We start from the raw sequence: 115,343 nt of genomic DNA on the forward strand, positions 1-115,343 counted from the left end.
CGGGGGGGGCCCGGCCCCCCCCCGGCCCCCGGCGGGGCGCCGCCCCGGCCCCCCCCCCGCCCCGCCCCCCCCCCCCCCCCGGGGTGGCCCCCCGGGGCGGCGCTTCGGTCTCGGGTCCGTCCGGGCCCTCGGGCCGGTTACGCCTCGACCGCCGGCCGTACCGCGGGGCGGCGGCTCGCGATGACCTTCTTCGCCAGCGAACGCGGGCTGGTCAGAAAGCCGTACCCCCACGACATGTGCATGGTGGCCAGCGCCACCGGGATCTGGAGCCTGGCCTTCAGGGGCAGCCCCTTGCCCGCGGGCACCGAACCCGCGGCGATCGCGGCGAGATAGCCGGCCGGGACGATCAGGCCCCACGGCGTGAGCACCGCGCCGACCACGAGGCCCGCGACGATGGCGCAGACGGCGGCCGGCGGGGCGAGATAGCGCAGATTGATCGAGCCCGAGTGGTAGCGGGCGACGACATGGCGCCAGCGCCCGTAGTCCTTGTACTGCTTGGCGAGCGCCCTGACCGAGGGCCGCGGCCGGTACCGCACCCGCAGCTCGGGGGAGAACCAGATCCCGCCGCCCGCCTCACGGATCCGGAAGTTCAGCTCCCAGTCCTGGGCCCGGATGAACTCCTCGTTGTAGCCGCCCTGCTGCTCCAGCGCCTCGCGCCGGAAGACACCCAGATACACGGTTTCGGCGGGCCCCGCCTCGCCTCCGGTGTGGAACGCCGCGTTGCCGACGCCTATCTTCGAGGTCATGGCGGCGGCGACCGCGCTCTCCCAGTCGTTCTCACCCTCGGCGTGCATGATCCCGCCGACGTTCTGCGCGCCCGTCTCGTCCAGCAGCCGGACGGCGGTCGCGATGTAGTCGGGCGAGAGCATGCCGTGGCCGTCGACCCGTACGACCACGGGGTGCTTGGACGCCTTGATCGCGGCGTTCAGCGCGGCGGGGGTGCGCCCGGTCGGGTTGGGGACGGTCCGCACACGGGCGCGGGGGTGGGAGGCGGTCTCCCGGACCAGTTCGGCGGCGATCTCGTCCGTACGGTCCGTGGACGGCCCGAGCGCGATCACCACCTCCATCTCGCCCTCGTACTCCTGCTCCAGGATGTGCCGGACGGAGTTCCTCAGATGACGTTCCTCGTTGAGCACCGGCATGATCACGGAGACCGCGGGCGGCAGGGCAGGCATGGAGTCTTCTGGGTCCTTCGGGAGACGTCGGTACGGCGGCCACGTTACCGCGAACGGGGGACTGCGACGCGCGCCGCCCGTGCGGTGCCCGTACGGTGCCCCCCTGCGCTGATCGTATGGACGTACTGACCGTACTGACATCTGGACGTACCGCCCACGAGAACCGCACACGAGTACCGCCCATGAGTACCGCCCATGAGTACCGCACGCACGGCGTTCCGAACCCACGCTCCCCAGCCACCGCGGAGGTGTCCCCCGTTGACCACGCCACCCCGCTCCCCGCGCCGCCCCTCCCACCCCGTACCCCCCGTCCGCCGCCAGGCCGTACCACGCCCGCCGGTCCCGGAAGGACGGCGGGAGCGGCCCCGCTGGGGGATGCGGGTGACGACGACCGTCTCCGTACTGGTCCTGGGCGCCGGCGGGATCGGCCACGCGGTGGTGAGCAGCCTGGACACCGGGATCGACCGGGTCGACGCGTTCAAGGACATGAAGAACCGGCCCGAAGCGGGCCACGGTCTGAATCTCCTGCTCGTCGGCACCGACGGCCGCGACAAGATCACGGAGGAGGAGCGGCAGAAGTACCGGCTCGGCGGGTCGCCCTGCCACTGCACCGACACGATCATGCTGGTGCATCTCTCGGAGAACGGGAAGCGCGCGAGCGTCGTGAGCGTGCCGCGCGACAGCTATACGGAGCTGCCCGAGCACATCGACGCCACCACCGGCAAGCGGCACCAGCCCCATGTGGTGAAGCTGAACGCGGCGTACACGGAGGGCGGGCCGAATCTGACGGTCCGGACCCTGGAACATATGACGGGCGTGAAGATCAGCCACTATCTGGAGGTCGACTTCACGAGCTTCATGAAGACGGTGGACGCCCTCGGCGGGGTGGAGATCTGCACGCCCAAGACGCTCAAGGACACCAACACGGGACTCGATCTGGCGCCCGGGACGCACAAGCTGGACGGCGGCCAGGCGTTGCAGTACGTACGGTCCCGGAACATCGACGGCGCGGCCGATCTGGGCAGGATGCGGCGCCAGCAGCAGTTCGTGGCCGCGCTGATCGACCGGGCCACCAGCAGCGGTGTGCTGCTGAACCCGGTGAGGTTCCGGGATGTCACCTCGACGATGCTCACCTCGGTCAGGGCGGACGCGGGGTTCGGTACGGAGCAGATGCTCGCCCTCAACGAGGCGATGCGCGGCTTCTCGTCGTCCTCGTCGGAGTTCACCTCGGTACCGCTGGCCGACTCCGGTGCCGGGGTCACGGTCAAGGGCGTCGGATCGACGGTGAAATGGGATCCGGTGAAGTCGAAGCGGCTCTTCCGGGCACTGCGGGAGGACCGTCCGCTGCGGGTGCGTGAGGCGCGCGAGGACCGGGCCGAGGGACGGGGTCCGGCCGCGGGCGGGCAGGGCCCGGCGGCGGGTGCGAGCCGGCCGCCGGAGAAACGGCAGGAGCCGGGCCGGCCGACGAAGGGCGGGCGGCAGGCCACGCCGGTCGAGGTGGCGCCGAAACGGATCAAGGTGCAGGTCTACAACGGGACGCTCACCAACGGACTCGCCGCACGGGCCGACAAGGCGCTGCGCGCCACCGGCTTCGACACGACCCGCGCGCCGCTCAACGCGCCGGAGCGTGATCTGCGGCGGACGGTCGTGCTGTACGACCCGCGCTGGGACCGCTCGGCGAGGTCCCTGGCCGCCGCACTGCCCGGCAGCGCCCTGCGCCCGGTGCGGGGGCAGGGCGCGACACTCAAGGTGAAGCTGGGGACGGACTACCGGACGGTGAGGCCGGTACGCGCCGAGGAGCCGGCGAAGAGCCGGCTCGACGCGGCGTCCGTGTGCCGCTGAGGACGCCCCGGGAGGGACGGAGCGCGCCGGGCGCGAACCTGCGGGCGCGCCGGACGTGGACCCGCGAAGCCCGGCCGGACGGACGGAGCCGGACAGGGACCTGTACAGCCGGACGGGGACCTGTACAGGGACGTGTCCGTACAGGGCCGGGCCGGACGGGGCCTGGTCAGCCAGGACCTAGTACTGCAATGCAATGCAATGCAATGGCAGTACTAGTCGTCGAAGCCTTCCGCCGCACGCTTCTCGCGCAGTTCCTTGATCGCCTGCCGCCGCGCCAGCCGGTGCGTACGGCGGATCTGGGCCTCCTGGTAGCGCCGCTTGTCCCGTTCCGTCTCGGGGATCACCGGCGGTACGGGACGGGGCCTGCCGTCCGCGTCGACCGCCGCGAACACCAGATACGCGCTGCCGACCTGCGTCGCCGGGGTCGACTCGTTCCAGCGCTCGGCCAGCACCCGTACCCCGACCTCCATCGAGGACCGGCCCGTCCAGTTCACCTGGGCCTTCACATGGACCAGATCGCCGACGCGCACCGGCTCCAGGAAGACCATCTCGTCCATGGAGGCGGTGACGGCGGGCCCGCCGGAGTGGCGTCCCGCGACGGCGCCCGCCGCGTCGTCCACCAGCTTCATGATCACGCCACCGTGCACCGTACCGAGCAGATTGGTGTCGCTGCCGGTCATGATGTGGCTGAGCGTGGTCCGCGAGGCGGAGGTGGGCTTGCCCTGTATCAGGGGTTCCGGACGGTCGGCCTGGTCTGTCATGCCCCCACCCTATGCGCAGGTCCGGCGGGGTTCGGGCCCGGTACGCATTGCATCAGCTTGGCAACAGGGCCGACCCGATTTCCCCTCTCCCCTGTCTGCGACGCGGCGGGGCCCGGCACACTGGTCCGCATGAATGATTGGCCCGAAGGATGGACCGGCGACCGCGGAAACCGCGGCGACCGCTACGGGCGCGGCAGCGCGGGCGCGCAGCCCGAGGGCGCGCGCGTGATGCCGCATGTGCAGCCTCGTGGCGTCCCCCAGCAGTCGCAGGGGTACGACCGGAGCTCTGAGCCGGGGTACGACAGCGGCTACAACACGGGCCAGGTCTACGGCTCGCCCTCCGGTGGCGGAGGCGGTCACCACGGCGGGCCCCCGCCGCCGCCGAGCGGCCCTCCCGGACCCCGGTACGCCCCCGACTGGCGCCGCCGTATCAAGGTCGGCGCGCTGGTGCTGGTCGTGGCGGTCCTCGGGGTCTCCATCGGTACGTACTTCTGGGCCGACGGCAAGCTCAAGCGCGAGGTCGATCTCTCCAAGGTCATCGAGCGTCCGGAGACGGGCGACGGCACGAACTATCTGATCGTCGGCTCGGACAGCCGCGAAGGCATGTCCGCCGAGGAGAAGAAGAAGCTCCACACGGGCTCGGCCGACGGCAAGCGCACCGACTCGATGATGATCCTGCACGACGGATCGAACGGGCCGACGCTGATCTCGCTGCCGCGTGACTCCAATGTGACGATCCCCTCGTTCCGGGGTTCGGAGTCCGGCAAGATGTTCCCGAACACGGGCCGGCAGACCAAGCTCAACGCGGCCTACGCGGAGGACGGGCCCGAGCTGCTCGTCCGTACGGTCGAGTTCAACACCGGGCTCCACATCGACCACTACGTCGAGATCGGCTTCGCGGGCTTCGCCAATATCGTGGACGCGATCGGCGGGGTGGAGCTCGACATCCCCAAGGCGTTCAAGGACGAGAAGTCCGGTGCCGACTTCCGGGCGGGCAAGCAGACCCTGAACGGCGAGCAGTCGCTGGCGTTCGTACGGACGCGGTACGCGTTCGCCAACAGCGACCTGGACCGTACGAAGAACCAGCAGAAGTTCCTCGCGGCGCTCGCCTCGCAGACGGCCACCCCGGGCACGATCCTCAACCCGTTCAAGCTCTACCCGACGATGGGCGCGGGCCTGGACACCCTGATCGTGGACAAGGACATGTCCCTGTGGTCCCTGGGCCAGATGTTCTTCGCGATGAAGGGCGTCACGGGCGGCGACGGCACATCGATGAACATGCCGATCTCGGGCAGCGTGGGCGGCAATCTCGTCTGGGACAAGGCGAAGGTCAAGGAGCTGGTGAACCAGCTCAACAACGACGAGAAGGTCACGGTCACCGCCAACTGACCCCCACGGCCGGGCCCCGGGGGCCGGGGGCCGGGGCGGGGCGGCGCGGACGCGCTCCGGGGGCGACACCCCCACCACGGCGTCCGCCGCCCGCGCCCCGCCGGCCCCCGTACCGTCCCGCCCTGTTGAGCGCTTCCTGTTCCGTCAACCGTGATCGCTCGACCCGCGCGCCCCGGCCTCGGGAGGCCGCCAGGAAAGCCTCCGCCCCGCGAAGGCCCCGCTACGGAAGGTTGCGGGCCATCACGATGCGCTGGACCTGGTTCGTGCCTTCGTAGATCTGGGTGATCTTGGCGTCGCGCATCATGCGTTCCACGGGGTAGTCGCGGGTGTAGCCGTAGCCGCCGAGGAGCTGGACGGCGTCCGTGGTGATCTCCATGGCCGCGTCGGAGGCGAAGCACTTGGCCGCCGCGCCGAAGAAGGTCAGGTCCTCCTTGGCGCTGCCCGCCGTCACACGCTCCGACCTGGCGGCGGCGGAGTAGGTGAGCTGGCGCGCGGCCTCCAGCTTCATCGCCATGTCCGCGAGCATGAACTGCACGCCCTGGAAGTCGGCGATCGGCTTGCCGAACTGCTTGCGCTCCTGGACGTATCCCTTGGCGTAGTCGAGCGCGCCCTGCGCGATGCCGAGCGCCTGGGCGGCGATCGTGATGCGGGTGTGGTCGAGGGTCTTCATCGCGGTGGCGAAGCCGGTGCCCTCGGCGCCGATGAGGCGGTCGGCGGGGATCCGGACGTTGTCGAGGTAGACCTCGCGGGTCGGAGATCCCTTGATGCCGAGCTTCTTCTCCGGCGCGCCGAAGGAGACACCCTCGTCGCCCTTCTCGACCACGAAGGCGCTGATGCCCTTGGTGCGCTTCTCCGGGTCGGTGACGGCCATGACCGTGTAGTACTCGGAGACGCCGGCGTTGGTGATCCAGCGCTTCACCCCGTTGAGGACGTAGTGGTCGCCGTCCCGTACGGCCCTGGTCTTCATCCCGCCCGCGTCGGAGCCCGCGTCCGGCTCGGAGAGGCAGTACGAGAACATCGCGTCGCCCTTGGCCAGCGGGCCCAGATACTTCGCCTTGAGGTCCTCCCCTCCGGCGAGTATCACGGGCAGCGAGCCGAGCTTGTTCACGGCCGGGATCAGGGAGGACGACGCGCAGACCCGTGCGACCTCCTCGATCACGATCACGGTGGCGAGCGCGTCGGCCCCGGCCCCGCCGTACTCCTCCGGCACATGCACGGCGTGCAGGTCGGAGGAGACCAGGGCGTCCAGCGCCTCCTGCGGGAACCGGGCCTCCTCGTCGACCGCGGCGGCGAAGGGCGCGATCTTCGCCTCGGCGAGCGCGCGCACGGAGTCGCGGAGCATGTCGTGCTCTTCGGACGGGCGGTACAGGTCGAAATCAGCCGATCCGGCCACGGTCTTTCACTCCCCAGGATGCTAACTACCGTTAAGTAACCCAATTTTAGGGGGCGCTCCCCCGCACGCATAGGTGAGTTTGCCGACAGCTTCGGAGCACCCGGCCGAAGGCGGGGACCGGCACCCTGCGGGGCCTCCGTCACGCGCGGCTATGCTCGGGCCCGCACCCCGCCCGCGTCCCCTGGAGCACCCATGGCCCTCAAGATCACAGTGATCGGCACCGGTTATCTCGGCGCCACGCATGCCGCGGCCATGGCGGAGCTGGGCTTCGAGGTCCTCGGGCTCGATGTGGTCCCCGAGAAGATCGAGACGCTCTCCGCGGGCCGGGTGCCGATGTACGAGCCCGGCCTCGAAGAACTGCTGCGCAAGCATGTCGCGGGGATCGAGGGGTCGACCGGCCGGCTCCGGTTCACCATGGACTGGGCGGAGATCGCGGAGTTCGGCGATGTGCACTTCGTCTGTGTCAACACCCCCCAGAAGCACGGCGAGTACGCGTGCGACATGTCGTACGTCGACTCCGCCGTCGACAGCCTCGCCAAGCATCTCGCCAGGCCCGCGCTGGTCGTCGGCAAGTCCACGGTCCCCGTGGGCAGCGCGGAGCGGCTGGCGGCCCGCATCGTCGAACTGGCACCCGCGGGCGCCGAGGTGGAGCTGGCCTGGAACCCGGAGTTCCTGCGTGAGGGCTTCGCCGTACAGGACACCCTGCACCCGGACCGGATCGTGGTGGGCGTCCGCAGCGAGCACGCCGAGCGGGTGCTGCGCGAGGTGTACGCGACCCCGGTCCAGGAGGGGTCGCCGTTCGTGGTGACGGACTTCCCGACCGCCGAGCTGGTGAAGACCTCCGCGAACTCGTTCCTGGCCACGAAGATCTCGTTCATCAACGCGATGGCCGAGGTCTGCGAGGCGGCGGGCGGCGATGTGGCGAAGCTGGCGGAGGCGCTCGGGCACGACGAGCGGATCGGGAAGAAGTTCCTGCGCGCGGGGATCGGCTTCGGCGGCGGCTGTCTGCCGAAGGACATCCGCGCGTTCATGGCGCGGGCGGGCGAACTGGGCGCGGACCAGGCACTGACCTTCCTGCGCGAGGTCGACTCGATCAATATGCGCCGCCGTCGCGACATGGTGGAGCTGGCACGGGAGGCCGTCGGCGGCGACTCGTCCTTCCTCGGGAAGCGGGTCGCCGTACTGGGCGCGACCTTCAAGCCGGACTCCGACGACGTACGGGACTCCCCCGCGCTGAACGTGGCCGGGCAGATCCATCTCCAGGGCGGCCAGGTGACCGTGTACGACCCGAAGGGGATGGAGAACGCGAAGCGTCTCTTCCCGACGCTGGGGTACGCGGACTCCGCGGTGGACGCGGTGCGCGGCGCGGATGTCGTGCTGCATCTCACGGAGTGGAGCGAGTTCCGCGAGCTGGACCCGGCGGTCCTGGGCGCGGCGGTCACGCGCCGGCTGATCCTGGACGGCCGCAACGCGCTGGACCCGGCCCGCTGGCGCGCGGCGGGCTGGACCTACCGCGCGATGGGCCGCCCTTACGCGTAGCGGGGCGGTGGCTCAGGGCGCGGGGCGGTGACTCCGGGCGCGGGGCGGTGGCTCCGCTCCGGGCGCGGGGCTGCCGACGGCGGGGCGGCGAGGGCGGGGCGGCCGGGGGGCTCGGCGCGATCCCTCCGGACGTCTCGGACCCGTCACGCACCTGGCGCGTCTACGCGGATCCCCCGGGGCACCCCTTTTGTGTCTCAGCGCCTGCTGAACCGGCCCGGGACACACAGGCGCGGAGAACCGACTCGGGGGCGTCCCGCCGTGGCGGTGCGGGGCGCCCCCGGTGCGGGCGGTGGACGGGCGGGCTCAGGCGGCCGGTTCGCCGTCCAGTTCCTCCAAGGTCGCCAGCGACGGGCCCCGTCCGGCCTGCGCGGCGCGTGCCACGTCCTCCGCCGCGCGCAGCGCGCGGACCGAGTTCTGCCAGGTCAGCTTGGCGAGGTCCGCGGTCGACCAGTTGCGGGAGAGGAGTTCCGCGATCAGGTTCGGATAGCCCGAGACATCGTCCAGACCGCGCGGGGTGAAGGCCGTACCGTCGAAGTCGCCGCCGATACCGATGTGGTCGACACCGGCGGTCTCGCGCATATGGTCGAGATGGTCCGCGACCGTGGCCGCGGTGGCGACCGGCCGGGGGTTCGCCTCCTCGAAGGCCTCATGGATCTTCATCGCCCGGGGCGTGGTGTCGAGCGGGTGCAGACCGTGCGCCTCCATGTTCTCGTCCGCCGCCCGGGTCCAGGCGACCGCCGCGGGGAGGATGAACTTCGGTACGAACGTGGCCATCGCGACCCCGCCGTTCGCGGGCAGCAGTTCCAGCACCTCGTCCGGCACATTGCGCGGATGGTCGCAGATCGCCCGCGCCGACGAGTGCGAGAAGATCACCGGCGCCTCGGTCACGGCGAGCGCGTCCCGCATCGTCGTGACCGCCACATGCGAGAGGTCGACCAGCATGCCGGTCCGGTTCATCTCGCGGACCACCTCACGGCCGAAGGCGGAGAGCCCGCCCACGCCCGGGGTGTCGGTCGCCGAGTCCGCCCACGCGTTGTTGTCGTTGTGGGTGAGCGTCATATAGCGGACACCCAGGGTGTGGAGGGCGCGCAGGGTGGCGAGGGAATTGTTGATGGAGTGGCCGCCCTCGGCACCCATCAGCGAGGCGATCCTGCCCTCGCGGCGCGCGCTCTCCAGATCGTCCGCCGTCAGCGCGCGGACCAGTTCCCGGGGATGGCGGGCCAGCAGCCGGCCGACCACGTCGATCTGTTCGAGCGTCGCGCTGACCGCTCCGTCACCGGCCAGATCGGACCGTACGTACACGGACCAGAACTGCCCTCCGACGCCGCCGCGCCGCAGCCGGGGGATGTCCGTGTGCAGCCGCGCCGAGAGATCCTGGGCGATGTCGAGCCGGTCCAGGTCGTAGCGGACCTGCTCCCGCAGCGCCCACGGCAGGTCGTTGTGTCCGTCCACCACGGGGAATTCGGAGAGCAGCCCGATCGCCTGGGCGAGGAACGCGGCGGCGGGGGCGGCGGTACCGTCCGCGGGGCCCGGTGCGCTCGCGGCGGTCACCGTCCGAACCCGAAGTGGTCCGCGCCCTCGGCCTTCGCGCGCAGCCGCTTGCCCTTCTCGGTGGCCTGTTCGTTGAGCTCGTGGAGGAACTCCCGCATCCGGGTGCGCAGTTCCGGGTCGTGCGCCGCGAGGATACGGGCCGCCAGCAGCCCGGCGTTGCGGGCCCCGCCCACCGAGACCGTGGCGACGGGGACCCCGGCCGGCATCTGGACGATGGAGAGCAGTGAGTCCATGCCGTCCAGATACTTGAGCGGTACGGGCACGCCGATCACCGGCAGCGTGGTCACCGAGGCGAGCATGCCCGGCAGATGCGCCGCGCCGCCCGCGCCCGCGATGATCGCCTTCAGTCCGCGCCCGGCCGCCTCCTCGCCGTACGCGATCATCTCGCGCGGCATCCGGTGGGCGGAGACGACATCGACCTCGTACGGGATCTCGAACTCGTGGAGGGCCTTCGCGGCGGCCTCCATGACGGGCCAGTCGGAGTCCGAGCCCATGACGATGCCGACGACGGGGCCGGCGAGAGGGGAGGTCATTCGGTGATCGTTCCTCGGAGATAGCCGGCGGCGTGGCGGGCGCGCTCCAGCACGTCGTCCAAGTCGTCGCCGTAGGTGTTGACATGCCCCACCTTGCGGCCGGGCTTCACGTCCTTGCCATACATATGGATCTTCAACTGCGGGTCACGGGCCATGCAGTGCAGATAGGCGGCATACATATCGGGATAGTCGCCACCGAGGACATTGCACATGACCGTCCAGGGCGCGCGGGGTCGCGGATCGCCGAGCGGCAGATCGAGCACGGCCCGTACATGGTTGGCGAACTGCGAGGTCATCGCGCCGTCCTGGGTCCAGTGCCCGGAGTTGTGCGGGCGCATCGCCAGTTCGTTGACGAGGATGCCGGGTGTGCCGTCCTCGTCACGCGTCTCGAACAGCTCCACCGCGAGATGGCCGACGACGCCCAGTTCGGCGGCGATGCGCAGGGCGAGCCGCTGGGCCTCGCCCGCCAGCTCGTCGGGCAGACCGGGCGCCGGGGCGATGACCGTGTCGCAGACCCCGTCGACCTGCCGCGACTCGACCACCGGGTAGGCCACCGCCTGGCCGTGCGGCGAGCGGACGATGTTCGCGGCCAGCTCCCGTACGAAGTCGACCTTCTCCTCGGCGAGCACCGGGACCCCGGCCCTGAAGGGCTGCTCGGCGTCCTCCTCGGACCGTACGACCCAGACGCCCTTGCCGTCGTAGCCGCCGCGCACCGTCTTGAGGACGACGGGGAAGCCGCCCACCTCGGCCGCGAAGGCCGCGGCGTCCGCCGGGCCGGTCACGATGCGGTGCCGTGGGCAGGGGGCGCCCAGCTCGGTCAGACGGGCCCGCATCACCCCCTTGTCCTGGGCGTGCACCAGCGCGTCCGGGCCCGGCCTGACGGGGATACCGTCCGCCTCCAGGGCGCGGAGATGCTCGATCGGGACGTGTTCGTGATCGAACGTGATCACATCGCACCCGCGCGCGAAGTCACGCAGCGTGTCCAGGTCGCGATAGTCGCCGATCACGACATCGCTCACCACCTGGGCCGCCGAGTCCTGGGGGGTGTCACTGAGGAGCTTGAATCTGAGGCCGAGGGGGATACCCGCCTCGTGGGTCATACGGGCGAGCTGACCGCCGCCGACCATGCCGACTACCGGGAACGTCACGCTCCCAGGGTATCCGCCGCCCGGCGGGCCCCGTCCGCTCGCGTCCGCCCCGCCCGGACCGCCGCCCCCGCGCCCGGCTCAGCCGCCGCCGTTGGCCACACAGCGCGACTCTCCCTTACACCATGTGACGAATTCTGTCACGTACGGTCGCCCAGGCGGCCGACCAGGCCGCTGGTTAGCATGGTCGGAACTGACGTCGACCGGACGGGGCTGAACAGGCATATGAGCGAACGGGGCGCACTCCGCGTGCGACTGGACCGGCTCGTACGCGAGGTGGCCAAGTTCGGCGCGGTGGGCGGCGCGGGGCTGCTGGTCAACCTCCTGGTCTTCAATCTCGTACGCCATGTCACCCCCCTGCCCGTGGTCCGGGCCAGCGTCCTGGCCACCATCGTCGCGATCGCCTTCAACTATGTGGGTTTCCGCTACTTCACCTATCGCGACCGCGACAAGAACCGCCGCACCAAGGAGCTTTCGCTCTTCCTGCTCTTCAGCGCGGTCGGCCTGGTGATCGAGAACGGTGTGCTCTACACCGCGACCTACGGCTTCGGCTGGGACAGCCCGCTCCAGAGCAATGTCTTCAAGTTCCTGGGTATCGGTGTCGCCACGCTCTTCCGCTTCTGGTCCTACCGCACCTGGGTGTTCAGGACCCTGCCGGGCGGCGAGCGGACCGGTCCGGCGGCCGGGTCCGCCGCGGCGGACCCGGCCCCGGCCCGTCAGCGGACCGGACGGTCCTGATCCTTCTGCGCCTTGCGGGTGCCGGCCTCCCGGCTCAGGAAGAGCGCGAAGACCGGCGGCTGCTGCTGGAGCAGTTCCAGCCGGCCGCCGTCCGCCTCCGCCAGATCGCGCGCCACGGCCAGCCCGATCCCGGTGGAGTTGCGTCCGCTGATGGTCCGCTCGAAGATCCGCGCGCCGAGGTCCGCCGGGACGCCGGGACCCTCGTCGGTCACCTCGATCACGGACTGGTTGCCGGTGACGCGGGTGCGCAGCGCGACCGTACCGCCGCCGTGCATCAGTGAGTTCTCGATCAGCGCGGCGAGCACCTGGGCGACCGCGCCCGGGGTGCCCACGGCCCGCATGCCCTGCCGGCCCGAGCAGACGATGGCGCGTCCGGCGCTGCGGTACGCCGGGCGCCACTCCTCGATCTGCTGTTTGACGACCTCGTCGAGATCGAAGGCGACCGCCGAGCCGGTCCGCGGATCGCGGGCATTGGTGAGCAGCCGCTCCACCACGTCCGTCAGCCGCTCCACCTGGGTCAGCGCGATCATCGCCTCCTCCTTGACGGTGTCCGGGTCGTCGGTGGCGGTGATCTCCTCCAGCCGCATGGACAGCGCGGTCAGGGGGGTACGGAGCTGGTGCGAGGCGTCCGCGGCGAGCCGCCGCTCGGCGGTGAGCATCCGCGCGATGCGTTCCGCGCTGGAGTCGAGCACATCGGCGACCCGGTCCAGCTCGGGCACCCCGTACCGCTTGTGCCGGGGGCGCGGATCGCCCGAACCCAGGCGCTCGGCGGTCTCCGCGAGATCGGTGAGCGGGGAGGCCAGCTTGTTCGCCTGCCGTACGGCCAGCAGGACGGCGGCGATCACCGCGAGCAGGGCCACCGCACCGATGATCAGCAGGGTTCTGCCGACCTCACGGGTAATGGTGGAGCGCGCCTCCTCGACCGTGACGGTCTCGCCCTCCTCACCCGTGGCGGTGCCGCGGATGACCCCGCCGGTGGGGTGCGTGCCGATCTCCACGGGTGCCCGCCCGGGGATCTCGATCCTGGCGTAGCGCGTCTCGTCGATCTGCTCGGCGAGCACCTTGGCCGTGATGCGGTCGCCGCCGAGAAGCCTGCTGTCGACGATGCTGACCAGGCGCGCCGCCTCGTACTCCACGCTCTCCTGGGCGCTGTTGCTGATCGTCCGGGTCTCGACGATGACGAGCGAGACACCGAACACGGCGATGACGACGAGTACCACGGCGAGCGTGGAGTTGATCAGACGACGGCGCAAGGTGCCCTCCGGGCGGGTGGCGCGTTCGACGGCCCCGGGGCCCTCCGTCCGGACCGGACCGGATCAGCCGGCCCGGTCCGGACGAGAGGCCCTGGGGTGTCAGCTCTTCTCGAAGCGGAAGCCGACGCCCCGTACCGTGGCGATGTAGCGCGGGTTCGCGGCGTCGTCACCGAGCTTCTTGCGCAGCCAGGAGATATGCATGTCGAGCGTCTTGGTCGAGGACCACCAGGTGGTGTCCCAGACCTCGCGCATGAGCTGGTCACGGGTGACGACCCGGCCCGCGTCCCGGACGAGGACCCGCAGCAGGTCGAACTCCTTGGCGGTGAGCTGGAGTTCCTCGTCGCCCATCCAGGCTCGGTGCGACTCGACGTCGATCCGTACGCCATGGGTGGCGGGGGCGGGGCCGGGGTCGGCGGCGCCGCGCCGCAGCAGCGCCCGTACCCGGGCCAGCAGCTCGGCGAGCCGGAACGGCTTGGTCACATAGTCGTCGGCGCCGGCGTCCAGACCGACCACGGTGTCCACCTCGTCGGCACGGGCGGTCAGCACCAGGATCGGTACGGCGTGGCCCTCGGCCCGCAGCCGGCGGGCGACTTCGAGGCCGTCCATGCCGGGCAGGCCCAGGTCGAGTACGACCAGGTCGACGCCGCCCTGGAGGCCGGCGTCCAGCGCGGTCGGACCGTCTTCGCGGACCTCGACCTCGTAACCCTCCCGACGTAGGGCGCGGGCCAGCGGCTCCGAGATGGAAGCGTCGTCCTCGGCGAGCAGTACACGGGTCATGGGGTGATGGTAGACCGCGCCGGGCGGCCCTCGGGCCCTGCTCGGCGAGGCCTGCGGGTTCAGGGCTCGATCTCTTGATCCACCTTCGAATACAGGTACAAGATTCCACCCTTACCTGCGATTCACCCCCCAAGTCCCCGCATATGCGGCCCCGTCGTGTCGTATGGTGGGTACACGCATGTAGCACGATCCGCGACCTTCGGCCCGTAGAGCGCCGAAGGTCTCTTTTCTGCGCCGCCATGGGCGCCGCTGCCGGTATGTCCGGCTCCGGGCCGCCCTCCCCCCACCGGCACACCGGGCGCGCCGCCACCGACCGGGCGGGGCGTCCCGAGCGAGCAAGGAACGACCCATGGCGTCCAGCCTGACGAAGGACTCGCCCCGCCTCCCCGCGGGACCGGGGAAGACCTTCTTCGGCCACCCCCGCGGCCTGGCCACCCTCTTCATGACCGAGATGTGGGAGCGTTTCAGCTTCTACGGCATGAGGGCCCTGCTGACCCTCTATCTGCTCTCCGGCGGACCCGACGCGTCGAAGGGGCTTCAGCCCGGCGGTCTCGGGATGGATCTGGCCACGACCACGGCCGTCTACTCGGTCTATCTGTCGATGGTCTATCTGCTGGCACTGCCGGGCGGCTGGCTGGGCGACCGGGTCTGGGGCCCGCGCAGGACCGTCACGATCGCGGCCTGCACCATCATGACCGGCCATCTCGTACTGGCCCTGCCGGGAGCGGGGACCTTCTTCGGCGGACTGGCGCTGGTGGCGCTGGGCTCCGGGCTGCTGAAGGCCAATATCTCCACGATGGTCGGCCATCTCTACGACGGCCCCGACGACCCGCGCCGTGACGGCGGCTTCACCGTCTTCTACCTGGGCATCAACACGGGCGCCTTCTTCGCCCCGCTGGTCATCGGCACCGTGGGCGAGATGTACGACTGGCATCTCGGGTTCGCCCTCGCGGCGGCCGGTATGGGCATCGGTCTGCTGGTGTTCCTGCTCGGCACGAGGCATCTCAGCCCGCGCAGCGGTGTGGTCCCCACCCCGCTCTCCCGCGAGGAGCGCGCGACCTGGCTGCGCAGGGGCAGCGGCTGGCTGCTGGTCGCCGCCGTGTTCTACGGCACCGTCGGACTGAGCGGCCACTTCACGCTGAACTGGGCGATGGTCCCGCTGACGCTCGCCGGGATCGTCATCCCGGCCGGGGTGCTGATCCGGATCAAGCGCGACAAGGAGCTGACCGCGGCCGAACAGACCAGGGTGTCCGGGTACCTCTGGTTCTTCGTCGCGGCGGCCGTCTTCTGGATGATCTACGACCAGGGCGGCTCCACGGTCCAGGCGTTCGGTACGACGAAGGCCGCCGGCCGGCTCTTCGGGCTGGCCTTCCCGAGCTCCTGGTACCAGTCGCTGAACCCGGTGTTCATCATGGCGCTGGCCCCGGTCGTCGCCTGGCTCTGGCTCCGGCTGAACCGCGCGGGACGGGAGCCCGGCACGGTCGTGAAGTTCGCCGCCGGTCTGTTCGTCGTCGGCGTCTCGTTCTTCTTCTTCCTGATCCCGCTGGCGATGTCGGGCGGCGGCACCCCGGTCAGCCCGATGTGGCTGGTGGGCGTCTATCTGATCCAGACGGTCGGGGAGCTGTGCGTCTCGCCGGTGGGCCTGTCGGTGACCACGAAGATGGCGCCGGTGAAGTACGCGAGCCAGATGATGGGGGTCTGGTTCCTGGCGGTCACCGCGGGCGACTCGGTCACCGGGATGCTCTCCATCGCCGGGGTCGATCTGAGCCGCACGGGGGTGGTGGCCCTGGAGGCGGTGCTCGCCGTCGCCGCGGGCTTCGCGGTCTTCATGTACCGGGGGAAGGTGCGAGGGCTGATGGGCGACATCCGCTGAGCCGCCCGTTTACGCGCGTTACGTCGGCGGCGCGGCCAGCTCCGCCCAGACCGTCTTGCCGGTGGCGCCCGGAGTCCTGATCACGCCCCAGTCGAGACAGAGCCGCTGGACGATGAACATGCCGTGACCGCCGGGCCGTCCCGCGCGGTGCGGGGTGCGGGGCGCCGGCTGTCCCGCGCCCCGGTCCGTGACCTCCAGGCGCAGCACCTTGCCGGTGCTGCTGACCCGTAGCCCCTCGGGCCCGTCCGCGTGCAGACAGGCATTGGTGACCAGCTCGGAGACGACCAGCAGGACGTCCTCCGCAGCCGCCCGCCGGTCCGCGGCCGACGCGGGAAGCCATCCCCAGTCGTGGAGCGCCTGGCGGGTGAAGTCGCGCGCCAGCGGGACGACGCCGCTGGCGCCGGAGAGCGCGAGCGTTCGCACCCGCGTGTCGGACGGAGCGGAAGGGACTTCCGCGGCGTCCGGCTCGGGGCCGAGGTCGCCCGGCTGAGGCTGCCGGGTGGTGCTCATCAGCGCTTCACCTCACCGATTCACCAATTCGCGAGTTCATCAATACGGAGTGTGTGCGGGGCCTTGTCTGCCCCCGCCCGGGGTCTTCTGCCCGTCCGAATCGTGACAACACTTACTTCTCGATGCGGAAGCCGTGACGCGGGCGACAGAAGGGACCCGCATCAGGAGAAAAAGCCCCGGGGCTCAGTCGGCCAGGGCGTCCTCGAGCGAGTCATGGACGGTGAACACGGCGTCCGCGCCGGTGATCTCGAAGACACGCGCCACCACCGGCAGCATGCCGACCAAATGAACCCCTCCCCCCTCGGCGTCCGCCTTGAGGCGTGCGCCGAGCAGCACATTGAGCCCGGTGGAATCACAGAACTCAAGCTGTGAACAGTCGATGACCAGGCGTGCCCGGCCCTGTTCGAGTGCTTCGTCGAGAGGAGCCCGCAGCAGTTCGGCCGTGTGGTGATCCAGCTCACCGGCCACTGCCACTATCTCGCTCCGGCCCTCGGTCCGAACCTCGACCCGAAGCCGGCCCCGGTTCGCGCTGCCGACCGTCTGGCGGTCCATGCCCGTCCTCTTCGCCGTTGTCAGATGCCGTCTGTCTGATCCCATCGCCGGTCGAACATTACGCCTTTCACACGCCGACCGGTACTCCAAGTCCCCAACATTACGGGCATATAGCACAATTTACACTTGCAACGATCGCTGGTGAACCGGTAGGGGTGGTAGGGACACACCCGACACGGCCGGCTTTGGAGGCGCCGCACACCGCTGCGAACACGTACTGGCATCGGCAGCCATATGCCGAGAACGATGGAGGAGACCATGTCACCCCGGCTCGACGTATCACGTGCCCCCCACGCGCCGTCGACAACTCCGCCCCCCGCCCGCCCCGCCCCGGCCCCCGGTGTCCTGGAGGACCTGGAGGACCCGGCGACCCCGGCAGATCCGTCGGATCTGTCAGGCCTGTCGGGCCTTCCCGAGATCCCGCCCTTCGACGAAGTCGGCGCGGTGGACGCACGGGCCCTGTCGAAGACCCTCTTCGCCCGGCTGGAGTCCCTCGAAGAAGGGACCTACGAGCACGCGTATGTCCGCAACACCCTGGTCGAGCTGAATCTCGCCCTGGTGAAGTTCGCCGCCTCCCGGTTCCGCACCCGCAGCGAACCGATGGAGGACATCATCCAGGTCGGCACGATCGGCCTCATCAAGGCCATCGACCGGTTCGAGCTGAGCCGCGGTGTCGAGTTCCCCACCTTCGCGATGCCCACCATCATCGGCGAGATCAAGCGGTTCTTCCGCGACACGTCCTGGTCGGTACGCGTCCCGCGCCGGCTCCAGGAGCTCCGCCTCGATCTCGCCAGAGCCGGTGACGAGCTGGCCCAGCGGCTCGACCGCGCGCCCACCGTCGGCGAGCTGGCCCAGCGCCTCGGCATCCCCGAGGACGAGGTCGTCGAGGGCATGACGGCGAGCAACGCCTACACCGCGAGTTCACTGGACGCGCAGCCCGAGGAGAACGACAGCGAGGGCTCGCTCGCGGACCGGATCGGCTACGAGGACCACGGGCTCGAAGGCATCGAGTACATCGAGTCGCTGAAGCCGCTGATCGCGGGCCTTCCGCGACGGGACCGCGAAATCCTCTCCCTGCGCTTCGTCGCCAATATGACGCAGTCGGAGATCGGCGAGGAACTCGGCATCTCGCAGATGCATGTGTCCCGGCTGCTGTCCCGCACCCTCGCCAGGCTCAGAAAGGGTCTGACGCTGGAGGAGTGAGCGGGAGACAACGCCCCCGCCGCGCGGGAAGCCGAGGTCGCGGAGGCCACGCAGGGAGGTCGAGGTCGCGGAGGCCACGCAGGGAGGTCGAGGTCGCGGAGAAGGGGCGCCGGTCGACCCCCACGAGACGTCGGTCGACCCCCACGAGGCGGGCCGTGCACCACGCACGGCCCGCCTCGCGTTGTGCTTCGGACGGGCGATGGGCCGTACGCGACCGACGGCACGGGCAGAAAGGACGGTACCGACCCAAATCGTTCCGGGGCAGGGGCCCGGCGACGATTCGCCAGAGGCCGAACAACTACTGTCCGAAGCGGTCCGATCGCTCATAGGATCGCAACACCCGTCGGCCACGGGGCTCACTCGGGAGGAGGCCACCTTGACCGCGTCGCACCGGATGGACCCGCTGGGTGGCTGCCCGCACGCCTCCAACGCCGCCCTGCTGGCGCAAGGGGCCGTGGCCCCGGTCGTGCTCCCCGGCGAGGTGCCGGCCATGGCGGTGCTCGGACACGAGGCGCTCAAGGAGTTCCTCGGCCACCCGGACGTCGCCAAGGGCGCGGAGCACTTCACGGAGCTGCGGGAGGGGCGGATTCCGGACGGCTGGCCGCTGAAGACCTTCGCCACGGTGCGAGGTATGACTACAGCGGACGGAACGGACCACCGGCGGCTGCGGTCACTGGTGAGCACGGCGTTCACGGCCCGGCGGGTGGAGGCCCTGCGGCCGGGTGTCGAGCAGCTGACCGACGAACTGCTGGACGGTCTGGCCGAGGCGGCCGAGGCAGCCGCCGAGCGCGGCGGTGTCGTCGATCTGCGCGCCCGCTTCGCGCTGCCGCTCCCCATGAACGTCATCAGCGAACTGCTGGGTGTGGACGCCGAGTTCAGGGACCGGCTGCATGTCCTGTCGACCCAGCTCGTGAGTACCGACATAGGGCCCGAGGAGGCGATGGCCGCCAATCGGGAGATGGTGGCGGTGCTCGGTGCGGTGATGGCTTCCCGCAGGGCGGAACCGGGCGAGGATCTCACCAGCGCGCTGATGGCCGTACGCGCGGAGGACAGCGTCGGCGCGGAGAACGGCGCCGGGGACCGGCCCAGGGACAGCGCCGGGGGTGAGGACGGTGCCGGGAACGCCGCCGGGGGCGGGGACAGCGCCGGGGATGGGGACCGGCTCAGCGAGGGCGAACTCATCGGCACGCTGCTGCTGATGATCGTCGCGGGGCACGAGACCACCCTCAATCTGATCACCAACGCCGTCCGCGCGCTCTGCGCCCACCCGGACCAGCTCGATCTGCTGCTGACGGGCCGTGCCGACTGGGCGGACGCGGTGGAGGAGACGCTGCGCTGGGACAGTCCGGTGAGCTACTTCCCGTTCCGCTATCCGACCCGCGATCTGACCGTGGACGGCACCCTGATCCCCCGGGGCACCCCGGTCCTGGCCGGTTACTCCGCGGCCGGCCGCGATCCGGCGGCCCATGGCCCGGACGCCGGCCGCTTCTCCCTCACCCGCCGCCCGTCCTCGGCCATGACCCGGCATCTCTCGCTGGGCCATGGCGTCCACTACTGCCTCGGGGCACCCCTGGCACGGATGGAGACCACGATCGCTCTGAGGCACTTGTTCACCCGGTTCCCCGGCCTGAAGGTCGCGGTCCCGGAAGAGGAACTGCCCCGTCAGCGCAGCTTCGTGGGCAACGGTGTGCGCGAACTGCCCGTGGTACTCGGGTAGTCCGGCGTATGTTCGATTGTGTTTGTCAGCTTACGTACTCGTCGGACTGTACTCATCTCGGGTGGTCATAGACGTAGTCCCACGGCCAGCGCGATCGTGAGCCCGAGGGTGCAGACCGCGACGATGAACCACGTCTGATGCTTCGCTTCGGGGGTCATGGGCGGCCTCGTCCTTCGCGCTCACGCAGATAGTCCATGAAGGTGCGGCACATCCGTGCCATGGCGCGCATGTACACCCAGTTGGCCATGGCACCGTCGCCCGGGCCGCTTTCCGTCAGGTCGTACCAGTCCTTGAGCGCGCCCTTCGCCCGGACCGTGTGCTCGGCCTCGGGCACGCTTTCGACCGCGCCCACGAGCCCCGCGCCATGAGCGATCAAACGCTCGGTGAGATCGCTGATCTCCTGCGGCGGGGGCATAAGACGGTGGGGGGCCAGCGCGCGGTCCGCGTCGAAGGCGATGGCGTCGAAGACCACGGCTATGGAGATGGCATCGTGGGCCATGGCCTCGGTGTGCGCGTTTTCGTCTGTGCTGCCGGCTCTGTGGTCTGTCACTGTGGTCACCTTGGCCCCCGTCTTCGTGTGATCGGCGTCTACGAAGAGAAAACCGCGTTATCAGCCTCCACGAGTACCGTGGAAGCAGGTCTGAGAATGAAAGCCATGAACGCACTGGGGGAGTTGAGAGCATGGCGAGTAACTCACGCACACCCAATACCGGGCTGGCCGGCCTGCTTGAGCAGGCGAAGTGGTCCCGTTCGCAGTTCGCACAGATCATCAACCGCATGGGGGCGGAAGCGGGTCTTGAGCTTCGCTACGACCAGTCCGCCGTCTCCCACTGGGTCGCGGGCACCATGCCGAAGGAGCAGGTCAGACCCCTGATACTGGAGGCCTTCGCCCGTAAGCTCAACCGTCCGGTCACCCATTCCGAGGCCGGCCTCGCGGTCGCTTCGTCCGGTTTCTCCTCGGCCCGTCCGTCCGCACACGGGTCTGAACAAACGTCCATGCACGCCTCAGTGGACGATCCCGCCTCACCTCGCGTGAACACCCTCGAAGAGCTCGTCGACATGGGACGGGCGGACATGGATCCGTCACGCCGTGGCTTGATCGCGGCGGGTCTGTTTTCGGCCGCCGTCGTGGTGCCCCTGTTTCCCGAGCTGGCGCAGGCCGCCACACCACCGCCCGCCGCTCCGGGGAAGCGGACGGTCCGGATCGGCGCACCTCAGGTACAGGCCGTACGGACGATGACGGACCGGATCGCGAACATCCTCGATGAACTGGGAGGCGGTCACGCGCGTCCGATGGCCGCCGCGTTCCTGGTGAACACCGTCATGCCCTGGCTGAAGGCGGAGGCCGCGGAGCGGGTACGGAACGACATGCTGGCCGCCGCGTCCGATCTGGTCTATCTGACCGGATGGATGGCGATGTACGAGCGCGCCCACGGGCTCGGCCAGCGCTACTACCTCAGGGCGCTCGAACTCGCGGGCGCCGCCGACGACCATGTCACCTACTGCCGCACGCTGCGCGGCATGTCCCTCCAGGCGTCCAATCTCGGCTACGGCAGACGGGCCCTGGAACTCGCCGACTCGGCCGCCGAGGCCTCCCCGAAGGCGGAGCCGCGCCTTCAGGCGTTCCTGTCGGGGCAGCAGGCCCACGCGGCCTCGATGGTCGGCGACAAGCGCCAGGCCTTCGCCCGGCTCCGGGAGACCGAGACGGCGCTGACCAAGGCGGACAACCGGCGCGAGTCGATCGGGAACTACGACCAGACCGCGTATCTCTTCCATGTGTCGCACGTGCTGTACGAGTTCAAGGATCTGCCGGGATCGATCTCCGCGCTCCAGCAGTCCCTGAAGGCACAGCAGAAGAACGAGCGCCAGGGCCGGGTCCACTTCCTTGCCGTCCTGGCCCAGCGCCAGTTGGAACTCGGCCATCTTGAGGCCGCGTGCGGAAGCTGGTGGCAGTTCCTCGACGACTACGAACATGTGTCGTCGGCGCGCGGGGACGAGCACTTCGAGACCCTGCGGCGGCGGCTGAAGCCGTACGCGAAGACGCGCGCGGTGCAGCAGTTGCGGCCGAGGATCGACGAGGTCGCGGTACTGAAGGGGTGATCCGGGCGGGGGGCTCACGGACCGGTGCTGCGCTGTGATGTGCTGCGCAGTGCTGTGTTGTGCAGCGCTGTCAGTGACCAGCGATCAGCGATCAGTGGTTGACCGGGGCGGTGGCCGGACCGACCGTACGCAGGCCGCGCCGCCAGACGGAGGAGACCAGGGGGACTCCCGGACGGTAGGCCAGATGCACATGGCTCGGGGCGTCGAGAAGGACGAGGTCGGCGCGGGCACCGGGGGTGACACGGCCGATGTCCTGGCGGCGCAGGGCCGCCGCGCCACCCGCAGTGGCCGACCAGATCGCCTCGTCGGGGGTCATGCCCATGTCGCGTACGGCGAGGGCGACGCAGAACGGCATGGACGAGGTGAAGGACGAGCCCGGATTGCAGTCGGTGGAGAGCGCGACGGTCGCGCCCGCGTCGAGCAGCCGGCGGGCGTCCGGCCAGGCGGCGCGGGTGGAGAACTCCGCGCCGGGAAGGAGCGTCGCCACGGTGGCGCTGTGGGCGAGGGCGTCGACATCGGCGTCGGTGAGATGGGTGCAGTGGTCGGCGGAGGCGGCGTCGAGTTCGACGGCGAGCAGCACTCCGGGGCCGTACGAGAGCTGATTGGCGTGGACGCGGGGGCGCAGGCCCTTCGCCAGGCCCGCGGTGAGGATCGCGCGGGCCTGGTCGTCGTCGAAGGCGCCCCGCTCGCAGAAGACGTCGATCCAACGGGCGTACGGGGCACAGGCGTCGAGCATCTCGCCGGTGACGAGGGCGACATACGCGGCGGGGTCGTCGGCGTGCTCGGGCGGGACGATGTGCGCGCCGAGATAGGTGACCTCGTCGGTGTGGTCACGGGCGATGCGCAGGGCGCGGGCCTCGTCCTCGACGGTCAGCCCGTAGCCGGACTTGGTCTCCAGTGTGGTCGTGCCCTGGCGGAGCGCCTCGGTGAGATAGCGCGCCACGTTGGCCGACAGTTCGGCGTCGGTCGCCGCGCGGGTGGCGGCGACGGTGGTGCGGATACCGCCCGCCGAGTAGGCGCGGCCCGACATCCGGGCGTTGAACTCCTGGGTGCGGTCGCCCGCGAAGACCAGATGGGAGTGGGAGTCCACGAAGCCGGGGACGGCGGCCCGGCCGTCCGCGTCGACGGCGTTGTCAGTGGCGGGTGCTTTGCTTGATTCACCGACCCAGGCGATGCGGTCGCCGTCGATGACGACGGCCGCGTCCTGGATCAGACCGATGGGGGTTCCGTCACCGAGGGAGGGATCGTTGGTGACCAGACTGGCGATGTTGGTGATGAGGGTGGACGGGGGCGTGGTCGTGCCCGCGGTGCTGGCTGTGGTCGTCGTGGTCATGGCGGGGGTTCTCTCCTCCGGCGGCTTCGGCCCGCGTGGCCCGGCCGCTGTCGGCGGTGCGGGTGCGGTCAGCCGCGCAGGGCGGCGATGGACTCGGCGAGGGCCTTGGGCACATCGGGCACGAGCGTATGGGCCCCGTCCCGTACGAGATGCCGGCCGCCCACGACGGTGTGGCGTACGTCCGCCGCGGAGGCGGCGAATACGGCGGTCTCCGCACCGAGCCGTGGCAGCGGGCCCGCTGTTCTGACGGTGTCCAGCGCGATCGTGACGAGATCCGCGAGCGCGCCGGTCTCGATCCGGCCCGCCTCCGGACGCCCGAGCGCCGCGTGGCCGCCGGCGGTGGCGGCGTGGAGGAGGGACGCGGCCGTCCAGTGGCCCCGTCTGCGGGAGCGCAGACGTTCGTCCAGCTCCATCGCGCGGGCCTCTTCGAGGATGTCGATCACGGCATGGCTGTCGCTGCCGAGCGACAGCGGCGAGCCCGCGCGCTGAAGACGGGCCGCCGGGCCGATGCCGTCGGCCAGATCGCGTTCCGTGGTGGGACACATACAGGTGCCGGTGTGGCTGGAGCCCAGCAGGGCGATGTCCTCGTCGGTGAGATGCGTGTTGTGGACACCGGTGGTGCGTGCGCCGAGGACACCGTGGTCGGCGAGGAGACGGGTGGGGGTGCGCCCGTGGACGGCGAGGCAGGCGTCGTTCTCCGCGGTCTGTTCGGAGAGATGGACATGGAGCGGGGCCCCGCGTTCCCCGGCCCATGCGGCGACGGTGGCGAGCTGTTCGGCGGGGACCGCGCGTACGGAGTGGATGGCGGCGCCGATCCGGGCGTGGTCGCTGTCCTTGAGCGCGGAGGCGCGCTCGGCCCAGGCGTCGGCGGTGCCGTCGGAGAAGCGGAGCTGATGGCGCTCGGGGGGTGCCCCGCCGCGTCGCTTCGTGAGACCGGAGGAGAGATAGGCGGTGTCGAGGAGCGTGATCCGGATCCCGGCCTCGGCGGCTGCCGCGATCAGGGCTTCGCCCATCGCGTTCGGGTGGTCGTAGGGCGTGCCGTCCGGCGTGTGGTGGACATAGTGGAACTCACCGACGGCCGTGATGCCGGCGAGCGCCATCTCGGCGTACACGGCGCGGGCGAGCGCGTGGTACGAGTCCGGGGTGAGCCGGGCGGCGAAGCCGTACATGAACTCGCGCCAGGTCCAGAAGGTGCCGGAGCCGACCTGGACAGTGGAGCGCAGGGCCCGGTGGAAGGCATGGGAGTGGGTGTTGGCCAGACCGGGGAGGGTCAGTCCGCGCAGGACGGTGGCACCGGCGGGCGGGGCCGTGACCCCGGTGCGCACCTCGGTGATCCGGCCGTCGTCGGTGGTGACGCCGATGGTCACCCCGGGCTCGACATGGTTGTCGTACCAGGCGTGTTCCAGCCAGTACGTGAGGTCGGGCGGGCGGGAGACGCCCGGTGCGGTGCCGGTCTCCGGGGCGCTCCGGGGGGCCTGGGCGGTCCGCGCGATCTCGGTGGGCGACATGATCCGTGTCCTCCCCGGCGCCGCGGTCGGGCGGGCCGGCTTCGGCTGCGTCATGCGCACGCGAGTCCTTCCAGTACGTCGGCGAGGGCCAGCACCCCGGCCACGCAGTCGTCCTCGGCGGCGTACTCGGCCGGGGAGTGCGAGACACCGGTGGGGTTCCGTACGAACAGCATGGCGGTGGGGAGGGAACCGGACAGGATGCCCGCGTCGTGTCCGGCGCCCGTCCCGAGGACCGGCACCGGGGTCCGGGCGTCCGGACGCCGTCCGAGGATCGTGCCCAGCTCGTCCCGCAGGGCGTGCTCGAATTCGACGACGGGGGTGAAGGACTCGCGTACGACCCGCAGTTCGATACCGGCGCGGTCCGCGTGGGCACGGGCGGCGGCCTCGATCCCGGCGACCACGGTGTCCAGGGCGGACTGGTCGGCGGCGCGGGAATCCAGCCAGCCACGGACGAGGGAGGGGATGGCGTTCACACCGTTGGGTTCGACGGAGACCTTGCCGAAGGTGGCGAGGGCCCCGGCGAGTTCCGCCTCGCGGCGGGCGGCGAGCACGGTCTCGGCGTAGGTCAGCATCGGGTCGCGGCGGTCGGCGAGGCGGGTGGTGCCCGCGTGGTTGGCCTCGCCGTGGAAGTCGAACCGCCAGCGGCCGTGCGGCCAGATCGCGGACGCGATACCGACGGGATCACCGGAGAGGTCGAGGGCGCGGCCCTGCTCGACATGCAGTTCGACGAACGCCCCGATGCGCGCGAGCCGTTCGGGATCGGGCCCGATCGTGGACGGATCGTGTCCCGCGGCCTCCATCGCCTTGGGCAGCGGGACGCCGTCGCCGTCGCGCAGTTCCCGGGCCTGTGCGGCGGTGAGGCGGCCCGCGGTGAGCCGGGAGCCGACACAGGCGAGCCCGAAGCGCGCGCCTTCCTCGTCACCGAAGTTGGTGATGGCGACCGGCCGGGTGAACCGCGCTCCCCTGCGGCGCAGTTCGTCGAGCGCGGCGAAGGACGACACGACGCCGAGAGGACCGTCGAAGGCGCCGCCGTCGGGTACCGAGTCGAGATGGGACCCGGTGACGACGGCGTCCCCGGCGAGCGGATCGCCGAGCCAGGCCCACTGGTTGCCGTTGCGGTCGAGTTCGTGGACCAGCCCCCGGGTCTCGGCCTGCGCGCGGAACCAGGCGCGGCAGTCGGTGTCGGCGGAGGTCCAGGCGTAGCGGCGGTAGCCGCCGCTGCCGGGGTCGCGCCCGAGGGGCGCGAGGTCGCGCCACATCTCGTGGAAGGAGGGCGGGCTGACCCCGGCCGGAGCCGGGTGGGACGGGCCGGCCGGGGCCGGGTGGGACAGGTCGGCCGGGGCCGGGACGTCGCCGGTGGGGCCGGGGGGTGTGGGGCCCGGGTCCTGGGGGGTCACGACGGACCGCCCTGGGTGGCCGCGGCGGCGGCCGCGCCCTCGCGCATGGGGATACGCACCTCGCGCTCCTCGGCCACCGACTCCGCGAGGTCGTAGCCCGCGTCGACATGGCGGATGACGCCCATACCGGGGTCGTTGGTGAGGACGCGGCGGATCTTCTCGCCCGCGAGCTTCGTACCGTCGGCGACCGAGACCTGTCCGGCGTGGATCGAGCGGCCCATCCCGACGCCGCCGCCGTGGTGGAGGGAGACCCAGGAGGCACCGGAGGCGACATTGACCATGGCGTTGAGCAGCGGCCAGTCGGCGATCGCGTCGGACCCGTCGAGCATGGCCTCGGTCTCGCGGTACGGGGAGGCGACGGACCCGCAGTCGAGATGGTCGCGGCCGATGACGACCGGCGCGGCGAGTTCACCGGAGGCGACCATGTCGTTGAAGCGCTCGCCCGCCTTGTCGCGCTCGCCGTAGCCGAGCCAGCAGATCCGGGCCGGCAGCCCCTGGAAGTGGACGCGCTCGCCCGCCATCCTGATCCAGCGGTGCAGCGACTCGTTCTCCGGGAAGAGTTCGAGGATCGCCTTGTCGGTCTTGTGGATGTCGGACGCCTCGCCGGACAGGGCCGCCCAGCGGAACGGGCCCCTGCCCTCGCAGAAGAGTGGCCGGATATAGGCGGGCACGAAGCCGGGGAAGGCGAAGGCCCGGTCGTATCCGGCGAGCTGGGCCTCGCCCCGGATGGAGTTCCCGTAGTCGAAGACCTCGGCGCCCGCGTCCATGAAGCCGACCATCGCCTCCACATGCCGCGCCATCGACTCGCGGGCGCGCAGGGTGAAGTCGGCGGGCTTCTCGGCCGCGTAGGACGCCATGTCGTCGAAGTCGACGCCGAGCGGCAGATACGCCAGCGGGTCGTGCGCCGAGGTCTGGTCGGTGACGATGTCGACGGGGGCGCCCTCGGCGAGCATGCGGGGCAGCAGTTCGGCCGCGTTGCCCAGCAGGCCGATGGAGAGCGGCCGGCGCGCGTCCCTGGCCTCGGTCGCCAGCCGGAGCGCGTGCTCCAGGCTGTCGGCCCGCACATCGAGATAGCGGTGCTCGATCCGGCGCTCGATGGCGCGCGGGTCGCAGTCGATACAGATCGCGACCCCGTCGTTCATGGTCACGGCCAGCGGCTGGGCGCCGCCCATCCCGCCGAGACCGGCGGTCAGCGTGATCGTCCCGGCGAGTGTGCCGCCGAACCGTTTCGCGGCGACGGCGGCGAAGGTCTCGTACGTGCCCTGGAGGATGCCCTGCGTACCGATGTAGATCCATGACCCGGCCGTCATCTGCCCGTACATGGTGAGTCCGAGGGCCTCCAGGCGCCGGAACTCCTCCCAGTTGGCCCAGTCGCCCACCAGATTGGAGTTGGCGAGCAGCACGCGCGGGGCCCATTCGTGGGTCTGCATCACACCCACCGGCCTGCCGGACTGGACGAGCATCGTCTCGTCCTGCTTGAGCGTGCGCAGCGTACGGACCATGGCGTCGAAGGAGCGCCAGTCGCGGGCGGCCTTGCCGGTGCCTCCGTAGACGACGAGTTTGTCCGGGTGTTCGGCGACCTCGGGGTCCAGATTGTTCTGGAGCATGCGGAGGGCGGCTTCCTGCTGCCATCCCAGGGCGCTCAGTTCCGTACCGCGCGGTGCCCGTACGGGGCGGGGTCCCGACATGGCGCTGCCTCCTCCTTGACGGGTCCGTGGACCCGGCGGACTGTTGGCCGATCTATTCACATCCTGGCCGGATGAATACTTGTAGTCAACCGGTGCGTGACCGCCCACCGGATGATTGGCTGGAGCGCATGGCCTCGGTTCAGCACAACAGTCGGAGCACGGAAGACGGCGCGCGACACGACGCGCCGCACGGCACGGACCGCCCCGCGGACGGAACCGCGCCCGGACACACCGGCGCGGCGGCCCGCCGCGATCTGGCCGTACGGGCGGCGGTGGCCCAGGGGCTGATCAGTGAGGCCGAGCCCGTCGTCGCGCTGCTCGATGTGGCCGGAATCCGTTCCTCGGCCGCCGCGCTCCGTACCGCCTTCGAGGAGGTGACCGCGCCCGGCACCCCGGTGCTGCACGCCTTCGCCGTGAAGGCGACCGCGCTCGTGCCCGTGCTGCGGCTGCTGGACGCGGAGGGCATCGGCGCCGAGGTCGCCAGCCCGGGTGAGCTGGCGCTCGCCCGCGCGGCGGGGATACCGGCGGACCGTACCGTCCTCGACTCCCCCGCCAAGACCACCGCCGAGCTGCGCGAGGCCGTCGCCCTCGGGATCGCCGTCAACGCCGACAATCCGCAGGAACTGGACCGTATCGACGCCCTGGTGGGCTCGGGACCGGCCACCGCGCCGTTCGGGCTGCGGGTCAACCCGCAGATCGGCGCCGGCTCCATCGGCGCCCTGTCCACCGCGACCGCGACCAGCAAGTTCGGGGTGGCGCTGCGCGACGAGGGCGCCCGCGCCTGGGTCGTCCAGGCCTATCTGGACCGCCCGTGGCTGACCCGGCTGCACACCCACTCCGGATCGCAGGGCCTTCCGCTGGAGCTGATGGCCCGGGGCGTGCTGGCGGTCTACGAACTGGCCGAGGAGATCAACGCGGCGGCGGGCCGCCGGCAGATCGACACCCTCGACATCGGCGGTGGCCTCCCGGTCAATTTCACCTCCGACGAGCAGACACCGACGTACGCGACCTACGCCCGACTGCTGAGGGACACCGTCCCCGGGCTGCTGGACGGCCGCTACGGACTGGTGACCGAGTTCGGCCGCTCCCTGCTCGCCAAGCACGGTCTGGTCCTCGCCCGGGTCGAGTACGCCAAGTCCGCCGGGAGCCGCCCCATCGCGGTGACGCACGCGGGGGCGCAGATCGCCACGCGTACGGTCTACAACCCGGCCTCCTGGCCGCTGCGCATCGCCGCGTACGACGCCGGCGGACGGCCCAAGGCAGGCCCGGACGTGGCCCAGGACATCGCGGGACCCGCCTGCTTCGCGGGTGACCTGCTGGCCGAGAACCGCCCGCTGCCCCTGCTGGAGCAGGGGGATCTCGTCGCCGCGCTGGACACCGGCGCGTACTACTTCACCAATCACTACGCCTACAACAGCCTGCTCAGGCCCGGTATCCAGGGCTTCACGGTGGTGCCGGGCGGCGGCGCGCGCGGCGGGGACGGCATGACCGGCGCGAGCGGTGTGACCGGCGCGAGCGGTGTGAACGGGGCGAGCGGTGTGAACGGGGCGAGCGGTGTGAACGGGGCGAGCGGGACGGGTGGGGCGGTCGACGGGGACGAGGTGCGCTTCAGCACCGTGAGGGCGCCGCAGACGGTCGCGGAGATCGTCGCCGAGTCGGGCGGCCCCCACGCGGACGCCCTGCTCTAGGCCGTCCCCGGACAGGCCGCCATCGCATGCCGGCACCCGACCGGCATGTTCCTGTGGAAAATGCCGGAACTCCCCCCGACCGCACGGACGTTGCGTAATCTCGCGGTTACTGCCGCACAGCAGTGCGCCCGTACACCCGGCTGGGAGGGGGAGTCCGCGTGCCCGGAATCGACGCATGCCTTCAGGAGGCCATGAGCCTGCCAGGAGCGCGCGGCGCGGCGATCGTCGACTGGACCAGCGGACTCGCCCTCGGTACGGCGGGTGAGTCGCCCAGCGGTGATCATGAGGCCACCGCCGCCGAGACGGCCGAACTGGCGAGGGCGGCGGCGGAGTACACCGCGTTCGCCCCGGCCCCGGAACCGGCCGGACCGGCACCGGCGTCGGAGGCCGGACCGGGCGCGGGATCGGAGGCGTCGGCAGCCCCGTTGGGCGCGGCCCGCGGCACCGGCTCCGCCGGCCAGGAGAAGAGCCCGCCCGTCGAGGACCTGATCGTCACCAGCCGCACCGGCTATCACATCCTCAGCTTCGTCGAGACGACCTTCGACAGCAGCGTCTTCCTCCATCTCTGGCTGGACCGCGACACCGGCAATCTCGCCCTGGCCCGGCTGCGCCTCGGCCAGCTCGCCGAACGGCTGGTACTGGGATGAGCGCACAGGCCCCCTTACCGTCGATACCCCCGACGCCCCCGACACCCCCGACGCCTCCGACACCTCCGACACCTCCGACACCTCCGACACCAGCGTCGCCAGCACCGCCGACACCGGCGCCGACACCGGCGTCCCAGGCACCGCCCGTACCACCGGCGCCGTCCGTACCACCCGTCCCTCCCGTACCGCCGCCGCAGTCGGCCGTCTCCCCGATGCTCGTCCGGCTGGCCGGCGAACGTGCCACCGGCGCCCTCCTCCGCGACCACGGCACGCTCTATCTCACCGACGGCCGCATCGTGCACGCCGAGAGTCCCGCCGCCCCCGGGATCGACGTCCTGCTCACCGCGGGCGGCCGGCTCCCGCTCGCGGGCTGGGAGGAGGCGGTCGACCGGGCCGGAGCCCGCCGCGAGGTCGGCAGATATCTCGTCGACAGCGGCCGGCTCGGCGACGGCGAGCTGGAGATCTGCCATCTCGGCGCACTGTTCGACGCGGCCTTCTTCGCCCTCGCGCCGGGCAGCGGCCCCACCCGCTTCCGTTACGGCGTGGCGCACTGGATCGGTCCCGTACGGCCCGTGTCGGCGGCGGCCGTCGAGCGCGAGACGCTGCGCCGACGCGAACTCCTCGACCGGGTCTGGCCCTATCCCGCCGTGGACACCGCCCCCGTCGTGACCCGCCCGCCCGCGCCCGGCCAGGCGGTCACCCACCGGCAGCGCGCCCTGCTGGAGCTGGCCGACGGCATACGGACACCGGTCGCCATCGCGTGGGCCCTCGGCCGGCCCGCCTTCCACACCCTGCTCGATGTCCGGCGGCTGGCCGCGGCCGGACTGGTCGGGACACCCGACGAACCGACGGCGGTCACGCCCGCGACGGTTCCCTCCTGGGTCGCGACGGTCGCCGCCGACCCGGACATCACCCTGTTACGCCGGCTCCGCGACGCCCTGGAGGCAAGCCTGTGACTCCCCGCTCCATCCACCCCGCCCCTTGCCTCGTCCGGTACGCCGCCACGGCGTCATGAGGCGCGTCCTGCGGGCGCGTGCCGAGAGGAGACAGCTCATGACGGCAGAAGCCGAGGTGCTCGGCGAACTCAGACGGCTGCGGGCCCGGCTGCCCCAGCTCACGGGGGCGCTCGCGGCCAGTACGGACGGTCTGGTGCTGGCCCAGGACACGACCGGGGTCGAGCCCGAGGGGGTGGCCGCGCTCACCGCCGCCGCGCTGGGCGTCGCCCTGAGGCTGACGGACGCCACGGGCCAGGGCGGATTCCGGGAACTGGTGATCCGCGGCGAGCTGGGCTATGTCGCGACCTACGCGGCGGGCTCCTCGGCGGTTCTGACGCTCCTGGCCGAGCCCCGGACCAATGTGGGCCGGCTCCATCTGGAGGGCCGCCGCTCCGGTGCCCGGATCGGCGAACTGGTCGACGACGCCCTCGAACGGCTGGAGAACGCCTGAGCCGGAGGACGCACGAGCCGGGCACCGGCCCCCGAGCCCGTCCCCACCTCCGGCCCGTCCCCACCTCCGGCCCCTCTCCGCTCTCCCACCCCGCCCCACCATCCCCGGATCCTCCCCGCCCCACCCCCGGACATCACGACGCACCACCCGGGCGTCCGGAATCCCCCGGACCTCCACCAGACGGAAGGAAGTGCGATATTCATGGCCAACACCGAAGCAGCTCTCAAGCAGGCCACGACCGTCATCGAAGGCGCCCTGGGAGCCGCCCTCGTGGACTACTCCAGCGGTATGGCCCTCGGTACGGTCGGCGGGAGCAAGGATCTCGATCTGACGGTCGCCGCGGCCGGCAACACCGATGTGGTCAGGGCCAAGGTCCGCACGATGGAACTGCTGGGGATCAAGGACGAGATCGAGGACATCCTGATCACCCTCGGCGGCCAGTACCACCTGATCCGGCTGCTCAAGGGGCGGGGCAACGCCGGTCTGTTCCTCTATCTGGCACTCGACAAGGCGCGCGCGAACCTGGCGATGGCCCGCCATCAGCTCATGAAGATAGAGGCCGAGCTGGAGGTCTGACCCCGGAACGGCCCACGGGCCCACGGCCCGGCCTCCGGCCTCCGGCCTCCGGCCCGCCTGCGGCAGCGGCACCCCGGCCCGGCGCCCGTGTCCGCCCCGGACCCCGCCCGCGCCGACGGCCCGAGCCGGGGACGGGTGCCGGGCCCGGATCCCCGACGCCCGGCCCGGATCCCTGGTGCCACGCCCCTGGTGCGACGTCCCTGCTGCCACGTCCCTGATCCCGGATTCCCGGTGCCTGAGCGGGTGCCGGGGTCGGCGTACAGGGCCGGGGTACGGCCCTGCGGTACGGGCCGGGGTACGGGCCGGGCCGGGCCGTACTCAGCGGCGGCGTCCCCCGCCCGGTCCCGCGTCACCCGCGGCGACCCCCGTCGTACGGAAACCCTTCACCCGCTTGCCGACGGGCCGTCCTGAACCGGCCCAGTCGGTGCGTACCCACAGCAGTTGGCCCTCCCGGCGCTCCCGCCGTCCCAGCCACGCGGCCTTCAGCCACAGTCCGGCGCCCGCGCCCGCCAGGGCGGCGCCGCCGGCGGCGGGCAGCGCCAGCGAACTGGCCACGGCCACGGCGAAGCCGCCGAGCAGCCACCACAGATGGGCCCGCCGCCAGTTCCGTGTGGTCACCCCACGGTCCTGGAGATGGTCGTACCGGCCGGCCCGCTCGGCCCGTTCGGCCCAGCCGGTGTACCGGCGGCGGCCCGCCACGGCGACGGCGGCGGCGCACACCACGAAGAGCGCGGCCCCCGCGTAGACGCCGATGCGACGGCCGGTCAGTCCGGGCAGCAGGATCCCGATGCCGGTGGCGAGGACCCCGAGCCACCACAGCGGGACCGCACCGGCCCTTACGATCACTGCCACCCGTGCCAGAGACTGCCCTCCACGCCCCACTGTCCGCCTCCTCGTCCCGGTGAGTCCGGCGGGGAGATTAATGGCGTTCTCTGAACTTTTCCTGAGAACCCCGAGAACGGCGCGATCCCCTGCCCGCCCTGCTCGACGAACCTGCCCGCCCTGCCCGGCGAACCTGCTCGGCCTACTCGACGAACAGCCCCCTTGCCGCCGCCCGCGCGTCGAACTCCTCCAGCCGCGCCTGTGCCTCCGGCAGGCCGTCGCACATCGCCTCCAGCAGCACACGCCCCAGCAGCATCGGCGCACACGCCGTGTCGAAGGCCAGGCCGGTGCCGACGGCCGCGGGGATCAGCAGATCGCTGTGCTTGGCGACGGGCGCGAACGCCGAGTCGGCGACCGTCACCACCGTCAGCCCGGCCGACCGCGCGTACGCCAGTGTCTCCACGACCTCCTTGGGATGGCGGGGCAGCGCGAAGCAGAGCAGGGTGCTCGCACCCGCGTGGCGTGCGGTGTCGATCCGGTCGGTGAGCATCGTGCCGCCCTCGTCGAGCAGCCGTACGTCGGGATGGACCTTGGCGGCGAAGTAGGCGAAGCCGCGCGCCTGCGAGGAGGCGGCACGCAGTCCGAGGACCGGCAGCGGCCGGGAGGCGGCGAGCAGCCGCCCGGCCCGCTCGACCGGCTCGGGGTCCGCGAGCAGTTCCGCGAGCTGCCGCAGATTCTCGATCTCGCCGCGTACGGCCTGCTGGTACTCGTTGCGGGCGGTCTCGCCCGCCGAGGGAGCGCCGGGCGCGACCTCCCTGAGGTGTCTGCGCAGCGCCGGATAGCCGTCGAAGCCGAGCGCGACCGCGAAGCGGGTGACGGACGGCTGGCTGACCCCGGCCAGTTCGGCCAGCTCGACGCTGGACAGGAAGGGCGCGTCCCCGGCCCGCCGCACCATGCTGTGCGCGATGCGCCGCTGGGTGGGAGTCAGCCGGTGGCCCTCGAAGAGCTGCTGGAGTCGGGCGGCAGGGCTGTCGCTCATGCGATCCCCCTTGTCTGATCGGTACTCGTGCGGGTGGTGGTACGGGCGGCCAGCTCGGTGAAGCGGTCGAGCAGCGCGGCGGCCGCCGTCACATCATCGGTCAGCGGGCGGTCGCCGACCTCCTCGTCGAGTACGGTCCCGGCCAGTTCGAAGGCCCGTCCCACCGGGAGTCCGGGCTCCGGGCGCAGTCCGCGCTGGCGCAGGGCCCGTACGGCGGCGACCAGTTCACAGCCGACGACCAGGCGGTACGCGCTGCCCGCGCGCAGTGTCTGACGCGCCGCCAGCGACGCGAAACTGGCCTGCTCCTCCACGCCCCGGGACAGTACCGCGTGGCCCAGTGAGGCGGGCGCGGAGTACGCCCGCAGATCACCGAGCGCGGCCCCGGCGGCGTACTCCAGGATCATCACCCCGGAGCTGGCGGGCTCACCATCGGCGAGGAAGGGCCGCAGCCGGGTGAAGGCGGGCTCGTTGAGCGCGGAGAGCCGGGAGGTGGACAGCCGCGCCGTCTGCACCAGCGAGAGCCTGAAGTGGTCGAGCGCCAGGGCGAGTTGGGCGAGATAGAAACCGCCGTGGTGATAGGCGGCGGGCACCGGGTCGGCCTCCGTGCCGGGACAGATCAGCGGGTTCTCGGCGGCGGCGTTGATCTCGACGGCGAGGGTGTTCTCCAGCGCGTCGGCGGCGTCCCGCGCCGGACCGTGGATCTGCGGGACACAGCGGAACCCGTACGGGTCCTGGATCCGGCCGAGCGGCGGTCCCGGCCTGGCGGGAGCGCCGAGGAAGCGCCGCATGTCGGCGGCGACGGCGTACGAGCCGGGGTGTCTGCGGGCGGCGTGCACGGGCTCCGCGTACGCCTCGTACGAGCCGTCGACGGCCAGCAGGGAGAGCGCGGCCACCAGCTCCGTGGCGGCCACGAGCCCGCGCAACTCGTGCAGGGCGAGGGCGGACTGACCGAGCGTCAGTGCGTTGCTGCTGATCAGGGCGAGCGCGTCGTTGTTGTCGAGGGGCTGGGCCTCGGGGGCCCGGCCGCCCGCCCAGGCCTGTTCCCACGGATGCTCCCCGGCGAGGGCGAGGCCCATCTGCGCGAGGGCCGCGATGTCGCCCGTACCGACCGAGCCGAACTCGTTGACGACGGGGTACGCGCCGGACTCCAGTGCCTCGCAGAGCGCGGTGACGACGGTCGGGCGCAGTCCCGCGCCGCCTGCGAGCAACTGGTTGGCGCGGACGGCGAGCATCGCGCGGACCTCACGGGCGGGCAGGGGCTCGCCGATGGCACCGGCGTGGCTGCGCAGCAGCCGCAGACCGTGGTCGGCGGCGGCCTCGCTGGGCACGGCCTCGGTGCGGTTGGCGCCGACGCCGGTGGAGCGTCCGTACACCCGGCCCGATCCCGCCAGCTCACGGGCGAGGTGCCAGGTCTGTTCGACGCGCTTCATCGCCTCGGTCCCGGGTACGGGACGTGCGGCGCCGTCCGCCAGCCGGACGACATCGGTCACCGGGAGGCTCTGTCCGTCCAGAACGACGAGGGACGTGCTCGCGGGTGCTCCCGCACCCGGCGGGTCCACCATGTGGGACGACATCATGCGCGAACGCCTCCATTCCGGACGTTACGTCTCACCCCGCGACCATCCGTAACCAGTGATTTACGTCAGGGCATTGACAATCTATTCAGCCACCAAGAACTCTGCATGACTATATGCAGGCCGGGCAAGGGACGACTGATGATCAGATTCGACGCGGTGAACAAACGCTTCCCCAACGGCACCACGGCGGTCCACGACCTCACGCTGGAGATGCCGGAGGGCGGGATCACCGTCCTGGTCGGCTCCTCCGGATGCGGCAAGACCACCACGCTCCGCATGATCAACCGGATGGTCGAGCCGACCTCGGGGACCATCCGGCTGGGCGGCAAGGACGTCCTGGAGCAGGACGCCGCCGAGCTGCGGCGCGGTATCGGCTATGTCATCCAGCAGTCCGGGCTCTTCCCGCACCGTACGGTCCTCGACAACATCGCGACCGTGCCGCTGCTGCTGGGCTGGGGCCGCAGGAAGGCCCGTACCCGGGCGGCGGAGCTGCTGGAGACCGTGGGGCTGACGGCGGAGGCGGGCAAGCGCTACCCGCACCAGCTCTCCGGCGGCCAGCAGCAGCGGGTCGGGGTGGCCAGGGCCCTGGCGGCCGATCCGCCGGTGCTGCTGATGGACGAGCCGTTCGGCGCGGTGGACCCGGTCGTACGGACCCAGCTCCAGGACGAGCTGCTGCGCCTCCAGAAGGATCTGAACAAGACCATCGTCTTCGTCACGCACGACATCGACGAGGCGGTACGGCTCGGCGACCGGATCGCCGTCTTCCGCACGGGCGGGCATCTCGTGCAGTGCGCGGCGCCCGCGGAGCTGCTGGCGCGCCCGGCGGACGGCTTCGTCGCGGACTTCCTCGGCGCGGAGCGCGAGCTGAAGCTGCTGTCGCTGACGACGCTCGCGGAGGTGCCGGTGCGACGGGTGACGACGGTACGGGAGGGCGAGCCGGTGCCCCGTACGGGTGAGGGGCCTTGCCTGGTGGTCTCCGCCAGGAACGAGCCGCTCGGTTGGCTCGACCCGGAGCAGAGGAGCGCGAGCCCCGCCGGCACCGGTACCTCGGGCCCAAGCTCCCCGGGCACCCCGGGCACCCCGGGTCCCGGCTCCCCGGGCCGTCTGACGCCCGTACGGCCGCTGCGGGACACGGACTCGCTGCTCGCGGCGCTGAACGAGTCGATCGCCTCTCCGACGGGCCTGACCGTCCGCGTCGACGCCGAGGGCGTCCTCAAGGGCGTCACCTCGCGGGAGACGATCCACGAGCACGCGGGCCGCAGACACCAGGAGGCGGCACGGGCGGCTCTCGACGCCGGGCCCCGGGCGGGCACGACCACCACGTCCACGGACGCCTCTACGTCCATACCCGAGCCCGCACCCGAGGCCGAGCCCGAGCCCGAGGCCACAACCGGGCCCAAGTCCGCGCCCGAGTCAGACTCCACGTCCGAGTCAGAGTCCACGTCCGAGTCCGCTCCGGCGCCGGCGTCGGCTCCGGCCGGGGGCGGACCGGCCTCCCCGGGCGGATCCGTATGACCGTCGAATGGTCGTGGATCTCCGACCACGCGGGCGATCTCACCACCCTCGCCCTCTCCCATCTCCAGGCCGCGCTCACCGCCGTACTCCTCGGCCTGCTGATCTCCCTCCCCCTCGCGGTGCTCGCCCACCGCGTCCGCGCCCTGCGCGGCTTTCTCCTCGGGCTCTCCAACGTCCTGTTCACGATCCCGTCCATCGCGGTCTTCGTCCTGCTGCTGCCCGTGTCGGGGCTGACCAGGACCACCACCGTCATCGGTCTGACGATCTACACACTCGTCGTCCTGCTGCGGAACACCGTCGAGGGGCTGGACTCCGTACCGGCCAGGGCCCGTGAGGCCGCCGTCGCCATGGGCACCCGCCCGCTGCGGACGCTCCTCACCGTCGAGCTGCCGCTCGCGCTCCCCGTGATCATGGCCGGGGTACGGATCGCGACCGTCATGTCGATCTCGCTGGTCAGCGTCGCCACCTATATCGGTGACGGCGGCCTCGGCCAGCTCTTCACGGACGGCTTCCAGCGCAACTTCCCCACCCCGGTGGTGGCGGGCGTCGCGCTGACGCTGCTGCTCGCGCTGGTCGCGGACGCCCTGCTGGTGGCGGTGCAGTACGTCCTCACGCCCTGGACCCGGCGTCAGCACCGGCAGCGGCGCCCGGCACGCGGAAGGGCCTGACACCCACCATGTACGAACTCTTCAAGAACCTGGGCTCCTGGCTGGTCTCGGGCGAGCAGTGGACAGGGGCCGACGGCATCGGCCACCGGCTCGCCGAGCACCTCCAGTACTCCCTGCTGGCGACGCTGATCGCCGCCGTGATCGCGCTGCCGCTCGGCCTGCTGATCGGGCATACGGGCCGGGGGGCGTTCGTCGCCATCAACCTCGCCTCGTTCGGCCGGGCCCTGCCCACGGTCGGTCTGGTCGTACTGGTCTTCCTGGCGAGCGGGCTCTCCATGACACCGGTGTACGTGGCGCTGGTCGCCCTGGCCGTCCCGTCCATCGTGACCAACACCTACGCGGGGATGACCGCGGTCGATCCGGAGGTGAAGGACGCGGCCCGGGGCCAGGGCATGCGCGGCCACCAGGTGCTGTTCCGGATCGAGGTCCCGCTCGCGCTCCCGCTGATCATGACCGGGCTGCGGCTCGCGCTGATCCAGGTGGTGGCGACGGCGACCATCGCCGCGTACGTCAGCTTCGGCGGACTGGGCCGGTATGTCTTCGACGGTCTGGCCCAGCGCGATCTCGTCCAGGTGCTGGGCGGCGCGGTGCTGGTGGCGGCCGTCGCCGTCGTCCTCGATCTGGCGCTGTCCGGACTCCAGCGCGTCCTGTTCCGCCATCGCACCGCGGCCCAGGGAGACCCGGTCCGATGAACGCGCGGCACACGCCGGACCCCTCGCCGGACCCCTCACCGAACCCAGGCAACGCGCAGAACGCACAGAACTCACCGCACTCACCGCAGTCACCGCACTCACCGCAGTCACCGCAGTCACCGCACTCACGGAACCCGGGAGCCCACCGATGAACCGACGCACCCTGCTCGGCGGTCTGTTCGCCGCGGCCTCCGTCCCCGTACTGGCCGCGTGCAGCAGCGGCATCACCTCCCTGGACGGCCAGGGCGGCGGCGGAGGCGGCGGCGCGGCCGGCTCCAGCGCGGGCGGCATCACGATCGGCACGGCCAACTTCACCGAGAACCAGATACTCGGCCATCTCTACGCGGCCGTGCTCGAAGCGGCCGGTGTGAAGACGACCGTCCGCGCCAATCTCGGCACCCGCGAGATCCTCATCCCGGCCCTCAAGGGCGGCGACATCGATCTGCTCCCCGAGTACCAGGGCGCGCTCCTCCACTATCTCGACGCCAAGGCCACCGCGTCGGAGGAGGGCGAGATGCAGAACGCCCTCGCCATCGCGCTCCCGGCGGGCCTCCAGGTCCTCCCCTACGGCCGGGCGGAGGACTCCGACGCCTTCGCCGTCACGCGCGAGACCGCCGACCGGTACGGACTGACGACGCTGGCGGACCTCAGGAAGCAGAACGGCAAGCTGGTCATCGGCGCCGCGCCCGAGGTGAAGAAGCGCGTGGTCGGCGTCGTCGGGCTCAAGGACGTGTACGGCGTGGAGTTCAAGGAGTTCAAGTCGCTCGACTCCTCCGGGCCCCTGGTCAAGGGAGCCCTGAAGAAGGGCGATGTGGACGTCGCGAACCTCTTCACCACGGACACGGACATCGCCGCCGAGGGCTGGGTGGTGCTCACCGACCCCAGGAATCTGATCCCCGGTCAGCACATCGTCCCGCTGATCGCCGACCGCAAGGCCGACTCGACGGTACGCAGGGCACTGGCCCGGGTGGGCAACACCCTCACGACGGAGGCCCTCACCGAACTCAACCGCCAGGTCGACAAGGACAAGAAGGACCCGGCCGACGTGGCGCGCGCCTGGGCCGCCGGCCAGGGCCTGACGAAGAAGTGACGCGTGGCCGCGAAGGGCGTGGCCGCAAAGAGCGCGAAGGGCGTGGCCGCAAAGAGGGGGGCTAGCCCCACTGGCCCGGATGCCCGGCACTTCGTACCGTGTCGGACATGGATGCCCGCGACCCTGAACTGAAGAAGGAACTCAACGCCACCCTTCAGGCGCGCCACGAGCTGGGGGCGGAGTACGAGCCCGCGCTCGTCGAGTCGTTCCTGGAGAAGGTCGAGCAGCGCCTGGACGGTGTGGTCGACCGCCGCGTCCGGCGCGAACTGGCCGAGCGCCAGATGGCGGCCGCCCGGGACGCCCGTACGCCCAGCCCCGTGGAGGGGTTCGGCGAACGCTTCGGGTTCGGCGTGGTCTCCCTGATCCTCGCCATCCCGCTGTCCGCCATCGCCGTGGTGAACGCGGATTTCAAGGGCCTGGTGGTGTGCTGGCTGGGCATCTTCGGGGTGAACGCGGTCCATGCCTCGCGCGGCCGGTTCTGGACGCCCGGGAAGCGCCGCCGGTCGTCCGACTGGGAAGACTGAGAAAGCGACGACCGAGAAAGCCGCTTCGGCCGGCCCGCCGAGAAGGGCAGGACCGGCCGAAGCGGAAGAGATAGCCGCGAAGAGACAGTCGTGAAGAGGTAGTCGCAAAGTCGCGAAGAGGTAGTCGCGGGGACCGCCGCACCCCCGTAACCGGGGGGCGGGACGACGGCGGTCCCCGCGAGGGACACGGTCCGGGTCAGGGCCGGAGTTCGTGTCCTTGGCGTCCATGGAGGTCCGGGAGCCGCTCCGGAGGTCCTTGACGCCGACAACCACTACTGTGCAGGACGCGTGTTAAGCGGGTGCTGCGTGGACGTGTCGCGCTCGTACCACTTTCGCGGTGAGCCGCCACCGCCCATTGCTCCGCCCGCCACACAACCGGCGAGATCAGGCCTTGGAGAGATACGCCAGCAGATCCTGCCTGCTCACGACCCCAGTGGGCTTCCCCTCCACCAGGACGATCGCCGCGTCGGCGCCGTCGGAACCGCTCAGCGCGGCCATCAGATCGGCCACCGGTTCACCCGATCCGACCTGGGGAAGCGGGGACGACATATGTTTCTCCAGCGAGTCGCCGAGCGAGGCCCGCTGGGTGAAGAGCGCGTCCAGCAGCTCCCGCTCCACCACGGAACCGATGACCTCCGCGGCCATCACATCCGGATGACCGGCGCCCGGCTTCACGATCGGCATCTGCGAGACGCCGTACTCCCGCAGCACCTCGATCGCCTCGCCGACCGTCTCCTCGGGGTGCATATGGACGAGCGTCGGGATGGCGCCCGCCTTGTGCCGCAGGACATCGCCGACGGTCACCGCGCCGCCGCCCTGCTCCAGGAAGCCGTAGTCGTTCATCCACTCGTCGTTGAAGATCTTGCTGAGATAGCCGCGGCCGCTGTCCGGCAGCAGGACGACCACGACATCGTCGGGTCCGAGCCCCTCGGCGACCTTCAGCGCGGCCACGACCGCCATCCCGCAGGAGCCGCCGACGAGCAGGCCCTCCTCCTTGGCCAGGCGCCGCGTCATCTGGAAGGAGTCCTTGTCGGAGACGGCGACGATCTCGTCCGTCACCGTGCGGTCGTACGCGGTCGGCCAGAAGTCCTCGCCGACGCCCTCGACCAGATACGGCCGTCCCGAGCCGCCCGAGTAGACCGAGCCCTCGGGGTCGGCGCCCACGATCCGCACCCGGCCCTCGCTGACCTCCTTGAGATAGCGCCCGGTGCCGGTGATGGTGCCGCCCGTGCCGACGCCCGCGACGAAGTGGGTGATCCGCCCGTCCGTCTGCTCCCACAGCTCGGGACCGGTCGTCTCGTAGTGCGAGCGCGGGTTGTTCGGGTTGCTGTACTGGTCGGGCTTCCAGGCGCCCGGCGTCTCACGCACCAGCCGGTCGGAGACGTTGTAGTACGAGTCGGGGTGCTCGGGGTCGACCGCCGTCGGGCAGACGACCACCTCGGCGCCGTACGCGCGCAGCACGTTGATCTTGTCCGTGGAGACCTTGTCCGGGCAGACGAAGACGCACTTGTAGCCCTTCCGCTGGGCCACGATGGCGAGACCGACGCCGGTGTTGCCGCTCGTCGGTTCGACGATCGTGCCGCCGGGCAGCAGCTCACCACTCTCCTCGGCCGCTTCGATCATGCGCAGGGCGATCCGGTCCTTGACCGAACCGCCGGGGTTGAAGTACTCGACCTTGGCCAGGACTGTCGCCTGGATACCTGCGGTCACGCTGGTCAGCTTCAGCAGGGGGGTATTGCCAACCAGACTGATCATCGAGTCGTGGAATTGCACCGTTGTCTCCGGGGTCTCCGTGATGGTCCGGCCAGGGTATGCGCCCGCGCACGAGATTGGGCGACGGTCCTTACGGGGCAGTTAGCTGGTGTACGTACCCATACTCATGCGTACGGCTGACTCGTGCGTACGGCTGGAGGGAGGTGGCTCGGACTGTGTCGAGGGCGAGGGTGGCACGGCGGATCGCCGCGGGCGCGGCGTACGGCGGCGGAAGCATCGGCCTGCTGGGGGCGGCCGGGGTGGGAGTGGTGCTGGCGGAGCTACAGCTCGCGAAGCGGTCGGTGGGCGGCGGGGTGGCACCCGTTCCGCCGAGCGGGGACGGCTGGTACGGACTGGCGTACGGACACACCGAGCCGCTGCGGATGGGCATGCTCGGCGACTCCACGGCGGCGGGCCAGGGCGTACGGCGGGCGGGGCAGACCCCGGGGGCGCTGCTCGCCTCGGGGCTCGCGGCGGTCGCGGAGCGGCCCGTGGAGCTGCGGAACGTGGCTCTGCCGGGCGCCAAGTCGGACGATCTGGACCGCCAGGTGACCCAGCTCCTCTCGGACCCGGCGCGGGTCCCGGACGTGTGCGTGATCATCGTCGGCGCGAACGACGTCACGCACCGGATGCCGGCCACCCGTTCCGTGCGGTATCTCGCCGCGGCGGTCCGCCGGCTGCGTACGGCCGGGGCGGAGGTGGTCGTCGGGACCTGCCCGGATCTCGGCACCATCGAGCCCGTGTACCAGCCGCTGCGCTGGCTCGCCCGCCGGGTGAGCCGCCAGCTCGCCGCCGCGCAGACGATCGTGGCGGTCGAGCAGGGCGCCCGTACGGTCTCGCTGGGCGATCTGCTGGGCCCGGAGTTCGCCGCGAACCCGCGGGAGCTGTTCGGCCCGGACAACTACCACCCCTCGGCGGAGGGTTACGCGACCGCGGCGATGGCGGTGCTGCCCACGCTCTGCGCGGTGCTGGACCTCTGGCCGGAGACGGACCGTCCGGACGCGGCCCGCGACGAGGGCATGCTCCCGGTGGCGAAGGCGGCCTCGGCCGCGGCGTCCCGGGCGGGTACGGAGGTCACGGGGGTCCGCGCCCCCTGGGCCCTGCTCAAGCACCGCAGGCGCCGTCACCTGCCGACCCAGACGGAGGCGACCCCCATCGAGCCCAGCCAGGTGCCCCGGGAGGTATGACACGCCGTCCCCTCCCCGCCCCGCGGCCTCCCTCCGGCCCCAAGGCCTCCCTGCGGGCCGCCGCCCCGCGCTTCCGGGGGTCGTTCCACGAGTCCGCGCGCCACCCACGCCCGGGCGGAACACCGCCTGAGCAAGCGCTTGGAAAAGAGGCCCGCATCACACGCCCGGCCGGGTGACCCCGGCCCTACGTACCGGTAACTTCCCCCTCAGCCCCGCCCTCTCCCCTTCTGGAGCCGTGATGCCCGAAGCCGTGATCGTCTCTGCCGCCCGCTCCCCCATCGGCCGGGCCTTCAAGGGGTCGCTCAAGGAACTGCGGCCCGACGACCTGACCGCCACGGTCATCGAGGCCGCGCTCGCCAGGATCCCCGAACTGGACCCGCGCGACATCGACGACCTGATGCTCGGCTGCGGTCTGCCCGGCGGCGAGCAGGGCCACAACCTGGGCCGGATCGTCGCCGTACAGCTCGGCATGGACCACCTCCCGGGCTGCACCGTCACCCGCTACTGCTCCTCGTCCCTCCAGACCTCGCGGATGGCGCTGCACGCCATCAGGGCGGGGGAGGGCGACGTCTTCGTCTCGGCCGGGGTCGAGATGGTCTCGCGCCAGGTCAACGGCTCCTCGGACGGGATGCCCGGCACCCACAACCCGCTCTTCGCGGACGCCGAGGCCCGTACCGCCTCCGTCGCGGGGAGCGAGGGCGCGGACTGGCACGACCCGCGCGAGGACGGCCTGCTCCCCGACGCGTACATCGCCATGGGGCAGACCGCGGAGAACCTGGCCCGGTCCGAGGGCATCACGCGCCGGGAGATGGACGAGTTCGGCGTACGGTCCCAGAACCTCGCCGAGGAGGCCCTCAAGAACGGCTTCTGGGAGCGCGAGATCACGCCCGTGACGCTCCCGGACGGCACGGTCGTCAGCAAGGACGACGGACCGCGCGCCGGCGTCACGATGGAGGGCGTGGAGGGCCTCAAGCCCGTCTTCCGCCCCGACGGACTGGTCACGGCCGGCAACTGCTGCCCGCTCAACGACGGCGCCGCCGCGCTCGTGATCATGTCCGACACCAAGGCGCGCGAGCTAAAGCTGACCCCGCTGGCCCGGATCGTCTCCACCGGCGTCACCGCCCTCTCGCCGGAGATCATGGGCTACGGCCCGGTCGAGGCGTCCCGCCAGGCGCTCTCGCGCGCGGGGCTGACCATCGACGACATCGATCTGGCCGAGATCAACGAGGCCTTCGCGGCCCAGGTGATCCCGTCCTACCGCGCTCTGGACATCCCGCTGGAGAAGCTGAACGTCAACGGCGGCGCCATCGCCGTCGGCCACCCCTTCGGGATGACCGGGGCCCGGATCACCGGCACACTGATCAACAGCCTCCAGTTCCACGACAAGCAGTTCGGTCTGGAGACCATGTGCGTCGGCGGCGGCCAGGGCATGGCGATGGTGATCGAGCGCCTGAGCTGAGCCACCCGAAGTCCGTTCCGGCGCGAGCGGCCGACGGGTCCCCGGGACCGCCGGAGGGCGTGATCCGTCCGGAATGCGGAAGGCCGTCGCGGAGCGTAGCCGGGCCGTCCGGAATCTGGTGGATGAACACCACCGATCCCCAGTCGTGACTGAATCTCCCCCAGGATGTGACCTAGTCCCGGGGGAGACGCGTTTGTCCAGGTCAGGGCCTCATTGTGGGTAAAGCTAAGGCCCAAAGACCTGTCCATTTGGTGACGTAATGCACTGCCGGTTGGATCCCGCCCACGACAAGCTGAGGTAGGAAGTCGGGGGTATCGATCGGAACGGGAGTAGTCAGTGAGCGCCATGTCTTTTGCCCTGCTGCTGACCACAGCCGCCGCCACGGCCGTGGGCGTCGCTGCTCTGCACGCCGCTCATGGACTGCGCAGGCAGGTCAGCGCCCTGCGTGGCGAGCTGGCCGCGGCGAACCCGGGCGGTGTCACCGCCGCCGTACCGCAGGCCAGGAGCGCCACACAGCCCGGCTACCCGGATGCCATAAGGACCGCCGTCGCCGAGGCCCTCGCCGAGGAGCGTGAGCGGGAGCTGGCCGAGGCACGCGCCTTCTGGGCCGCCCAGGAGGCACGGGACGCCGCCGACACCCCGTCGCTGCTCGGCGGTCTCGCCGGGTTCGGCGCCGAGGACGGACCGTTCTACGTACCGCGCCAGGTGGACTTCACCGGCCTTGAGTCCCTGGACCTGGACGCCGCGGAGGCGCTCGACAGCTTCGCCGACTATCCGGACCTCAGTGAGGTCAGCGAGGTCAGTGAGGTCAGCGGTGTGGGCGGGACCGGTGGTCTGGGCGAGGCCGGGGAGTACGCCGAGGACTCGCCGGAGCTGGCCGCGGCCCGTCGCCGGCACCCCTCGCACCCGGATTTCGTACCGCTCCAGACGCCCGTCGTCACCGACCACGAGCGCACGATCACCCGGCTCGAAGAGCTGGCCGAGACCCGTACGGCGCTCGCCGATGTCCGGCCGGGGCCCCTGGGAACGCTCGATGTCTATGTCTTCGCCGACGGTACGACGCTGTGCATGACCCCGGGCCACCGTGAGACCGCCGAGCTGCTCGCCGGGGCCCTGCGCGCGGGCGACGCCCCGTTCCTGCTGGGCGGATCCGGTGTCTCCGGCGCGTACACCCTGACGTTCTCGTACGGCGGTGCCGCCGGCGACGCGGGAGCCACCGGCACCGAGGGCTCCGGCGGCTCCGGCGCCGGCCCGGAGGGCGCCGAGCACGTCTATATCCTCGCGGACCGCGTCATCGCCTCGCTGTAGCCGTCCGGGGCCGTCGGTCCGGCCCCGTGGACGTCCCCGGGCCTCGCACGCCACATCGGCCCCCGCGGCCCGCGCCACAGGCCGTGTCCCCGCGTCACAGCGCCGCGCGGCCGACCGCCCGCTCCACCGATCTCACGGCCTCGTCCAGCTCGCGCACGGACGGGGCCGTTCGCAGTGCCTCGGCCAGATCGGCGGCCGCGACCGTGAGCTGGTCGGCGACGACGAAGACACCCGCGTCCGGCATGACGCGCGGCTCCTCGTCCGGGGTGTCGAGCCGCTGGGCCCGTACGGACAGCTCCCTGGCCAGAGCCAGTGCCTCGGCCGCGGCCCCGCGCTGGAGCCGGCTCCGCGGGGCGGCCCGCAGGCGGTCGGCGAAGCGGTCCACGGTGGCCGTCAGGGGCGTTGTATCGAGCACGCCGTGACCCTACGCGCCCCCCGTGGGGTGCCGCCAACGGGTACGGGACTGTTGCCAACAGGCCAACGCTCAGGCACGGTGGCGTGAAGGACCAGTACGCGCGGAGCGTCCGGAGGCGCCGATGTCCCTTGTCTTCTCCGAAGAGACCCATCGCAACATGCTCTCCCGCATCCCTGATTGCACCGGTCGTGAGATCTCCGACTGGCTGCGCGCCGTCGAGGAGGGCCCGGCCCTCATCCGTTTCGAGGAAAAGGTGAGCTGGCTGAGGAGCGAGCACAACCTCGCGTACGGACACGCGAAGGCGATCGTCCACGAGTACGACCTGAGGCGGGCGGCCCGCCGTCTGCTCTGACCGGCCGCACACACCACGACAACGGACCGGCACACCACGGCCGGACACAACAGAAGGGGTCCGCGGGCGGCAAGCCCGCGGACCCCTCCGTGTCGGCGTGTCGGACGGTCACCCTCGGCCGTCGTCGACCGTTGTCGTCAGTCGTTGCCCTGGAGGATCGACAGCAGCCGCAGCATCTCCAGGTAGATCCACACCAGCGTCAGCGTGAGACCGAAGGCCGCCAGCCAGGACTCCTCGCGCGGGGCGCCGTACGCGACACCGTCCTCGACCTGCTTGAAGTCGAGCGCCAGGAAGCACGCGCCCAGAACGATGCCGACGATGCCGAAGATGATGCCCAGACCGCCGCTGCGGAAGCCGAGGCCGTCACCGCCGCCGAAGACACTGAACAGCATGTTGGCGACCATCAGGAGCAGGAAGCCCATGGCCGCGGCCATCACGAAGCCGTAGAAGCGGCGGGTGACACGGATCCAGCGCATCTTGTACGCGAACAGCACACCGGCGAAGACCGCCATCGTGCCCATGACCGCCTGGATCACCACGCCCGGCGCGATGTAGGTGCTCACCGCGCTGCTGATGACGCCGAGGAAGACGCCCTCGAAGGCGGCGTACGCGAGAATCAGCGCCGGCGTCGGCCGGCGCTTGAAGGACTGGACCAGCGACAGGACCAGCGCCACCAGCGCGGCGCCGATCGCGATGCCGTACGACCTGCCGATGTTGGCCTCGTCGACCGGCAGCAGGACCCACGAGAGAACCGCCGTGAGGATGACCGTCCCCAGCGTCATGGCGGTGCGGGTCACGACATCGTCGATCGTCATGACATCGGTGCGCGCGGGCGCCTGCGGTCCCGCGCCGTACGCCTCGCCCTGCTGGGGCGCGTACGGGTTGGTCGCGTACGGGTTGGTTCCTACAGCGGGGCCCCCGGCCTGCGGCGCCGCGTTGAAGCCCGCGTGGCCGTTGTCGCGGCTGAAGCCCCGTCGCGAGAAGACCGGGTTACTGCTCCTCATCTCACTCCTCCATGGCCACCCTGCGTGGCCTTGCCACAAGAGTAATAGGGACGCAAAGCGTCTGCCCTAGTGCTGGGGGAGGATCTTTCCAGGATCGTGACGTCACACGGGTGCCGCGCGTCACACTCCGGCGGCCGTGGGACGGTCGGAAATGTGCCCGGAACCGGACTTGAACCGGTACGCCCCCGAGGGGCAGCGAGGTTTAAGCTCGCCGTGTCTGCATTCCACCATCCGGGCACGCGCGACGCCGCGTTGGCACATGAGCCTATCGGGACACACCACTCGAACAGCCGAGCGGCAACCCGATGTTGTCTTATTTTATTGACGTCTGAGGGTGCGTCAGGGCACGTACCGAGCCATCCACACATGCCGGGCGCGGGTGGTCATCTCGTAACCAGGCGTACAGGAATGACGAAAAGTCGCCGCCCGGTCACTCATTCGGCACTACGCGAGGATGCTCCGTCCGGGTGGACACCCCTCAGGGGCGGTGTCATACCGGAGGAGGAGGGCGGCGCCGGGCGGTCAGACCCAAGAGGGCCCCGGGAACGGGCATCGGGACGGACGACTCACCGGCAGGGCGGCGCGGAGGATGGAGCCGTTCCCACCACACGTCCGACAGGAGACTCCTCCCGTGACCACCACCCCGATCGCCCCCCGCGCCACCGCGGTGGCCGCCCGCGCCTCCGAACTGTCGAAGGTCTATGGAACGGGCGAGACCCAGGTGGTCGCCCTCGACCGGGTCACCGTGGACTTCCGCCAGGGCGAGTTCACCGCGATCATGGGGCCCTCCGGCTCCGGCAAGTCCACACTGATGCACTGTGTCGCCGGTCTCGACAGCTTCAGCGGCGGGTCCGTACGGCTCGGGGAGACCGAACTCTCCACGCTCAAGGACAAGCAGCTCACCCAGTTGCGCCGGGACAAGATCGGCTTCATCTTCCAGGCGTTCAATCTGCTGCCGACCCTGACGGCCCTGGAGAACATCACGCTCCCCATGGACATCGCGGGCCGCAAGCCCGACAAGCGGTGGCTGGACCAGGTGATCACGATGATCGGTCTGGCCGACCGGCTCGGCCACCGGCCCACCCAGCTCTCCGGCGGCCAGCAGCAGCGGGTGGCCGTCGCCCGCGCCCTGGCCTCCCAGCCCGAGATCATCTTCGGCGACGAGCCCACCGGGAACCTGGACTCGCGCTCCGGCGCCGAGGTGCTGGGCTTCCTGCGCAACTCCGTACGCGAGTTGGGGCAGACCGTCGTCATGGTGACGCACGACCCGGTGGCCGCCTCCTACGCGGACCGTGTGATCTTCCTCGCCGACGGCCAGATCGTGGACGAGATGCTTCACCCCAGCGCCGACGGTGTACTCGACCGGATGAAGGCCTTCGACGCCAAGGGCCGTACGAGCTGACCCCGGGCCGGCCCCGCCGGATACCGCGTCCCGGATCCCGCGTCCCGGATACTGCGGTCCCGGATCCCGCGTCCCGGATACTGCGGTCCCGGATCCCGCGTCCCACTGTGCTGAATCCCGGACCCCGCGTCCCGGGCCCCCGGCCCTGACGGCTCCTCGGCGGACCCCCCGCCGGTCCGAGCCGGTCCCCGGGCGGCCCCGCGTTCCCGTCGTGTTCCTCCCGAACGTGTTCCTCCCGAACGTGTTCCTCCCGAACGTGTTCCTCCCGAACCCCCGCCGCGCTCCCGCCGCGCTCCCGCCGGTCTCCTCGCACGGCTCTTCCCGGCTTCCGCCGGGCCGAGACCGATGCGGGCCCGCCTCAAGCCCGTCTTGAGCCGATCCCGAGCCGATCCCGAGCCGACGCCGAGCAGATCCCCGGCCGACGCTCCCTCCACCGGCCCATTCCACCAGGACTTCCACCATGTTCCGTACCGCATTGCGCACTGTGCTCGCGCACAAGGCCAGGCTGCTGATGACCGTGCTCGCCGTCATGCTCGGCGTCGCCTTCGTCTCCGGCACCCTGGTCTTCACCGACACCATCGGCAACGCCTTCCGCGGCCAGTCGGCCAAGAGCTTCAAGGACGTCGCCGTCGCCGTCACCTCCCACGACAACCGTGACAACGGCGAGAAGGACGAGGGCGGGAAGAGCCCCGGCCTGAGCCGGGAGACCGTCGAGAAGCTCGGGGCGGTCGACGGTGTCGCCTCCGTCACCGGCCGGGTCAGCGGCTTCGCCGGGGTCGCCTACGCCGACGGCAAGCTCATCGGCAACGGCTGGTCCAACACCGGTTCCAACTTCGCGCCCGGCGCGAACGGCGAGGACGCCGCCTACACCTTCACCGACGGCTCGGGCCCCACCCGTGACGACCGGATCGCCCTCGACAAGTCCTCGGCGGACAAGGGCGGTTACCAGGTCGGCGAGCGGGTGCGTGTCGCCACCAACGGACCGGTGAAGGAGTACACCCTCTCCGGTGTCTTCACCACCGAGGACGGCGCGGTCAACGCGGGCGGCAGCCTGGTGCTCTTCGACACCGCCGTGGCCCAGAAGCTCTATCTGGAGCCCGGCTACTTCATGGACGTCACCCTCACCGCGGCGCCCGGCGCCTCGGACCACGCGATCCTGACCGAGGTCAAGGGTCTGATCGGGGAGAACGCCGAGGCGCAGACGGGCAAGCAGCTCGCCGACCGGCAGGCCGCGGACATCGAGTCGAGCGTCTCCAGCCTCAACCAGATGCTGCTGGCCTTCGCCGCCATCGCCCTGTTCGTCGGGGTCTTCCTGATCTCGAACACCTTCACCATGCTGGTCGCCCAGCGCACCAGGGAACTGGCGCTGCTGCGCGCCGTCGGCGCCTCCCGCCGCCAGGTCAAGCGCTCGGTGCTGGCCGAGGCCGCGGTCGTCGGCGCCATCGCCTCGGCGGTCGGCTTCCTGCTCGGTCTCGGTCTCGCGATCGGACTGCGTTCCGCGATGGGCGCCTTCGGCGCGAAGATGCCGGCGGGACCGCTGGTGATCTCGCCGACCGCGGTCGGTGCCGCCTTCGCTGTCGGTGTGCTGATCACCCTGGTCGCCGCCTGGCTGCCCGCCCGCAGGGCCGCGAAGATCCCGCCGGTGGCGGCGATGAGCAGTGTGCACGCCGTGGCCACCACCAGGTCGCTGGTCGTACGGAACTCGATCGGCGCGGTGCTGACCCTGCTCGGTGCCGTCGTGATCGTCGCGGGCGCCTCCGCCGGGGCCGACGACGGCCGGCTGCTGATCGGCGCGGGCGCCTTCCTGACGATGATCGGTGTCATCGTGCTGATCCCGCTGCTCTCGCGGCCGGTCATCGCGCTCGTACGGCCCGCCCTGCTCCGGGTGTTCGGGGTGGCGGGCAAGCTGGCCGGGCAGAACGCGGTCCGCAATCCGCGCCGTACGGGGGCCACCGCCTCCGCGCTGGCCATCGGGCTCACCCTCGTCACCGGTCTCACGGTGATCGGCGTCACCGTGGGCCAGGCCGTGGACCGGATGACCACGGACAACATCAAGGCCGACTACCTGGTCACCATGGCGAGCGGGGGGCCGCTGGACGAGTCGGCGCTGACCGCGCTGGAGAAGGTGTCCGGGGTGAGCGCGCTCTCGGCGCAGCAGGCCACCTCGCTGAAGATCAAGGGTGAGTACCGCTCGGCCTCGGCGGTCACCCCGGGTGACATCGAGAAGCTCTTCGCCTTCAAGGACGTCTCCGGCTCGCTGGGCACCCTCGCCCAGGGCGCGATCGCGGTCGCCGACAAGACCGCGGAGTCCAACGGCTGGAAGCCCGGCGACACCGTCGAGGTGACGTACAACGACGGCGAGTCCGCCCGGCTGAGGATCGGCGCCGTCTACGCGGGCAACGAGTTCCTCTCGCCGGTGGTGATCTCCAGGGACCTGATCTCCCCGCACGAGGCCAAGCCGTACATCCCCGAGGTCTGGGTGGCGGTGGACGGCGGCGCGACCTCCGCCCATGAGCGGGCGCTCGTGGACGCGCTGGGCAACAACCCCGGCATCACCTTCATGGACCGGCAGGACATCAGGAACACCTACGGCGGCTTCATCAACACCGCGCTGAACATCATGTACGGCCTGCTGGCCATGGCCCTGATCATCGCGGTCCTCGGAGTCGTCAACACCCTGGCCATGTCGGTCTTCGAGCGGCAGCAGGAGATCGGCATGCTGCGGGCGATCGGTCTGGACCGGGCCAAGGTCAAGCGGATGATCCGGCTGGAGGCCGTGGTGATCTCGGTCTTCGGCGCGGTGATCGGGGTGGTGCTCGGCTCGTTCCTGGCCTGGGCGATCGGGGAGACCCTGAAGGACTCGATCCCGGGGTACGCGCTGGTCGTCCCGTGGGACCGGATCGGGATCTTCCTGGCCCTGGCCGGGGTCGTGGGGGTGCTCGCCGCGCTCTGGCCGGCCCGCAGCGCCGCGAGGCTGGACATGCTCACGGCGATCAAGACCGAGTAACAAAGTGACCGGGTAACCGGGTGACCGGGTAACGGTACGGGCGGACCGCACAGGGCGGAACACACGGAACATGCGCAAGGGCCGGACCCCCGGGCGGGGGTCCGGCCCTTCCGGCTCCGTCAGACGCCCCAGGCGCGGGCGCGCAACGGCATCCCGGAGCTCCCGCCCTCCGGGGTCTTCACGGCCAGGATCTGGTTGACGCCGATCCTGTTGCGCTCGAAGGAGACCGCGGACGCCGCCATGTAGAGACGCCAGACCCGGGCGCGGCCCGGGGAGGTGCTCCGTACCGCCCGGTCCCAGTGCTTCTCCAGGTTCCCCACCCAGTGGCGCAGGGTGAGCGCGTAGTGCTCCCGGATCGACTCCACGTCGCGCGCCTCGAAGCCCGCCTCCTCCAGGGTGGCGACGGTCAGGCCGAGCGGGGCCAGTTCCCCGTCGGGGAAGACGTACGCGTCGATGAACGGGTCGATGTGGTACTGGCCCTCGTCGCGCTCGGGGCGCCGGGCGATCTGGTGGTTGAGCAGCCGCCCGCCCGGCTTGAGCAGGGCGTAGAGATCGTCGGCGTACTCGCGGTAGCGCACGGAACCGACGTGTTCGGCCATCCCGATGGAGGAGATGGCGTCGTACGGGCCGTCCCTGACGTCCCGGTAGTCCTGGACGCGGATCTCGATCCGGTCGGTGAGCCCCTCCTCCGCGATGCGCTTGCGCGCGTAGGTCGCCTGCTCCCTGGAGAGGGTGACCCCGGTGACCCGGGCGCCGTACTCACGGGCGGCGTGGAGGGCCATCGAGCCCCAGCCGCAGCCCACGTCGAGAAGGCGCTCGCCCTCCGTGAGCCCGAGCTTGCGGCAGATCAGATCGAGCTTGTCGCGCTGTGCGTCCTCGAGGGTGAACGCGGCGTCCCCGTCACCGTCCTCGTCCCAGTACGCGCAGGAGTAGACCATGGAGGGTCCGAGGACCAGTTCGTAGAAGTCATTGCCCACGTCGTAGTGGTGGCTGATCGCCTCCTTGTCCCGGCGTCTGGTGTGCAGCGCGCCGGACCGTCGTCGTACCTCCTCGGCCGGCGGGGCGGGCGGCGGCCAGGGGCCCGCGATCCGCAGGAACGCGCGGGCGGCGGACCGCATACGGGGGTCGCGCACGAGATGGACCCTGTCCTTGGCGTCGCCGCCGCGCTCCCAGATGAACCCGGCGAGCCGGTCGAGCAGCGTGTACAGGTCGCCGTCCACATCGATCTCGCCGGCCACCCAGGCGCGTGCGAGTCCCATCTCGCCCGGCTTCCACAGGAGTCGGCGCAGGGCGCGCCGGTTACGGATGATCAGGGTCGGGGCGTCCGGGGGACCCGATTCGCTGCCGTCCCAGGCCCGGATACGGACCGGGAGCGGAACCCCCAGCAACTCTTCGGCAAGAGTGGTCAGCCGCAGCGCGGCGTCGGCCATGGCGCACACCTCCGTGATGACGGATACGGACATGCTCAACACCACGTAAACACCGGACGGGTGCCGATGCAGTCCCGGCGGCTCGCAATGGCCGGGCAAAATGCCTGCACCCACCACGCAGTTTTCCGGCAGTCCACGCACTTTTCCGGCGGTGTGCGCCCTTTCTCCCGTACCGCGCCCGGTGCGCCGTGCGCCGCCCGGCGGGCCGTGCGGCGTGACCGGTACGGCCGGGACCCGTCCCGGACAGCACAGCACCTAGGCCGTCGGAGCGAGCGGCCCGCCCGCGCGACCGGCACGACAAGGGCCGCTCGCACCACGGATGGCGAGCGGCCCTTGTCGTACGTCCTGTTCAGTTGTGCCCGCCGGCCGGTGCCCGCCGGTACCCGGGTGCCCCGGCGTCAGGACGCCTTGGGCCCCGGCGTCAGGACGCCTTGGCCTTCTCCGGCGTCTGCGTGACGGCGGCGACGGCCGGCGGGTTGGGCTTGGCGGCCTCGTAGAACTCCTCGCGGGGAGTCTCCATGGCGCCGAGGGAGACGACCTCGCGCTTGAGGAACATCGCCAGGGTCCAGTCGGCGAAGACGCGGATCTTGCGGTTCCAGGTCGGCATGGCCATCCCGTGGTAGCCACGGTGCATGTACCAGGCCAGCCGGCCCCTGAGCCTGATCTTCATCTTGCCCATGACGATCATCGCGACGCCCTTGTGCAGTCCCAGACCGGCGACCGCGCCCTTGTTGGCGTGGCTGTACTCCTTCTGCGGGAAGCCCCGCATACCGGAGATGACGTTGTCACCGAGCACCCGCGCCTGGCGCAGCGCGTGCTGGGCGTTCGGCGGGCACCAGGCGTTCTCGACCCCGGCCCGGCGGGCGGCGGCGTCCGGGACCTGGGCGTTGTCGCCGGCGGCCCAGATGTAGTCGGTGCCCCGCACCTGGAGCTTCTCGCTGGTGTCCACATGGCCGCGGGGGCCGAGCGGCAGACCATAGCGGGTGAGGGCCGGGTTCGGCTTGACGCCGGCCGTCCACACGATGGTGTTGGAGTCGACCTCCAGGCCGTTGTTCAGCACCACATGGCCGTCGACGCAGGAGTCCATGCCGGTCTTGAGGTAGACCTCGACCCCACGGCCCTCCAGGTGCTCCTTGCCCCAGGAGCCCAGCTTGGGGCCGACCTCGGGAAGGATCTTGTCGGCGACATCCACGAGGATGAAGCGCATGTCCTCGCGCTTGACGCTGGCGTAGTACTTGGCCGCGTCGCGCGCCAGGTCCTCGACCTCACCGATGGTCTCCGCACCGGCGAAGCCGCCGCCCACGAAGACGAAGGTCAGCGCCTTGCGGCGGACCTCCTCGTCGGTGGTCGAGTCGGCCTTGTCGAGCTGTTCGAGGACATGGTTGCGCAGGCCGATGGCCTCCTCGATCCCCTTCATACCGATGCCCTGCTCGGCGAGGCCGGGGATCGGGAAGGTACGGGAGACCGCGCCGAGTGCCACGACCAGATAGTCGAAGGGCAGCTCGTAGGCCTCGCCGACGAGCGGCGCGACCGTGGCGACCTTGCGGTCCTGATCGATGGTGGTGACCCGGCCGGTGAGCACCTCAGCCTTGGGCAGCACGCGTCGCAGCGGTACGACGACATGCCGAGGCGAAATGCTGCCGGCGGCGGCTTCGGGGAGGAAGGGCTGGTACGTCATGTACGAGCGAGGGTCGACGACCGTGACGGTCGCCTCCCCGTAGCGCATCTTCTTCAGAATGCGACGAGCTGCGTACAGGCCTACGTACCCACCGCCTACAACGAGGATCCTGGGACGCTCCGTGGTGCTCATGCCATCGAGTATCCACCCCACTCGGGGGGTGGGCTCGTGAGCCCCTTCACAAGGTCTGCCCCCTATGGTGCTACACTGCGCGGCTCACGTGATCGAGGTCATGGTCATCCCGGGGAACCAGGGGGCTCCACCGGACGTTGCTCACCCCTTGTGAGCTGGCCCTCCGCCTTCTTCACGGTCCGGACCACCCATCTGGTTCATGCGCCCGTAACGCGTCCGGAACCGCCCGGTATAAGGAACAGGACACCCTCCAGGGCCTCCGGCCGACCCCAGGGAACCGCGACGCCACCCGAGAGGATCGAATTCCTTGTGAAGAAGTTCACGAACTTTCTCGCGGGGACCCCGGCAAAGGCCTGAACGACCCCCGGAACGAGCCCCGCACGCCCCCCGTAACAGGGCCCGCGGGAACGCCGGAACGGGACCCGCAGTGGGCCCGCGGGAACGCCGGAACCGCCCCGGCCACCGCGGCGGCACCGCGGTGGCCGGGGGCACGCGTCGGGGGCACGTGTCGGGGTCGGGCGTCGGGATCGGGCGCGGGGTCGGACGTCAGGCGTCGTCGAGCGCGGCGTGCCAGGCGATGCCGTCCAGGATGTCGTGCTCGCTGACGACGACCTCCTCGGCGCCGGTACGTTCCATGATCGCGAGCAGGACGAGGGCGCCCGCGCCGATGACATCGACCCGCCCCGGGTGCATGACCGGGATCGCGGCGCGCTCGTCGTGGGTGGCCGCGAGCAGCCGTTCCGTGATCTCCCGGACCGTCGCACGGGAGATACGGGAGCGGTGGATCGCGGTGGAGTCGTACGCGCTCAGGCCCAGCGCGATAGCGGCCACGGTGGTCACGGAGCCGGCGAGACCGACCAGGGTGCGGGGTTCGCGCAGCGGGACCGTCCGCTCGGCGAGGTCGAGGGCCGCGTCGATGTCCGCGCGTATCGCGGCGATCTGCGCGGCGGTGGGCGGATCGCTGACGACGCCGTCCCGCACGAGATGCCGTTCGGTCAGCCGTACGCACCCGATGTCCACGGAACGGGCGGCCCGTACCCGGTCGTCACCGACGACGAACTCGGTCGAACCGCCGCCGATGTCCACGACCAGACAGCCGTCCCGGCCCGGCAGCTCCCGGGTGGCGCCGGTGAAGGAGAACTCCGCCTCCTGGTCACCGGTGATCACCTCGGGCTCCACACCCAGGATGTCCAGCACACCGCGGACGAACTCGTCGCGGTTCTCCGCGTCGCGCGAGGCGGAGGTGGCCACGAAACGGATCCGCTCGGCGCCGTACTCCTTGATGACGGCGGCGTATTCGCGGCAGGCCTCGAAGGTGCGCTCCAGCGCCTCGGGCGCGAGCCGGCCGGTACTGTCCACGCCCTGACCGAGCCGGACGATCCTCATCCGCCGGTCGAGATCGACCAGTTCGCCCGCCGCTCCCGCGCCGGAGGCGCCGTCCGGCGCGGTGATGTCGGCGACCAGCAGCCGGATGGAGTTCGTACCGCAGTCGATGGCGGCGACCCTGGTCACGCGCGCTCCTCCCCGGCCGTGGTCCCGGCGGCGCCGACCCCGGCCGCGCACCCGTCGGCCGCGGACTCGTCGGCCCCGGCCCCGGGTCCGCAGGGCGTCACGCACGGCCCCTTCGCCCACCACGGCGGCAGCATGGCCAGCGCCTCGTCCCCGAGCGGGTTCACGCCGGGTCCCGCCGCCAGCGAGTGGCCGACCAGGACATGCAGGCACTTCACCCGGTCCGGCATACCGCCCGCGCTGGGGAAGCCCTCCAGCACCTCGATGGCGTCCCGGCGCGCGAGATAGTCCTCGTGCGCGGCGCGGTACGCGGCGGCCAGCTCGGGATCGGCCGCGAGACGCTCGGTCATCTCCCTCATGACGCCGTTCGCCTCCAGCGTGCCGATGGCCGAGGCCGCGCGCGGGCAGGTCAGGTAGTACGTCGTCGGGAAGGGCGTGCCGTCGGGAAGGCGCGGGGCGGTCTCGACCACATCCGGCTGTCCGCAGGGGCAGCGGTGCGCGATGGCGCGCAGTCCGCGCGGGGGACGGCCGAGCTGTTCCTGGAACGCGGCGACGTCCGCCTCGGTGGGCTCGGTGCGTTCGGTCTGCGGAGGGGGGGTGTCCATGCCTGCCTTGGTTCTGCGGTCCTGGTGCCACGGTGCCGTACGCCGCGCGGATCGTGCGCCGGGTACGGGCCATGACCGATAACGGGTCGTGCCTGATACGAGTGGTGCCTGATACGGATGGTGCCTGATGCGGGCGGTGCCTGATGCGGAGGTCCACGGCCGACGGGCGGCGCCGCCGGTACGGCAAGCGCGCTACCGGTCCGGGCGGTCCGCGTTGTCCACGCCGTCCAGGACGTTCGAGTACCAGGGGCGCTCCGTGGCCTCCCGCTCCTCACGGCGCTCGCGCACCGCGTCCGGGTCGATCATGGTGTAACCGGTCTCCCCCGGCATCACGTAGTGGAGATGCTCGCGGGCCAGCCGCTGGATGTACGCGTCGTCCTGGAGCCGCGCCTTCTCGTCACGCAGCTCCTCGACCCGCTGTCTCGCCTCCCGGGTCTGCCGCTCCTGCTCGGCGATCTCGTTCCGCTGCGACACGTACTGCCGCATCGGATACGCGAGCGCCACCACCAGTGTGCACACGACCAGGGCGAGGAAGGCCGCCCGGCCGGTGAGACGGGAGCGGCGGTCCTGGCGTCGGTTCTGCGAGCGGTAGACACGCGCGGCGGTCTGCTCGCCGAGCAGCCTCAGCCTGGTCCCGGTGGAGAACCGGTCCCGGTTCCCGGCCATGGCTCGCCTCCCCTGTCACGTGCGTACGTCCCCGGACACGGTACGGGACCGGGAGCGGGGACGTACGGACGACGGGCGGGACGGGCGGGACGGCCGCCCCTGCCCCGCCCCTGCTCAGCCATGGGTCAGGCGGAGCGGAACCGCGGGAACGCGCTGCGGCCCGCGTACACCGCCGCGTCGTCGAGGATCTCCTCGATACGCAGAAGCTGGTTGTACTTGGCGACACGGTCCGAGCGGGCCGGGGCACCGGTCTTGATCTGACCGCAGTTCACCGCGACGGCCAGATCGGCGATGGTGACGTCCTCGGTCTCGCCGGAACGGTGGGACATCATGCACTTGAAACCGTTGCGCTGGGCCAGCTCGACGGCGTCCAGGGTCTCGGTCAGCGAACCGATCTGGTTGACCTTCACGAGCAGGGCGTTGGCGGAGCCCTCCTCGATGCCGCGGGCCAGCCGCTCGGGGTTGGTGACGAACAGGTCGTCGCCCACGATCTGCACCTTGGAGCCGAGCTTGTCGGTGACGACCTTCCAGCCGGCCCAGTCGTCCTCGAAGAGCGGGTCCTCGATGGAGACGAGCGGGTACGCGGCGACCAGCTCCTCGTAGTACTCGGTCATCTCGGCGGCCGAGCGCGACTTGCCCTCGAACTCGTACGAGCCGTCCTTGTAGAACTCGGAGGCGGCGACGTCGAGCGCGAGCGCGATGTCACGGCCGGGCACATAGCCGGCTTCCTTGATGGCCTCGATGATCAGGTCGAGCGCGGCGCGGTTGGACTCCAGGTTCGGCGCGAAGCCGCCCTCGTCGCCGAGGCCGGTGGAGAGCCCCTTCGTCTTCAGGACCTTCTTGAGGGTGTGGTAGACCTCGGCGCCCCAGCGCAGCGCCTCGGAGAAGGACTCCGCGCCGATCGGGGCGATCATGAACTCCTGGATGTCCACATTGGAGTCGGCGTGCGAGCCGCCGTTCAGGATGTTCATCATCGGGACGGGCAGCAGGTGCGCGTTCGGGCCGCCCAGGTAACGGAAGAGCGGGAGGTCCGAGGCCTCGGAGGCGGCGTGCGCGACGGCCAGGGAGACACCGAGGATGGCGTTGGCGCCCAGCGAGCCCTTGTTCTCGGTGGCGTCCAGGTCGATCATGGCCTGGTCGATCAGGCGCTGCTCGGTGGCGTCGTAGCCGACGAGCTCCGGGCCGAGCTGCTCGATGACGGCCAGCACGGCCTTCTCGACACCCTTGCCCAGATAGCGGTTGGCGTCTCCGTCACGGAGCTCCACGGCCTCGAACGCACCGGTGGAGGCACCGGAGGGGACAGCAGCACGGCCGGTGCTGCCGTCGTCGAGGCCGACCTCGACCTCGACCGTGGGGTTGCCTCGGGAGTCCAGGATTTCCCGGGCTACGACGACGTCGATGGACGGCACGAGCATCTCCTTCTGGGATGTGACGCTTGGAGTGCAGGGTCTCATTGGCCTTGCGGCAAGAGCCTAACCGCCTCCGGGCCACCGTTCGGCCGGTGCCCGCCCGCCAGGTCCTGTCCGGCGGAACTTCGCGGGCCCGAGCGCACCCGCGCACCGATGAGCACCCGCCCGGCCACGGCCCCGGACACGGCTCGGACACGGGCCGGAACGCACGGACCCCGGCCCGGCGCGTACGGGGGATCACGCGCCGGGCCGGGGTGGCCGGGGGACGGCCGGTGGGGGACCGTACGGGCCCGGCCGGCCGGGGCCCGGTCCTCGGGGCCCCGGCCGGTCGGGTCAGGCCAGGTCAGCGCAGGTGGAGCTGCTGGCCCGGGTAGATCAGATCGGCGTGGCCGACGATGTCCTTGTTCAGGTCGAACAGCTTCTTCCAGCCGCCCTTGACCTGGTGGGCCGCGGCGATCTTGGAGAGGCTGTCACCGGCCTTGACCTTGTACTCGCCGTCGCCCTTCTTGACCGTGGCGGCCCGGCTCTCGCCGCGCGAGGCGGGCTGCGCCTCGGTACGGACGGACGGCTGCCGGGGCTGTGTCCGCTCCCGCTTCGGCTGGGCCGGCCGGCTCTGCTGCTGGGCGGCCTGGTCGCCCGCACCGGAACCGGAACCGGAATTCGAACCCGAGCCGGAACCGGAGCCCGAACCGGACGAGCCGCCGTCGTACGCGGCGTTGGAGAGGTTCACCCCGCAGGTGGGCCACGCGCCCTTGCCCTGGCCTGCCAGGACCTTCTCGGCGACGGCGATCTGCTGGGACTTCGAGGCGAGGTCGGCCCTGGCCGCGTAGGAGGTTCCGCCGTAGGCGGCCCAGGTGGAGCTGCTGAACTGGAGTCCGCCGTAGTACCCGTTGCCGGTGTTGATGGACCAGTTGCCGCCGGACTCGCACTGGGCGACCCGGTCCCACTCGGAGGCGGTCGCGGCGGAGGCGGAGGTGGCGCCGATCAGCGGGACCGCGACGGCGGCACCGGTGATTCCGGCCAGTGTGGCGTAACGGGCGGTCCTGGACGGACGGCGGTGCTTGCCCTTGCTGGAACGCGGCATGGAAGATCCCCTCACCGACGCCTGCGAGGTGAGCTGTCGGGTTCGGGCCAAGTGAGTTGCCCGGCCGGATGCTCGCGCATCCGGCTCCACCCCGAGCCGGTCGGCGGCCGTCTCTCGACGGCCGGGCCCGGCACAAACCTGTGGGTCCCCCGCTCCTGCCTTCGGCGCATGACGCGACGACTACTCCCCCCGGCCGCCGGCAGGATTCGGCGTGACGGTCGACGGGGCCCGCGGTGCGAGCGGTTCAGACCGTAATCACAGGGCCGTGGGTTCTTCAAAGAAGCACATCAGGGAGAAAACACCCTTTAACACCCCTCCGGGTTTACGCATTTCCGCTGGTGGGAGCGGAAATCAGGGCAACCCGTAGCGCAAAACTCCCCAGTTGTGGCAAAGAGACCCTTGTCTCACTTGCACAGAAGCGGACATAGAGCGGCCAATCACCTGCTGGACCGGCGCCGCTTCAGGGCGCCGCCAGGGCCGCGGCCAGCGAGAACGAGGCAGGGGTGGCCCTTTGACCACCCCTCGTTCACCTCACAGCCAGCCGCCGGGCACCTTCTGGCCGTCGGCGACCAGCCAGTTGCGTTCGCTCGGCCGGTCGGCCTCGGCGGGAGCGGTGGTTTCCGCACGTTCTGTCAGGCGTTCCGTGGTACGCGACAGTCCGTCACCCCATGAGGCATGACGGCCGTATTCACGCTCTTCGTCCGCATTGCCGGTTACAGCCTCTTCCTGCGCCGCCTCACCGCGGTGCTTGCCCTTGGCCGGCTCCGTACGGCCGTCGGATGCGCCACCGGGGCCGTCGGAGACCGCGCCCTCCAGGCCCTCGACGCCGTCCGCGGAAGCGGAGGCTCCGGGTGTGGGCGCGGTGGCGGAACCGGAGGGGACCGGCTCACCCGGCCGTGCCGACGTCCCACCGGCGGAGGCGGAGGGCTTGGCGTCCGCGGCGCCGGAGGGGCTGTCCGTCGGGCCGGTGCCGCGGCCGTCCTTCGCGCCCCCCGTCGAGCCGGAGGCGCCCCCGAGGTCGGCACCGGGCAGCAGGGCGCCCGCCAGACCCGAGACCGACGCGCAGCTCGACCAGGCCTTCACACCCTCGGCCGCGAGCACCTTCTCCCCCACCGCTATCTGCTGGGAGCGGCTGGCGAGGTCGGGCCGGGCCGCGAACTCCCCGCCGCCGAAGGCGTCCCAGGTCTCCTGGCTGAGCTGGAGACCGCCGTAGTAGCCGTTGTCGAGGTCCGCGCTCCACATGCCGCCGCTCTCGCACTCGGAGACACGGTCCCAGGTGGAGCCGTCCGCCGCACTCGCGCCCGAGGCGGCGAACAGCGGGATGGCGATCGCCGACCCGGTCACCCCCGCGGCGACGATCAGGGCGGGGGCCTGGCGTGGTCTGCGGTGTCGGCCGTTCGCGGAGCGCATGCGCTTGCCTTCCGTGTGACTGTCGTTTCGACTACGGCGTGTTGCTGCTGAGTCGTCGGTGAACGTAGCGGTACTCGAACGTCTGTCACAAGTCGATGCAGCGGAGATCACGTGAAAGTCACATTCCTGATGGCCCGTCAGTTATATGGCGTCGATACACCGTCGCGCCGACGGTCGTCCGGTGGTGATCCGGCGCCGAATCCGTCAGTGGCTCATCAGCCGGACAATGGCGTGAACTGCACCGGAAGCGTGCGCAATCCACGCATGATGAGCCCTCCGCGCCAGCGCAAATCGACAGGATCCACGGCAAGCCGCACATCGGGCAGCCGGGTCAGCAGCGTCGCGAGAGCGGTCTGCCCCTCCAGGCGGGCGAGCGGAGCGCCGAGGCAGTAGTGGATGCCGTGCCCGTAGCCGAGGTGCTGATTGTCACGCCGTGCGAGATCGAGCGTGTCGGGGGACGTGAACCGCTCGGGGTCGCGGTCCGCCGCGGCGAGGACGACCAGGACGGGATCGCCCACCGCGATCCGCTGCCCGCCGAGCGTCACGGGCTCGGTGGCGTACCGCCAGGTCGCCAGCTCCACCGGGCCGTCGTGGCGCAGCAGCTCCTCCACGCCCGTCGCGAGCAGATCCGTCTCCCCCGCGTCGAGCGACCGCTGGAGCCGGGCGCGCTGCTCCGGGTGGCGCATCAGCGTGTGGACGCCGTTGCCGATCAGGTTCACGGTGGTCTCGAAACCGGCGAAGAGGATGATGAAGGCCATCGCGGCGGCCTCGTTCTCGGTGAGGTGCTCGCCGTCGTCACCGGCCCGGATGAGACCGGAGATCAGATCGTCGCCGGGGTTCTCCCTCTTGCGGTGGATGAGGTCGGCCAGATACGCGCGGATCTTCTTGACGGAGCGCGCCACCCCGCCGCGCGGGCCGCCGCCGTGGCGGATCATCATGCCCGCCCAGTCGCGGAAGTCGTCCTGGTCCTCGGCCGGCACCCCGAGCAGATCGCAGATCGCGTAGATGGGGAGCGGGAAGGCGAAGTCATGGATCAGATCCGCCTCCCCCTTCGCCGCGAAGCCGTCGATGAGCCCGTCGGTCAGCTCCTGCACGCGCGGCCCGAACGCGGCGATCCGGCGGGGCGTGAACGCCGTGGACACCAGCCGGCGCAGGCGGGTGTGGTCGGGCGGATCGATATTGAGCAGATGCGTCATGAGGTCGGCGTTCCGCTCCCCGGGGATCCCGGTCTTCCCCTTGGCGTGCGCCGCCGCCGCGTGGTGGACGGGGTTCTTGGAGAGCCGCGCGTCCGCGAGGGCCGCCCTGGCGTCCCCGTACCGCGTCACGAGCCAGGCCTCGACCCCGCTGGGCAGCCGCGCCCGGTGCACGGGCGCGTGCTCGCGCAGCCAGGCGTAGGCGGGATAGGGGTCGGTGGCGAACTCCCAGGTGAAGAGTCCCGGCACGGGGCCGGACGCGGGCGCGGGCGGCTCGGGCGTGGGCTGCGCGGGCACCAGAACGGGAGCGGGGGCGGGCGCGGTGGCGGTGGCGGGCTCGGGGGCGGGGGGCTTCTCGGTCACCGTTCGACGGTATCGGGACGGCCCGGGGGCCTCACGGCCCCGTTACCCCCGCGGGCCCGGCCAACGCGACCTCACCCGGCGGGGGCGGTGCCGGCCCGTTCCGCCGTGCGGATCGCGTCCCGGTAGGCGCGGGCCGCCGCGCGCAGGGCGGTTTCCGGGTCGATGCCCGCCTCTTCCGCCCGTACGGCCATGGCGAGCAGTTCGTAGCCGATGCCCTCGCCCGAGGGGAGCGCGACCTCCAGCCCCGCCGTACGGACACGGCCCGCGAGCTTCGAGGCGAGCGCGAGACCGGGCTGGCCCAGGGGCACACCATCGGTGACCGAATCGCGCTGCTTCTCGACCGCTTTGGTACGGAGCCAGTGCGCCTTGACGTCCTCGGGGGTCTCCGCGGTCTCGTCGCCGAAGACATGGGGATGACGGTGGATCAGCTTCTCCACGATCGTGGCGGCGACATCGTCGATGGAGAACGGCTCCCTCCCCTCTTCCCCGTCCGTCTCTCCCTCTCCTTCTTCCAGGCCGTCCTGTGCGATCCGGGCGTGGAAGACGACCTGGAGGAGTACGTCGCCCAGTTCCTCACGGAGCGCGTCGGTGTCGCCGTCCTCGATCGCCTCGACGAGTTCGTACGCCTCCTCGATGCCGTACTTGGCGAGCCCCTGGTGCGTCTGGATGGACGACCACGGGCATTCGAGCCTGATCCGGTCCATGACCTGGACGAGGTCGAGCAGACGGGCGCCGGGCAGATCGTACGAGCCGGGGAGCAGCTCCAGGTCGGGCATCCGGACCCGGCCGGAGCCGGCCAGCCGGGAGAGTCCGTCGGTCAGGGTCCCGTCGCCCGTCTCGCCGGAAGAGGGGATGACCACGACCGTACGGCCGCCGGCACAGGCGTCGACCAGGTCCTGGGCGGTGGGCGGGGGCGTGCCGTGCTCGACGGTGACGCCGGCCTCGCGCAGATACGGCAGCAGGGGATGGCCGCTGTCGGCGCACAGCACCCGGTCGGCGGCGCGCAGCGTCTGCCAGGCGGGCCAGGAGAGCAGTCCGGGCGCGACCCGGTGGCTGACGGTCAGCAGGACGATACGGCCGGGGGCGGGAGCGGCGGGAGCTACGTCTGTCACCACTCGAACCTACCCCCGGCCGGACCCCGCCCGTCAGCCAGGCGGCAGGCGGCCGGGCCGTGAGGGTCGTCCGGCGGTCGGGCGGCCCGTCAGCCGGGCCGCCAGGGGCGTCCGGCGGTCAGGAGCGGTCAGGCGCCCGACGGCTCCTGCTCCGGCGCCTGGCGGGTGACCTGGGTGATCCAGGGCAGCTTGGCCTCGCCGAGCCTGACCTGCTTGTAGTCCCAGCTTCCGTAGCGCGGATTGACATCGATACCGAGCTTCTCCGACGTCTTGGTCAGATCGGCGAGCACGGTCTGCTGGCCCTGGGGGGTCATGGTGTTCGCGCCGAGCGCCTGCGCCAGCTTGTTCAGCAGGACCTCACGGCGGATCGCGGAGTCGATCTGCCCCGAGGAGAGCGCGCCCTGCTGGAGCAGCATCGCGGCGAACTGCTTGTCGCCGCCGGACTGCGCGGCGGCCTGGGCCCGGGTGGTCTGGATCTCCTTGCGGCTGACCGTGACCCCGGCCTCGTCGGCGGCCTCCTGGAGGATCCGGTCGAAGATCAGGCTGTTCAGCTTGGCCTGGCTGAGCTGCCCGGTGTTCTTGATGAGCTGCGCGGCGTCGGGCGCGGACCCCTGCGCGTCCCGGACGTCCCGTACCTGGCCCTGGACCGTGGACACCTCGATCCGGTGCCCGCCGACGACCGCCGCGGCTCCGGGGTGGGCCTCGTTGCCGCAGGCGGTGAGCAGGGGGGCCGCGGCGAGAAGCGCGACGGAGAAGGAGAGCGCGGTGCGACGGCGGCGGTGCAAAGTGGGCCTCCCGGCGTGATTGTGCGGCGATGCACAAGGCCTTGCAATGATCGATGGTAGGCAGTCGATGTGGCCACGGCCACTGGTTCGACCAACGATTCACGGGGAGATTGGGGCACGTGCGCCGGTACGCGGGCCGGTATGTGTCCCCGCACACGCGGCATGTGTCCCCGTGCACATGCCGCCTGTTTCCCCGTACACATGCCGTGGCCGTACCGGTACGCGTCCCCGCGGGGGCCGGCGGGCGTGTGCCCGGGGCGGCGGGGCGAGGGGACTCCGGTTCCGGCGCGCCGTCCGGCACCGTCACCGCCGGTTCACCCCTCGGCCACCTGCCCGATCGCCCTGTTCACCCGGGGGACGTCGCACCGTTCACCGGGCGCCGTCTAGGGTCCCTCTGCTGAGGGCTGCCGCGCTGCCACTCTCCAGACCTTCTGCACCCCGCCCGGACGACGGACCGGACCCTCACAGGATCCGGCGCCGACGGGCCCGGGGCCGCCACGCGCACGGCGAACGCCCGCACCGTCCTCGGCCAGGCAGCTTCCCTGCCCACCCCGCCGCCGCAGTAGGAACGAACGGAACAGACGGAATGACTCAAGCGACACTGGCTCGGGTACCGGATCCGGATCCGGTACCCGAGCCGGAGAGCCGCCCCACCCCTCCGAAGGACTCCGCGCCCCAGCACAACCGGATGCGGGCCCTGGACGGGCTGCGCATCCTGGCGGCGCTCATGGTCTGCGTCTTCCACTATGCGGGCAAGGGCCAGACCGCCCACGCCTGGGGCCAGTCGCCGAAGGAGCTGTTCCCCGATCTGTCGGCGGTCGCCACCTACGGCGCCCTCGGCGTCCAGCTCTTCTTCGTCATCAGCGGCTTCGTCATCTGTATGAGCAGTTGGGGACGGTCGCTCGGGGACTTCTTCCGCTCCCGTGTCTCCCGGCTCTACCCGGCGTACTGGGCGGCCATCGTCCTCACCACCGCGGCGTGTGTCGCGCTGCCCTCGGTCATCGAACCGCTGCGCCTCAACGAGGTGCTGGTGAATCTGACGATGCTTCAGCAGCCCATGGGCGTGGACCGGGTGCTCGGGGTGTGCTGGACCCTGTGGGTCGAGGCGCGCTTCTATCTGCTCTTCGCGCTCTTCGTGGTGTGGAAGGGCGTCACCTACCGCAGGGTCGTGATCTTCTGCTGTCTGTGGACGGTCGCCGGGGTACTGGCCCGGGTCGCCGACACCCCGCTCACCGACGAGATCGTGATGCGCGACCACGCGCCGTTCTTCATCGGCGGGCTCGCGCTCTATCTGATCCACCGTTACGGGAGCGATCTGCTGCTCTGGGGCATCGTCGGCACGAGCTGGCTGCTCGGCCAGCGCTACTCGACGACCGCGCTGTGGAACCCTGACGCGACCGCCGTCTTCCAGGAGCGCTCCCCGTACGTGATCCTGCTGGTCGTGACGTTCGCGTTCGCGTCGGTCGCGGCCGTGGCCCTGGGCTGGCTGCGCTGGGCGAACTGGCGCTGGCTGACCTTCGCGGGCGCGCTCACGTACCCCTTCTATCTGGTCCATGAGCATCTCGGCTGGTTCACGATCAGCGTGCTGCACCGCCACTTCGGTCTGGAGCCGAGGCTGACCCTCGTCGCCACGATCCTGCTGATGCTCACGCTCGCGTGGCTGATCCACCGGCTGGTGGAGAAGCCGTTCGGGCCGCGGCTCAAGCGCACGATGAAGCGGCAGGCGGACAAGATCGGGGCCCAGGTACGCGCCTGACGGTGCCCCAGGGACCACGCGGTCCGGGTACGCGCCCCGTCGGCGCGTACCCGGACCGTCCGTTTTCCGGGGCCGTCGCGGCCATGCCGGACGCGATCGCGTCGGGTGCGACCGTGTCGGGTGCGGCCATGCCGGGGGCGGGACGCGGTCACGGCCGGGGGGACCGGGCCCTGTCCGGCCGGAGAGTGCCCGGTCCGGTGGGCGGCTCCGTCTGCGCGGTGACCGTCGGAGCGCCGGTCACGGGGAGGGCGGAGACAGGGGCGCCGACCAGGACGCGGGTGGCGCGGTCCGGGCGGAGCATGATCGTGCGGGAGACCACGAAGGTGACCGGAACGGCCGCCGCCGCGGCGATCAGGGGCGCGTAACGGCTGCCGAGATGCAGCACGTCCACCAGCAGATAGACACCGCTCGTGGTGATCACGAAGTTCGCCGCGTTGGTGAGCGGGAAAAGCAGGAACTTCCGCCAGGTGGGACGCGTCCGGTAGGTGAAACGGCTGTTCAGGAAGAACGAACCGATCATGCTCAGCAGAAATGCCAGTATGTGCGAGACGACATACGGAAGCCGGTACAGCAAGGACAGATAGCACGCGTAATACGTACCGGTGTTCACCACGCCGACCAGGGCGAATCTGAAGAGCTGGACCCGGACCGTCATCTCCGTACGCGCTCTCCCCGAGTGGATTGCGGCCGGCACACCCGCCCGCCACCAGGAGTGTGGCACAGTCGCTCCGGCACGATCCGGCGACCACACCTCTACCTTTCGTCCACTTCTCTCTCATCAAGACTTCATCTGTTCAGCATGCGCAGATGGTCTGGGGAGAAAAGCACGGGCGTACATTCCGCGCATGTCATCTCTCCTCAGCAATCGGCTGGCCCGGCGGATCCTGCGCCCCGCCGCGGCCCTGGTGGACAAGCGCATCACCCGTTCGGCGAGCGGTCTGCGCAAGGACCTCGACGCCCTCCGGCGCGAGGCGAAGGAGCTCCGCGTCCAGCAGACGGAACTGCGCAACCAGCAGGCCGAGCTGCGCGGTCAGCAGTACGCGGTCGGCCTGCTCTTCGACCGGACGGGGCGCAGCGGCCACCGCGTGCCCACCCCCGCCGAGATCAACACGCTGGTGCGTGAGATCGCCGCCGTGACAGGCGAGGACGGCGGACCCGCGCGCCGCAATGTCACCATCGCCTTCCGCAATGTGATCGCGCTGGAGGCCCTCGCCGTGGGCCGGCTGGCCGGCTCCACCTCCAACATCTGCGGCAAGCTCGCCACCGTGCCACTGCTCAGGCCGCCGAACGAGGACGTCCTTGAGATAGGCACCCTGCACGGGCTCTTCGCGGCCACGCTGATGCGGATGCTGCACCGCGCGGGCACGGAGGCGCGGCTGACGGTCGTGGACCCGCTCGTGGGCAGCCAGCTCCAGCCGGGCGCGGGGATGGGCGCCGAGCCGACCGGCACGCCGGTACGGATGGATGTCGTCCGCGCCAATCTCGCGCTGGGCGGGCGCGCCGGTATCGAGGCCCGTGTCGAGCAGGGCTTCTCCGGCGACCCCGAGATACGCGCCGCGGTCTCCGACCGGAAGTACGGCGTGATCATCGTGGACGGGGACCACTCGGCGGAGGGTGTGCTCGCCGACCTGGAGTGGGTCGAGGACATCGTGGCGCCCGGCGGGATCGTCGTCCTCGACGACTTCGGCGACGCGAGCTGGCCGGGCGTCAAGGAGGCCGCGGAGAAGCACCTCGCGACCGGCACCTCCCGGCTGGAACTGCTGGGCCGCGTCTCCACCTCGGCCTTCCTGCGGGCACGCGCCTGACCGGGTACGTCCCCAGTCCCGCACCACCCGCACCACCCGCACCACCCCGCACTGCCGCACACCGCACACCGCACCGCCGCACTGCCGCACACCGCACCGCCGCGCCGCCGCACTGCCGCACACCGCACCGCCGCACCGCCGCATTGCGCACCGCCGCACACCGCACGCCGTGTTGGTCCAGACCTCTTGACGAATGGTCTGGACCAACTTACGTTGAGCGCGTTCTCACCGCGTACGTCTCCGGATCCCCCACAGTCCAGGAGCTGAGCGTGTCATCCAGCAGGTCCTCATCTCCCGCGACAGCGGCCCGGCGTTCCCGGTGGTCTCCGCCCACTCACCCAGGGAGCACAGCATGATCGCTCGGACGGTACGTCTGCTGGGGGCCGGCCTCGCCATGGCCTTCGTCCTGCAAGGGCTGATCGCCGCGTCACCGGGCGCTCCCCGGGCGACGGGCGCCGCGCAGGAGGTGACCTGCGCGGTCAAGTCGAAGCCCACGGGCAGGGTGCTCCAGGGGTACTGGGAGAACTGGGACGGCGCGGCCAACGGTGTGCATCCGCCGCTCGGCTGGATCCCGATCACCGACAGCCGTATCCGTGAGCACGGCTACAACGTGATCAACGCGGCGTTCCCGGTCATCCGTTCGGACGGCACCGTCCTCTGGGAGGACGGCATGGACTCCACGGTGAAGGTCGCGACCCCGGCCGAGATGTGCCAGGCCAAGGCGTCCGGTCTCACCACCCTGCTGTCGATCGGCGGCGCCACGGCCGGGATCGACCTCAGTTCGAGCGCCGTCGCCGACCGGTTCGTCGCGACGGTGGTGCCGATCCTGAAGACGTACAACTTCGACGGGATCGACATCGACATCGAGACCGGTCTCGTGGGCAGCGGCAGCATCACCACCCTGTCGGCCTCGCAGGCCAACCTCATCCGCATCATCGACGGCGTACTCGCCCGCATGCCCGCGAACTTCGGTCTGACGATGGCGCCCGAGACGGCGTATGTCACCGGGGGCAGCGTGGCGTACGGCTCGATCTGGGGCGCGTATCTGCCCATCGTGAAGAAGTACGCGGACAACGGCCGGCTCTGGTGGCTGAACATGCAGTACTACAACGGCAGCATGTACGGCTGCTCGGGCGACTCGTACTCCGCGGGAACCGTCGCCGGGTTCACCGCGCAGACCGACTGCCTCAACAGGGGCCTGGTCATCCAGGGCACCACGATCAGGGTCCCCTACGACAAGCAGGTCCCGGGTCTGCCGGCGCAGCCGGGCGCCGGGGGCGGCCATATGGCACCGAACCTGGTCTCACAGGCGTGGAACGGCTACAACGGCGCCCTGAAGGGTCTGATGACCTGGTCGGTCAACTGGGACGGGTCGAAGGGCTGGACCTTCGGGAACAACGTCAAGGCCCTCCAGGGCCGTTAGGGCGTAGCCCGGCGCTGGCGGCCGGGCTCCGGCTCCCAACGGCTCAGGCCCTGGACGGCTCAGGCCCTGGACGGCTCAGGTCCTGAACGGCTCAGGCCCCGAACCGCTGCTGACGCTCCAGGGTGCGGCGGAGTTCGACGGGGAGCGCGTGATAGGCGCCGTACGCCCGCTCCGTGTCCCAGAGCAGATTCTGCAACTGCTGGCGGGCCGCCGCGTGATCGCCCACCGCGAGCAGCAGATGGGCGACGCGGTGCCGGATGTCGAAGGCGCGGCCGGGGTCACCGGCCGCGCCCGGCCGGCCGCTCTCGTAGTACGGCAGGACCGCGCGGTACTCGGCCAGCGCGGCGGCCGGTTCACCGAGCTGCTCCAGGCACTGCGCGGCGTCGTAACGGAACTGGAGTGTCTGCGGGTCGCCGGGGCCGGCCTCCGCCGCCCGGTCGTCGGCGAGCCTGCGCAGCTCGGGGAGGGCCCGGCGGTACTGGCCGTCGTCCATCAGCGTCGAGGCGTACTGCTTGCGCAGGATGCGCACGACCGGGGAGTGCTCACCGTGCTCCTCCGCGGCCGCCGGGAGGATATCGCCGAGGATGTCCACGGCCTGCGCGATACCGCCCTCGCCGAGCAGCCGTTTCACCTCGTCGACCGCGGCGGCGATGTCGGGCCGCCGCGCCGGGACGGGCGGCCTGCGCGGCGCGGGCGCGGCCGGCGGTGTGCTGACCCGGTCGGGCCAGGGGGCGTGCGGACGCAGAAAGGGGCGGGTCGGGTCGAGCGGCCCCGCCGCCGGGCCGCCGCGCGGCGGCAGCAGCGGCATGAGCTGTTCGTAGACCTCCTGCGCCCCGGACGGGCGGTGCTGCGGGTCCTTGGCGAGCAGCCGCAGCACGAGCGCCTCCAGCGCCTCGGGTATCTCGGGCCTGATCCGGCGGACCGGCAGCGGCGGCTCGTAGAGATGGCGGTGCAGCACCCCGAGGGCCGTGGTGCCCGCGAACGGGACGCCCCCGCTGAGGAGTTCATGGAGGAGCACACCGAGTGCGTACAGATCGGTGTACGGGCCGACCGCGCCGCCCATGGCCTGCTCGGGGGCCATATAGGCGGGGCTGCCGATGGGCGAGCCGGTGTGGGTGAGGCGGGTGGTGTCGCTGTCGACGACGGAGGCGACACCCAGGTCCAGAACGGTGACCGTGCCGTCCGGCCTGACCATCACATTGCGCGGCTTGAGGTCGCGGTGGACGATCGGCACGGCGTGCACGGCGGCCAGTACGGCACAGAGCTGGGCGGCGACCGAGGCCGCCCACGGCCAGGGGTAGGGATCGTGTTCCGCGAGATGGTCGGCGAGGTCGGCGCCCTCGACATACTGCATGACGAGATAGAGATCGTCGTCGTCGCTGCCCGCGTCATGGACCGTGACCAGCCCGGGGTGGTCGACCCGGGCGGTGACCCGGCACTCGCGCACGAAGCGCCGGCGCATCTCCTCGGCGGCCGTCGCGGCGGCCATCCGGTCGGGACGCAGCAGCTTCACCGCGACCCGGCGGTCGAGCCGCTGGTCGTACGCCGTCCAGACCTGGCCCATGCCGCCCTGGCCGATGAGGGTCGACAGCTCGTAACGGTCGGCGATGACCCGGCCGTTCACCGGTCGGTCCGGCCTTCCCGGCCTTCCTGGCCCTGGCGCAGGAGGTCGCTCAGCTCGTCCAGCTCGGCGCGGACCTGGTCGATACGGGGCGGGTTCTGCGGCGACGCCGACGGGGCACCCGTCCGGGGCGGGGGCAGGGGCTGGAACTGGGGCTGGAACTGGGGCTGCGGCTGCGGCTGCGGCTGCGGCAGGGACGAAGCCGAGGAGTGCGACGGCTGCGACGGCTGCGACGGCTGCTGATGCCCGAAGGGCGGGACCGGCGTGGCGTACGGGGGCGGGTAGGCGTATCCGTACGGCTGCTGGGCCGGCGACGGCCCGTACAGGAGCGCCGGTGTCCGGCCGAGGCGGGCGAAGTGCCGGATGTCGACGATCAGGTAGTACGTGGTGATCACGACCGCCAGCAGGAAGACCACGAGGATCAGCGCCACGTCCGAGTCGCGCGGCTCCTCCGTCTCGCCCGTACCGATGTACAGCAGGATGCCGACGGTCGCGGCGAGCGTGGCACAGAACAGCACCCAGTCGACCACGCGGCGGCGCACGACCGCGATCCGCAGCATGGCCGTCCAGCCGAGGAAACCGACGCTCAGCACCGTGAGGACGACGAACAGCACCCGCAGCAGGACGAGCACGGCGGAGTGCGGTCGCCGCGGGGGCGTCGGCGCGAAGCCGGGGCCGGACATGACTGCTCCTGGGTGCCTGGTGGGCCGGTCCCGCATACGCGTGCGGATCCCGAGTGTGCGGATCCGAGCGTATACACCGACACCGACAACGGGTCACGGGTTGCGCCGAACCGTTGTCGAGCTGATCACATCGTGACGCTCCCGTCCGCGAGACCGTCGTAGAGCCCCTGGACGAGCTGCTCCCCCAACTGCCCCGCCAGTCTCAGCGCGTCCTCGAACGCGGCCAGCGCCCGGAAGTGTTCGCCGTACCGGCGCTGGTCGGCGAGCGGCAGCCGGGGGAGCTGGAGCCGGCGTACATCGAGCCGGGTCGCGGTGGAGGCATAACTGCTGGCCTGGCGGGCGTTGGCGGTACCCCGCAGGAAACCGGCCAGGAACCACGGGTCGAGGGCGGCCGGGTCGGGCCGCAGGAGCTGGAGATTGCGGCCGAGCGCCGCGCCGGCCGTGGCGGCGTCCATCACCCGGGCGACCGCGCCGCCGCCGAGGACGGGCACGACCACATCGCCCTCCCGGATCCGTACGGGCTCCTCGGCCGCGCCGTCGGGAAGCGCACCGGAGGGGGCGCGGCGCGCGAGCACGTCGTGCTCGGTGAGGACGGGTACGGGGGTGACCTCGGCGGTGGTGCCCGAGCCGCCCGCGTACAGCACGAGGGCCCCCGCGCGGGCGAGTTCGGCGACGGTGATGGTGGGCCGGTGGAGCGGGGCGACCGGTTCCCGCGCTCCCGGCGACCGGCCGCCCGGTCCGTCGGGTCCGCCCTGTCCGTCGGGTCCGCCCGGTCCGTCGGGAGCGCCGAGGGCGTCGCGCGCGTCGCGCGCGTCCCGGGCCCGGGGCGGGATGAGTTCGGCCGTCAGCCGGAGCGTGTCGGCCAGCCGCTCCCGCACCCGGGCCAGTTCGGCCGTACCGCCCGGGGCGGCCGGGGGCGGCAGATGGCGGGCGGGGGCCAGGTCCACATCGTCGTCGAGGAGTTCCACGACGGGCACCGCGCGGCTGACGCCCGGCTTCTCCTCGGCCGTGCCCGTCCGGTCGAAGGGCCCCCAGGCGTCGAGCACGGTGGAGTGGACGGTCGTCCAGTCGACGCCGTCCCGGCCGCCGCCCGCCGAGAGTTCGGCGGTGTCGACCAACAGCAGTTCGGGCGCGGGGCGTTGGCCCGCGACCGGCTTGCGCAGGATCCAGAGATGGAGCGGAATGCCGTAGGGCGGCGCCGCCCCGGCGGGCAGGGCGACCACGGCCCGCAGGGCTCCCCGGCGCAGCAGATCGGCGCGGACCCGGCGGCCGGAACGGCGGGACGCGACGGCGGGCGGCATCAGCAGGACGGCGGTGCCGCCGGGGCGCAGCCGGGCCAGCGCGTGCTGGGCCCAGGCCAGTTCGGATTCCGTACGGGCGGGAAACCCGTACTCCCAGCGCGGATCGTAGGCCAGTTCGTCATGGCCCCAGTTGCGCTCGTTGAACGGCGGGTGGCAGAGCACGGCATCGACGGCGAGCCGGGGGAAGGCGTCGGCGCGCAGGGTGTCCCCGGCCCGCGTCCTGATCCCGGCGTCGGTGTGGAGGGCGAGCCGCAGTCCGGCGAGCGCGGCCAGTTCGGGAGCGGCTTCCTGGGCGTACAGCGTGGCCGGACGCGGTACGGCCCGCAGCAGGGTGCCGGTGCCGCAGGCGGGATCGAGCACAGTCGGGCCCTGGACGGGGACCGGCTCCCCCGGAACCGGGGCGGGCGGCGGGACGGCCAGGGCTGCCATCAGCGCGGCGGCCTCCGGCGGGGTCGGCGTGTACTGGCGCGGATTGGCGTCGAGATGCCGGCCGAGCAGGAACTCGAAGGTGGCGCCGGGCCCCAGTTCCGCCGCCAGTTCGGCGACACCCCGCAGCAGGGGAACGGAGGGGAGCAGTTCGTCCGGGTCCGGGGTGTGAACAGCGCTTCCGGCCGCCGCGCCGAAGTGCGGGGCGAGCACCTCGTCGAGCGCCACGGGCAGCAGCTCCGCGAGCCGGGCGTCCGGCGCGGCGGCCAGCTCACGCCAGCGCGTCGGCCTGTCCCGTACGAGAAGCAGTACACAGCCGGCGCGTACCAGGGCGGTGGCGGCGGACGCGACCTCACCCGGCAGTTCCTGCCAGACCCGTTCACGCAGCGGTACTTCGGCGAGTTTCCCCTGGTCACGCAGCCATCGCTCGATCTGGTGCAGCGCGAAGGACGGGCTGGTCTCGGTGCCGCCGACAGGCTGCGGGAAGTCGGCGTGCCGACGCCGCCAGTTGCTGACGGCGGCCCGTCCCACCCCCGCGAGCCGGGCGATTCCCGCGGCCGTCACCTCTGCTGCGTTCTCCGGCACCTGACTGCCTCCCTCACCCGTACGGCTCCGCTGTGGCGCCGAGCATAGCGGCGCGGACGAACAATCCCCTTCACAGCGTAGACCGACCTGGACACCGTGAACCGTGTTGACTCGGTTCACAGCTTCTGTTGTTATTGACCCATCGCCACACGGGTCGGCCCGGAAGTTCCGGTCACACCCGGGGGCCGGATCGCGCCGTGCGCCGCGCTCTCCTCGCCCCGCACTTCCCGCTTCTCGTGACCGCTTCTCGCTTCGCTCCCTTCGCGCCCTTCGCTCCCGCCCCATCGCAGCTCCCGGAGAACCGTCATGACTGTCACCACCGCTCCCCGTATCCGCCGTGGCGCGCTCGCCGCCCTCTGCACCGTCGCCGTCCTGGCCCTCCCGGCCTGCGGACCGACCGGCTCGGACGGCAAGGACCCCGGCAGCACCTCCGGCGGGTCCGCGTCGGGAAAGAGCGACCGCCCGAGCGGGAAGCCCCAGCCGTTCGCGGATCTCTCGGGCCCCGAGATCGTCGACAAGTCCTTCGCCGCCACTCGCGGCGCCTCCTCGCTCAGGCTCAAGGCCGACACGAAGGAGGGCAAGGAGACCGTCGTCTTCGACATGGCCCTCAACACGAAGGGCGACTGCGCGGGCACGATGTCCATGAACGGCGAGGGCAGCGCGACCGTGTCCAAGCTCGGCCCGACCGTCTACATGCGCTTCGACGAGGCGATGCTGCGGGCCCAGGGCAAGGGACAGCCCAAGGGGGAGACCGACGCCGTGGTCAAGATGCTCGCCGGCCGGTGGGTGAAGACCGACGCCACGGCCCCGGACGCCAAGGACTTCGTGGGGTTCTGCGATCTCGACCAGCTCGTGGCCGAATTCGAGGACGGTGACACCGTGGCCCGCAAGGGGCCGCTCACCACGGTCGACGGGCAGCAGGCGATCACGCTCACCGAGAGCGACAGCGAATCCGACTACACCATGTACGTGGCCACCGAGGGGAAGCCGTACCTCCTGAAGGTCGTCTCCCGGGGCAAGGACACCGGAACGATGATCTTCACGGACTACAACAAGCCCGTCCCCGCCGAGGCCCCCGCCGACAAGGACATCGTGGACCTGGACGAGCTCGGCGGCTGACCCGCCGACCGGAGCACCGGAGAGGCGACCGGAACACCGGGGAGGCCACCACAGGGGAGTGGCCTCCCCGGCCCGTCGGCGCCCGCCCCCGTCCGGGACGGCCGAGTCCGGCCGTACCCCTCAGGTCCGGGGCGCCAGCCACCGCAAGGTCCGGGGCGTCAGCCACCGCACTGAACGAGCATGGTCCTCTTGTCCGCCGCCGTCACCGGCAGTCCGTACTTGAGGACCACCTGCGCGAACCGCACCGCGTAGGCGCACCGGATCCTCCTGTCCGGCGGCAGCCAGGACGCCGGGCCCGAATCGCTCTTGGAGCTGTTGGAGGGGCCGTCCACCGGAATGAGATTGAGCGGGTCGTTGGCGATCCGCTCACGCTTGTCCTCGTTCCACCGGGCGGCCCCCAACTGCCAGGCGTACGACAGCGGCACCATGTGGTCTATCTGGACGGCGGTCGCCTTCTGCTTCTTCCAGTCGATGTCCTTGCCGGTGTACGGATCGTGCAGGGTCATCGACACCACGACACAGTCGGAACCGGAGCGGAGACGGACCCGCTGCCCGTCCCTGGCCAGCAGGTCGTTCCTGGTGTCGCAGCCGTTGCGGGCCAGGGGCACCCCGTCCGCCGTGTCCATCCAGGCGTAGCCGAACTTGTCGCGCTCGTACCCCGTCCTGGGCCCGCGTCCGGCGGTGCGCACGGTGTCGATGAGCCGCCGCGCGGCCTCTCTGTCGGCCTCGGAGGTGAGCGGCGCGAGCCCGGGCTTCGTACCGTCGGGGTTGCCGAGGGGCCCGGCCTCCCGGCCGCTCCCACTCCCGCCACTCCCGCCGCTGCCACCGTTCCGCCCGCTCCCGCCGCCTCCCCCGCTCGACGCGGAGGACGGGGGATCCACGCCCAGCTCGCCCGTACAGCCCGTCAGGACGAGCAACGACAGGGCAAGGGCCCCGCCGTGGAGCCATGTTCGCGGTATCCGGACCTCAAGTCTGCGCACGCACGCACCCTACGCTCCACCCCCGAGCGCCGGGCCGGCACGCGACCGGCCCGGAGTCACCGGACCGGCCCCGGACCGGCCCCGGACCGGCCCCGGACCGGCCCCGGACCGGCCCCGGACCGGCCCCGGACCGGCCCCGGACCGGCCTCGGACCGGCCCCGGGCGGCTCACCGCCGCGCCGGATCCCTACGACTACGAGCCCAGGATCGTGGTGAGGAACTCGCCCGTCCACGCCAGCAGTTCACGGCCCACGACCGGCTTTCCGCCGATCCTGCCCGTCGTCGGGCGCGGAACCAGGATCTGGTGGGCGGCCGGCTTGATGACCGTACGGGGATGCAGCCGCTTCAGCCGCAGCTCCTGCGACTCCCTCAACTCCACCGGCGCGAAGCGGATGTTCGGGCCCTGGAGCACGATCTCCCCCACACCGCACGCCCGCGCGAGCATCCGCAGACCCGCGACGAGCAGCAGATTCTCCACCGGCTCCGGAAGCTTGCCGTACCGGTCGGTCAGCTCCTCGCGGACCGCCGTGATGTCCGCCTCCGTATTGGCGGAGGCGATCGCCCGGTACGCCTGGAGCCTCAGCCGCTCGCCCGGCGCGTAGTCGTGCGGGACATGCGCGTCGACCGGCAGCTCAATCTTGACCTCCAGCGGCGGCTCCTCCTCGACCCCGCCGTCCAGGGACGCCCGGTAGTCCGCGACCGCCTCCCCCACCATCCGTACGTACAGATCGAAGCCGACGCCCGCGATATGGCCGGACTGCTCACCGCCGAGGAGATTGCCCGCGCCGCGGATCTCCAGGTCCTTCATGGCGACATACATGCCCGCGCCCATCTCCGTGTGCTGGGCGATCGTCGCGAGCCGCTCGTGCGCGGTCTCGGTCAGCGGCTTCTCCGGCGGATAGAGGAAGTACGAGTACCCGCGCTCGCGTCCGCGGCCGACCCGGCCCCGGAGCTGGTGGAGCTGCGAGAGCCCGAAGTTGTCGCCGCGCTCCACGATCAGGGTGTTGGCGTTCGAGATGTCGATGCCGGACTCGACGATCGTCGTGGAGACCAGGACGTCGAACTTCTTCTCCCAGAAGTCCACCACCACCTGCTCCAGCGCGCCTTCCGACATCTGTCCGTGCGCGGTGGCGATCCGCGCCTCGGGCACGATCTCGCGCAGCCTGGCCGCGGCGCGGTCGATCGACTCCACCCGGTTGTGGATGTAGAAGACCTGGCCCTCGCGCAGCAGTTCACGCCGGACGGCCGCGCCGATCTGCTTCTCCTCGTACGGCCCGACGAAGGTCAGCACCGGGTGCCGCTCCTCCGGCGGGGTGGTGATCGTCGACATCTCGCGGATACCGGTGACGGCCATCTCCAGCGTGCGGGGGATGGGGGTCGCGGACATGGTCAGGACGTCGACATTGGCGCGGAGCTTCTTGAGCTGCTCCTTGTGCTCCACGCCGAAGCGCTGCTCCTCGTCCACGATGACCAGGCCCAGGTCCTTGAACTTGGTCTCGGACGAGAACAGCCGGTGCGTGCCGATCACCACGTCGACCGCGCCCTCCCGCAGCCCCTGGAGCGTGGCCTTGGCCTCCGTGTCCGTCTGGAAGCGGGACAGCGCCTTCACGGAGACGGGGAACTGCGCGTACCGCTCGGAGAACGTCCCGAAGTGCTGCTGCACCAGCAGGGTCGTCGGCACCAGGACCGCGACCTGCTTGCCGTCCTGGACCGCCTTGAAGGCCGCCCGCACGGCGATCTCCGTCTTGCCGTAGCCGACGTCGCCACAGATCAGCCGGTCCATCGGGACCGTCTTCTCCATGTCCTCCTTGACCTCGGCGATGGTGGAGAGCTGGTCGGGCGTCTCCACGTAGGGGAAGGCGTCCTCCAGCTCCCGCTGCCAGGGGGTGTCGGGACCGAAGGCATGGCCGGGGGCCGCCATCCGCGCCGAGTAGAGCTTGATCAGGTCGGCGGCGATCTCCTTGACGGCCTTCTTGGCGCGCTGCTTGGTCTTCGTCCAGTCCGCGCCGCCGAGCCGGTGCAGTGTCGGGGCCTCGCCGCCGACGTACTTGGTGACCTGTTCGAGCTGGTCGGTGGGGATGTAGAGCCGGTCACCCGGCTGGCCGCGCTTGGCCGGCGCGTACTCGACGAGCAGATACTCCCGGGTCGCGCCCTGCACCGTGCGCTGCACCATCTCCACATAGCGGCCCACGCCGTGCTGCTCGTGCACGATGTAGTCGCCCGCCTCCAGGGTGAGCGGGTCGATGGTCTTGCGGCGCTTGGCCGGCATCCGGGCGCCGTCCTTGCCGGCCGCCTTCTGGCCGGAGAGATCGGTCTCTGTGAGCACGGCCAGCTTGAGGTCCGGGTCGACGAATCCGTAGTCGATCGAGCCGCAGGCGACATGGACGACGGACGGTGTGATCTCGGCCAGACCACTCGCGCTCCGGGCGCCGGGGGTGTCGAGCCGGGCGGGGATGCCCTCGCCGCCCAGCACCTCGACCGTGCGGGAGGCCGTGCCGTGCCCCTCCGTGACGAACACCGTGCGCCAGCCGTCGGCGAGCCAGCCCTTGGTGTCGGCGAGCGCGCGGGCCGTGTCGCCGCGGTACGACTCCGGAGCGCGCATCCCGAGCGTGATGGTCTCCTCCGACAGTTCCTCGTCCACCGCGAACGGGGAGACCGACCACCAGAGCATGCCCAGCTCTCGGGCCCGGTCCCGGACGTCCGCGATGGCCCACAGCGAGGCCGCGCCGACATCGATGGGGGCCTCGCCGCCGCCCGCGGTGGCGGCCCAGGACGCCTGGAGGAACTCCTGACTGGTCGCCACCAGGTCCGCGGCCCTCGTCCTGACCCGCTCGGGGTCGCAGACCAGCGTCATCGAACCGGCCGGCAGCACATCGAGCAGCAGTTCCATGTCGTCCACGAGGACGGGGGCGAGGGACTCCATGCCCTCGACCGCGATCCCCTCGGCGATCTTGCCCAGCAGTTCGCCCAGCTCGGGGTGGGCCTCGGCGAGCGCCGCGGCCCGCTCCCGTACCCGCGGGGTGAGCAGCAGCTCACGGCAGGGCGGCGCCCACAGTCCGTGTTCCGCCACCTCCAGGGAGCGCTGGTCGGCGACCTTGAAGTACCGGATCTCCTCGACGTCGTCGCCCCAGAACTCCACCCGCAGGGGGTGCTCCTCGGTCGGCGGGAAGACATCCAGGATGCCGCCGCGCACCGCGAACTCGCCGCGCTTCTCGACCAGCTCGACCCGGGCGTACGCGGCCGCCGCCAGCGCCTCCGTCACCTCGTTCAGATCGGCGCTGCGCCCCGAGCGCAGCGCCACGGGCTCCAGGTCGCCGAGTCCCTTGACCTGCGGCTGGAGCACCGACCGTACGGGCGCGACCACCACGCTGACCGGGCCGGCCGTCGGGTCGTCCACGGCCGGGTGCGCGAGCCGCCGCAGCACGGCGAGCCGGCGGCCCACGGTGTCGGAGCGCGGTGAGAGCCGCTCGTGCGGCAGGGTCTCCCAGGACGGGTACTCCACGACGGTGTCCGGGTCCAGCAGGGAGCGCAGGGCCGCCGCCAGATCCTCGGCCTCCCGGCCGGTGGCGGTCACGGCCAGCACGGGCCGCCCGGACTCACGTGCCAGGGCGGCCACCGCGAACGGCCGCGCGGCGGGCGGTCCGACCAGGTCGACATGCATCCGGTGACCGGCGCCGGCGGCCTTCACCGCTTCGGCGAGCGCCGGATCACGTACGACGGCGTCGAGCAGACCGTGCAGGCTCATGAAGGGGTTCCATCCAGGCTGGGCAAAACGCGAACGGCCCGACACGTCGCACGGGCCGGGGGTTCTCCAGCCTACGACGCCCCACGGACACCCGGCACCGGCCCACGGCGCGCCACGCGTGAGCGGGGGCGTCCCCGGTGGGACGCCCCCGCTCCCGGCCGGACCGGTCAGGCGGTCAGGCGGGTCTCCCACGAGAGGAGCCACACGTCATTGGCGGCACCGGCGACGGTGCACGTGTACTGGATGAGCGGGTTGCCCTGGCCCACGCCGCCGGCGACGTTCAGACACTTGCCGCTGGACCGGGCCACGAGCTGGTACCCCAGGCCCTTGGGGACCAGCCGCCACTGCTCGTTGCTGCCGAAGCCGCATGTGTACTGGATGATCGGCGTGCCGTCGGCGGTGCCGCCGCCGCTGACGTTGATGCACTTGTCGCTGCTGAGGGACCTGAAGCGGTAGTAGCCGCCGCCCGTGCGCTCCGGAGCCCAGCGCTCGTTCGCCGTGTTGGACAGGGGCCACTGGATGATGGAGGCCCCGTTCTCCATGGAGTTGAGCCGTACGTTCGCGACCTGTCCCGGGTCGCTCGCCAGCCGCAGCGTGATCCGTTCGAGCCGGATCGAGCTCTGCGGTTCGTCCCCGCCGTCGGCAGCCGCCGGGCTCAGCGAGCCCAGCAGCATCGCGGCGCACCCGACCGCCGCGGCGGCCCCCATCCCCACAGTCCTGCGCATGCCCTTGACCATGACGCCTCCCACGCTCTCGTCCACTACGCTACGTAGCGAATCCTGAGCGCAGTGTAATGGAGAGAGGCGGCCCGGCAGGGTTATGGCCCTGTCGCCTCCGCCTGTCGGCGCCACGCTCCGGCGGGCCTCCCCGGCGGGCTCCGCCGCGCGCCGGGCGCCGAGCGCCGACGTCCTCGCTGGGCGCCGACGTCCTCGCTGGGCGCGCGGCCGTACCGGCACGCGTAAGGCCCCGGTGGATGTTGGAGGACATCCACCGAGGCCGTAAGCCCCACCTTATCGCCCTATTCCGTGGCGATCGCGTTCAGCACGTTCATCCGGCCCGCCCGGAATGCCGGGACCAGTGCCGCGAAGAGGCCCACGAAGGCCGACGCGACGAAGACCGTCAGGATCGTCGGCCACGGAATCTCCAGCACTCCGAGTCCCTCCAGGGCCAGCAGCTTCTGGGCCGCCGTGCCCCAGCCCATGCCCAGCCCCAGGCCGAGCAGGGCGCCGAAGAGGGCGATGACCACCGACTCCAGACGGATCATGCGGCGGAGCTGACGGCGGGAGAGCCCGATCGCCCGCAGCAGCCCGATCTCACGGGTGCGCTCCACCACCGACAGGGCCAGCGTGTTCACCACCCCCAGCACCGCGACGATGATCGCCAGGGCCAGCAGACCGTAGACGATATTGAGGAGCTGGCCGATCTGGTCCTTGAGATCCTGCTTGAAGTCGGTCTGGTTCTGCACCTTGTACTGCGGATAGGCGGCGAGCGAGTCCTTGAGGGCCGCGTACGCCTGCTTCTCCTTGCCGTCCACCGCCGCCGCGAACATGATCATGTTCTGGGGCATCCGGTCGGCGGGCACATAGGTCTCGACGGTCGTGATGTTGGTGTACATCGCGCCCTTGTCGACACTCGTGTCGTCCGAGGTGATCGCCGCGACCTTCAGCTTCCCGGTCCTGCCGCCGGGGAAGACGGCCGACATCTCGTCACCGACCTCGATGCCGTGGCTCGTGGCGTAGGTCTCGCCGACCGACATCGCGTCCTTGCCGTACGCCCCGGACAGCTCACCGGCGGTGGTCTCGCGCCGCAGGTCCTGCGCGTACGTCGGGTCCGCGGCCGAGAGCCCCACCTTCTCGGTCTTCCCGTCCGGCGCGGTCAGCTCGACGTCGACCCACTTGTACTCGGTGACATGATCGATGTCCGGTGCCTTCTCCAGCGCCGCCTGGGCCTGCGGCATGATCGGCTGGCCGTTGCCGGACTGGACGATGAAGTCCGCGCCGACCGACTTGTCCAGCTCGTCCGTCGCCGAGGCGACCATCGAGGAGCCGACCACCGACAGACAGGCCACCAGCGCGAGCCCGATCATCAGCGCGGCGCCCGTCGCTCCCGTACGCCGCGGATTGCGCAGCGCGTTGCGCTCGGCCATCCGTCCGACGGGACCGAACATCCGCAGCACGACCGCGCTGAGCGCCCGGACCAGTCCGCCCGCGAGCAGCGGGCCCACCACGACGAAGCCGACGAGGGTGAAGACCACGCCCACCCCGAGGAAGAGCGAACCCCCGCTCGCCTCCTCGGCGCGGGCCGAGACGAACAGCGCCGCCGCGCCGGCCCCCGTGAGCACCAGACCGATCAGCGCCCTGACCCGGCCGGCCCGTCCGTCGGCGGGCGTGCCCGCGTCACGCAGCGCGGCCATCGGGGAGATCTTCCCGGCCCGCCGGGCCGGCACATACGCCGAGACGACGGTGACGACGACCCCGAGCACCAGTCCGACCACGGGAGTCGTCCACTTGACGGTCAGGTCCTGGGTGGACAGCTCCATCCCCATGGTGGCCATCAGCTTCATCAGCCCGACCGCGAGCCCCACGCCCGCGGCGACCCCGGCGACCGAACCGAAGACCCCGAGCAGCACGGCCTCCAGCAGCACCGACCGGTTGACCTGCCGGCGGCTGGAGCCCAGGGCCCGCATCAGACCGATCTCCCGGGTCCGCTGGGCGACCAGCATCGAGAAGGTGTTGACGATCAGGAAGATCCCGACGAGGAAGGCGATCCCGGCGAAGCCGAGCATCGCGTACTTCATCACATCGAGGAAGGACCCGACGTCCGCGCGGTTGGCGTCCGCCGCCTCCTGCTGGGTCTGGAGCTTGTACGGTCCGCCCGCGAGCGCGGCGGCGACGTTCCGCTTCAGAACGGTGTCGCTGACACCCGGTTCCGCGGTGACGTTGACATGGGTGAACCGGCCGGTGCCGCCGAGCAGTTCACGCTGGGAGGTGGCGGTGTCGAAGAAGACGACGGCCGCGCCCGGGTTGGTGACGGTGAAGGTGGCGATACCGGTGATCTTCGCCGTGAAGTCGCCCGTGACCGCGATGGTGCGCAGTTCGTCACCGATCGCCAGCCCGTGCTTGTCGGCGGTGTCGGCGTCGACCATCACCTCGGTGGGACCGCGCGGGGCATGGCCCGAGGTGATCTCCATCGAACGGAGGTCGTTGCGGGTCCAGTTGCCGGCGATCGTCGGGGCACCGGTGGTCGCGCCCACGTTCTTGTTGCCGGCGTCGACGACGGTCACGCTCATGCTGCTGACCGCGCCCTCGGCGGACCGGACCCCGTCCGCCGTTCCGACCGTCTCCACGACCGAGGCGGGCAGGGACTCGGGTCTGCCGGTCTGCACGGTCTCGTCGGCGCCCCGGGCGGACTTGGGACTGACCGTGACGTCCGAGGAGGTCGCGGCGAAGAGCTTGTCGAACGTCGTGTTCATCGTGTCCGTGAACACGAGCGTGCCCGAGACGAAGGCGACCGACAGCAGGACCGCGACGGCGGACAGCGCCATCCGTCCCTTGTGCGCGAAGAAGTTGCGCATCGAGGTCTTGAGGACGGTCATGACGTACGCCCCCGGGCGTCGAAGTCCTTCATCCGGTCGAGTACGGCCTCGGCCGTCGGCCGGAACATCTCGTCCACGATCCTGCCGTCCGCCAGATACAGCACCCGGTCCGCGTAGGACGCGGCCACCGGGTCGTGCGTCACCATCACGATGGTCTGGCCCAGTTCGTCGACGGACCTGCGCAGGAAGCCCAGCACCTCGGCGCCCGCCCGCGAGTCCAGATTCCCGGTCGGCTCGTCACCGAAGATGATCTCGGGACGCGCGGCGAGCGCCCTGGCCACCGCGACCCGCTGCTGCTGACCGCCCGAGAGCTGGGTCGGCCGGTGCTTGAGACGGTCGGCGAGACCCACCGTCTCCACCACCCGCCGCAGCCACGGACCGTCCGGCTTACGGCCGGCTATGTCCATGGGCAGGGTGATGTTCTCCAGGGCGTTGAGCGTCGGCAGCAGGTTGAACGCCTGGAAGATGAAGCCGACGCGGTCCCGGCGGAGCCGGGTGAGGTGCTTGTCCTTCAGCTTGGTGATCTCCGTCTCGTCGAGATGGATCTCGCCCGACGTCACCGTGTCCAGACCGGCGAGGCAGTGCATCAGGGTGGACTTGCCGGAGCCGGAGGGGCCCATGATCGCGGTGAACTGCCCGCGGGCGATGTCCACATCGACATGGTCCAGCGCGACGACCCGGGTCTCCCCCGAGCCGTACGCCTTGACGACCTGGCGCGCTCGCGCCGCCACGGCCGTACGCCCTCCCGTGCCCCCGTGCTTGGGGATCGTTACAGCCGTTGTCACGGTATGTCTCCTCAGTCGGTCGATCGACGGTGATACCCCGGTGTGGTCGGTTCACCGGTGGTTTCACGGGTTCATGGTGTGCCTTGAGTCTGGTGGCTCCGGGGCCCCGGCGCGCTGGTGCGCAGCGCAGTCTTCGCCTGGGGTTTTCCCCACCCCCTCGCTACGGAGAGCCCCCCTCGTGCGCTCTCCGCCGCGTAAGACCAAGGTAAGGAGCGGGGGGCGGTCTTCTCGTCCTCCACCGGGACGAACCGCCCCTGGACAGAAGTAAGGAGAACCCCCTAGGGGTCTCCGTCCCGGGAAGGAGACCCCGGGTGGAGACCCTGGTCGGAGCCCCCGGACAGGGCCCCGGGTACAGACCGTGAGCGGGCCGTGAGCGGGCCGTGAGCCGGTCGTGAGCGGGCCTGCGGGCGGGCGCCGGGCGAGGGCCGGGCGAGGGCCGTGGGCGGGCCGCGCCCTGCCGCCGCGCGAGGTCCGGGTGAGAAGGTGTCCCCGACCAGATACATGCATAGGGAAGGGATCCCGTGAGCGGCGCCGGCGAGAGTACCGAGGACACCGGACGTACCGAGGCGATACCCGCGGCCCCGTCGGCGGGATCAGGTCCGCCGCCGGGGCCGAACCCGCCCCCACCCCCAAGACCGTCCCCCGGACCGCGCGAACGCGGGCGGGGCCCGGTCGTCGCCGCCCTGATGCTGGGCATGGCGCTCGCCGCCCTCGACGGCACCATCGTCTCCACGGCGGTGCCCCAGATCGTGGGCGACCTCGGCGGATTCGCCGTCTTCTCCTGGCTGTTCTCCGGCTATCTGCTCGCCGTGACGGTCACCCTGCCGGTGTACGGAAAGCTCTCCGACACCTTCGGCCGCAAGCCCGTGCTGATCGCGGGCATCATCCTCTTCCTCGTCGGCTCGCTGCTCTGCGCCACCGCGTGGAGCATGGCCTCCCTGATCGCGTTCCGGGTGGTCCAGGGCCTGGGCGGCGGCGCGCTCCAGGGCACGGTGCAGACCATCGCCGCCGATCTCTACCCGCTCAAGGAACGGCCCAGGATCCAGGCCAAGCTGTCGACGGTCTGGGCGACGTCCTCGGTGGCGGGACCGGCCCTGGGCGGACTGCTCGCGGGCTACGCGGACTGGCGCTGGATCTTTCTGATCAATCTGCCGGTGGGTGCCGTGGCGCTCTGGCTGGTGATCAGATATCTGCGCGAACCGGGCCGTACGGCACCGGCGCCCGCGCCCGCGCCCGCTGCGGAACCGGGTCCGGGATCGGGGCCGGGTCCGGAATCAGGTTCGGGTTCGGGATCGGGATCGGGATCGGTACGCGTGTCGGGACCGGTGTCGGTGCCGGTCACGTCGGGCGCGCGCGCCGGCCGTTCGCTCCGCCACCGGATCGACTGGGCGGGCGCGCTCGGTGTCTTCGCCACCGGGGCGCTCCTGCTCACCGCGCTCGTCCAGGGCGGAGTCGCCTGGCCCTGGCTCTCCGCGCCCTCCCTGGCCTTCTTCGGCGGCAGCGCGGTCCTCGCCGCGGTCACGGTCGTCATCGAACGGCGGGCCGCGGAACCGATCATCCCCGGCTGGGTGTGGCGCCGCCGTACCATCGCGGCCGTCAATCTGGCGCTCGGCGCACTCGGACTGCTGATGGTCGCCCCGACCGTCTTCCTCCCGACCTACGCGCAGTCCGTGCTCGGCCTGGGGCCGATCGCCGCCGGCTTCGTCCTCTCGGCGATGACCCTGAGCTGGCCGGTCAGCGCCGCCCTCTCCAACCGGGTCTACAACCGCGTCGGTTTCCGCCAGACCGCCGTCATCGGGATCTCCCTCGCCCTGCTGATCCTGCTCGCCTTCCCCCTTCTCCCCTTTCCCGGGCAGGCCTGGCAGCCGGCGCTGATCATGCTGCTGCTCGGCTGCGCGCTCGGGCTCTTCCAGCTTCCGCTGATCATCGGGGTGCAGGCCACGGTCGGCTGGTCGGAGCGGGGCACGGCGACCGCGTCCATCCTCTTCTGCCGCCAGGTCGGACAGAGCGTGGGCGCCGCCGTGTTCGGCGCCGTGGCCAACGCGGTGCTCGCCTCCCGTCTCGCCGATCCGCCCTCCCCCGGACTCCCCCGCGACCTGGACTCGGTCTCCCACGCCCTGGAGAACCCGGCGGCGCTCACCGCCGAAGCCGCGGAGTATCTGCGCCGGGCGGTGGACGCGGCGGTCGACCGTGTCTATCTGGGCGCGGCGCTCGCGGCGGCGCTGGCCCTCCTCGTCCTGCTCGTCCTGGCCCCGAAACGCTTCCCGGTCATCGCGGAGAAGGACACCGACTGAGCCCGGCGCCCCCGGGCCCTGTCCGGCCGACCCCGGCCCCGCACGGCCGGCCGAGCCCGGCGCCCCCACGGCGGGCCAGGTCGTGAGGCGTGTACGCGTCCGGGCCGCGGGGCAGCCGCGCCTCCGGGGCATACCGCGGTGTCGCACGTACCTCCGGGAGTGGACCGTCCACAGCGACGGGCCGGGGTCTGTGTGGCACCGCTCCCTTGTGCTCCCGTCACCCGCGCCCGAAGATCCTCGGCACCGCACCCCTGGGCCCGCCCCCGGTCCCCAGGAACCCGACAGGGAGGACAACCCCCATGACCACGTCACCCCCGCAGGAGCCGGAGCCGACGCCGCCGTCGCCAACGCCAACGCCAACGCCAACGACGGGCCGGGAGCCCTGGCCGGCGCGCATGGCACTGCGCTTCACGGCCTTCTCCGAGAAATGGCTGCCCGACGCGCTGGGCTTCGTCCTGGTCGGCACCTTCGCGGTCCTCGCGCTCGGCCTGGTGACGGGCGAGAGCCTGGTCGGCGCCCCGTCGGATCCGGCGGCGACGACCGGATACGGACTGGTGGACGCGTGGGGCCAGGGATTCTGGTCCCTCATCACCTTCACCCTGCAAATGGCGATGATCATTATCGCCGGATACGCAGTCGCGGTCTCCCCGCCGGTCGGCCGCCTGATCGCCAGGATCGCGCTCGTGCCCCGCACCCCGCGCGGAGCCGTCGCGTTCACCGCGGCGGTCGCCATGGTCACGTCCTATCTGAACTGGGCGTTCAGCCTGATCTTCACGGCCATCCTCGCCAAGGAGATAGCGCGCAGGGTCAGCGGTGTGGACTACCGGGCCCTGGGCGCGATGGCCTTCCTCGGACTCGGCACCGTCTGGGCCCAGGGCCTGTCCGGCTCCGCCGCCCTCCAGGTGGCCAGCGCCGCGTCGAGCCCGCCCGCCGTCCAGGAGGTCATCAAGGAGGGACGCGGCAGCGGTCTCATCCCGCTGACCGAGACCATCTTCCTGTGGCAGGGCATCGTCGCCACCGCGATCATCTTCGTCATCGCCGTCGGCATGGCCTGGTTCCTCTCCCCCTCACCGGAGCGCGCCAAGACGGCCGAACAGCTCGGTATCGACCTGGGCCCCAGCGTCGGGAAGGACCGCCCGGGGCCGCGCCGCGGCCGGCCCGGCGAGTGGATCGAGTACAGCCCCGTCTTCGCGATCCTGCTGTTCGCCCTCGGAGTCTGGTACCTCGCACGGCACTTCGCCCGCGCGGAGGGCAGCGCCCTCAACGCCCTCGACCTGAACACCGTCAACCTCATCCTCATCCTGCTGGCGCTCATCCTGCACTGGCGGCCGGTGCGCCTGGCCCAGGCCGTCAAGGACGGAGCCCCGGCGGCCTCGGGCGTACTGCTCCAGTTCCCGCTGTACGGCGGGATCTTCGGGATGATCGCCTTCACCGGACTGAGCAAGACCATCGCCGGCTGGCTGGTGTCGGTCTCGAACGAGTTCTTCTACCCTGCCCTCATCGCCGTCTACAGCGCCGTCCTCGGCGTCTTCGTGCCCAGCGGCGGCAGCAAATGGGTCATCGAGGCCCCCTACGTCCTGGACGCGGCCAACCAACTCCAGGTCCACCAGGGCTGGGTGGTCGTGGTCTACGACCTCGGCGAGGCCAGCGCCAATCTGCTCCAGCCTTTCTGGATGCTGCCCACCCTGACCATCCTCGGCCTCAAGGCCCGCGACATCATGGGCTACACGTTCGCCATGTTCCTGGTGTGCTTCCCCGTGGTGCTGATCCTCGTCACCCTGTTCGCCCGCACGCTCAGCTTCCCGTGAGCCACGGGCACACCTGAGCCGGACACGGGCACACCTGAGCCGCAGGAGGCGGCGCGGCGCGCGGCAAGCGCGCCGCGCCACTCGGACGGACGGACCTCAGAGCAGCCCGTCCCACATCTGCTCCAGCAGCACCGACCACCAGTTCTCAGGCGAGGACAGCGCCGCCGCGTCCAGCGACACGAGCTGCGCCTGGAAGTCGACCGTCCAGCGGCCCGCCTGCTCCGGGTTGAGCCCGAAGCGCAGCCGCCACATCCGGCCCAGCAGCGCCAACGACCGGGTGAACTCCGGCAGTCCGGTGTTCACGAACTGCGGCGGCACCGACTGCCCGCCGGGCCCCGCCTCCACCGGCACCGCCATGATGTGCGCCGTGCCGTACTGGACACAGAGCGCGCGCCCGAAGTCACTGCCCACCACCAGATACGACCCCGCGTCCGGCGCCGCGGGCACCTGCCGCTGCGCGGCCAGCTCGGCCAGCGTCGGCACCACCGGCTGCGGAGGCTGCGCCCAGAAGAACGGACCGAAGTCGGCCGGCAGCCCCGCCCACACCAGGGTGCGCGCCACGATCTCGGGCACGCCCTGACGGGACACCGCCCGCTGGTCGAACCGGCAGATGCCCTGCGGACCGAACGCCCCCATCAGCTCCTGCGCGATCCCCTCCGGCGGGACCGGCAGCGCCGGCGCCATCTGGGGCAGCGGCGCACGGACCGGCGCGGGCCGCGCGGGACCGTCCGCGACCTGGTGCAACTCGCCCTGGTGGGTCAGCAGATGCCGCATGCCCTGCTGCCGGCTCGCGTGATCCTGGCCGTACGGGGCGACGCTGGTGATCCGCACCTGCGGCCAGGTCTCCCGGATCATCCGCGCGCAGTACCCGCCGGGCAGCTCGCACGACTCCAGCTCCGTGTGCAGTTCGAGCACCTGCTGCGGCGGCACGTTCAGCGCGCGCAGCTCGTGCAGGATCTGCCACTCGGGGTGCGGGGTGCCGGGCGCGGAGCGCCGGATGAGCTGGGCCTCCGAGCCGTCGGGCGCGCGATAGCGCAGCACGGCCTGATAGCCGGGGCCGACGGTCGGCGGACCGGGCGGCTGCTGCGGATAGCCGTACGCGGGCGGCTGGGCCGACGGCGGGACGGCGCCGGGCGCACCGGGTGGTACGCCAAGGACTCCGGGCGGACCGGGAGGGCCGGGCGGACCAGGGGGACCGGGCGGCTGCGGAGCCGGCGGCGGTACGGGGCCGCCCTGGCCGTGTCCCGCGAGCATCGTCTCGGCGAGATGCGCCCCGCCGGACGGCGCACCGGGCACACCGGGCGGGCCGGGAGGACCCGGCGGCTGCGCGGGAGCGGCCGGGACGCCGGGCGGACCCGGAGGCCGTGGCGTGCCCGGACCGCCCTGGCCCGGGTCGGCGAGCATCGTCGCCGCGTGCGGCGCCCCGCCGGGAGGCGTACCGGGCGCCCCGGGAGGTCCCGGGGGGCCAGGAGGCACCGGCGGACCCGGCGGCGACACGGCTCCGGGCCCCGTCGGCCCCGGCTCGGCGAGCATCGTCTCAGCCAGGTGCGCCCCACCGGGCGGCGTCCCCGGCCCCCCAGGAGCACCGGGCGGAACAGGAGCACCGGGAGCACCGGCAGAGGGGGACGAGCCGGGAGGAGTGGGCGGACCGGCCGGCCGGGGGCCCCCGGGACCGATGTGCGAGACCAACTGCGTAGGCAGATAGCCCCCGGCGGGGGCGCCGGGCGCCCCCGGCCCCGACGACGGCGGCAGAGTCTCCGCGTCACCGGCCTCCGCGCCACGCGGCGCGGCCGCCGCCCGTGCCGCCGCCGCGCCGGCGCTGTCCGCCCCGGACCCGGCACCACCCCTGCCGAGCGCCGGACTCACCGCCGTGGGCGGCAGTTGACTGCCGCCCGACATCAGCGCGGTCGGCGCGTCGGCCGCCACGAACGGCGGCGGGGTGTCGTCGTCGTCCGAACCCGACAGCGGCGGCGCGAACACCGTCGCGGGCAGCGGCACGGAACCGTCGTCGGCCGAACCGGAGGCATTGGTGTCCGTCCCGGCCCAGGGCGTCGCCCCGGTGGGCACGGCCGACGGCGGGGCGGGCACACCGCCCCCCTGCGAGGAGAACGGCGACGACGGCGGGACCGGAGCCGACGAGCCGGCCGGCGACGCGGCGGGAGCGCCCTGAGCGGCCGACGCGGCAGGCGCCGAGGAAGGATCAGGAACCCCCCGCCGGTCCGCCGCGTCCTGGAGCCACTCCGGCGGGCTCAACAGGAACGACGTCTGATGCAGATCGATGCGCTGCGGCGGCTCCGGCGCGGCCGGCGGCGCCTCCGGCACGCCGTACTCCTCCTCGTACCGGCGGATCACCTCACCCACCGGCAGCCCCGGCCACAACGTGGCCTCACCGCTGTCCCGCGCGATCACCAGCCGCTGCCGGCCGCCGTCCGACGTGGGCCCGGACTCACGGTCCTCCGCCCACACCACGAAACCCAGCTCGAACTCCCTGACCCGCACCTCCCGGTGCTGATAGCCGGGCACATCGCCGTTGACCCACTCTTCCGCGCGCTCCTGCGCCTGCGCGAAGGTCACCATCGCGCTCACCCCTCCACCGGGACGGCGCGCGCGAAGCCACCGTCCACCATCAGGTTCGCCACGGTCTCCAGCTCCGGCGGACTGCCCGCCAGCCTCAGCAGAAAGGCGTCGAAGTCCTCACCGCACGGCAACAGCAGCCGCTCCACCCGCTCCTGCACGCTCCAGCCGTCCCGGTCCCTGGCGTCGTCGTACGCGCAGAACCAGACCGAACCCACCCGGTCGCCCCGCACCTTCACCGCGAGAATGCCGCCCTGGACAAAGGCAACACCCAGATAATCCTTGGTCAGATGGTCCCGCAGGCACTTGTTGACATACACCAGGTCATTGACCGCGGCCTCCTCACGCACCGTGAAGAACGGCTGGTCCACCAGCAGCCCCAGCGCCGGATCGAGCGCCGCGCCCACCGGCGCACAGCCGCCCGCCGCCTTCAGGAACGCGCGGTACGCGCCCGGCAGCCGGTAGCCGAGATCCTCCTCGACGCCCAGGAGCTGCTGCTCACTGACCGACACCACGCCCTTCGGCAGCCCGACATGGACCGGCCGGGTCTCCTGGAGCGGACGCGTGCCCCGCTTCACATGGTCCACCGCGGTCGTCGCGAGCCCGCCGTGATGCCGCAGCAGCGCCTTCACCTCGACCGGCACCAGCACCAGCCGGCGCGAAGCCGGCAGATGATGCCACGTCCAGCCGTGCGGAGTCGCCACCGAGGGGATCGTGTCCCACAGCTCATGCCCGGCGGCGTGCAGCGCGGCATTGGCCGACACATAGTCCGTGAGCCGCAGCTCGTCCACGCCGAACCCCTCGGGCGGCTCGGCTATCTCCGCCGCCGCGCGCGCGTACGGCGTGAAATCCGGATAGCCGGCGTCATCCACCCGCACCCCTCTGGGATGCCGGGAGGCCCGGACCGGATCCGGGAAATGCACGACCTGCCCGGCGTAGGCCGCGTTCGGTGGCGCGGCTTGCTGCCCGAGCCGACCTGTCGTCATGGCGGTTGCCCCCTGCTGCTTCCGGCTGGTTCCACAGCCCTGATGCCGCACAGCCTATGCGGTGGGACAAGAGGGGATCCGACGCTCCTCCACAGGGCCGGTCCGATCATCGTCCCGGCTCCCGCCAGGGCCCTCGTCCACGCCCCCTCACCGGTGACCAACGGTCACGCAAGGGTGACCCAGCGCCGACGCCACGCCATGATTCACGCCCCAGCTTCCCGACCGCCCGGCACATTTGGCAGGCTGTCCACACAATCGGGGGGCGTGACACCAGCGGCTACCAGCCGCGGGCGCGGGGAGGGGACAGCACTTGCACACGGCACCGACAGACGCATCCGGCGACCCACGCCTCGGCTGGAGCAGCACCGCACCACACCGTCCGCCCGTACTCCACAGGCGCCGCGACGGCATCCTGCCCGCCGTCGGCGCCGCGCTCTCCGTACGCGGCCGGACCACCCTCACCTGCACCGGAGGCAAGGGCGACCAGCCGCCCACCCTCCACCCGCTCGTACAGGACTTCCTCGACACCCTCACCAGCGGACAACGGGAACGTTTCACCGGACGCTGTCCCGAAGCGATCCTGCTCTCCCGCCACCTCACCGCGGCCGAGGCCGACCGCTCCAAACGGGCCCGGCGAAAACCCCTCACCCACAGCGAGGCACGCCGCACCCTCAAACACTCCAAACTGACGGCCCGTCGCATCCGCGAGGACGGCGACCCCCAGCACGGCAGCTACGCCCCGCCCTGCCGCTCCTGCTCGGCACTGCTCGCGCACTTCGGCGTACGCCCCTTCGACCCCACCCAGAACGGCTGAGCATGCGCGACCTCGACACCACCCGCTTCCCCGTCCCCGTCGACGCCGCGCTCCGCGAGGCCGGCTGGCAGCCCGGACGCTGGGACATACGGCAGGCCGAGGAGTGGGCCGACGCCCTGCGCGCCCACACCACACCCGCCGGACACCGGCTCAGCGTCTTCCCCGCCGCCGTCGAGGCCTGGGCCGAGTTCGGCGGACTGCGCCTCAGCGCCCCCGGGCCCGGCCGGCAGATCGCCCCCGCCACCGTACGGATCGACCCCCTCGCCGGCCTCCACCTCGCCCGCACCCTCGCCGACCTCGGACGGTCCCTGGACACCGAGATCAGCCCCCTCGGCGAGGAGAACGACGGGCAGGCGGTCCTCGCCATCGACAGCACCGGACGCGTCTTCAGCATCGACCACACCGGCGACTGGTATCTGGGACCGGACCTCGACCAGGCACTCGGCATCCTGCTCACCGGCCTGGAACCCGCCCGGCTGACCTCCGGCTGACACCCGCCCCCGGGGCCCCCGCCCGGGGCCCTCCGCCCGGCGACCCGGCAACCCGGCAACCCGGCAACCCGGCAACCCGCGGAGCGTTCCCGGAGCGCCCGGAGAGCCCGGAGAGCCCCTACGCGGAAACCCCCTACGCCGGCGCGCGGTCCGGCAGCACCGCCGACACCCGGAAACCCCCCGCGTCCGTCTCCCCCGACACGAACACCCCGCCCAGCGCCAGCACCCGCTCCCGCATCCCCACCAGACCATTGCCGCCACTCGGCAGCCCCGCGTCCTGCGCGCCACCGTCCGAAGGCCCGTTCTCCACCTGCATCGCGACCTCCGACTCCCGGTGCGCCAGCCGGACCATCACCTTCGCGCCCGCCGCGTGCTTCAGCACATTCGTCAGCGCCTCCTGCACCACCCGGTACGCCGTCTGCTCCACCTCCGGCGCATACGCACGCGACTCCCCCTGCACCGAAAGCTCCACCACCATCCCCGTGTCCCGGGACTGGCCCACCAACGCCTCTATGTCCCCCATACCGGGACCGTCCCCGGCAGCCGCCGCCGCGGCCGCCGCCGCCGCCGCACGCCCCACCGCCGCCAGCGGAACCGCCGCCGAGAACACCTCCCCCGCCGGCACATCCGCCGCCTTGCGCGCCGCCACCTGCTCCCCCGCCCGCAGCACCCCGAGCATCTCCCGCAGCTCCGTCAGCGCCTGCCGCCCCATGTCCCCCACCAGCGCGGCGTTCTTCACCGCCTTCGACGGATCCTTCAACGCCACCGCCTGCAACGCCGCCGCGTGCACCACCATCAGACTCACCCGGTGCGCCACCACGTCATGCATCTCCCGGGCGATCCGCGTCCGCTCCTCCGTACGCGCCCACTCCGCCCGCTGCTCCGCCCGGTCGGCGAGCAGCGAAAGCTCCTGCTCCAGACTGTCCGCCCGCTCCCGCAGGCTCTCCATCAGCCGCCGTCTCGCCCCCACATAGAGCCCGAACAGCACCGGCGGCGCGGTCAGCCCCACCGACATCAGAACCGCGACCACGGGCACATACCAGCGCGCCGAGTCGAACGCCGTGTCGACCACGTTCTGCCGGGTCCGTACGAACGTCACGATCAGCGTCCCGACGAGCGACATCCCGGCCAGCGCGCCGATGATCCTGCGCGGCGTCTCCGAGGCGGCGAGCGTGTACAGCCCGACCAGCCCCATCAGATAGCCCATCTCCGCGGGCGTGATCGCGATCGAGACGAGCACCACCGCGAACGGCCACCGCCGCCGCACCAGCAGCACCGCCCCGGCGAGCAGCCCGAACAGCACCCCCATCGGCACCGGCAGCCCGGCGGTGTCCGCGAACCTGATCCCCTCCAGCGCGCACTCCAGCGCCGACACCAGCGCCAGCCCCACATCCAGCACGGCGCTCCGCCACCGCCCCCACCACCACACACCGCGGGGAGTCACTCCCGCGGCGTCCTGATGTGCCCCCGTTGTGGTCATGTCTCCCACCCTACGGGCGCCCGCATCCCAATTTCCGGCGACCGCCCCACCACAGAACGCGACCGGCCACACCAGAAACAGACGCCAATACCTCGAACGCGTGAACCACTCCCACAGCCGAACCGGACACCCGGATTCCAGACGATGATCACCCATATGACAGCGACACATGGCACATATGCCGACTTCGAGGCACTCCGGAAACAGGCGGTGGCACTGCGCCGCGAAGGCCTCAGCCTGCGACAGATCCGCGACCGATTGAAGATCCGGAACAACGACATCCTGAGTCGCCTGGTCAAGGGCGAACCGGCACCAGAGTGGACCAAACGCCCCAACGCGAAGGACGACCTCCGGGAGAAAGCGCGCGAACTACGCCTGGAGGGCCACACGTACGACCGGATACAGCTTGAGCTGGGCTGCTCGAAAAGCTCGATCTCCCTGTGGGTACGAGACCTCCCGAAGCCGGAGCCCCAATACACGGTCGAGGAGCGGCACGCCCGCATGAACGCGGGACTGGCCCACTTGCGCGCAGCCCAGGACAAGGAACGACAGGAGACGAAGCGCGTAGCCCGCGAGGAGGTCGGGCAGCTCTCCGATCGGGAACTGTTCATCGCCGGCGTCACCCTGTACTGGGCCGAAGGAACCAAGGACAAGCCGTACCGCCGGTGCGAAGTGCTCCAGTTCATCAACAGCGACCCCAACGTGATCAGGTTGTACCTGCGCTGGCTCGATCTCCTGGGGATCCCGCGTGAGCGGCTGCGTTTCCGGGTGAGCATCCACGAGTCGGCCGACGTTCCCGACGCCGAGCACTTCTGGGCCGATCTGGCCGGCATCGCCCCTTCCGGCCTCCAGAAGACCACGCTCAAAAAGCACAACCCGAAGACGACAAGGAAGAACACCGCAGAGGCATACAGGGGGTGCCTCGTCATCTACGTCACGAAGAGCGCCGATCTCTATCGTCGCGTGGAAGGTGCCTGGTACGGCATAGTGTCTGGTGCTGAACCGGCGCCGTAGCCAAATCGCCGGCCGGTCCCCCGTGGTGTAATCAGGCAGCACACCAAGTTTTGGTCTTGGCAGGTCAAGGTTCGAATCCTTGCGGGGGAGCCTGGCGCACGAGTCCTCAGTTCGGGTCCTGACCTCGCCGGTCGGGACCCGTCCTCGTTTCCGCGCCGAAACCCCCCGGTATCCTGCGGTTGTCCACCACCCGAAAGCCGAAGGGCATTCCCGTGAGCGCCAACCGCCCGGCAGCCGTCGTCGTCCTCGCAGCGGGTGAAGGGACCCGCATGAAGTCGAAGACCCCCAAGGTCCTGCATGAGGTCTGCGGGCGCTCGCTCGTCGGACATGTCGTGTCCGCGGCCCGTGAGCTGGAGCCCGAGCAGCTCGTCGTCGTCGTCGGGCACGCGCGGGAGCAGGTCGAGGGGCATCTCTCCGCCGCGTACGAAGGCGTGCGCACCGCCTATCAGGCCGAGCAGAACGGTACCGGGCACGCCGTGCGGATCGCCCTCGACGAGCTGGGGGGCACGCCCGACGGGACCGTGGTCGTCGTCTGCGGCGACACCCCGCTGCTGACCGGCGCGACCCTCGCGGCGCTGGCCGGGACGCATGCCGCCGACGGCAACGCCGTCACCGTGCTGACCGCCGAGGTCCCGGACTCGACCGGGTACGGGCGGATCGTCCGGGACGGCGCGAGCGGCGCGGTCACGGCGATCGTGGAGCACAAGGACGCCAGCGACGCGCAGCGCGCGATCCGGGAGATCAACTCGGGGGTGTTCGCGTTCGACGGCCGGCTTCTCGCGGACGCGCTCGGGAAGGTCAGCACGGACAACAGCCAGGGCGAGGAGTACCTCACCGATGTGCTGGGGATCATGAGGGAGGCCGGGCACCGGGTGGGCGCGTCGGTCGCGGTCGATCACCGGGAGATCCTGGGGATCAACAACCGGGTGCAGCTCGCGCAGGCGCGCCGGCTGCTGAACGAGCGACTGCTGGAGCGGGCGATGCTGGCGGGGGTGACGGTGATCGACCCGGCGTCGGTGTTCGTGGATGTGTCGGTCACGTTCGAGCCGGACGTGGTGGTGCATCCGGGTACGCAGCTCCTGGGGTCCACGCATCTGGCGGAGGGTGCCGAGGTGGGGCCGCATTCGCGGCTGCGGGACACGCAGGTCGGCGCGGGCGCGCGGCTGGACAACACGGTGGCGGACGGCGCGGTGGTGGGTGAGGCCGCGACGGTCGGCCCGTACGCCTATCTGCGGCCGGGTACCCGGCTCGGGGTGAGGGCGAAGGCCGGTACGTATGTGGAGATGAAGAACGCGACGATCGGTGAGGGTTCGAAGGTGCCGCATCTGTCGTATGTGGGGGATGCGACGATCGGCGAGTACACGAACATCGGCGCCGCGAGCGTCTTCGTGAACTATGACGGGGAGCGCAAGCACCACACGACGATCGGGTCCCACTGCCGTACGGGTTCGGACAACATGTTTGTGGCGCCCGTCACGGTCGGGGACGGTGTGTACACGGCGGCCGGGTCGGTGATCACGAAGGATGTGCCGGCCGGTTCGCTGGCTGTCGCCCGGGGCCAGCAGCGGAATATCGAGGGCTGGGTGGCCCGGAAGCGTCCGGGGAGTGCCGCCGCTCAGGCGGCCGAGGCGGCTCGTACGGCGCCGGGGAGCGCCGAGAGTGAAAGCTGACCGGAAACAGGTGCGCCGATCACGGCGTACCGTGATATCTGCACGATTCGGCTGGCTCGCAGGTACGCGCGGGTGCAGCGGCCGTCAACACGTCTGAGGAGACAGTGCTGTGACCGGGATCAAGACGACCGGCGAGAAGAAGCTGATGCTCTTTTCCGGCCGCGCCCACCCCGAGCTGGCCGAGGAGGTAGCCCATCAACTGGGTGTGGGGATCGTTCCCACCAAGGCATTTGATTTCGCCAATGGTGAGATCTATGTCCGGTACCAGGAGTCGGCGCGCGGTGCGGACTGCTTTCTGATCCAGAGCCACACGGCTCCGATCAATAAGTGGATCATGGAGCAGCTCATCATGATCGACGCGCTGAAGCGGGCTTCGGCCCGGAGCATCACGGTGATCGTGCCCTTCTACGGGTATGCCCGCCAGGACAAGAAGCACCGGGGCCGGGAGCCGATTTCGGCCAGGCTGGTGGCGGATCTGATGAAGACGGCGGGTGCCGACCGGATTCTGACGGTGGATCTGCACACGGACCAGATCCAGGGCTTCTTCGACGGTCCGGTGGACCATCTCTTCGCGCTGCCGGTCCTCGCGGACTATGTGGCGGGGAAGGTGGACCGTTCGAAGCTGACGGTGGTGTCGCCGGACGCGGGCCGGGTGCGGGTCGCGGACCGCTGGTGCGACCGGCTGGGCGCGCCGCTGGCGATCGTCCACAAGCGGCGTGACAAGGATGTCGCGAATCAGGTGACGGTCCACGAGGTGGTCGGCAATGTGGAGGGCCGGGTCTGTGTCCTGGTCGACGACATGATCGACACGGGTGGCACGATCTGCGCCGCGGCGGACGCCTTGTTCGCGCATGGCGCGGAGGACGTGATAGTGACGGCGACGCATGGCGTGCTGTCGGGTCCGGCGGCCGACCGGTTGAAGAATTCGCAGGTGAGCGAGTTCGTGTTCACGAATTCGCTGCCGGATCCGGGCAATCTGGATCTGGACAAGATCACGGTTCTGTCGATCGCGCCGACGATCGCGCGCGCTGTCCGTGAGGTCTTCGAGGACGGTTCTGTGACGAGTCTCTTCGAGGAGCAGGCGTAGCGTCTCGCGGAGCTGGCGTAACGTCCCTGCGCGTGTTCCGCCCGTGCCTGGCGGGGCCGCCGGTCCCGTGGAGCGCGGTGGCGGTGCGGTGGCGGTAGATCGATTTCTGGGGCGGCCTCCCCGCCGGGTAGACTCACGGAGTTGCTCGGCGAGGGAGGCCGCACTGTTTCACGGTGCGGCGGTCCGTTATCGACGCGCTCTTCGTAGCAGGCCTGTCGTGGCCGGGTGACGGCCGATTCCGGTCACCTTCCGCTCATTACTACGAGGAGTGCAGCCATGGCTGAAGTGAAGATCAGCGCCGAGGTCCGTACCGAGTTCGGCAAGGGCGCCGCCCGCCGTACCCGTCGCGCCAACAAGGTTCCCGGTGTCATCTACGGCCACGGCGCCGACACCGTCCATGTCACCCTGCCGGGTCACGACCTGATGATGGCGCTGAAGACCGCGAACGCGCTGATCGGTCTGGACATCGAGGGCCGCAAGGAGCTGGTGATCCCGAAGGCCGTGCAGCGCAACGCGCTCAAGGGCTTCATCGAGCACGTCGACCTGCTCGCGGTGAAGTCCGGCGAGAAGGTCAGCGTCGAGGTCGCCGTGCACACCGAGGGTGAGCTGGCGCCGGGCGCCAACCTGCTGGAGCACGTGCTCTCCACGCTGACCGTCGAGGCCGAGGCCACGCACATCCCGGAGTCCGTGACGGTCTCCATCGAGGGCCTGGCCGCCGGTGCGTCGGTGCTGGCGAAGGACATCCCGCTGCCGTCGGGCACGACGCTGGTCATCGACGAGGACGCGGTGGTCCTCCAGGTGCTGTCGGCGCAGGCCGAGGAGCCGGCCGCCGAGGGTGAGGGCGAGGGCGCCGCCGAGGGCGCCGAGGCCTGATCCGTACGCTGTGCCCCACGGGGTGGCGGGCCGCCGACGGCCCGCCACCCCGTTCGCCTGTACGGGGAGGGGGCGCCGGCGCCGGGTGTGCGCCGTCGTCCCGTGGACGTGTCGTCCCGTGGATGTGCCGTCCCGTGGACGGGTCATCCGGATGCATCCCTCCCCCGTACGTATCCCACCCGTATACGTATGCGAGGAGACGCAGCGCGGATGACGACAGATGCCAACGCCCCCTGGCTGGTCGTGGGACTGGGGAACCCGGGTCCCGGCTATGCGGCCAACCGGCACAATGTCGGGTTCATGGTGGCCGATCTGCTGGCGGCCCGTATCGGCGGCTCGTACCGGCGGGCGCAGAAGGCGCAGGCCACGGTGGTCGAGGGCCGGATCGGCCCGCCGGGTCCCGCGAGCCGCCGGGTGGTGCTGGCCAAGCCCACCTCGTACATGAATCTCTCCGGCGGCCCGGTCGTCGGGCTGCGTGACTTCTACAAGGTGCCGACGGAGCGGATCGTCGCGGTCCATGACGAGCTGGACATCGACTACGGCACGCTGCGGCTGAAGCTGGGCGGCGGGGACAACGGCCACAACGGGCTGAAGTCGATGACGAAGGCGATGGGTCCCGGCTATCACCGGGTGCGGTTCGGGATCGGCAGGCCGCCGGGGCGGATGCAGGTGGCGGACTTCGTGCTGAAGGACTTCTCGTCGGTGGAGCGCAAGGAGCTGGACTACCTCGTCGACCGGGCGGCGGACGCGGTGGAGGCGCTGGTGCTGGAGGGGCTGGAGCGCGCACAGAGCACGTACAACTCCTGACAACCGCCGCATTCCCCGTCGATCCCCGGACGGAAGTTGACCAGGCGCGTACCCATGGCCAAAGATCCCGCCCTATGAAGGGGAAGCGGAGCAATTCCGACCGCGTGCTGTCGTTCGGCCGTCAGGCGGCGATGGCCTGTGTGGCCGTGCTGCTCCTGGTCGCGGGTGTCTGGGCGTCCTGGGGCTCGGCCCAGCATGTGGTGCTGGCCACGGGCCGTGAGCACGGCACGCTGACGGTGACGAGCTGCGCGGACCAGAGCTGCACCGGGCCCTATGACCCGGACGGGCCGCAGGGGCCGCGTGCCGGGATGAGGATCGAGGAGTCGGTCGCCGTGAAGAAGGGCGGACGGTTCCCGGTGGTGGTGAAGCCCGACACGGACGAACTGGTGCGGACGGGCACGCCGGGTCTGCTGTACGCGTGGATCCCGCTCGGCGGGGCGCTGCTGCTGGCTTCCCTGGTCGTCGGGGGCGGGATGCGGCTGACGCGGACGGCCTGGGCGGCGGCGGTGGCGGGCGGGGCGCTGATGCTGGCCGCCTTCTTCGCGCTCTGACCGCCCCGCGTCCGCGGCCGGCCACGGATCGTCCGCGCCACCGCGTCCGCGCCACCGCGTCCGCGCCGCCGCGCACGCGACGCGCTGTACGCACCGCCCTGTACGCACCGCGCATACGAAAGCGCCCCGCCCGGGGACGGCGAATTCCCGGGGCGGGGCGCTCTGGTACGCGGGGGCGGGGCTGCGGTCAGCCGGTGTTGCGCAGGCCCGCCGCGACCCCGTTGACCGTCAGCAGCAGCGCCCGCGCGAGCAGCGGGTCCGGGGTCTCCTGGCGCTCGGCCGCCGCGCGCTGGCGTGCCAGCAGCGAGACCTGGAGGTAGGAGATCGGGTCGAGATAGGCGTCCCGGATCGCGAAGGTCTGCTGGAGCACCGGGTTGGAGTCGAGCAGCTTCTCGCCGCCGGTGATCCGCAGCACCTCCCGCACGGTGAGCCGGTGCTCCTCCTCGATGTCCGCGAAGACGTGCTTCAGCTCGTCCGGCACCAGCGTGTCCACATAGTGGCGGGCGATCCGCAGATCCGTCTTGGCGAGGGTCATCTCGACGTTGGCGAGGAAGTTCCGGAAGAAGTGCCACTGCTCGTACATCTCGTCGAGCACGGTGGCGGGCCCTGCCTCGCGCAGTGCCTTCAGTCCGGAGCCGACGCCGAACCAGCCGGGCACGATCTGCCGTGACTGGGTCCAGCCGAAGACCCAGGGGATGGCGCGCAGTCCGTCGAGCCCGGCGCCCGAGTCGGGCCGCCGGGAGGGACGGGAGCCGAGGTGGAGGTCGGCGAGCTGGTCGACGGGGGTGGAGGCGAAGAAGTACGCGGGCAGGTCGGGGTCCTCGACGAGTCCGCGGTACGCGGCGTGCGCGGCGTCCGAGACGGTGTCCATCGCCGCGTCCCAGCGGGCCAGTGCCTCGCCGGACTGGCGCGGCGCGGTGTGCAGCGCCGAGGCCTGGAGGGTGGCGGCGACGGTCAGTTCCAGGTTCTCCCTGGCGAGGGAGGGGATCAGATACTTGTCGGAGATGACCTCGCCCTGCTCGGTCACCTTGATCTCACCCTCCAGCGTGCCCCAGGGCTGGGCGAGGATCGCGTCGTGCGAGGGGCCGCCGCCGCGGCCGACGGTGCCACCGCGGCCGTGGAAGAGCCGCAGCCGTACGCCATGGCGGTGGGCGACGTCGCGCAGCCGCCGCTGGGCGCGGTGGATCTCCCACTGGGAGGTGGTGATGCCGCCGAACTTGGAGGAGTCGGAGTAGCCGAGCATGACCTCCTGGACGTCGCCGCGCAGCGAGACGAGCCTGCGGTAGGAGGGGTCGGCGAGCATCTCGTCGAGGATGACGTCGGCGGCGCGCAGCTCGTCGGTGGTCTCCAGCAGCGGCACGATGCCGATCTTCGCCCAGCCGCCGTGCAGGTCGATCAGTCCGGCCTCGCGTGCGAGCACGGCCGCCGCGAAGACGTCGTCGGCGCCCTGGCACATGGAGATGATGTACGACTCGATGACCTCCGGGCCGAAGCGTTCGAAGGCCTCCTTGACGGTGTGGAAGACGCCGAGGGTCTTCTGGCCGGCGGCGTCGAGGGGGGCCGGGGTGGGCGCGAGGGGGCGGCGGGAGCGCAGTTCCTTGGCGAGCAGCTTCTGCCGGTAGTCGCGCGGCATGTCGCTGTAGCGCCAGGACTCCTCGCCGAGCCGGTCGAAGAGCTGGCCGAGGGCGTGGTGGTGGGCGTCCGCGTGTTCGCGTACGTCCATGGTGGCGAGCTGGAGGCCGAAGGCGGCGAGCGTACGGATCGTACGGTCCATGCGGCCGTCGGCGAAGAGTCCGCCGCGGTGCTCGCGCAGGGAGGTCTGGATGAGGGTGAGGTCGTCGAGCAGTTCGGCGGTGCCGAGGTAGTCGCGGCCGTCGTGGTGCGGGGTGCCCTTGGCGAGGCGCTCGCGGGTGTTGACGAGCTTCTGGCGGATGCAGGTCGCCTTGAGGCGGTACGGCTCCTCGGCGTTGAGCCGCTTGTAGCGGGGGCTGATCTCGGGGAGGTTCTCCAGGTCGGTCCGCAGGGAGGTGAGCAGTTCCTCCGTGGCGCCGGTGTAGCGGATGGAGTTGGAGAGCTGGCCGCGGAGCTGGTCGATCAGTTCGAGCGCGTCGGTGATGCCGTGCTCGTGCTGGAGGATCAGCACCTCGCGGGTGACCTGGGGGGTGACGTTGGGGTTGCCGTCGCGGTCGCCGCCGATCCAGGTGCCGAAGGTGAGCGGCCGGGTGCCCTGGGGCATCTCCACGCCGACCCGTTCCAGCTCGGCGACGAGGTCCTCCAGGACGTCCCCGACGGCGCCGACGTGGAGTTCGTCCAGGTAGTAGATGGCGTTGCGCGCCTCGTCGACCGGCTCGGGCCGTACGACGCGGAGTTCGTCGGTCTGCCAGATCAGGTCGATGGACTCGGCGAGCCGCAGATCGTGGCGGCGCCGGTCGGAGGCGATGACCGGTGCCTCCAGCAGTTCGGCCACCCGGCGGAGCTTGTTCAGTACGGAGCGGCGCGCGGCCTCGGTGGGGTGCGCGGTGAACACGGGCCGGACGTTGAGGTTCTTGACGGTCTCGCGCAGATGCTCGGGGTCGGCGTCCTTCAGCCGGTCGGCGGTACGGGCCAGCAGCCCGCCCTCGGCCGCGCGCCGTTCGCGCATCTCCCGGCCCCGGTGCACCTGTTCGGTGACGTTGGCGAGATGGAAGTAGGTGGAGAAGGCGCGCACCAGTTTGGCCGCGGTCTCCAGGTCTGTGTCGCCGAGGAGTTCGGCGGCGGCCTCGCCGTTCTCGCGCGTCAACGCGCGTACACGCTCGACGAGGTCGAGTAGTTCGGGGCCTTCCTGCCGTACGAGGGTCTCGCCCAGCAGGTCACCTAGACGGCGGATGTCTGAGCGCAGCTCCGCGCTGGCGGATGGGGTCTGGTCGGCACTGCTCACAGGTGCGGCTCCTTGCAGTGTTTGAGCACGTCTGGAGGGTTCTGGAGAGTTCGCGGACCGCGCTGTCCGACGACCACAAGGATAGGTGTCCTTCGCTTCGTGTTATCCACAGGCCTCTTGTCGCGGCGTTCGGCACTGCCATACTTACGATGCCGTAGGTTACGCACCCGTATCCAGGCTTCTGCCCCATTCCTCACCCCAGGGGACCCCAATGACCACACCCCCCGATGTGATCGAAGACTCCTCCCTCCCTCCCCACCCGGCCGGCTCCGCTCCGCTTCCCTCCGCCACGCTCGGCGGGGACAGCAAGGGCTCCGTGGAGCAGTTCGCTCTGCTGCTCTTCATCGTCATCCCCTTTCTCGCCCTGCTCGCGGCGGTGCCGCTGGCCTGGATGTGGGGAGGGGTGAGCTGGCTCGATCTGGGCCTGATGGTGGTCATGTACTACATCGGCTGCCATGGCGTCACGATCGGCTATCACCGTTACTTCACGCATGGCTCCTTCAAGGCGAAGCGCCCGCTGCGGATCGCGCTCGCCGTGGCGGGGTCGCTCGCCGTGGAGGGCCCGCTGGTCCGCTGGGTGGCGGACCACCGCAAGCACCACAGGTTCTCGGACGCCGAGGGCGACCCGCATTCGCCGTGGCGGTTCGGTGAGACGCTGCCGGCCCTGATCAAGGGACTGTGGTGGGCGCATATCGGCTGGCTGTTCGACGAGGAGCAGACACCACAGCACAAGTACGCGCCGGATCTGATCAAGGACCCGGCCATTCGCGCGGTCTCCCGGCAGTTCGCGCTGTGGACGGTCGTCTCGCTGGCGATTCCGCCGCTGGTCGGCGGTCTGGTGACGATGTCCTGGTGGGGCGCCTTCACGGCGTTCTTCTGGGGTTCACTGGTTCGGGTGGCGCTGCTGCACCATGTCACCTGGTCGATCAACTCGATCTGTCACGCGGTCGGCAAGCGTCCGTTCAAGTCCCGGGACCGCTCGGGCAATGTGTGGTGGCTCGCGGTCCTCTCCTGCGGCGAGTCGTGGCACAACCTGCACCACGCGGACCCGACGAGCGCGCGGCACGGGGTGCTCAGGGGCCAGCTCGACTCCAGCGCCAGGATCATCCGCTGGTTCGAGCTGCTGGGCTGGGCGTCGGACGTGCGCTGGCCCAGCGCATCGCGGCTGGACTCCCGGCGCAAGAGCGCACCCGCCAAGGCATGATGGGCACCGTGGCGATCGACGGCAGTACCAGCAAGCAGGGCAGCCCCGAGAAGGGCCGGACCACGGGGAGCCGGCGCGCCCGCAGGGTCCGGATGACCGGGGCGGAGCGCCGCGAGCAGCTGCTGGACATCGGCCGTACGGTCTTCGCCGAGAAGGGCTTCGAGGCCACGTCGGTGGAGGAGATCGCGGCGAAGGCCGGGGTCTCCAAGCCGGTCGTCTACGAGCACTTCGGCGGCAAGGAGGGGCTGTACGCGGTGGTCGTGGACCGCGAGATGCGTCAGCTCCTGGACATGGTGACCAGCGCGCTGACCGCCGGGCACCCTCGTGAGCTGCTGGAACAGGCCGCGTTCGCGCTGCTCGATTATATCGAGACGTATACGGACGGCTTCCGCATCCTGGTCCGTGACTCCCCGGTCGCGCAGTCCACGGGCACGTTCGCGTCACTGATCAGCGATATCGCCACCCAGGTCGAGGACATTCTCGGCATGGAGTTCAAGGCCCGCGGCTTCGATCCGAAGCTGGCGCCGCTGTACGCGCAGGCGCTGGTGGGCATGGTGGCGCTGACCGGCCAGTGGTGGGTGGACACGCGCCGTCCGAAGAAGGCCGAGGTCGCCGCGCATCTGGTGAATCTGGCCTGGCACGGGCTGGAGGGCCTGGAGCCGAAGCCCCGCCTGATAGGCCACCGCAAGACCTGACCGTAGGACAAGACCTGACCGTGCGAACGGACACCCCGGCGGGGCCCGGATCCCGGACAGACCCCGGGCCGGGCCCCGCCGCCGGACCCGGGTCGTCTCGGGCCTCAGGGCTCCTTGCGGGCGACCGCGAAGATACGGCGGAACGGGAAGAGCGTGCCGTGCGGGCCCGGCGGGTAGGCCGTGCGGAGCAGGTCGCGGTACTCGCCGAGGAACTCCTCCGTCGCCTCCGGGTCGCCCGCGAGCGCGGTGAGGACGGGCCGCAGCGCCGTTCCCTTCACCCAGTCGAGGACCGGGTCCTCGCCGGTGAGCCGCTGGACATAGGTGGTCTCCCAGACGTCCGCCGTACAGCCGAGGTCCATGAGGCGCGCGAGATAGCCGGCGGGATCCAGGACGGTGTTGACGGGCCGGTCGGGGCCGGCCAGCCGGGCGCGCCAGCGCGGGGACTCGCGCAGTCCGTCGAGGAGCGTATGGCTGGGCGAGCCGAAGTTGCCGGGGACCTGGAAGGCGAAGGTGCCGCCCGGGACGAGCCCGTCGAGCCACCCCGCGAAGAGGTCGGCGTGGCCGGGGACCCACTGGAGGGCGGCGTTGGAGAGGATCAGGCCGTACGGTTCGCCGGGCGTCCAGCGGGTGAGGTCGGCGGCCCGGAAGTCCAGCGCCCCGCCGCCGGCGGTGGGGCCCGCGTACTCCTTCCCGGCCCGGTCGAGCATCTCCCGCGAGTTGTCGAAGCCGGTGATCCGGGCGGCCGGCCAGCGGTCCGCGATCAGCGCGGTGACATTGCCGGGGCCGCACCCGAGGTCGGCGATCCTGAGAGGTGCGGCCGGGCCGGACCCGGGCATCACGGGGCCGCCGTCCCCGGCGGGCGGTTCGGGCACACGGGCGAGCAGGTCCAGGAACGGGCGGCCGCGCAAGCCGGCGTGCCGGAGGTACTGGGCCGGGTCCCAGGTCGGTACGGACGGTGCGGAGTGCATGGTCGAGCCCCCATCGCGGGTGTGGGACGGCCTGCCGGAGCGGCCCCCGGCGGTTCGCTCCCAGCCTGCACCGCGACATATCTTGACGTCAAGAGACTTCATGTCGAGGGACCCTCTACACTGATCGCCATGGAGGACGAGGTCGACCGACTGGTGACGGCATGGCGCCGAGAGCGCCCCGACCTCGACGTGGAACCGCTCGAGGTCCTCAGCCGTGTCAGCAGGCTGGCCCGCCATCTCGACCGCGCGCGCCGGATCGCGTTCTCGGAGCACGCTCTGGAGCCGTGGGAGTTCGACGTACTGACCTCGCTGCGGCGCGCGGGGGACCCGTATCAGCTCTCCCCCGGCCAGTTGCTGACCCAGACCCTGGTCACCTCGGGCACGATGACGAACCGTATCGACCGGCTGGCGAAGAAGGGCCTGGTGGAGCGGCTGCCCGACCCCAGCGACCGGCGCGGGGTGCTCGTCCGGCTGACCGCCGAGGGGCGCGACCGCGCGGACCAGGCGCTCGCCGGGCTGCTGGCCCAGGAACGCGCGATCCTGGGCGAACTGTCCCGCGCCCAGCGCGCCGAACTGGCCGGGCTGCTGCGCCAGTTGACCGCGCCGTTCGACAACGTCCCCGGCTAGGGTCTTTCGTTTGGATCTGGCTGGGTCAGGGAGCGGGGTCCGGTGCCGTGGATCGCAAGGCGGAGGAGGGAGCCCACGCGGAGCGTAGGCGACTGACGACAACGCGGCGAGGCGCGGTGCCGGGGCACGCGAGCCCAGCAAGATCCAAACGAGCGGCCCTAGGGCCGCTCGTTCCGATCGTGGCGGGCTCGCGTGCCCTGACAGCGCACCCGCATCCGCACCGGCCGTCACCGGCACCCGCACCCGCCGTCACCGGCATCCGACGTTGCAGAGCCATGGGCCGGACGGGCGGTGCCCCGCCCGTCCGGCCCGCGGTCAGCCCGTCGACGTGACGGGCTCGGCCGCCAGGCTCACCGGACCCACACCGGCCCGGCGCGCCAGTGCCACGGCGGCCAGCGTCGAGTGCACGCCCAGCTTCCCCAGCACGTTCTGCATATGCGTGCGCACGGTGTGCGGCGAGAGGAAGAGCCGCTCGGCGACGGCCTTGCGCCCCAGACCCGCGACCATGCAGCGCAGCACCTCACGCTCGCGCGGTGTGAGCGACTCGACCAGCCGCTCGCTCTCCGTGCGGTGCTTGCGCGCGGCGGTCAGCTCCCGCAGCACGCCCGTGAGCAGGGCGGGCGGCAGATGCGTCTCGTCCCGCAGGACACCCCGCATCACGGCGAGCAGCCGTTGCAGCGAGCAGTCCTTCGCGACCCAGCCGGACGCGCCCGCCTGGAGGGCGAGCGCGGCGCGGTGCGGGTCGTCCTTCTCGGCGAGCACGACCGTACGGACGGACGGCTGGCCGGAACGGACTCCGGCGACCAGCGAGATGCCGTCGACCGGCACCACCTCGCCGTGGTCGGGCACGGCGCGCGCGACCGGCACCTGAACCGGTCCCACCGCCGTGCTTCCGGCCGCTCCCGCGACCGTGCCGAGGTCGGCGTCGACGAGCATCACATCGAATCTTCGCCCTTCGGCCGCCCCCCGATCCAGACAGCGCAGCGCGGCGGGACCACTGCCCGCCGCCGCGACATCCACATCGGGCTCGGCCGCGAGCGCGGCGGCGAGCGATTCGGCGAAGATACGGTGGTCGTCCACCACCAGAACCCGGATACGTACCAATGGACACCCCCTGAAGGCGGGGAGCGGACAGCGCGGGCACGGCGCCCGGTGCGCGGAGGTACGTCAGTGGCACGGCCGCCGCCGTGTGATGACCGCCATCCCGCTCCGGGCGTCGTACCCGTCGTGACTCCACCCCTGATCAGCACCGGCCCCCACCGGTGCTGTGCATCAGCGTACGGGCGCGGGCCCGGAGCGGAAGGAATTTCGCAGAACTCGTCGGCCCGGCCGTTCGGGGTGCGTCTCCTGGTTCTCCTGGGTCACGGGGAGACCGGGAAACCGAAGGGCGGCCAGGCGGCCGGGCAGTCAGGCAGCCGGGGGGCCGGCGCCGTCGCCCGGCATCGCACCGCCCCGCACCGCCCCGCACCGCACCGCCCCGCACCGCACCGCCCCCATCGCAGCCCCCATCGCAGCCCCGGTCGCCGCCCGTCGTAGCCGCGCCCAAGGCGTCCGGGACCCGCGCCCCGTCCTTCGCCGTCGGCGCACCCGGTGCTCAGCGCACCCGGTGCGCGCCGCCGGACGGGACGGCCGGGAAGACGCGCGGGGCCGTGAGGCCCGCCGCGGCGAAGGCCTCCTCGACCGACTTCGTGACCGCCTCCGCGTCGGACTCCTCGACCAGGACGATCGCGGAACCGCCGAAGCCGCCGCCGGTCATACGGGCGCCCAGCGCGCCGGACGCCATGGCCGTGGAGACCACCAGGTCGAGTTCCGGGCAGGAGACCCGCAGATCGTCGCGGAGCGAGGCATGGCCCTCGACCAGGACGGGCCCGACCGCGCGGAGGTCACCCGCGTCCAGCAGCGCGATGGTCCGCTCGACACGGTGGTCGTCGCTCACCACATGCCGGACATAGCGGCGGACCTCCTCCCCCTGTCCGGCCAGCCGGCCGAGCGCCGCGGGCAGTTCCCCGTACGGGATGTCGCGCAGCGCGCGCACCCCGAGCGCCCGCGCGCCCGTCTCGCACCCGGCGCGCCGCTCGGCGTACGCGCCGTCGCCGAGCGCGTGCTTGACCCGGGTGTCGACGACCAGCAGCCGCAGTCCCTGGGCCGCGAGATCGAACGGCACCTGGCGCTGGGAGAGATCGCGGGTGTCCAGATACAGCGCGTGCCCCTCGGTGCAGCACGCCGAGGCCATCTGGTCCATGATCCCGCAGGGCACCCCCACGAAGGCGTTCTCGGCGCGCTGCGCGAGGACCGCCAGTTCGGGTGGTGTCAGGCCGAGGCCGTGGAGATCGTTCAGGGCGAGCGCGACCACGACCTCCAGCGCGGCCGAGGACGACAGCCCCGCTCCGGTCGGCACGGTCGAGGAGAGATGGACATCGGCGCCGGTCACCGGGTGGCCGGCCGCCCGCAGGGCCCAGACGACACCGGCGGGGTAGGCGGCCCAGCCGGTGCCCGAGCCCGGTTCGAGAGCGGTGATGTCGAGCTGGACCACGCCCTCGGGGACCTCCGCGGAGTGCAGCCGCAGGACCTGGTCGGTACGGCGGGACACCGCCGCCACCGCGCGGTGCGGCAGGGCCAGCGGCATCACGAAACCGTCGTTGAAGTCGGTGTACTCACCGATCAGATTCACCCGGCCCGGGGCCGCCCACACACCCTCGGGGCCGGCTCCGTAGAGCTGCCGGAACTCCTCGGCGACGGTGCCGCTCTCGCTCACTGCTGGGTCTCCCTCACTGCCGGGTCCCTCACTCGTGGGACCGCTCATGGAACGGACGGCGGGCGGGCCCGGGACGGGCGCGGGGCGCGCGCTCGGCACGCGCTCCCGCGCCCGTCCCGGGCCCGGTCACCTCCCGGTGTCGCTCACTCCTGGGGCTCTCCGCGGCGCGCGAACGCCCACGCGTCCGCGACGATGCCCGCCAGATCGGCGCGGCTCGGGGTCCAGCCCAGCCGGTCGTGCGCCGCCTCGGCGGAGGCGACCAGGACGGCGGGGTCGCCGCCCCGGCGCGCGGCCACGACCTCGGGGATCGGGTGCCCGGTGACCTTGCGCACGGTCTCGATGACCTCGCGGACCGAGAACCCGTTGCCGTTGCCGAGGTTGCAGATCAGATGCTCGCCCTCGACGGCCGCGTCGAGCGCGCGCAGATGGGCCTCGGCGAGGTCCGCGACATGGATGTAGTCGCGTACGCAGGTGCCGTCCGGCGTCGGATAGTCCTCACCGAAGACGGAGATCGCCGCACGCCGGCCCAGCGCGACCTGGAGGACGAGCGGGATGAGGTGCGACTCGGGGTCGTGGCGCTCACCGCAGTCGCCGTAGGCGCCCGCGACATTGAAGTAGCGCAGGGAGACGGCCGCGAGACCGTGCGCCGCGCACTCCCCGCCGATCATATGGTCGACGGCGAGCTTCGTCGCGCCGTAGGGGCTGGTCGGGGCGGTCGGGTCGGACTCGGTGATGGGGGTGGAGACCGGCTCCCCGTAGGTCGCGGCGGTGGAGGAGAAGACCAGCTTGCGTACCCCGGCGGAGCGCATCGCGGCGAGCAGCGCCATGGAGCCGCCGACGTTGTTGTCCCAGTACTTCTCGGGCTTGGCGACCGACTCGCCGACCTGCGAGGACGCGGCGAAGTGCAGCACCGCGTCGTACGAGGAGTCCAGCCACCTGGCCGAGTCCTGGATCCGGCCCTCGATGAACGAGGCACCGGCCGGGACCCCTTCCCGGAAGCCGGTGGAGAGGTCGTCCAGCACGGTCACCTCGTGCCCGGCCGCCAGCAGATGTGCGGCGACCACGCTGCCCACATATCCCGCACCGCCCGTGACCAGGTACTTCTTGTTCACTCGCTCGCTACCTCTCGCAGTCGCTCGGCCGCGGCCTCCGGCGGCACGTCGTTGATGAACACACTCATGCCGGATTCGGAACCCGCGAGGAACTTCAGCTTGCCGGAAGTGCGGCGAACGGTGAAAAGCTCGAGGTGGAGCGCGAAGTCGTCCCGCCCGTCGGCCCGGAACGGCGCCTGGTGCCAGGCGGCGACATAGGGCGTCGGCGGTTCCCCCTCACCGAAGATCCGGTCGAAGCGCTTCAGGAGTTCCAGATAGATCTGGGGGAACTCCGCGCGCGCGGCGTCGTCGAGCGCCCGCAGATCGGGGACCCTGCGGGTGGGATAGAGGTGCACCTCGTACGGCCAGTGCGCGGCGTAGGGCACGAACGCGACCCAGTGCTCGCCCGTCAGGACGACCCGGCCGCCGTCGGTCCGCTCGCGCTCGACGAGATCGTCGAAGAGGTTGCGGCCGGTGGCGGCCCGGTGCTCGCGCGCCGAGCGGAGCATCAGCGTGGAGCGCGGGGTGACGAACGGGTACGCGTAGATCTGTCCGTGCGGATGGCCGAGCGTCACCCCGATCTCCACGCCCCGGTTCTCGAACGCGAAGACCTGCTCGACCTGCGGCAGCGCGGCCAGCTCCGCGGTGCGGTCGGTCCAGGCCGCCAGCACCAGGGCGGCCCGCTCCACGGTCAGACCGGCGAACGAGGTGTCGTGGTCGGCGGTGAAGCAGACGACCTCGCAGCGGCCGGAGTCCCCCGCGAGGGAGGGGAAGCGGTTCTCGAAGACGGCGACCTCGTAGTCGGAGTCCGGGATCTCGCTGAGCCTGCCCTCCCGCGAGGGGCACAGCGGGCACTCGTCGGCCGGCGGGTGGTACGTACGGGCCTGGCGGTGCGAGGCGATGGCGACCGAGTCACCGAGCAGCGGATCGTGACGGATCTCGGAGGCGGTGGCGACAGGGCCGAGGGGGCGCCGGTCGACAGCGTCGCGTACGACGTCGTCCCGGGAGTCGTAGTAGACCAGCTCACGGCCGTCGGCGAGCCGCGTCACCGTCTTCTTCATCGGTTGCCTCTCACCCACGCCATCCACATCACCCAACAGAAGCAAACATAATTAATCATAAACAAACAGCAGCGTCAATGCGGAAAGCGGTGGCTGCTAGGGTTGACGGCGACCAAGTGGAGACGAGGGAGACCGATATGGCGGGTGACGACGACATCTCCGGGTGATACCCGGAAGTGACGGCCACCGGCACAGACGCGGAGAGCGTCGCCGTGGCTCGTTTTGTCGTTCCCCGACCCCCTTCCTCCCCCGGGCGGCGCCTTCGGCGTTCCCGTGTCACACACGAGGTCTCTCGCATGTCCGACGCGTTCATTGTCTGCTCGAACCTCTCCTTCTCCTGGCCCGACGACGTTCCGGTCTTCGAGGATCTGTCCTTCACCGTCGGCGGCGGCCGCACCGGGCTGGTCGCGCCGAACGGAGCCGGGAAGAGCACCCTGCTGAAGCTGATCGCGGGCCTGAGCCGGCCCCGGCACGGAAGCGTGTCGGTCCAGGGGGTGCTCGGCCATCTCCCGCAGAACCTCCCCCTGACCGGCGAACTGTCCGTGGCCGAGGTCCTGGGCATCGCGCCCGTCATCCGGGCCCTGGACGCGATCGAGTCCGGGGACACCGGCGAGGAGCACTTCACCACGGTCGGCGACGACTGGGACATCGAGGAGCGCACCCGTGCCCAGCTCGACCGGCTCGGCCTGGGGGACATCTCCCTCACCCGGCCCCTGCACACCCTCAGCGGGGGACAGATCGTCTCCCTCGGCCTCGCGGCACAGCTCCTGAAGCGGCCCGACGTCCTGCTCCTCGACGAACCGACCAACAACCTCGACCTCGACGCGCGGCACCGGCTGTACGACGTACTGGACGACTGGCGCGGCTGTCTGCTGCTGGTCAGCCATGACCGCGCGCTGCTCGACCGCATGGACCGCATCGCCGAACTCGACCGGGACCAGATGCGCTTCCACGGCGGGAACTTCACGGAGTACCAGGAGGCCGTACGCGCCGCGCGGGAGGTCGCGGAGAGGAATGTCCGCAACGCCGAGCAGGAGCTCAGGCGGGAGAAGCGGGAGATGCAGCAGGCCCGTGAGCGGGCCGAGCGCAGGGCGGGCAACGCCGCCCGCAATCTCAAGGACGCCGGCCTGCCGAAGATCTTCGCCGGGACGATGAAACGCGGTGCCCAGGAGGCGGCGGGCAAGGCGCGTCAGACACACACGGCCCGGGTCGACGAGGCCAGGGACCGGCTCGACGAGGCGGGCCGCGCTCTGCGCGAGGAGCAGAGCATCACCCTGGAACTGCCGAGCACCAACGTCCCGGCCGGGCGCACGGTCTTCCTCGGCGAGCGGATGCAGATCCACTACGGCGAGCGGCCCCTCTTCGCGGGCGAGGGCGTGGACCTGACGGTCCAGGGACCCGAGCGGATCGCCCTGACCGGTCCCAACGGCGCCGGAAAGTCCAGCCTGCTCCGTATGGTCAACGGCGATCCGGAGCCGGGGGGCGACTCCACGAGGCGGGCCGCCGGCCGCGTCGCCTATCTCTCCCAGCGCCTGGACCTGCTGGACCTCGACCGCACCGTGGCGGAGAACCTGGCCGCGTTCGCGCCCGGGATGCCGCAGGCGCAGCGGATGAACCTGCTCGCCCGTTTCCTCTTCCGCGGGGCCCGTGTCCATCTGCCGGTCGGTGCGCTGTCCGGGGGCGAGCGCCTGCGGGCCACGCTGGCCTGCGTGCTGTACGCGGAACCGGCGCCCCAGCTCCTGCTGCTGGACGAACCGACCAACAACCTCGACCTCGTCGGCGTCGGGCAGTTGGAGAGCGCGCTCAACGCCTTCGAAGGAGCCTTCGTGGTGGTCAGCCACGACGAACGGTTCCTCGCGGAGATCAAGGTGGAGCGCTGGCTGCGGCTCGCCGGGGGGCGGCTGACCGAGACGGCCGCCCCGGCGACGGTCTCCGCACCGGCGACGGCACGGGCCGGTGACGCGAGCCGGTAGCGCGGGCCGGTGGGACGGCTTCACGGCTGTGTCCCGGGCGGGACCGGCACGCCCGGAACCGGCGCACGCCCAGGACCGGCACGCCCGGGACCGGCGCCTCCTCCGCCCGCCGCGCTGCCCGGCGCCTCCCCGGTGCGGCGGGCTCCGGGTGGGGTCAGCGGTCGCGGAGGTCGGGCCTCGGGGAGTCCATCGGCGCCGCACGCTCCAGCAGCCCCGTACGCGCCGCCAGCGCCGCCGCCTCCAGCCGGGACCCCACG

General features: G+C 71.3%; 93 protein-coding genes, 2 tRNA genes and 1 riboswitch (1 of these 96 running past the window's edge). Of the genes, 43 read left to right on the forward strand and 52 right to left on the reverse strand.

Annotated features, from left to right (window positions below; all coding sequences use genetic code 11):
* Positions 1 to 137: 137 nt before the first annotated feature.
* Positions 138 to 1,175, reverse strand: a complete 1,038-nt coding sequence (locus tag ACFYYH_RS20805) for a glycosyltransferase family 2 protein (protein ID WP_388552953.1) — start codon at positions 1,173 to 1,175, stop codon at positions 138 to 140.
* A gap of 375 nt (positions 1,176 to 1,550) precedes the next feature.
* On the opposite strand from ACFYYH_RS20805, the gene ACFYYH_RS20810 reads away from it, so the two are divergent.
* Positions 1,551 to 3,017: an LCP family protein gene (locus ACFYYH_RS20810; RefSeq protein WP_388553429.1), complete on the forward strand. Its 1,467-nt coding sequence runs from the start codon at positions 1,551 to 1,553 to the stop codon at positions 3,015 to 3,017.
* Positions 3,018 to 3,229: 212 nt separating this feature from the next.
* Here ACFYYH_RS20810 and ACFYYH_RS20815 read toward each other — a convergent pair whose 3' ends face one another.
* Complete coding sequence (locus ACFYYH_RS20815) at positions 3,230 to 3,778, reverse strand: acyl-CoA thioesterase (RefSeq protein ID WP_388552956.1); 549 nt, start codon at positions 3,776 to 3,778, stop codon at positions 3,230 to 3,232.
* A 129-nt stretch (positions 3,779 to 3,907) separates the two neighbouring features.
* Here ACFYYH_RS20815 and ACFYYH_RS20820 point away from each other — a divergent pair, with 129 nt between their 5' ends.
* Positions 3,908 to 5,167 carry an LCP family protein gene (locus ACFYYH_RS20820; protein WP_388552959.1) on the forward strand — a complete coding sequence of 420 codons (1,260 nt, stop codon included), beginning with the start codon at positions 3,908 to 3,910 and terminating at the stop codon, positions 5,165 to 5,167.
* 220 nt (positions 5,168 to 5,387) lie between these two features.
* On the opposite strand, the gene ACFYYH_RS20825 is transcribed toward ACFYYH_RS20820, so the two are convergent.
* A complete protein-coding gene (locus ACFYYH_RS20825) occupies positions 5,388 to 6,560 on the reverse strand; it encodes an acyl-CoA dehydrogenase (protein WP_388552962.1) in 1,173 nt (390 codons plus the stop codon).
* A gap of 192 nt (positions 6,561 to 6,752) precedes the next feature.
* Here ACFYYH_RS20825 and ACFYYH_RS20830 point away from each other — a divergent pair, with 192 nt between their 5' ends.
* A complete protein-coding gene (locus tag ACFYYH_RS20830) occupies positions 6,753 to 8,099 on the forward strand; it encodes a UDP-glucose dehydrogenase family protein (RefSeq protein ID WP_388552965.1) in 1,347 nt (448 codons plus the stop codon).
* 303 nt (positions 8,100 to 8,402) lie between these two features.
* Here the strand turns inward: ACFYYH_RS20830 and ACFYYH_RS20835 are convergent, their stop codons facing one another.
* The 3 genes from ACFYYH_RS20835 to ACFYYH_RS20845 form a co-directional block, all read right to left on the reverse strand.
* Positions 8,403 to 9,578, reverse strand: a complete 1,176-nt coding sequence (locus ACFYYH_RS20835) for a dipeptidase (protein ID WP_388553432.1) — start codon at positions 9,576 to 9,578, stop codon at positions 8,403 to 8,405.
* Between the two features lie 68 nt (positions 9,579 to 9,646).
* On the reverse strand, positions 9,647 to 10,183 hold the full coding sequence (purE, locus tag ACFYYH_RS20840) for a 5-(carboxyamino)imidazole ribonucleotide mutase (RefSeq protein ID WP_388552968.1): 537 nt from the start codon (positions 10,181 to 10,183) through the stop codon (positions 9,647 to 9,649).
* Positions 10,180 to 11,331: a 5-(carboxyamino)imidazole ribonucleotide synthase gene (locus ACFYYH_RS20845; RefSeq protein ID WP_388552971.1), complete on the reverse strand. Its 1,152-nt coding sequence runs from the start codon at positions 11,329 to 11,331 to the stop codon at positions 10,180 to 10,182. The genes purE and ACFYYH_RS20845 overlap by 4 nt, the downstream gene beginning before the upstream one ends.
* Positions 11,332 to 11,553: 222 nt before the next feature.
* Here ACFYYH_RS20845 and ACFYYH_RS20850 point away from each other — a divergent pair, with 222 nt between their 5' ends.
* Positions 11,554 to 12,066 (forward strand): GtrA family protein, encoded by a 513-nt coding sequence (locus ACFYYH_RS20850; RefSeq protein WP_388553434.1) that lies wholly within the window; start codon positions 11,554 to 11,556, stop codon positions 12,064 to 12,066.
* Here the strand turns inward: ACFYYH_RS20850 and ACFYYH_RS20855 are convergent.
* Together ACFYYH_RS20855 and ACFYYH_RS20860 are read right to left on the reverse strand one after the other, a co-directional pair.
* Positions 12,045 to 13,319, reverse strand: coding sequence for an ATP-binding protein (locus tag ACFYYH_RS20855; protein WP_388552974.1), 1,275 nt, complete (start codon positions 13,317 to 13,319; stop codon positions 12,045 to 12,047). The genes ACFYYH_RS20850 and ACFYYH_RS20855 overlap by 22 nt on opposite strands.
* Before the next feature lie 99 nt (positions 13,320 to 13,418).
* The gene (locus ACFYYH_RS20860; RefSeq protein ID WP_388552977.1) at positions 13,419 to 14,096 is read right to left on the reverse strand and encodes a response regulator transcription factor; all 678 of its coding nucleotides are present in this window, start codon (positions 14,094 to 14,096) and stop codon (positions 13,419 to 13,421) included.
* A gap of 349 nt (positions 14,097 to 14,445) precedes the next feature.
* Here ACFYYH_RS20860 and ACFYYH_RS20865 point away from each other — a divergent pair, with 349 nt between their 5' ends.
* Entirely contained in the window at positions 14,446 to 15,969 is a 1,524-nt protein-coding gene (locus ACFYYH_RS20865; RefSeq protein ID WP_388552980.1) for a peptide MFS transporter, read from the forward strand.
* Positions 15,970 to 15,987: 18 nt separating this feature from the next.
* On the opposite strand, the gene ACFYYH_RS20870 is transcribed toward ACFYYH_RS20865, so the two are convergent.
* Positions 15,988 to 16,479 (reverse strand): ATP-binding protein, encoded by a 492-nt coding sequence (locus ACFYYH_RS20870; RefSeq protein ID WP_388552982.1) that lies wholly within the window; start codon positions 16,477 to 16,479, stop codon positions 15,988 to 15,990.
* A gap of 183 nt (positions 16,480 to 16,662) precedes the next feature.
* Positions 16,663 to 17,031, reverse strand: a complete 369-nt coding sequence (locus ACFYYH_RS20875) for an STAS domain-containing protein (RefSeq protein ID WP_388552985.1) — start codon at positions 17,029 to 17,031, stop codon at positions 16,663 to 16,665.
* Between the two features lie 246 nt (positions 17,032 to 17,277).
* Here ACFYYH_RS20875 and ACFYYH_RS20880 point away from each other — a divergent pair, with 246 nt between their 5' ends.
* Together ACFYYH_RS20880 and ACFYYH_RS20885 are read left to right on the forward strand one after the other, a co-directional pair.
* Positions 17,278 to 18,234 (forward strand): RNA polymerase sigma factor SigF, encoded by a 957-nt coding sequence (locus ACFYYH_RS20880; protein ID WP_388552988.1) that lies wholly within the window; start codon positions 17,278 to 17,280, stop codon positions 18,232 to 18,234.
* Positions 18,235 to 18,628: 394 nt separating this feature from the next.
* Positions 18,629 to 19,951: a cytochrome P450 gene (locus tag ACFYYH_RS20885; protein ID WP_388553437.1), complete on the forward strand. Its 1,323-nt coding sequence runs from the start codon at positions 18,629 to 18,631 to the stop codon at positions 19,949 to 19,951.
* Positions 19,952 to 20,105: 154 nt separating this feature from the next.
* Here ACFYYH_RS20885 and ACFYYH_RS20890 read toward each other — a convergent pair whose 3' ends face one another.
* Positions 20,106 to 20,501, reverse strand: a complete 396-nt coding sequence (locus tag ACFYYH_RS20890; protein ID WP_388552991.1) for a DUF6415 family natural product biosynthesis protein — start codon at positions 20,499 to 20,501, stop codon at positions 20,106 to 20,108.
* 131 nt (positions 20,502 to 20,632) lie between these two features.
* On the opposite strand from ACFYYH_RS20890, the gene ACFYYH_RS20895 reads away from it, so the two are divergent.
* Positions 20,633 to 22,051 carry a hypothetical protein gene (locus ACFYYH_RS20895; protein ID WP_388552994.1) on the forward strand — a complete coding sequence of 473 codons (1,419 nt, stop codon included), beginning with the start codon at positions 20,633 to 20,635 and terminating at the stop codon, positions 22,049 to 22,051.
* A gap of 91 nt (positions 22,052 to 22,142) precedes the next feature.
* On the opposite strand, the gene hutI is transcribed toward ACFYYH_RS20895, so the two are convergent.
* From hutI to hutU, 4 genes are all read right to left on the reverse strand, one after another.
* Complete coding sequence (hutI, locus tag ACFYYH_RS20900; RefSeq protein WP_388552997.1) at positions 22,143 to 23,384, reverse strand: imidazolonepropionase; 1,242 nt, start codon at positions 23,382 to 23,384, stop codon at positions 22,143 to 22,145.
* A gap of 68 nt (positions 23,385 to 23,452) precedes the next feature.
* Positions 23,453 to 24,946: a formimidoylglutamate deiminase gene (locus ACFYYH_RS20905; RefSeq protein ID WP_388553000.1), complete on the reverse strand. Its 1,494-nt coding sequence runs from the start codon at positions 24,944 to 24,946 to the stop codon at positions 23,453 to 23,455.
* On the reverse strand, positions 24,943 to 26,151 hold the full coding sequence (locus tag ACFYYH_RS20910) for an allantoate amidohydrolase (protein ID WP_388553439.1): 1,209 nt from the start codon (positions 26,149 to 26,151) through the stop codon (positions 24,943 to 24,945). Before ACFYYH_RS20910 ends, ACFYYH_RS20905 begins: the two co-directional genes overlap by 4 nt.
* Before the next feature lie 134 nt (positions 26,152 to 26,285).
* Complete coding sequence (gene hutU, locus ACFYYH_RS20915; RefSeq protein WP_388553002.1) at positions 26,286 to 27,977, reverse strand: urocanate hydratase; 1,692 nt, start codon at positions 27,975 to 27,977, stop codon at positions 26,286 to 26,288.
* Positions 27,978 to 28,105: 128 nt separating this feature from the next.
* On the opposite strand from hutU, the gene ACFYYH_RS20920 reads away from it, so the two are divergent.
* The 5 genes from ACFYYH_RS20920 to ACFYYH_RS20940 all read left to right on the forward strand — a co-directional run bounded on the left by ACFYYH_RS20920 (position 28,106) and on the right by ACFYYH_RS20940 (position 32,334).
* Complete coding sequence (locus ACFYYH_RS20920) at positions 28,106 to 29,665, forward strand: diaminopimelate decarboxylase (RefSeq protein ID WP_388553005.1); 1,560 nt, start codon at positions 28,106 to 28,108, stop codon at positions 29,663 to 29,665.
* Positions 29,666 to 29,823: 158 nt separating this feature from the next.
* Positions 29,824 to 30,312 carry a hypothetical protein gene (locus ACFYYH_RS20925; protein WP_388553008.1) on the forward strand — a complete coding sequence of 163 codons (489 nt, stop codon included), beginning with the start codon at positions 29,824 to 29,826 and terminating at the stop codon, positions 30,310 to 30,312.
* 212 nt (positions 30,313 to 30,524) lie between these two features.
* The gene (locus ACFYYH_RS20930; protein WP_388553010.1) at positions 30,525 to 31,268 is read left to right on the forward strand and encodes a transcriptional regulator; all 744 of its coding nucleotides are present in this window, start codon (positions 30,525 to 30,527) and stop codon (positions 31,266 to 31,268) included.
* Between the two features lie 55 nt (positions 31,269 to 31,323).
* Positions 31,324 to 31,758 carry a roadblock/LC7 domain-containing protein gene (locus ACFYYH_RS20935; RefSeq protein ID WP_388553013.1) on the forward strand — a complete coding sequence of 145 codons (435 nt, stop codon included), beginning with the start codon at positions 31,324 to 31,326 and terminating at the stop codon, positions 31,756 to 31,758.
* A gap of 201 nt (positions 31,759 to 31,959) precedes the next feature.
* The gene (locus ACFYYH_RS20940) at positions 31,960 to 32,334 is read left to right on the forward strand and encodes a hypothetical protein (RefSeq protein WP_388553016.1); all 375 of its coding nucleotides are present in this window, start codon (positions 31,960 to 31,962) and stop codon (positions 32,332 to 32,334) included.
* A gap of 318 nt (positions 32,335 to 32,652) precedes the next feature.
* Here the strand turns inward: ACFYYH_RS20940 and ACFYYH_RS20945 are convergent, their stop codons facing one another.
* The 3 genes from ACFYYH_RS20945 to ACFYYH_RS20955 form a co-directional block, all read right to left on the reverse strand.
* Entirely contained in the window at positions 32,653 to 33,216 is a 564-nt protein-coding gene (locus ACFYYH_RS20945) for a hypothetical protein (RefSeq protein ID WP_388553019.1), read from the reverse strand.
* 142 nt (positions 33,217 to 33,358) lie between these two features.
* Complete coding sequence (locus ACFYYH_RS20950) at positions 33,359 to 34,195, reverse strand: MurR/RpiR family transcriptional regulator (protein ID WP_388553022.1); 837 nt, start codon at positions 34,193 to 34,195, stop codon at positions 33,359 to 33,361.
* Complete coding sequence (locus tag ACFYYH_RS20955) at positions 34,192 to 35,769, reverse strand: aromatic amino acid ammonia-lyase (protein ID WP_388553442.1); 1,578 nt, start codon at positions 35,767 to 35,769, stop codon at positions 34,192 to 34,194. The genes ACFYYH_RS20950 and ACFYYH_RS20955 overlap by 4 nt, the downstream gene beginning before the upstream one ends.
* Positions 35,770 to 35,910: 141 nt before the next feature.
* Here ACFYYH_RS20955 and ACFYYH_RS20960 point away from each other — a divergent pair, with 141 nt between their 5' ends.
* From ACFYYH_RS20960 to ACFYYH_RS20980, 5 genes are all read left to right on the forward strand, one after another.
* Complete coding sequence (locus ACFYYH_RS20960) at positions 35,911 to 37,287, forward strand: ABC transporter ATP-binding protein (protein ID WP_388553025.1); 1,377 nt, start codon at positions 35,911 to 35,913, stop codon at positions 37,285 to 37,287.
* Positions 37,284 to 37,955: an ABC transporter permease gene (locus tag ACFYYH_RS20965; RefSeq protein ID WP_388553027.1), complete on the forward strand. Its 672-nt coding sequence runs from the start codon at positions 37,284 to 37,286 to the stop codon at positions 37,953 to 37,955. Before ACFYYH_RS20960 ends, ACFYYH_RS20965 begins: the two co-directional genes overlap by 4 nt.
* A gap of 8 nt (positions 37,956 to 37,963) precedes the next feature.
* The gene (locus ACFYYH_RS20970) at positions 37,964 to 38,647 is read left to right on the forward strand and encodes an ABC transporter permease (protein WP_388553030.1); all 684 of its coding nucleotides are present in this window, start codon (positions 37,964 to 37,966) and stop codon (positions 38,645 to 38,647) included.
* Positions 38,648 to 38,795: 148 nt separating this feature from the next.
* On the forward strand, positions 38,796 to 39,737 hold the full coding sequence (locus ACFYYH_RS20975) for an ABC transporter substrate-binding protein (RefSeq protein ID WP_388553033.1): 942 nt from the start codon (positions 38,796 to 38,798) through the stop codon (positions 39,735 to 39,737).
* Between the two features lie 107 nt (positions 39,738 to 39,844).
* Positions 39,845 to 40,261 carry a hypothetical protein gene (locus tag ACFYYH_RS20980; protein WP_388553036.1) on the forward strand — a complete coding sequence of 139 codons (417 nt, stop codon included), beginning with the start codon at positions 39,845 to 39,847 and terminating at the stop codon, positions 40,259 to 40,261.
* Between the two features lie 384 nt (positions 40,262 to 40,645).
* Here ACFYYH_RS20980 and ACFYYH_RS20985 read toward each other — a convergent pair whose 3' ends face one another.
* A complete protein-coding gene (locus ACFYYH_RS20985) occupies positions 40,646 to 42,034 on the reverse strand; it encodes a cystathionine beta-synthase (protein ID WP_388553039.1) in 1,389 nt (462 codons plus the stop codon).
* A gap of 170 nt (positions 42,035 to 42,204) precedes the next feature.
* Here ACFYYH_RS20985 and ACFYYH_RS20990 point away from each other — a divergent pair, with 170 nt between their 5' ends.
* The 3 genes from ACFYYH_RS20990 to ACFYYH_RS21000 all read left to right on the forward strand — a co-directional run bounded on the left by ACFYYH_RS20990 (position 42,205) and on the right by ACFYYH_RS21000 (position 45,967).
* On the forward strand, positions 42,205 to 43,200 hold the full coding sequence (locus ACFYYH_RS20990) for an SGNH/GDSL hydrolase family protein (RefSeq protein WP_388553445.1): 996 nt from the start codon (positions 42,205 to 42,207) through the stop codon (positions 43,198 to 43,200).
* 238 nt (positions 43,201 to 43,438) lie between these two features.
* Entirely contained in the window at positions 43,439 to 44,659 is a 1,221-nt protein-coding gene (locus tag ACFYYH_RS20995; protein ID WP_388553042.1) for an acetyl-CoA C-acetyltransferase, read from the forward strand.
* A gap of 345 nt (positions 44,660 to 45,004) precedes the next feature.
* Positions 45,005 to 45,967 carry a hypothetical protein gene (locus ACFYYH_RS21000; RefSeq protein ID WP_388553448.1) on the forward strand — a complete coding sequence of 321 codons (963 nt, stop codon included), beginning with the start codon at positions 45,005 to 45,007 and terminating at the stop codon, positions 45,965 to 45,967.
* A 94-nt stretch (positions 45,968 to 46,061) separates the two neighbouring features.
* On the opposite strand, the gene ACFYYH_RS21005 is transcribed toward ACFYYH_RS21000, so the two are convergent.
* On the reverse strand, positions 46,062 to 46,382 hold the full coding sequence (locus ACFYYH_RS21005) for a hypothetical protein (protein WP_388553044.1): 321 nt from the start codon (positions 46,380 to 46,382) through the stop codon (positions 46,062 to 46,064).
* 121 nt (positions 46,383 to 46,503) lie between these two features.
* On the opposite strand from ACFYYH_RS21005, the gene ACFYYH_RS21010 reads away from it, so the two are divergent.
* Entirely contained in the window at positions 46,504 to 46,734 is a 231-nt protein-coding gene (locus ACFYYH_RS21010; protein ID WP_388553047.1) for a DUF4287 domain-containing protein, read from the forward strand.
* 137 nt (positions 46,735 to 46,871) lie between these two features.
* Here ACFYYH_RS21010 and ACFYYH_RS21015 read toward each other — a convergent pair whose 3' ends face one another.
* Positions 46,872 to 47,738: a Bax inhibitor-1/YccA family protein gene (locus ACFYYH_RS21015; protein ID WP_388553050.1), complete on the reverse strand. Its 867-nt coding sequence runs from the start codon at positions 47,736 to 47,738 to the stop codon at positions 46,872 to 46,874.
* Between the two features lie 154 nt (positions 47,739 to 47,892).
* A tRNA-Leu gene (locus ACFYYH_RS21020) sits at positions 47,893 to 47,975 on the reverse strand.
* A 394-nt stretch (positions 47,976 to 48,369) separates the two neighbouring features.
* On the opposite strand from ACFYYH_RS21020, the gene ACFYYH_RS21025 reads away from it, so the two are divergent.
* Positions 48,370 to 49,140, forward strand: a complete 771-nt coding sequence (locus tag ACFYYH_RS21025) for an ABC transporter ATP-binding protein (protein WP_388553053.1) — start codon at positions 48,370 to 48,372, stop codon at positions 49,138 to 49,140.
* A gap of 460 nt (positions 49,141 to 49,600) precedes the next feature.
* Positions 49,601 to 52,147, forward strand: a complete 2,547-nt coding sequence (locus tag ACFYYH_RS21030) for an ABC transporter permease (RefSeq protein ID WP_388553056.1) — start codon at positions 49,601 to 49,603, stop codon at positions 52,145 to 52,147.
* A 119-nt stretch (positions 52,148 to 52,266) separates the two neighbouring features.
* Here the strand turns inward: ACFYYH_RS21030 and ACFYYH_RS21035 are convergent, their stop codons facing one another.
* The 11 genes from ACFYYH_RS21035 to ACFYYH_RS21085 all read right to left on the reverse strand — a co-directional run bounded on the left by ACFYYH_RS21035 (position 52,267) and on the right by ACFYYH_RS21085 (position 65,523).
* The gene (locus ACFYYH_RS21035) at positions 52,267 to 53,577 is read right to left on the reverse strand and encodes a class I SAM-dependent methyltransferase (RefSeq protein ID WP_388553450.1); all 1,311 of its coding nucleotides are present in this window, start codon (positions 53,575 to 53,577) and stop codon (positions 52,267 to 52,269) included.
* A 421-nt stretch (positions 53,578 to 53,998) separates the two neighbouring features.
* Positions 53,999 to 55,387, reverse strand: coding sequence for an NAD(P)/FAD-dependent oxidoreductase (locus tag ACFYYH_RS21040; RefSeq protein ID WP_388553058.1), 1,389 nt, complete (start codon positions 55,385 to 55,387; stop codon positions 53,999 to 54,001).
* A gap of 546 nt (positions 55,388 to 55,933) precedes the next feature.
* Positions 55,934 to 56,899 carry an exopolyphosphatase gene (locus tag ACFYYH_RS21045; protein WP_388553061.1) on the reverse strand — a complete coding sequence of 322 codons (966 nt, stop codon included), beginning with the start codon at positions 56,897 to 56,899 and terminating at the stop codon, positions 55,934 to 55,936.
* Positions 56,896 to 57,501, reverse strand: a complete 606-nt coding sequence (locus ACFYYH_RS21050) for a DUF501 domain-containing protein (protein ID WP_388553064.1) — start codon at positions 57,499 to 57,501, stop codon at positions 56,896 to 56,898. The genes ACFYYH_RS21045 and ACFYYH_RS21050 overlap by 4 nt, the downstream gene beginning before the upstream one ends.
* A 192-nt stretch (positions 57,502 to 57,693) precedes the next feature.
* Positions 57,694 to 58,167, reverse strand: coding sequence for a septum formation initiator family protein (locus ACFYYH_RS21055; RefSeq protein WP_388553067.1), 474 nt, complete (start codon positions 58,165 to 58,167; stop codon positions 57,694 to 57,696).
* A gap of 125 nt (positions 58,168 to 58,292) precedes the next feature.
* Positions 58,293 to 59,582: a phosphopyruvate hydratase gene (gene eno, locus ACFYYH_RS21060; RefSeq protein ID WP_388553070.1), complete on the reverse strand. Its 1,290-nt coding sequence runs from the start codon at positions 59,580 to 59,582 to the stop codon at positions 58,293 to 58,295.
* 337 nt (positions 59,583 to 59,919) lie between these two features.
* Positions 59,920 to 60,660: a transglycosylase family protein gene (locus tag ACFYYH_RS21065; RefSeq protein WP_388553073.1), complete on the reverse strand. Its 741-nt coding sequence runs from the start codon at positions 60,658 to 60,660 to the stop codon at positions 59,920 to 59,922.
* Positions 60,661 to 60,663: 3 nt separating this feature from the next.
* Positions 60,664 to 60,837: riboswitch (cyclic di-AMP (ydaO/yuaA leader) on the reverse strand.
* Positions 60,838 to 61,191: 354 nt separating this feature from the next.
* The gene (locus ACFYYH_RS21070; RefSeq protein WP_388553076.1) at positions 61,192 to 62,070 is read right to left on the reverse strand and encodes a transglycosylase family protein; all 879 of its coding nucleotides are present in this window, start codon (positions 62,068 to 62,070) and stop codon (positions 61,192 to 61,194) included.
* A gap of 215 nt (positions 62,071 to 62,285) precedes the next feature.
* On the reverse strand, positions 62,286 to 63,560 hold the full coding sequence (locus ACFYYH_RS21075) for a cytochrome P450 (RefSeq protein ID WP_388553453.1): 1,275 nt from the start codon (positions 63,558 to 63,560) through the stop codon (positions 62,286 to 62,288).
* Between the two features lie 137 nt (positions 63,561 to 63,697).
* Positions 63,698 to 64,738 (reverse strand): nucleoside triphosphate pyrophosphohydrolase, encoded by a 1,041-nt coding sequence (locus ACFYYH_RS21080; protein WP_388553079.1) that lies wholly within the window; start codon positions 64,736 to 64,738, stop codon positions 63,698 to 63,700.
* Between the two features lie 128 nt (positions 64,739 to 64,866).
* The gene (locus ACFYYH_RS21085) at positions 64,867 to 65,523 is read right to left on the reverse strand and encodes a SurA N-terminal domain-containing protein (protein WP_388553082.1); all 657 of its coding nucleotides are present in this window, start codon (positions 65,521 to 65,523) and stop codon (positions 64,867 to 64,869) included.
* Positions 65,524 to 66,109: 586 nt separating this feature from the next.
* Between ACFYYH_RS21085 and ACFYYH_RS21090 the strand changes: the two genes are divergently transcribed.
* Positions 66,110 to 67,279, forward strand: coding sequence for an acyltransferase family protein (locus tag ACFYYH_RS21090; RefSeq protein WP_388553085.1), 1,170 nt, complete (start codon positions 66,110 to 66,112; stop codon positions 67,277 to 67,279).
* A gap of 148 nt (positions 67,280 to 67,427) precedes the next feature.
* On the opposite strand, the gene ACFYYH_RS21095 is transcribed toward ACFYYH_RS21090, so the two are convergent.
* Positions 67,428 to 67,934, reverse strand: a complete 507-nt coding sequence (locus tag ACFYYH_RS21095; protein WP_388553088.1) for a GtrA family protein — start codon at positions 67,932 to 67,934, stop codon at positions 67,428 to 67,430.
* A 190-nt stretch (positions 67,935 to 68,124) separates the two neighbouring features.
* On the opposite strand from ACFYYH_RS21095, the gene ACFYYH_RS21100 reads away from it, so the two are divergent.
* A complete protein-coding gene (locus tag ACFYYH_RS21100; RefSeq protein WP_388553091.1) occupies positions 68,125 to 69,084 on the forward strand; it encodes a class I SAM-dependent methyltransferase in 960 nt (319 codons plus the stop codon).
* 352 nt (positions 69,085 to 69,436) lie between these two features.
* Positions 69,437 to 70,507, forward strand: a complete 1,071-nt coding sequence (locus ACFYYH_RS21105; protein ID WP_388553094.1) for a chitinase — start codon at positions 69,437 to 69,439, stop codon at positions 70,505 to 70,507.
* 91 nt (positions 70,508 to 70,598) lie between these two features.
* On the opposite strand, the gene ACFYYH_RS21110 is transcribed toward ACFYYH_RS21105, so the two are convergent.
* The 3 genes from ACFYYH_RS21110 to ACFYYH_RS21120 all read right to left on the reverse strand — a co-directional run bounded on the left by ACFYYH_RS21110 (position 70,599) and on the right by ACFYYH_RS21120 (position 75,123).
* A complete protein-coding gene (locus ACFYYH_RS21110; RefSeq protein WP_388553097.1) occupies positions 70,599 to 72,131 on the reverse strand; it encodes a protein kinase in 1,533 nt (510 codons plus the stop codon).
* Positions 72,128 to 72,811, reverse strand: coding sequence for a hypothetical protein (locus ACFYYH_RS21115; protein ID WP_388553100.1), 684 nt, complete (start codon positions 72,809 to 72,811; stop codon positions 72,128 to 72,130). The genes ACFYYH_RS21110 and ACFYYH_RS21115 overlap by 4 nt, the downstream gene beginning before the upstream one ends.
* A gap of 125 nt (positions 72,812 to 72,936) precedes the next feature.
* Positions 72,937 to 75,123, reverse strand: coding sequence for an N-6 DNA methylase (locus ACFYYH_RS21120; RefSeq protein WP_388553103.1), 2,187 nt, complete (start codon positions 75,121 to 75,123; stop codon positions 72,937 to 72,939).
* A 306-nt stretch (positions 75,124 to 75,429) separates the two neighbouring features.
* On the opposite strand from ACFYYH_RS21120, the gene ACFYYH_RS21125 reads away from it, so the two are divergent.
* A complete protein-coding gene (locus tag ACFYYH_RS21125) occupies positions 75,430 to 76,242 on the forward strand; it encodes a hypothetical protein (RefSeq protein ID WP_388553106.1) in 813 nt (270 codons plus the stop codon).
* Between the two features lie 158 nt (positions 76,243 to 76,400).
* On the opposite strand, the gene ACFYYH_RS21130 is transcribed toward ACFYYH_RS21125, so the two are convergent.
* From ACFYYH_RS21130 to ACFYYH_RS21150, 5 genes are all read right to left on the reverse strand, one after another.
* Positions 76,401 to 77,222, reverse strand: a complete 822-nt coding sequence (locus ACFYYH_RS21130; RefSeq protein WP_388553109.1) for an HNH endonuclease family protein — start codon at positions 77,220 to 77,222, stop codon at positions 76,401 to 76,403.
* Between the two features lie 192 nt (positions 77,223 to 77,414).
* The gene (gene mfd / locus ACFYYH_RS21135) at positions 77,415 to 80,966 is read right to left on the reverse strand and encodes a transcription-repair coupling factor (RefSeq protein ID WP_388553112.1); all 3,552 of its coding nucleotides are present in this window, start codon (positions 80,964 to 80,966) and stop codon (positions 77,415 to 77,417) included.
* A gap of 167 nt (positions 80,967 to 81,133) precedes the next feature.
* The gene (locus ACFYYH_RS21140) at positions 81,134 to 81,691 is read right to left on the reverse strand and encodes an RICIN domain-containing protein (RefSeq protein ID WP_388553115.1); all 558 of its coding nucleotides are present in this window, start codon (positions 81,689 to 81,691) and stop codon (positions 81,134 to 81,136) included.
* 293 nt (positions 81,692 to 81,984) lie between these two features.
* The gene (locus ACFYYH_RS21145) at positions 81,985 to 84,561 is read right to left on the reverse strand and encodes an ABC transporter permease (protein WP_388553118.1); all 2,577 of its coding nucleotides are present in this window, start codon (positions 84,559 to 84,561) and stop codon (positions 81,985 to 81,987) included.
* Entirely contained in the window at positions 84,558 to 85,346 is a 789-nt protein-coding gene (locus tag ACFYYH_RS21150) for an ABC transporter ATP-binding protein (protein ID WP_388553121.1), read from the reverse strand. The genes ACFYYH_RS21145 and ACFYYH_RS21150 overlap by 4 nt, the downstream gene beginning before the upstream one ends.
* A 686-nt stretch (positions 85,347 to 86,032) precedes the next feature.
* Here ACFYYH_RS21150 and ACFYYH_RS21155 point away from each other — a divergent pair.
* Both ACFYYH_RS21155 and ACFYYH_RS21160 read left to right on the forward strand, forming a co-directional pair.
* Positions 86,033 to 87,640 carry an MFS transporter gene (locus tag ACFYYH_RS21155; RefSeq protein WP_388553456.1) on the forward strand — a complete coding sequence of 536 codons (1,608 nt, stop codon included), beginning with the start codon at positions 86,033 to 86,035 and terminating at the stop codon, positions 87,638 to 87,640.
* Positions 87,641 to 88,035: 395 nt separating this feature from the next.
* Positions 88,036 to 89,448 (forward strand): short-chain fatty acid transporter, encoded by a 1,413-nt coding sequence (locus ACFYYH_RS21160; RefSeq protein WP_388553124.1) that lies wholly within the window; start codon positions 88,036 to 88,038, stop codon positions 89,446 to 89,448.
* Between the two features lie 96 nt (positions 89,449 to 89,544).
* Here ACFYYH_RS21160 and ACFYYH_RS21165 read toward each other — a convergent pair whose 3' ends face one another.
* Positions 89,545 to 92,025: an SUKH-4 family immunity protein gene (locus ACFYYH_RS21165; protein WP_388553459.1), complete on the reverse strand. Its 2,481-nt coding sequence runs from the start codon at positions 92,023 to 92,025 to the stop codon at positions 89,545 to 89,547.
* A gap of 5 nt (positions 92,026 to 92,030) precedes the next feature.
* Positions 92,031 to 93,008 (reverse strand): SMI1/KNR4 family protein, encoded by a 978-nt coding sequence (locus tag ACFYYH_RS21170; RefSeq protein WP_388553127.1) that lies wholly within the window; start codon positions 93,006 to 93,008, stop codon positions 92,031 to 92,033.
* A gap of 310 nt (positions 93,009 to 93,318) precedes the next feature.
* Here ACFYYH_RS21170 and ACFYYH_RS21175 point away from each other — a divergent pair, with 310 nt between their 5' ends.
* Both ACFYYH_RS21175 and ACFYYH_RS21180 read left to right on the forward strand, forming a co-directional pair.
* On the forward strand, positions 93,319 to 93,822 hold the full coding sequence (locus ACFYYH_RS21175; RefSeq protein WP_388553130.1) for a YwqJ-related putative deaminase: 504 nt from the start codon (positions 93,319 to 93,321) through the stop codon (positions 93,820 to 93,822).
* A 2-nt stretch (positions 93,823 to 93,824) separates the two neighbouring features.
* A complete protein-coding gene (locus tag ACFYYH_RS21180) occupies positions 93,825 to 94,313 on the forward strand; it encodes an SUKH-3 domain-containing protein (RefSeq protein ID WP_388553133.1) in 489 nt (162 codons plus the stop codon).
* Between the two features lie 133 nt (positions 94,314 to 94,446).
* Here the strand turns inward: ACFYYH_RS21180 and ACFYYH_RS21185 are convergent, their stop codons facing one another.
* The gene (locus tag ACFYYH_RS21185) at positions 94,447 to 95,793 is read right to left on the reverse strand and encodes a sensor histidine kinase (RefSeq protein WP_388553135.1); all 1,347 of its coding nucleotides are present in this window, start codon (positions 95,791 to 95,793) and stop codon (positions 94,447 to 94,449) included.
* A 156-nt stretch (positions 95,794 to 95,949) separates the two neighbouring features.
* Between ACFYYH_RS21185 and ACFYYH_RS21190 the strand changes: the two genes are divergently transcribed.
* From ACFYYH_RS21190 to ACFYYH_RS21220, 7 genes are all read left to right on the forward strand, one after another.
* The gene (locus tag ACFYYH_RS21190) at positions 95,950 to 96,807 is read left to right on the forward strand and encodes a hypothetical protein (protein ID WP_388553138.1); all 858 of its coding nucleotides are present in this window, start codon (positions 95,950 to 95,952) and stop codon (positions 96,805 to 96,807) included.
* A 16-nt stretch (positions 96,808 to 96,823) separates the two neighbouring features.
* Positions 96,824 to 96,897 (forward strand) — tRNA-Gln (locus ACFYYH_RS21195).
* 122 nt (positions 96,898 to 97,019) lie between these two features.
* The gene (glmU, locus tag ACFYYH_RS21200) at positions 97,020 to 98,477 is read left to right on the forward strand and encodes a bifunctional UDP-N-acetylglucosamine diphosphorylase/glucosamine-1-phosphate N-acetyltransferase GlmU (RefSeq protein WP_388553141.1); all 1,458 of its coding nucleotides are present in this window, start codon (positions 97,020 to 97,022) and stop codon (positions 98,475 to 98,477) included.
* A 109-nt stretch (positions 98,478 to 98,586) separates the two neighbouring features.
* A complete protein-coding gene (locus ACFYYH_RS21205) occupies positions 98,587 to 99,564 on the forward strand; it encodes a ribose-phosphate diphosphokinase (protein ID WP_388553144.1) in 978 nt (325 codons plus the stop codon).
* 276 nt (positions 99,565 to 99,840) lie between these two features.
* Positions 99,841 to 100,437: a 50S ribosomal protein L25/general stress protein Ctc gene (locus ACFYYH_RS21210; protein ID WP_388553147.1), complete on the forward strand. Its 597-nt coding sequence runs from the start codon at positions 99,841 to 99,843 to the stop codon at positions 100,435 to 100,437.
* A gap of 210 nt (positions 100,438 to 100,647) precedes the next feature.
* Positions 100,648 to 101,244 (forward strand): aminoacyl-tRNA hydrolase, encoded by a 597-nt coding sequence (gene pth, locus ACFYYH_RS21215; RefSeq protein ID WP_388553150.1) that lies wholly within the window; start codon positions 100,648 to 100,650, stop codon positions 101,242 to 101,244.
* 74 nt (positions 101,245 to 101,318) lie between these two features.
* Positions 101,319 to 101,795 carry a hypothetical protein gene (locus ACFYYH_RS21220; protein ID WP_388553153.1) on the forward strand — a complete coding sequence of 159 codons (477 nt, stop codon included), beginning with the start codon at positions 101,319 to 101,321 and terminating at the stop codon, positions 101,793 to 101,795.
* 187 nt (positions 101,796 to 101,982) lie between these two features.
* Here ACFYYH_RS21220 and ppc read toward each other — a convergent pair whose 3' ends face one another.
* Positions 101,983 to 104,712, reverse strand: a complete 2,730-nt coding sequence (gene ppc, locus ACFYYH_RS21225; protein WP_388553156.1) for a phosphoenolpyruvate carboxylase — start codon at positions 104,710 to 104,712, stop codon at positions 101,983 to 101,985.
* Between the two features lie 211 nt (positions 104,713 to 104,923).
* Between ppc and ACFYYH_RS21230 the strand changes: the two genes are divergently transcribed.
* Together ACFYYH_RS21230 and ACFYYH_RS21235 are read left to right on the forward strand one after the other, a co-directional pair.
* Positions 104,924 to 105,916: an acyl-CoA desaturase gene (locus ACFYYH_RS21230; protein WP_388553159.1), complete on the forward strand. Its 993-nt coding sequence runs from the start codon at positions 104,924 to 104,926 to the stop codon at positions 105,914 to 105,916.
* Entirely contained in the window at positions 105,913 to 106,611 is a 699-nt protein-coding gene (locus ACFYYH_RS21235) for a TetR family transcriptional regulator (protein WP_388553162.1), read from the forward strand. Before ACFYYH_RS21230 ends, ACFYYH_RS21235 begins: the two co-directional genes overlap by 4 nt.
* A gap of 104 nt (positions 106,612 to 106,715) precedes the next feature.
* Here ACFYYH_RS21235 and ACFYYH_RS21240 read toward each other — a convergent pair whose 3' ends face one another.
* Complete coding sequence (locus ACFYYH_RS21240) at positions 106,716 to 107,579, reverse strand: trans-aconitate 2-methyltransferase (RefSeq protein ID WP_388553164.1); 864 nt, start codon at positions 107,577 to 107,579, stop codon at positions 106,716 to 106,718.
* A 129-nt stretch (positions 107,580 to 107,708) separates the two neighbouring features.
* Here ACFYYH_RS21240 and ACFYYH_RS21245 point away from each other — a divergent pair, with 129 nt between their 5' ends.
* On the forward strand, positions 107,709 to 108,206 hold the full coding sequence (locus ACFYYH_RS21245) for a MarR family winged helix-turn-helix transcriptional regulator (protein ID WP_388553167.1): 498 nt from the start codon (positions 107,709 to 107,711) through the stop codon (positions 108,204 to 108,206).
* A 315-nt stretch (positions 108,207 to 108,521) separates the two neighbouring features.
* On the opposite strand, the gene ACFYYH_RS21250 is transcribed toward ACFYYH_RS21245, so the two are convergent.
* From ACFYYH_RS21250 to galT, 4 genes are all read right to left on the reverse strand, one after another.
* A complete protein-coding gene (locus ACFYYH_RS21250; RefSeq protein WP_388553171.1) occupies positions 108,522 to 109,310 on the reverse strand; it encodes a LuxR C-terminal-related transcriptional regulator in 789 nt (262 codons plus the stop codon).
* Positions 109,311 to 109,800: 490 nt separating this feature from the next.
* A complete protein-coding gene (galK, locus tag ACFYYH_RS21255; protein WP_388553174.1) occupies positions 109,801 to 111,009 on the reverse strand; it encodes a galactokinase in 1,209 nt (402 codons plus the stop codon).
* A 95-nt stretch (positions 111,010 to 111,104) separates the two neighbouring features.
* On the reverse strand, positions 111,105 to 112,073 hold the full coding sequence (gene galE, locus ACFYYH_RS21260; protein ID WP_388553177.1) for a UDP-glucose 4-epimerase GalE: 969 nt from the start codon (positions 112,071 to 112,073) through the stop codon (positions 111,105 to 111,107).
* Complete coding sequence (galT, locus tag ACFYYH_RS21265) at positions 112,070 to 113,113, reverse strand: galactose-1-phosphate uridylyltransferase (protein WP_388553180.1); 1,044 nt, start codon at positions 113,111 to 113,113, stop codon at positions 112,070 to 112,072. The genes galE and galT overlap by 4 nt, the downstream gene beginning before the upstream one ends.
* Positions 113,114 to 113,409: 296 nt before the next feature.
* Here galT and ACFYYH_RS21270 point away from each other — a divergent pair, with 296 nt between their 5' ends.
* Entirely contained in the window at positions 113,410 to 115,086 is a 1,677-nt protein-coding gene (locus tag ACFYYH_RS21270; RefSeq protein WP_388553183.1) for an ABC-F family ATP-binding cassette domain-containing protein, read from the forward strand.
* A gap of 154 nt (positions 115,087 to 115,240) precedes the next feature.
* Here the strand turns inward: ACFYYH_RS21270 and ACFYYH_RS21275 are convergent, their stop codons facing one another.
* Positions 115,241 to 115,343: the 3' portion of a LuxR C-terminal-related transcriptional regulator gene (locus ACFYYH_RS21275; RefSeq protein ID WP_388553186.1), read on the reverse strand. It continues 596 nt past the right edge of the window; only the last 103 of its 699 coding nucleotides appear in the window; its start codon lies beyond the right edge, outside the window; its stop codon occupies positions 115,241 to 115,243.

The sequence above is a fragment of the Streptomyces sp. NPDC002018 genome (assembly GCF_042890865.1).
In the GTDB taxonomy this organism is placed as follows: Bacteria; Actinomycetota; Actinomycetes; order Streptomycetales; family Streptomycetaceae; genus Streptomyces.

Coding starts and splice junctions, on each gene's coding strand:
- eno (WP_388553070.1), bottom strand. CDS start 59,582: ATGCTCGTGCCGTCCATCGACGTCGTCGTAGCCCGGGAAATCCTGGAC.
- ACFYYH_RS20815 (WP_388552956.1), bottom strand. CDS start 3,778: ATGACAGACCAGGCCGACCGTCCGGAACCCCTGATACAGGGCAAGCCC.
- ACFYYH_RS20830 (WP_388552965.1), top strand. CDS start 6,753: ATGGCCCTCAAGATCACAGTGATCGGCACCGGTTATCTCGGCGCCACG.
- ACFYYH_RS20950 (WP_388553022.1), bottom strand. CDS start 34,195: ATGAGCGACAGCCCTGCCGCCCGACTCCAGCAGCTCTTCGAGGGCCAC.
- ACFYYH_RS20940 (WP_388553016.1), top strand. CDS start 31,960: ATGGCCAACACCGAAGCAGCTCTCAAGCAGGCCACGACCGTCATCGAA.
- purE (WP_388552968.1), bottom strand. CDS start 10,183: ATGACCTCCCCTCTCGCCGGCCCCGTCGTCGGCATCGTCATGGGCTCG.
- ACFYYH_RS21160 (WP_388553124.1), top strand. CDS start 88,036: ATGGCACTGCGCTTCACGGCCTTCTCCGAGAAATGGCTGCCCGACGCG.
- ACFYYH_RS21030 (WP_388553056.1), top strand. CDS start 49,601: ATGTTCCGTACCGCATTGCGCACTGTGCTCGCGCACAAGGCCAGGCTG.
- ACFYYH_RS21155 (WP_388553456.1), top strand. CDS start 86,033: ATGCTGGGCATGGCGCTCGCCGCCCTCGACGGCACCATCGTCTCCACG.
- ACFYYH_RS21180 (WP_388553133.1), top strand. CDS start 93,825: ATGCGCGACCTCGACACCACCCGCTTCCCCGTCCCCGTCGACGCCGCG.
- ACFYYH_RS20810 (WP_388553429.1), top strand. CDS start 1,551: ATGCGGGTGACGACGACCGTCTCCGTACTGGTCCTGGGCGCCGGCGGG.
- ACFYYH_RS21220 (WP_388553153.1), top strand. CDS start 101,319: ATGAAGGGGAAGCGGAGCAATTCCGACCGCGTGCTGTCGTTCGGCCGT.
- ACFYYH_RS21235 (WP_388553162.1), top strand. CDS start 105,913: ATGATGGGCACCGTGGCGATCGACGGCAGTACCAGCAAGCAGGGCAGC.
- ACFYYH_RS20895 (WP_388552994.1), top strand. CDS start 20,633: ATGGCGAGTAACTCACGCACACCCAATACCGGGCTGGCCGGCCTGCTT.
- ACFYYH_RS20975 (WP_388553033.1), top strand. CDS start 38,796: ATGAACCGACGCACCCTGCTCGGCGGTCTGTTCGCCGCGGCCTCCGTC.
- ACFYYH_RS20885 (WP_388553437.1), top strand. CDS start 18,629: ATGGACCCGCTGGGTGGCTGCCCGCACGCCTCCAACGCCGCCCTGCTG.
- ACFYYH_RS20870 (WP_388552982.1), bottom strand. CDS start 16,479: ATGAGCACCACCCGGCAGCCTCAGCCGGGCGACCTCGGCCCCGAGCCG.
- ACFYYH_RS20820 (WP_388552959.1), top strand. CDS start 3,908: ATGAATGATTGGCCCGAAGGATGGACCGGCGACCGCGGAAACCGCGGC.
- ACFYYH_RS20805 (WP_388552953.1), bottom strand. CDS start 1,175: ATGCCTGCCCTGCCGCCCGCGGTCTCCGTGATCATGCCGGTGCTCAAC.
- mfd (WP_388553112.1), bottom strand. CDS start 80,966: ATGAGCCTGCACGGTCTGCTCGACGCCGTCGTACGTGATCCGGCGCTC.
- ACFYYH_RS20865 (WP_388552980.1), top strand. CDS start 14,446: ATGGCGTCCAGCCTGACGAAGGACTCGCCCCGCCTCCCCGCGGGACCG.
- galT (WP_388553180.1), bottom strand. CDS start 113,113: ATGAAGAAGACGGTGACGCGGCTCGCCGACGGCCGTGAGCTGGTCTAC.
- ACFYYH_RS21100 (WP_388553091.1), top strand. CDS start 68,125: ATGTCATCTCTCCTCAGCAATCGGCTGGCCCGGCGGATCCTGCGCCCC.
- ACFYYH_RS21210 (WP_388553147.1), top strand. CDS start 99,841: ATGGCTGAAGTGAAGATCAGCGCCGAGGTCCGTACCGAGTTCGGCAAG.
- ACFYYH_RS21140 (WP_388553115.1), bottom strand. CDS start 81,691: ATGCGCAGGACTGTGGGGATGGGGGCCGCCGCGGCGGTCGGGTGCGCC.
- ACFYYH_RS21090 (WP_388553085.1), top strand. CDS start 66,110: ATGACTCAAGCGACACTGGCTCGGGTACCGGATCCGGATCCGGTACCC.
- ACFYYH_RS21070 (WP_388553076.1), bottom strand. CDS start 62,070: ATGCGCTCCGCGAACGGCCGACACCGCAGACCACGCCAGGCCCCCGCC.
- ACFYYH_RS21125 (WP_388553106.1), top strand. CDS start 75,430: ATGACTGTCACCACCGCTCCCCGTATCCGCCGTGGCGCGCTCGCCGCC.
- ACFYYH_RS21185 (WP_388553135.1), bottom strand. CDS start 95,793: ATGACCACAACGGGGGCACATCAGGACGCCGCGGGAGTGACTCCCCGC.
- ACFYYH_RS20935 (WP_388553013.1), top strand. CDS start 31,324: ATGAGGCGCGTCCTGCGGGCGCGTGCCGAGAGGAGACAGCTCATGACG.
- ACFYYH_RS21190 (WP_388553138.1), top strand. CDS start 95,950: ATGACAGCGACACATGGCACATATGCCGACTTCGAGGCACTCCGGAAA.
- ACFYYH_RS20875 (WP_388552985.1), bottom strand. CDS start 17,031: ATGGACCGCCAGACGGTCGGCAGCGCGAACCGGGGCCGGCTTCGGGTC.
- ACFYYH_RS20965 (WP_388553027.1), top strand. CDS start 37,284: ATGACCGTCGAATGGTCGTGGATCTCCGACCACGCGGGCGATCTCACC.
- ACFYYH_RS21015 (WP_388553050.1), bottom strand. CDS start 47,738: ATGAGGAGCAGTAACCCGGTCTTCTCGCGACGGGGCTTCAGCCGCGAC.
- hutU (WP_388553002.1), bottom strand. CDS start 27,977: ATGTCGGGACCCCGCCCCGTACGGGCACCGCGCGGTACGGAACTGAGC.
- ACFYYH_RS20860 (WP_388552977.1), bottom strand. CDS start 14,096: ATGACCCGTGTACTGCTCGCCGAGGACGACGCTTCCATCTCGGAGCCG.
- ACFYYH_RS21170 (WP_388553127.1), bottom strand. CDS start 93,008: ATGACGACAGGTCGGCTCGGGCAGCAAGCCGCGCCACCGAACGCGGCC.
- ACFYYH_RS20930 (WP_388553010.1), top strand. CDS start 30,525: ATGCTCGTCCGGCTGGCCGGCGAACGTGCCACCGGCGCCCTCCTCCGC.
- hutI (WP_388552997.1), bottom strand. CDS start 23,384: ATGACCACGACGACCACAGCCAGCACCGCGGGCACGACCACGCCCCCG.
- ACFYYH_RS21040 (WP_388553058.1), bottom strand. CDS start 55,387: ATGAGCACCACGGAGCGTCCCAGGATCCTCGTTGTAGGCGGTGGGTAC.
- ACFYYH_RS21105 (WP_388553094.1), top strand. CDS start 69,437: ATGATCGCTCGGACGGTACGTCTGCTGGGGGCCGGCCTCGCCATGGCC.
- ACFYYH_RS20905 (WP_388553000.1), bottom strand. CDS start 24,946: ATGACGCAGCCGAAGCCGGCCCGCCCGACCGCGGCGCCGGGGAGGACA.
- ACFYYH_RS21270 (WP_388553183.1), top strand. CDS start 113,410: ATGTCCGACGCGTTCATTGTCTGCTCGAACCTCTCCTTCTCCTGGCCC.
- ACFYYH_RS20980 (WP_388553036.1), top strand. CDS start 39,845: ATGGATGCCCGCGACCCTGAACTGAAGAAGGAACTCAACGCCACCCTT.
- galK (WP_388553174.1), bottom strand. CDS start 111,009: ATGAGCGGTCCCACGAGTGAGGGACCCGGCAGTGAGGGAGACCCAGCA.
- ACFYYH_RS20880 (WP_388552988.1), top strand. CDS start 17,278: ATGGAGGAGACCATGTCACCCCGGCTCGACGTATCACGTGCCCCCCAC.
- ACFYYH_RS20995 (WP_388553042.1), top strand. CDS start 43,439: ATGCCCGAAGCCGTGATCGTCTCTGCCGCCCGCTCCCCCATCGGCCGG.
- ACFYYH_RS21145 (WP_388553118.1), bottom strand. CDS start 84,561: ATGACCGTCCTCAAGACCTCGATGCGCAACTTCTTCGCGCACAAGGGA.
- ACFYYH_RS21065 (WP_388553073.1), bottom strand. CDS start 60,660: ATGCCGCGTTCCAGCAAGGGCAAGCACCGCCGTCCGTCCAGGACCGCC.
- ACFYYH_RS21165 (WP_388553459.1), bottom strand. CDS start 92,025: ATGGTGACCTTCGCGCAGGCGCAGGAGCGCGCGGAAGAGTGGGTCAAC.
- ACFYYH_RS21055 (WP_388553067.1), bottom strand. CDS start 58,167: ATGGCCGGGAACCGGGACCGGTTCTCCACCGGGACCAGGCTGAGGCTG.
- ACFYYH_RS20960 (WP_388553025.1), top strand. CDS start 35,911: ATGATCAGATTCGACGCGGTGAACAAACGCTTCCCCAACGGCACCACG.
- ACFYYH_RS20910 (WP_388553439.1), bottom strand. CDS start 26,151: ATGTGGCGCGACCTCGCGCCCCTCGGGCGCGACCCCGGCAGCGGCGGC.
- ACFYYH_RS21115 (WP_388553100.1), bottom strand. CDS start 72,811: ATGTCCGGCCCCGGCTTCGCGCCGACGCCCCCGCGGCGACCGCACTCC.
- ACFYYH_RS20955 (WP_388553442.1), bottom strand. CDS start 35,769: ATGTCGTCCCACATGGTGGACCCGCCGGGTGCGGGAGCACCCGCGAGC.
- ACFYYH_RS21035 (WP_388553450.1), bottom strand. CDS start 53,577: ATGGCCGACGCCGCGCTGCGGCTGACCACTCTTGCCGAAGAGTTGCTG.
- ACFYYH_RS21000 (WP_388553448.1), top strand. CDS start 45,005: ATGTCTTTTGCCCTGCTGCTGACCACAGCCGCCGCCACGGCCGTGGGC.
- ACFYYH_RS20920 (WP_388553005.1), top strand. CDS start 28,106: ATGGCCTCGGTTCAGCACAACAGTCGGAGCACGGAAGACGGCGCGCGA.
- pth (WP_388553150.1), top strand. CDS start 100,648: ATGACGACAGATGCCAACGCCCCCTGGCTGGTCGTGGGACTGGGGAAC.
- ACFYYH_RS21050 (WP_388553064.1), bottom strand. CDS start 57,501: ATGGACACCCCCCCTCCGCAGACCGAACGCACCGAGCCCACCGAGGCG.
- ACFYYH_RS20970 (WP_388553030.1), top strand. CDS start 37,964: ATGTACGAACTCTTCAAGAACCTGGGCTCCTGGCTGGTCTCGGGCGAG.
- ACFYYH_RS21245 (WP_388553167.1), top strand. CDS start 107,709: ATGGAGGACGAGGTCGACCGACTGGTGACGGCATGGCGCCGAGAGCGC.
- ACFYYH_RS21010 (WP_388553047.1), top strand. CDS start 46,504: ATGTCCCTTGTCTTCTCCGAAGAGACCCATCGCAACATGCTCTCCCGC.
- ACFYYH_RS21095 (WP_388553088.1), bottom strand. CDS start 67,934: ATGACGGTCCGGGTCCAGCTCTTCAGATTCGCCCTGGTCGGCGTGGTG.
- ACFYYH_RS21230 (WP_388553159.1), top strand. CDS start 104,924: ATGACCACACCCCCCGATGTGATCGAAGACTCCTCCCTCCCTCCCCAC.
- ACFYYH_RS20850 (WP_388553434.1), top strand. CDS start 11,554: ATGAGCGAACGGGGCGCACTCCGCGTGCGACTGGACCGGCTCGTACGC.
- ACFYYH_RS21240 (WP_388553164.1), bottom strand. CDS start 107,579: ATGCACTCCGCACCGTCCGTACCGACCTGGGACCCGGCCCAGTACCTC.